Below are 115,343 nucleotides of genomic sequence, written 5' to 3'. Positions count from 1 at the left end.
GCTACCGTTTCTCCTCCTAGTCCTTCAATATCCATCGCTTTTCTAGAAATAAAATGCTGAATTCTTCCAATGATTTGTGGAGGGCAACCATAAAAATTAGGACAATAATGATTCGCTTCGCCTTCAGAACGCACCAGCTCAGTATTGCATTCAGGACAGTGTTTAATATATACAGTTGGTTCTGTGTTTTCTGGACGTTTCGTTAAATCAACAGCAATAATCTTAGGGATTATCTCCCCACCTTTTTCAACAAAAACAGTGTCTCCAACACGAATATCTAGTTTTTCAATTTGATCTGCATTATGCAAAGAAGCTCGTTTTACAATTGTTCCTGCTAGTTGTACAGGCTCTAAATTAGCGACAGGAGTAATAGCTCCCGTTCTCCCAACTTGATAAGAAATTGAATTTAATTTTGTCGAAACTTGCTCTGATTTGAATTTGTACGCCATAGCCCAGCGTGGTGACTTTGCAGTATAACCCAATTCATCCTGATATTGAAATGAATTTACTTTTACGACTACTCCATCCGTTTCATAAGGTAAATCATGTCGATGAACATCCCAGTAGTCAATAAACTGAAAAACTTCATCTAGATTGTGTGCTAATTTAGCTTCTTTTGGTACTTTAAATCCCCAATTTCTAGCTGTTTCCAAGCCATCGTATTGTGTAGTAAATGGCAATTGATTACCAATTAAAAAATAAAGCAAGCAGTCTAAGGGTCTCTTAGCCACTTCGGCGCTTTCTTTTAGTTTTAAACTACCAGAAGCTGTATTTCTAGGATTAGAATACGGCGTTTCTCCTATTTCAATGAGTTCTTGATTCATTTTTTCGAAACCAGCAAATGGTAAAATAATCTCTCCTCTAACATCAAATTTTTCGGGGTAATTGCCTTTTAATTGTAATGGAATGGATCGTATTGTTTTAATATTATTAGTAACATCATCCCCTTGAAATCCGTCTCCACGAGTAACAGCGCGTTTCAGTTTTCCATTTTCATAAGTTATACTTATAGAAGCACCATCATATTTCAATTCACAAGTGTATTGTAAAGGTACTTCGCCTAAAACTTTTTGAATTCGCTTTTCCCATTCCATTAAATCTTCTTTAGAATAAGAATTATCTAGAGAATACATGCGATATTCATGAGGAACAGTTTGAAAATTCTTTGTAATAGAACCACCTACTCTTTGTGAGGGTGAATTTTCATCAAAATACTCTGGATGTTTATTTTCTAAATCTAGTAGCTCTTTCAGTTTTATATCAAACTCATAATCAGAAACTACCGGTTTATCCAGCACATAGTAATTGTAATTGTGTTGATTTAACTCCTCCCTTAAAGTTTTAATCGAATTTTGAATATCCATAGAAAATAAAATTGGCTATTTTAGTCTTTAAAATAAAGGACTAAAATAACCAATTAAAAAGAAACCTACATCAAAAAAATATTTTTCTTCTAAGAAATAAAAGTGAGTTTCCGACCTTTCAAAATTAATTAATTTGAAGAATAAATAACTACTGAATTATGATTCAATAATCGTATTTATTTGCTTGTACAACTGACCGTCACTTAAGAAAGCACCTTGCTGAATCAATGCAAAAAGAGACGAATTACGCTCCTCAGTAAACTCTTTTTTACCAGTCTTCATTTCGATAGTGTCTGTAAACATATTATCACTAAGCCATTGCAATCCCTCTTTAGTTAAAAAATCAACTTCAGGAACTAATGATTTAAGCACAATGGATTGAACATAAGTATTAAAACTATGGAATAGGAAAATATGATTTTTTGAAAAATGCTCTAAATATTCTGCTCTTGTAAGAACTCCTTCCCAAACTAGATCTGAAAAAACGTCTAATTCTTGCTCAGCAACTTCTGGCTTGTCTTTTTTAATTGTATCCCATTCTGCTTTATCAATTGTCTGAGTTGCTAAGAAAGTACTAAATTCTTGTGTTAACTCTTCAAATTGTTCTTTAGTTAATCTTGTATATTTCATGTTTATTTTAATTTTTAGAATTCCAATTCAAAACGCTCATTAATTGATTTATTCTCGCAAATTCTTCTATCGTTACTATATTCTTAATCCCAACTACATTGAAAGTTGTGCTGCAAATTTAATACTAAATTCTTTTTAAAAATTAATCAAAAATCACAACATAAAAAAAAGCCTCACATCCCTGTGAGGCTTTTCTATTATAAGAAAGATTGAGAATTATTTTTTCTCAGACTTTTCCATTTTAGCTTTCAATGCAGCTAATACATCATTGCTATCTCCTAAAGTAGAAGCAGGTGCATTAGTTGAGTTTGAAGCTGAAGAAGTATTTTCTGTAGCTGCTTTCACATTTTTCTCTTCTTCTTCACGGAAGATAGCAGTGTGAGATGCAACAACTCTTTTAAATTCTTTGTTGAATTCGATTACTTTGAAATCAGCAGATTCTCCTTTTTTCAATTTCTTACCATCTTCTTTTTCAAGGTGACGAGTAGGAATGAAAGCAACGATATCATCTCCAAATTCTACAGTAGCTCCTTTGTCAACAATTTCAGAGATCTCTCCGTTGTGGATAGTTCCCACTGCGAATGAATCTTCGTATTGATCCCAAGGATTAGCAGTAGTTTGTTTGTGACCTAAAGATAATTTACGTCCTTCAACATCTAATTCTAATACTACAACATCAAGTTTCTCACCAACATTTACAAATTCAGATGGGTGTTTGATTTTCTTAGTCCAAGATAAGTCAGAGATGTAAATTAATCCATCAATTCCTTCTTCTAATTCTACGAAAATACCAAAGTTTGTAAAGTTTCTAACGATACCTGAATGTTTAGAACCTACAGGATATTTAGAAGTGATATCAGTCCAAGGGTCTTGAGACAATTGTTTGATACCTAATGACATTTTACGGTCATCTCTATCTAAAGTTAAGATAACTGCTTCAACAACATCACCTACTTTTACGAAATCTTGAGCAGAACGTAAATGAGTAGACCATGACATTTCAGAAACGTGGATTAAACCTTCAACACCTTCAGCAACTTCGATAAAAGCACCGTAATCAGCGATTACAACTACTTTACCTTTTACTTTATCTCCAATTGCTAATTTAGCATCTAGAGCATCCCAAGGGTGAGCGTTTAATTGTTTCAATCCTAATTGAATTCTTGTTTTCTCATCATCGAAATCAAGGATTACAACATTTAATTTTTGATCTAATTCAAGAACTTCAGATGGGTGGTTAATTCTTGACCAAGAAAGGTCAGTAATATGAATTAATCCATCAACTCCACCTAAGTCAATAAAGACACCATAAGAAGTAATGTTTTTAACAACACCTTCTAATACTTGTCCTTTTTGTAATTGACCGATGATTTCTTTTTTCTGTACTTCAATATCCGCTTCAATAAGCGCTTTGTGAGATACAACAACGTTTTTAAATTCGTGGTTGATTTTTACCACTTTGAATTCCATTGTTTTATTTACGTAAACATCGTAATCTCTAATTGGTTTAACATCAATTTGAGATCCTGGTAAAAACGCTTCAATTCCGAAAACGTCAACGATCATACCACCTTTAGTTCTGCATTTTACAAAACCATTAACGATTTCTCCTGTTTCGTTAGCCGAAATAACTCTATCCCATGATTTGATAGTACGTGCTTTTCTATGAGATAAAACTAGTTGTCCAGTTTTGTCTTCACGGATGTCAATTAATACTTCAACAGTATCACCTACTTTTAATGCTGGGTTGTAACGGAATTCGTTTAAAGAAATAACACCTTCCGATTTTGCGTTGATATCAACGATAACGTCTCTATCTGTGATTCTAACAACAGTACCATCTACTACTTCTTCTTGGTCAGTAGCGATAAAAGTTTTTGATACTAATTCTTCGAATTCTAATAAGTTTTTTTCATCTACTGGATCGATACCTTCTTCGAAGTTATGCCAGTTAAAATTTGCTAAAAACTCTTCTTGTGATTGGATTTGTTCAGACATGCTGATAAAAATTTGTATTCTGCATTCTCTCGAGTTTCATAAGTGAAAGAAAACAACAGAAGTTGTTTGTATAATTAATTGATACCTAAAGGAAACTCTTATTCACCAAAAGGTCTGCAAAAGTAACACATTTATCTTAAACCACAAAATAATATAAAAAAGATAATCGATTGAGAATCAGCAGCGAATTAATACGCCTTTTTGCAGGCATCGTTCCCGCTCTCGCCTTTATCTCTGCGCTACGCTGCGAGGATACCGGCTCCATCGGGGCTAAATGGATTTTATGCTTTTTTTTCCAGCAAAAAAAAACCCGATAACTACTTAAAAGTTATCGGGTTGTGAGTTATTTTTATGATTTTTAATGACTGAATTTCTCTACAATTTTTGGATCATGTTTATATTTGAAAACAAACGGAAATATCATAGCTAGAACCAAAGCGTAACTCGCAAACGTAATCCAAATATGAAACCAGTCTTTACTACCATCCACTAGAGTAAAGTATTCTTGTATGATATAACCACTGGCAAAACTACCAATCAAAGCTCCAAAACCATTTACCATCATCATGAACATCCCTTGAGCACTTCCTCTAATTTTCGAATCCGTTTGTGTTTCTACAAATAATGAACCTGAAATATTAAAGAAATCAAATGCCATTCCATAAACAATACAAGACATAATAATCATCCAAAGTCCATCTGAAGGATTTCCAAAAGCAAATAATCCAAAACGCAATACCCAAGCCAACATACTAAACAACATAACATACTTAATTCCAAATTTTCTCAAAAAGAAAGGAATTGCTAATATGAATAAGGTTTCAGAAACTTGAGAGATTGACATAATTATAGCTGGATACCGCACCGCGATAGTGTTTTTATAGGTATCGACAGTGGCAAAATCATGAATATAAGTATCTCCATACGCATTAGTCAACTGCAATGCAGCTCCTAACAACATCGAAAAGATAAAGAAAATAGCAAATTTTCTTTGTTTGAATAATTCAAAAGCATTTAAACCCAAAGCTCGTGAAAAAGAGCTGTTTTTCTCGCCTTTACACAACGGAGGACATTTAGGCAATGTAAACGCATATATTCCTAAAATTAATGACACTACTCCAGCAATATAAAATTGATTAGCTGATGTTTCATTATGCGTTAAACTAACAACCCATAAAGCAACAATAAAACCTATTGTCCCCCATATTCTGATAGGTGGATAATCCTTTACAACATCCATGTCTTTAGCAATTAATGCATTATAAGCTACAGTTATTGATAATGAAATAGTAGGCATGTAGAAAAACATGTTCACCAACATAACCCAGAAAAAAGTGGTAGGATTATCTACTTGCGGTAAGAAAAACAAAGCAGCAGCACCAAAAAAATGAAGCAAACCATATAATTTTTCAGCATTTAAAAAACGATCTGATATAATTCCTGTAAGAGCAGGCATAAAAACAGAAGAAATACCCATTGTTGAAAAGATGATACCAAACTCAGTACCTGACCAATGTTTATTATTAAACCAATAAGCTCCAATTGTAAGCAACCACGAACCCCAAATGAAAAACTGAAGGAAATTCATTAAAATCAGTCTGTATTTAATACCCATAAGATGAATTATATTATTTTAAAAAAATGTAAGGCGTAAATCTAATATTTAAAATGTGATAAACAAAAGAATTAATTCGTTTTAGTAATTTCACTTACTAGACTCAACACCACTTCAAATTGTTCTTCACGTGTTAGGTGTGAATTATCAATTTCTATAGCATCTTCTGCCATTACTAAGGGAGAATCTTCTCTATGGGTATCAATATAATCACGCTCTTCAACATTCTTCAACACTTCTTCATAGGTAACATTGTCGCCTTTTTGCTTCAATTCAGCAAATCGTCTTTCGGCTCTTGTAGTTGCACTGGCAGTCATAAATATCTTAAGTTCAGCATCTGGAAAAACAACGGTACCAATATCTCTTCCGTCCATCACAATTCCTTTATTCTCTCCCATTTGTTTTTGTTGCTCCACTAGTTTAGAACGAACTTCTGAAATTTCAGCTACTTTACTTACAAAATTAGAAACTTCAATAGTTCGTATTTGAGTTTCTACATTAGTATCATTCAAATACATTTCGCCAAAACCTAAATCTGGATTGAATTTAAATTCTAATCGAATAAATGGCAAACTATTAATTAAAGTTTCTTTGTCAAAAAACGAAGCACTTATATAGCCATTTTGCATAGCAAAAAAAGCAACTGCACGGTACATTGCGCCAGTATCCACGTATACATATCCCAAATGATTGGCTAATTGTTTTGCTAAAGTACTTTTTCCTGTGGATGAAAACCCGTCAATTGCAATGGTAATTTTTTTCAATTTTATATTTTAATTTGATGTTATTAAACCTACTCCTAGCTGCTCTAAATTTTATAAGAAAACATCTTATTTTTATATATCAATAATAGACACTTAAAATAATTTTTGTTTTAGAATGATCAATCAACTCCCCTATTCTATTAAAAAACAATTCATTAACCATTGGACAACCCAAACTCTTACAAATAAATTGCCCTTGCTCTTCATATGGAACACTTTCAAATTGATGCAAAACTATATTTCTACTAAATGCATTACTATTTGTAGCGTCCAATCCATATAATTTATACGCCTTCCCATATGTACCAATATACTTGTTACCTATAGAGTACTTTCCTAAAGAAGTACAAAAAGAATGATTCTCATTACTAAATTTCAGCTCTCCTTCTATGCCTGTTTCAGAACCTAAACCATGGCTAACTAAGCCTTCGTCTATAATTTCATTTGTTTTCAAATTACAAACAAAAAACCGATATTTTCCTGATTCTATTTTCATATCAATAAAAAAACCAATTTCTTTATTGTACTTTGAGTATCTATTAACTAGGTCTTTTACTTCCTTAATTTGTGAATTCAATTTTTCTTGTACAACTGTTTTTTCGTCTTTATTACTAAAGCTAGAGAAAACAAATACCAGAAAAAATAAAAAAATAAATAGCTTCTTCATCTCTTTACCTATTTTTAATTAACCCTTCTATTGAAAATTTATCGTTAAACCAAATAAACTTGTATTTCCCGCTAGAGTATAACGTGAATACGAGTAATTAAATTTTAATTTATTTAATTTTAATCCAAAACCTAACGAAATGCCTGAAAAATTGCGTTGTTCTACAATACGTAGTTCTTCTGCTCTTCGAAAATTATATCCAAGACGCAAATTAAATGCTTTTTTTGGGAATAATTCGACTCCAAAAATTACATGACGCAAGGCGTTGTTCACAAATGATATTTTTTCTTCAGTTGAACTACCGTCAATTGAAGATTGAGTCCTTTCTGGATTTGAAAAAGAAATATTCCATTGTTGTAAATTCTCTAATGTCAAATGCCATCGAATAGGTACATTTTCTAATTCTTGTGAAACTCCCGCAAGTAGCTCTAAAGGTAACCTTTCATGAGCTTCAGAATAGGTTGTGAATTGGGTACCAATATTGCGTATAACCAACCCCCAATTGACATCATTCCTTTCGTCAATAAAAATAGCACCAATATCAATTGCTCCTCCTAACGAATTATAACTCTCTAAGGTGGATGAAATTAATTTAGCATTTGCCCCTAAATATAATGTTGTGTTTGGTACATTATAAGCATATCCAAAAGACAATGCTGTTTCACTTCCAGTAAATGAGGAGGTTGTTTGACCATTTTCATCATATCCTTCAAAGCTACCATAGTTAACGTAATTAACCCCAACTTGAAAAGTTTGTAAATGCCGATCATAAGTGTATGCATAAGAAGCAGTCCCGTAAGTAATCTCCCCATAATAACTCCCGTAATTAATAGCTAAATGGTTGTCCATTTCTACATTAATTGTTGCTGGATTAAAATTTACTTGATTTACATCATCATCATAAATAGTGATTGTTTTCCCTCCAAGTGCTGCCTGTCTAGGCGAAGTAACTAAGTTTAAAAACTGATACGTATACTTCCCTCCTATTTGACCGTAAGAAACAGTACATATAAGAAGTAAAAAATATAAAAAAAGTTTTTTGAACATGCTTTAGGTTTCTATTTTTTTAAAATAAAACGCAATAACGAAGATAAAATTATAATACCAATAATTGGTGATTTTGCATCTCCAAATTCCAAACAAATAAAATTCCAAAATCATCTCTCAATTATTTTAAGATTTGATTTTGGAATTATTATTTAAATTAAAAAATAGTCTTTACAAGGTTTTTGCATTTTTTACTTTCTGATCTGTAATTGCAATTTTTAGAACTTCGCTCATTTCTTTTACAAAATGGAAGTGCATCCCTTCAATATATTCTGGTTTTATTTCGTCAATATCGCTTTTATTTTCATGGCACAAAATAATTTCCTTAATACCAGCACGTTTAGCAGCTAATATTTTTTCTTTTATACCTCCAACAGGTAACACCTTTCCTCTTAATGTAATTTCACCCGTCATAGCCAAATGTTTTTTGACTCTCTTTTGTGTAAACAAGGAAACCAAAGACGTTAACATCGCTATTCCAGCACTTGGACCATCTTTTGGTGTTGCTCCTTCTGGAACATGTAAGTGAATATTGTGATTTTTTAAAATATCTGGATTAAGACCTAAAAGTTCAGTATTTGCTTTAATATATTCTAACGCAATAGTTGCCGATTCCTTCATTACTGTACCTAAATTTCCAGTAATTGTCATCGTTCCTTTACCAGGAGAAATAAGTGACTCAATAAACAAAATATCACCACCAACACTTGTCCAAGCAAGTCCAGTTACAACCCCAGCAACATCATTACTTTCGTATTTATCTCTTTCTAATCTAGGAACGCCTAGAACTTGTACAATATCAGCATCAGTTACTTTTTTGTTATATTCTTCTTCCATTGCAACTGATTTTGCTGCATTACGAATAACCTGAGCAATTTTAGCTTCCAATCCACGAACTCCAGACTCTCGAGTATATCCTTCAACAATTTTTTCTAATTGCTTTTTTCCAATAGTTAAATCCTTGGATGTTAATCCATGTTCTTTTAACTGTCTTGGAAATAAGTGCTGACGTGCAATCTCCACTTTTTCTTCAATTGTATAACCCGACATTTTAATTACCTCCATACGGTCTCTTAACGCTGGTTGAATTGCTCCTAAATTATTAGAGGTAGCAATAAACATCACCTTTGATAAATCATACCCCATTTCAAGGAAATTGTCATAAAATGAATTGTTTTGTTCCGGATCTAAAACTTCTAATAAGGCTGAAGAAGGATCTCCTTGATTCCCGCTCGCTAATTTATCAATCTCATCTAGAACAAATACTGGATTTGATGTACCTGCCTTTTTTAAACTCTGAATAATTCTCCCTGGCATTGCACCAATATAGGTTTTTCTATGTCCTCTAATTTCCGCTTCGTCACGTAACCCTCCAAGTGAAATTCGAACATATTCTCTACCTAAGGCTTCTGCAACAGATCTACCAATGGAGGTTTTACCAACACCTGGAGGTCCTGTTAAACAGATGATAGGTGATTTCATGTCATTTCGCAATTTCAAAACGGCCAAATGCTCAATCATTCTTTTCTTCACGTCTTCTAAACCAAAATGATCTCGGTCTAGAATTTTTTGAGCTCTTTTCAAGTCAAAATTATCTTTAGAATACACATTCCAAGGCAATTCAAGAAACAGTTCTAAATAATTTCTTTGAATTCCAAAATCTGGCGCTTGTGGATTCATTCGACGCATTTTTGACAATTCTTTTTCGAAATGTTTTTGTGTTTTCTCGTCCCACTTCTTAGTCTTCGACTTTTGAAGCATTTCGTCCATTTCTTCTTCTTGTGAAACACCTCCCAGTTCTTCCTGGATGGTTTTCATTTGTTGATGAAGAAAATATTCTTTTTGCTGTTGATCTAAATCAAAACGAACTTTAGATTGAATATCGTTTTTGAGTTCTAATTTTTGCAACTCAATATTCATGTAACGCAAAGTTTTCAAAGCCCTGTCTTTCAAATCATTAACTTCTAGTAAATCTTGTTTTTCTTTGACAGATAAATTCATATTAGAAGTCACAAAATTGATCAAGAAAGATTGACTTTCAATATTTTTGATTGCAAATGTAGCTTCGCTTGGAATATTTGGACTCTCTTTAATTATTTGAATTGCCAGTTCTTTGACAGAATCTAAAATAGCCAAAAACTCGGTATCTTTTTTTTCTGGTCTTTTCTCTTCAAAATCTTTAATTGTAGCTGTGATATAAGGCTCTTCAGAAACTACAGTGTCAATTTCAAAACGTTTTTTCCCTTGAAGAATAACTGTTGTCGTTCCATCAGGCATTTTTAAAACTCGTAATATTCTGGCTACTGTTCCTATTTTATGTATATCGTTTTTTGTAGGATCTTCAACTTCTTCATTCTTTTGAGCAACTACACCAATAATTTTACCAACAGCATTTGCATCATCTATTAATTTAATTGATTTATCACGCCCTGCAGTAATAGGAATTACAACACCAGGAAATAAAACCATGTTTCTTAAGGGTAAAATAGATAGCGAATCTGGTAATTCTTCATTTATCATTTCCTCCTCATCTTCTGGAGTCAATAATGGAATTAATTCTGCTTCTGAGTCGAATTCTTGTAGTGACAGATTGTCAATTGTAAGTATTTTATGGTTTGACATAGTATATTTAAGTCTTTTTGTCATTAAAAATTTTAATCTTATGAATAAACAAAGAGTTTAAACACTTTAAATACCAATATAACTGGTATTATCCTTTGTTATTCATTAGTTGTATAAAAAATGCAATCATTATGCCATTGTAGAAATAAGCAGTAATCAAAATTGTAAATATTGGTGATAAATCAACTATTAAATAGTTGATTTATGATGTTTTTTTCCTAATACTTTAGTAAAAAGAAAAAGGTCATATTGATAGAATTTTAAATACGAAGTTTATTTTAAATTATTATAAATGACTTTTTGAAAAGAGATTAAAAATAATTATTTATACTGTTTCATCACTCTTTTTCATAAAACTCAAAACTATAAAACCTAATACGAAGAATATGGCTAATATAAAAAACGAATTTCGCATTGAGTTTGTAATCGAAGCTACAAAACCAAAAATAAAGGTTCCTACTACAATCGAGATTTTCTCTGTAACATCAAAAAAACTAAAGTAAGTGGCATGATCTTCCGTTTCAGGTAATAGTTTAGAATATGTTGATCTTGAAAGGGATTGAATTGCTCCTAAAACCATCCCAATCGTACCTCCAAGCGCATAAAATTGAAGATCAATATATTGACTTTTAGCATCTAATAAATACGCCGCAAAACAAATAAAACCCCAAATTACAATTGTAATTTTTAAGGTTTTTATGTTCCCTATTATCTCGGATATTCTAGAAAATAAAAAAGCGCCAAATATAGCTACAACATTGATTAATAAAATGATTATGATTAATTTACTTGTAGTAATCCCTAATTCTTTTTTACCAAAAATACCTGCTAATAATATTACAGTTTGAACACCAATACTGTAAAGAAAAAAAGCGGTTAAAAACTGTTTTAACCTAGTAAGTTCTTTCAAGCTTTTAAAAACAACTTTAAGTTCTCTCAATCCTTTAAATATAAAATCTTTCTCTGGTTTTTTATGAAATACATTATTAGGTAAATAATGAAAAGTAATTTGAGCAAAACCCATCCACCAAATACCTACTGATAGAAATGAAATTCGCGCTGGTATCGACGAATCAGTTATTCCATACCATTCAGGCATCATAACCATAGTTAAATTAAATGCTAACAAAATTAAAGATCCAAAATAACCAAACATAAAACCTTTCGCACTCACACGGTCATGCTGCTCTGGAAAAGCAATTTCTGGCAAATAAGAATTATAAAAAACAATACTTCCCCAAAATCCAATGCTAGCCAAAATAGTTCCTAAAACACCTATCCATAGTGTATCCTGTCCTTTAAAAAAGAACAATCCCATAACTGAAAACGAACCCAAATAACAAAAAAACTGCATAAAACGTTTCTTATTACCCGTATAATCAGCTATGCCGGATAGTATAGGTGACAGAAATGCAACTATTAAAAAAGAAATTGATAATGAATAAGATAGCAAAGAGGAGTTATTAATTTCCAGACCCAAAAAATGGACAATACCATTATTATCACTGGTTACAGATTCAAAATAAATGGGAAATACTGCAGTTGCAATAACCAGACTGTACACTGAGTTTGCCCAATCATAAAATGCCCAAGCGTTTATTAACTTCTTATCTCCTTTTTGTAAAGCTATCATATAAATATTTTTAAAACGAATTTATTTATTTTTTGAGTATTTAAACTATAAATCAGGATAAACTTTGTAATAATAATGATTTGTTAAAAACAGAAAGCCAATTCAGTTGAATTGGCTTTCCATTATCTATTAAAATATATTTTTTTATCTGAAAATAACTCCAAATTTTGCCGCCGTTGCTTTAGCTTCCGGAACCATTGCTTTCAAATTGGCAATTCTTGTTGCATCTGAAGGGTGTGAACTTAAAAACTCAGGTGGTGCTTGACCATTAGAACTTGCAGCCATTCTTGTCCAAAATGAAATTGCATCATCTGGATTATAACCTGCAATAGCCATAAGAGTAAGGCCTATTTTGTCAGCTTCGGTTTCATGACTTCTACTGTAAGGCAACATTACTCCTACTTGTGAACCTATACCGTAATATTGTTGCCACATTTGTTGTTTTTCAGCGCTTTGACTCCCAGTTGCAACAGCAACACCTACAGCGCCAAGACTCTGAAGTTGTGATGCACTCATACGTTGTGCTCCATGATTTGCTAGTGCATGAGAAACTTCATGCCCCATAACAGTTGCTAAACCAGCATCGTCTTTTGTAATGGGTAAAATCCCCGAATAAACAACGATTTTTCCACCGGGCATACACCAAGCGTTAACTTCTTTACTATCAACTAATTTATATTCCCAACGGTAATCATTTAAATATTGAGTTTGACCTAAGTACGCTAAATATTTTTCAGCAGCTACTTTAATTTTCATACCCACATTTTCCACTCTTTTTGCGTCTGCAGTTCCAGTAATGACTTTGTTTTCTTTCAAAAAAGTTCCATACTCCTGAAAAGAAGAAGGGAATAATTCACTATTAGAAACAAAATTTAATGTTTTTTTCCCTGTAAGAGGGTTGGTCGCACAAGAGATGAATAGACCTAGCGTACAAATTCCTGCTATTATTGACTGTTTTTTCATGATATTAGATTTTAATAAAAACAAAAATACAATTTTAACTAAGTTTATGAGTTACAAAATTAAAAGCAATTGTATCAATTTTATTGTTTTCTTTATTCTCCAGTAATGTGCAAAACATTAAATTCCTTATCTACAATTAGATAATCATTAATTTCAAAAGCCAAGCTATTAAATGAAACTTCTTCGTTATCGATTTCAATACTTTTTACTTTAAATGGTAATCCAATAAGGTTTATTTTATACTTAGAATAATTAGTGTCATATTTCCCTTCTTTATGTTGTTGAATATTAAGTTCTTTCTCCTTTCCAGTTACTCTGAAAGTTAAAAAACTATATCTGCCTTTTTTATAATCATACCCATCTTGAGCATCTTCATAAACAACTGATTTTTCTTTTCCTTTTTTATAATATAAATCTAAAGTTAATTCATCAAATTCTAATTCACCTACATATTGTTGAACAGGGTATTTAGGAATCATCGAACCCGCTTTGACAAAAACTGGAATCTCATCAAAATGAGTATCTACCCACATTTCTTTTCCTCCTTTTACTATTTTATTAGTCCAGTAATTATACCATTCCCCTTTAGGAATATACATTCTTCTTCCTATTGCATTAGGTTCTAATATAGGGCAAACCAATATCTGATTTCCAAAAACAAATTCATCATTTCGATAATGAGTTTGAATATCATCTTGATCAAAGTACACTAATGGTTTTAACATTGGTATTCCTTCTTCAATATATTGGTAAAACATGGTGTATAAATACGGTAATAACTGGTAACGGAGACTTACGAATTTTCTAGTAATATCAATGACTTCATCGTCAAAGGCCCACGGTTCTTGGTCTCCATGATCACCTGACGAGTGAGTTCTACAAAAAGGATGAAAAACACCTAACTGAATCCAACGAGCGTATAACTCTCCTGAAGGTTGCTCAGCAAATCCTCCAATATCTGAACCAGTAAAACCCATTCCAGATATAGACATTCTTTGCACTTGTATATTAGCAACCCATAAATGTTCCCAAGTGGCAACATTATCACCTGTCCACGAAGAAGTATAACGTTGTGAACCTGCATATGCAGACCTAGTTATTACAAAAGGTCTTTTGGGGTAAGCAAATCTTTTTACTCCATGGTAGGTAGCTCTTGCCATTTGAGTACCATAAATATTATGTGCTTTTCTATGACTGCAAGGATTTCCGTCATAATCGTGACGTACATCCATAGGAAATGTTTTATTTGGAACCTCCATTACGGCTGGTTCATTCATGTCATTCCATACTCCTTTTACACCTATTTCCGAAACTAATTCTTTAAATAATCCTGCCCACCATTCTCTAACTTCAGGATTAGTATAGTCTGGAAAATTACATTCTCCGGGCCAAACTTTTCCCTTCATATAAGGACCATCAGCTCTTTTACAGAAATAATCTTTATCTAAAGCTTCTTTATAAACAGCATATTCTTTGTCAATTTTTATTCCTGGATCTATAATAACAACAGTTTTAAAACCGTCCTCAGCTAATTCTGCTACCATTCTTTTAGGATCTGGGAAATATTCTTTATTCCAAGTAAAACATCTAAATCCTTCCATGTAATCTATATCTAAATAAATAGCATCACATGGTATTTGCAACTCTCTAAATTTAGCAGCAACATCTTTTACATTACTCTCAGGGTAATAGCTCCATTTACATTGATGATAACCCAGAGCCCATAAAGGTGGTAATTCTGGTTTCCCAGTTAAATCAGTATAGGTAGTTACCACATCTTGCATTTGTGGTCCATAAATGAAATAATAATTCATCTCTCCACCTTCGGCCCAGAAACTGGTTACATTTCTTCTTTCATGACAAAAATCAAAAAAAGTTCTAAATGTATTATCAAAGAAAATACCGTATGCTTGTTTATTTTGCAATCCTATATAAAAAGGAACAACTTTATATAAAGGTTCCTGATCTTTTTGAAAAGCATATTGATCTGTAGCAAAATTCTCTAATCGCTTCCCTTTTAAATTCATTTGGGTAGCTTTATCTCCAAGTCCATAAAAGCATTCGCCATCTTTGGATGCTTTACTCATCTTTACGATATTACCACCAAACTCATAACTTTCCTCCCAATGAAAACCTAACTCATCCTCTAATAAAATATTACCTTTTAAATCATAAATAGACTTTCTCATGTCTAATTTTTGAATAACACATTTTATTTTGCTAGTAACTATTTGGTAATAATAAGGTTCTTCAGATATTTCTAGTAAATTATATCCATGAAGTTGGCTTTTATCTATTGCATATGAAAAATCATTGCTGAAATACCCTTTTGTAGTAAATCGAAAACGCAATAAACTATCTCTTAAAATAGTGACTTTTAAAACAACACTATTATCAGTATTAAAATAAATCGAATCGCCTTCAAGTTTAAAAGAAACAATTCTTGAGGGATATAAATCCCCTTTATATTCTAATTCAGTATTTGTAATCATAATTATTTAATATTTATTGTAGAGGAATCTATTTCATATCAAAATTACAAAAAAACTTTGTTAGCCTTTTAAAATAAGGGGTAATAAACGAAAATGATATAATTTGATTCTTTTAAAAAAAAAGGGATCACCTTATTATTTTTTAAATAAATAAGAAACCCCTAATTTAGTTTAACTTCCGAAATATATTTTTAAGAAATCTTGAAAACATTAACACTTAATGGAGGAAGCAATAATTCGGCAGAATAATCCCTTCCATCATATGGAGAGGATTCAATTGTTAGTTTTTCAGGATTAATTACTCCACTTCCACCATAAATTTTTGCATCACTATTAAAAATTTCTTTTAGTTTCCCTTTTTTAGGAAGGCCAATTCTATAATTAGAGCGAACAATTTGAGTGAAATTACAAACTATTATCAAATCATCTTTTGGTTTATTCCCTTTTCGAATAAATGAAAAAACAGCATTTTGATGGTCTGAATAATTAATCCATTCAAAACCTTCTGGATTAAACTGCTTTTCATGCAAAGCAGGTTCCGTTTTGTATAAATTATTTAAATCAGTAATCAATTTCTTTATCCCTTCATGAAAAGGATATTGTAACAAATGCCAATCTAAACTTCCTTCAAAATTCCACTCTGCACTTTGTCCAAATTCACAACCCATAAACAATAATTTGGTTCCTGGATGTGTAAACATATAACCGTAAAGTAATCTTAAATTAGCAAATTTTTGCCATTCATCACCAGGCATCCTGCCAGCAATTGATTTTTTACCATACACCACTTCATCATGAGATAAAGGCAGCATGAAATTTTCAGAAAAAGTATACGTCATCGAAAATGTCAATTCATTTTGATGGTATTTGCGATAAACCGTTTCTTTTTGAAAATATTCTAAAGTATCATGCATCCAACCCATCATCCATTTCATTCCAAATCCCAATCCACCAACAGATGTTGGTCTTGAAACCATTGGAAACGAAGTACTTTCTTCTGCTATCGTTTGTACTCCTTCATAATTAGAGTAAACAGCTTCATTAAATTCTTTCAAAAAACTAATGGTATCTAGATTTTCTCTACCTCCATAAATATTTGGTTCCCATTCACCATCATTTCTTGAATAATCTAAATACAACATCGAAGCAACGGCATCTACTCGTAAACCATCAGCATGATAGTACTGCAACCAGAATAAAGCATTACTAATTAAAAAGGAACGAACTTCATTTCGTCCATAATTAAACACTAAACTTTTCCAATCAGGATGATATCCTTTTCTTCGATCTGGGTGTTCAAAAAGATTAGAACCATCAAAGAACCCTAAACCATGTGCGTCGTCAGGAAAATGTGATGGAACCCAGTCTAAAATAACACCTATCCCAGCTTGATGCAGCTTATCAACTAAAACCATAAAATCTTGTGGTTTACCAAAACGAGATGTCGGTGCAAAATAACCAACTAATTGATAACCCCATGAAGGATCATAAGGATATTCCATTATAGGCATAAATTCCACATGAGTAAAACCAGTTTCTTTTACATAGTTTACTAAATCCTCAGCAAATTCTAGATAAGTCAAAAAACGATTTTCTTCAGCATGACGTTTCCAAGATCCCAAATGAACTTCATAAACAGAATAAGGTTTGTCTAATCCATTATGGTCTTGGCGTGATTTCATCCATTTAGTATCATCCCATTTGTAGTCTAAATCCCAAATTACTGAGGCCGTATGTGGTGGTTGCTCACAATAAAAAGCAAACGGATCTGCTTTTTCAGTAATAATCCCATCATTATTAGATTGAATTTTATATTTATAGGTAGTTCCTTTTTCAATATTTGGAATAAAACCTTCCCATATTCCTGAAGAATCCCATCTTACTTGCAACAAATGTTCTCCTTGTTTCCAAAAATTAAAATCTCCAACTACAGAAACGGAATGAGCTGTAGGTGCCCAAACGGCAAAATACACTCCTTTTACACCATCTAACTCAATCAAATGCGCCCCAAGCTTTTCATAGAGTCTATAATGTTTCCCAGCTTTGAATAAGTTAATATCAAAGTCAGTAAAAAGAGAATGCGTGATAACTTTACTCATATGGCAATTTTATAGTTCTAATGTTTAATTCATTAGAATATTAGTTTAAAAACAGTTTAATAACTTAATTAATTTTGTAATTATCCGGTATTACTGAACCTTTTTTAATTACAACAATTCCTTCTCTGATAGAATACAAATCATTTGAAAAATCTTCTAAATGCTTTCCTCCATTGATATAAACATCATTCCCAATTCTACAATTTTTATCAACTAGAGCATTGTTAATAAAACATCTTTCCCCTATTCCCATTAAAATTTTATTATTCGCTTTTTCTTCATCCATTATATCAATGCTTTGATAAAAATCATTACCCATAACATAGGAGTTTTGAATAATTGTTTCATCGCCAATTCTAGAACGAATTCCTATAACTGATTTTTTAATTTCTTTGGCACTTATGATACAACCTTCTGAAATAAGTGATTGCTCAATAAGTGTATTACGGAATTTTGATGGAGGCAATAATCTAGGTCTAGTGTAAATTTTATTTTCATTATCAAATAAATTAAATTTTGGAACATCATCAGTAAGACCTATGTTAGCTTCAAAAAAAGAATCAATATTACCAATATCAGTCCAATACCCTTCATATTGATAGCTTAATATTTTTTTATTTCCAACAGCTTGCGGTATAATTTCTTTACCAAAATCTTTGGTATCAGGATTTGCCATTAAATCAATTAATAATTTTCTATTGAAAATATAAATCCCCATTGAAGCAAGATAATGCTTTCCTTCACTTTTCATTTGCTCACTTACATTTGATTCCCAATCAGGCAACAATGAAGCAGCTGGTTTTTCAATAAATGATTCAATACAGCTTTCGCTATTAGTTTTTAGAATACCAAACTCGGGAGCATCTTTAGCGTTTACAGGTAAAGTTGCTATAGTTATATCAGCCCCATGTTTTATATGTTCATCAAGCATTTCGTTAAAATCCATTTGATACAGTTGATCTCCAGAAAGTATCAAAGCATAATCAAAATCATGATTTAAAAAATGAGGCATACATTGTCTAACAGCATCAGCAGTTCCTTGAAACCAAGTAGGGTTATCAGGAGTTTGCTCGGCAGCTAGAATATCTACAAAAGCTTGACTAAAAGCATTAAAAGTATAGGTGTTTTTTATATGTGCGTTTAAAGAAGCCGAATTAAATTGTGTTAATACAAACATTCTTTTAATATCCGAATTCATACAATTTGAAATAGGAATATCAACCAATCTATATTTTCCTGCAATAGGCACCGCAGGTTTTGATCTAGTTGCGGTTAAGGGATATAATCTAGAACCTTGGCCTCCCCCAAGAATGATTGAAACAACATTATTCTTTTTAGCTTTCATATTTTGTTGATTATTAAATTATACATATCTATATATTCTTGACAAACTCTTTCCCAGGAATGGTCGGTTTTCATTCCACGTTTTATAATTTTATTTAAATGCTCTTTATTCTTATATAAATTTACAGCTCTATTAATGGAGTAACAAATATCTCCAACAGATGATTGATCATGACAAATTCCATTACCATCATCTCCAAAATCAATTACAGTATCTTTTAAACCACCAGTTCTTCTTACTATTGGAATTGTTCCATATCGCAAAGAATACATTTGATTCAAACCACATGGTTCTACTCTAGATGGCATCATTAAGAAATCGGCTCCCGCATAAATTAAATGAGCTAATTCTTCATTGTATCCAATAAACGTATTATAATTTCCTTTATAATCAATCAATAAGCTATTTAATCTATTTTCAATATCTGCATTTCCAGATCCTAATATCAAAATATTAATTTCTTTAAAATTTTCTGATAACGCTAAAGCTGAAGCATGAGGCAATAAATCACCTCCTTTTTCTTCCAGTAATCGACCAATAAAACTAAATAAAGGTTTTGTAGGATCTAAATTAAAAAGAGTACATAATATTTCTTTATTTTGCTGTTTTCCTTTTTCGAAATTTTTGATAGAATATTTTTTCTCTAACATTACATCTTTAGCTGGATCCCATACTTCTGTGTCTATTCCATTTAAAATTCCTTTTGATTTATATCTAACAAGATTAAACAATGATTCTAATCCATTAGCTGAATAATTAATTTCATTAAGGTAGTTGGGAGAAACCGTAGTTACAGCCCAAGCACATTTTACAGCTACAGCAAGAGAATTAATACAATTATCCCATTCTAAAACTTTTACATGAGAAAGATCAAATTCTGGAAAGTAATTTAATTTATCAAAACCAAATTGACCTTGATACAAACCATTATGAATCGTAATCATTGATGGTGTATTTTGTAATTTTAAATACTTATCACAATATAACATCATAAATGGAATCAACCCTGTATGATGATCATGGCAATTAATAACGTCAGGAATTTCACTTCTACCTATGATCCAATCTAAAGTTGCTATTTGAAAAGATAAAAATCGTTCAATATCATCTTCATATCCATAAACCTCTTTTCTGTCAAAAAGTTCTGGAATTTCAATAAGGTATAATTCAAAACCAAGTTTATCAGTAGTTTCTTTGAGAACACTAAAAGGAAAATTAAACTTTCCTAATTTTATTGATCCCCAGTGTACACATTCAAAATCATTCTCTTTTCTAAACTTTGTATCATAACATGGTATTACAACTCTAACTTGATGTCCAGCATTATTTTGGTATTTGGGTAAAGCTCCAACAACATCAGCTAGTCCACCCACTTTTGCTACAGGATAACATTCTGCACTAATATGAAATATTTCCATTTTATAAAATTTGTTTTTTCAATTATTTACAAAAGAATGGCTTTAATATTTGAATTAGAGCTAATTCTTAGTTTAGGGTAATTACCTATAAAAGACAAAAACCTTTTATAAATTATATTACTTTTATGTTTTTCTAAATTTAGTAAAAAATAAATAAAATGAAAGCCCTAATAAAAATTTATTGAAATGTCAAAAAATACTTCTATTAACCAACAAAAATTAAAAATTCCTAAGCTTATTATAGTAACGAGTAAATTTATCTCGCTAATCTCTCCAAAATTAGCTGTATTATATGCAGCAAAACTGTTTACAACACCAATAAAACATACTCTTCCTAAAAGAGAATGGGACATGAATCGAAAAAGTGAGCAAAAAGCATTGTTAATTCCGCAAATAAATAAGCATGTTGTTATTTATCAATATGGTAAAAGTGATAAAAAAATACTATTAGTTCACGGATGGTCAGGACGTGGTACACAACTAGTAAAAATAGCTGATGAATTACTAAAAGAAGAGTACTCGACAATAAGTTTTGATGCTCCTGCACATGGAAAATCACCTGGTAATAGCTCAATTATGATTGATTTTATTGCTTCAATAATAGAAATAGACAAACAATACGGGCCATTTGAAGCTGCTATTGGTCATTCTTTAGGAGGAATGTCAATATTAAATGCTATAAAAAATGGATTAAAAGTGAAATCTGCTACAATTATTGGAAGTGGGGATATTGTTCAGGATATTATTGATGACTTTGTCTCAAACCTAAAATTAAAGCCCAATATTGCAAAAAGAATGCAATTGCATTTTGAAAAAAAATATAACGAACCAATGAACAATTACTCCGCTTATATTGCTGCTAAAAATACAACTATACCAGTTCTAGTTATACATGACCAAGATGATTTTGAAGTACCAGTAAAAGCGGGAATTCATATTCATAAACATTTACAAAATGGAGAATTAGTTATTACAAACGGTTTAGGGCATCGAAAAATTTTGGGAGACCATAATGTCGTGCAAAAAGTAATTACCTTTATAACTAAAAATCAATAATAATAATAATAATAATAATATGAAATATCCTTTAGAAAAAACGGAGGCACAATGGAAAGAAGAATTAGGCGAAGAGAGATACCATATTCTACGTCAAAAAGGAACAGAACGTGCTCACACAGGTACTTACAATTTACATTACGAAAAAGGAACATACTGTTGCGGGGCTTGTTCAGAACCACTATTTGAGAGTAATTCTAAGTTTGATGCACACTGTGGCTGGCCTTCTTTTGATGATTCTATTCCAGGAAAAGTAAAATACATTCTTGACAAAACTCACGGAATGATTCGTACAGAAATTGTATGCGCTAATTGTGGTGGTCATCTTGGACATGTATTTAATGATGGCCCAACAAAAACTGGACAACGATTCTGTGTAAATTCTTTATCTGTAGATTTTAAAGGATAAAAGAATTTTATAGAAATGATTTCTTAAAACTAGGCTTTGTCCTATTTTTTGATGCTTGTTCATATGCGTACCCTATTCCTATTAATTTTGGTTCTGAATAGGCCAATCCAAAAAAAGATAATCCAACAGGCAAATCATAAACCATCCCTCCAGGAACAGTAATGTGTGGATAACCACTAGCAGCTGCGGGAGTTGTCAAGAAGACATCTCCCCATCGATCACCATAAATCATGTCGATACTACAAGCAGGCCCCATAGTAAGACCACAAATAGCATCCAATTTATTTATTGAAATGACTTTGTCAATTATCTCTTTGGAACCAAAGTGACTTTTATTACGTGCTTCAATATATTTTTTATCAGTTAAATTTCCTTTTTCATTCGAACTAATTAAGGTTTCTTGTTTGAAGTATGGCATGGCTTTGTTTTCATTGGCAATATTGAAATCAATGACATCCTTCAAACTTTTAACTTTACTATTTGAAGTACTTAGATAATTGTTCAGCCCAGTTTTAAACTCAAATTGCATCACTTCAAACTCAGATTCTCCCAACTTACCTATTTCATCTAAATAATCAATTTCTATAATTGTTGCTCCTTTACTTTTAAGCAAGTCAATTGCTTTTTGCTGCAATTCATGCATAAATTGATTCTTGCCTTGAGGTTTTCGTTCTACACCAATTCTTTTACCATTTAGTGCTTCCTTGTCCAAGAATTTAGTGTAATCATGATATGCTTTTCCGTTGCTTTCATTTGTTACTGAATCTTTTTCATCTACACCAGTCATAGCACCTAATAAAATTGCAGCATCAGTTACTGTTCTTGCCATTGGTCCAGCAGTATCCTGCGTACTTGAAATGGGAATAATACCCGTTCTACTAACTAAACCTACAGTAGGTTTTATCCCTACTATGCCACTTACAGAAGCTGGACATACGACTGATCCATCTGTTTCAGTACCGATCGCAACTACACAAAGATTGGAAGCTACAGCAACCCCTGATCCTGCACTAGAACCACATGGATTATGATCTAAAATATAAGGATTTTTAGTTTGTCCACCTTTACTACTCCATCCAGAACAAGAAGAAGTCGATCTGAAATTAGCCCATTCACTTAAATTCGTTTTTCCTATTAATACTGCTCCTGCTTCTCTTATTTTTTTAATCACAAAAGCATCAGCACCTGCAATATTACCTACTAAAGCAAGTGAACCCGCAGTTGTTTGCATTTTATCTCCTGTGTCTATATTGTCTTTTATCAAAATTGGAATTCCATGCAAAGATCCCCTATTTTTACCAGCCTTCAATTCATCATCCAACTCCTTTGCTATAGCAATTGCATCAGGATTAATTTCAATAACTGAATTTAAAGTGAATCCTTTCTTATCGATAGATTCTATACGTTCTAAATACATTCTAACTAATTGTTCCGAAGTAAATTTTCCCGAAGATAATTTCTCCCTTAAACTGCTAATTGTTTCTTCATCTAATTCAAAATCAACATTTGAAATATTAACTGTCGCTAATGTTTCTTCCGGTTTTTTTTCACCTTGAGCACAACTTGTAACCAATAAAGTACTTAGCCCAGCAGATGCTAACGTTGCAGTTCTTAAAAAAGATCTTCTTTTCATATTTAGATATTTACAAGATTTTAGAAAACTAATTTAATCGTTTTTTGTTAAATTCAATAAAATATCACAATGAACAATAGTTAAAATTAAAATGATAGTTTATAAAGTAAATGTTTCCAGTGTAAATTATTAATTAAAAACTATTTTTCAGATCTATAAAGCCAAAATGATCTAGTTAAAATCTTTTATATCATGACTTGAAAAAAAAAACATTTAAAAAAAAAGCAACCTGTTTATAAGTACATTTGCACTTTTTTATCAAAATAAAGTTTTAAATATAAGTCTTCATCTATGTCTTCAACCAAATTTAGGATCGTTGCTATTAAAGCATTAAAATTCATAGGAATAACAATTATAAGCATTCTTATGTTGATGTTTATTTTGCCTTTTATTTTCGCAGAAAAGATTGAAACAGAAATAAAAAAAGAGGCAAATAACAAACTAAATGGAGAACTAAATTATTCTGAAGCAAAAGTTTCTTTTTTCCACCATTTCCCTTCATTAACAATCTCACTAAATAACTTTAAATTAAATGGTTCTGCACCTTATCAAAAAGAAGCCTTTATTACAGCTGATGAAGTTTCTTTTGGTATCAATGTGTCCAGCCTTATTTTTAGTAGCACTATAAATATTGATCAAATTTATTTGAATAATTCCAAAATCAATATAAAAGTCAATAGAGACGGCCAAGCAAACTACAATGTATACATCGCACCCAAAGAAGCTTTAGATGATGAAAAAAAAGAAACGGCTTTAAAATTAGAAAAAATTGAAGTTAAAAACAGCCAAATTAATTATGACGATCAATCTACTAAAATTCATTTTGACGCAATAGGTTTTAACTATCTAGGAAATGGAGATTTAAGTAAGGACGTATTTGATTTATATTCTAAAGCCAAAATTGACAAATTGAATATCATCTATGAAAACGAGCCTTACTTGATGAATAAAAAAGTCGACGCTGACTTGATTACAAAAGTGAATGTAAACTCATTATCGTTTATTTTTGAACAAAATGATTTAAAAATAAACAAATTATTAGTTGACTTCAAAGGGAAATTCGACTTCCTAAAAGATGGTTATAATATTGATTTTATTGTAAAATCAACCAATAGTAATCTAGAAGACCTGTTTACTGCATTTCCTCCAAAATACATTACTTGGCTTGAAAAAACAGAACTTAAAGGAAAAACAGATTTACTTCTTACGCTTAAAGGTCCTTATATTGCCTCAGAAAACAAAGCACCAAATTTAAATCTAGATTTAAAAATAAAAGACGGTTTTGTCAATTATAACAGTAGTGCATTTCCTGTTTCCAATCTAAATTTAGATATTTCAACCTCACTTCCTTCTTTAAATCCTGATCTTTTGATTGTTGATGCAAAAAACATATCATTAGACATCAATAAAGATTATTTAAAAACAAAATTATATGTAAAAGGAATCAATAATCCTGAAATTGATCTTACTATGGATGCTAAAATAGATTTAGAAAAACTGAATCTTGCACTCGGAATTCCAGATATACAATTAAAAGGAATGCTTATTGGTAAAGGAAGTTCAAAAGGTACATTCGATGCTAAAAATCATATTTTCCCTATTACGGATGTTACTTTGAATTTGCAAAATGGTTTTATCCAAACAAAATACTATCCAAACCCCATTACAAATATTAATATTGTTTCAAAAATCAGCAATCAAAAAGGAACATTCAGCGACCTTAAAATACTACTACAACCTACTCAATTTACATTTGAAGGGAAGCCAGTTTTTGTAACTGCTGATCTATCTAATTTTGAAGATTTAAGTTATGATATAAAAGCCAAAGGTACACTTGATATTAGTAGAATATACAAGGTCTTCTCACAAAAAGGGTTGGATATTGACGGATTTATTAAAGCAGATCTAGCATTAAAAGGAAAACAAAGTGATGCCGAAAAAGGGAATTATAGTAAACTATACAACAAAGGCAAACTTGAATTACGAAACATCCTTTTAGTATCGGAATACTTGCCAAAACCATTTCTTATAAAAGAAGGCGTTTTTAAAATTAATCAAGACAAAATGAATTTTAATCACTTTTTGGCAGCATATGGTCAATCCGATTTTAAAATGAATGGTTATTTACAAAATGTCTTCAATTTTCTTACAACCAAAAATGGTGTCTTGAGAGGATCATTTATACTAAATTCAAAATATATCAATGCCGACGAATTCATGTCGACTACTGCTAACACAACTACTACAACTGATACTACAAAAACGGAAATAGAGATCGAAAAACCAGAAACAGGAGTTATTCTTATACCTTCAAATTTTGATTTAAGATTTCAAGCTAATGCGAATAAAGTTAATTTCAATGGACTTACGCTTAACGATGCACAGGGAAACCTCCAAATGAAAAAAGGTAAATTAACGATGGAAAATACAGGCTTTAACTTAATAGGCTGTAGTGTTACTATGAATGCAAAATACCAAGGAATTTCAACAAAAAAAGCACTATTTGAATACAGCATTAAAGCCAGTGACTTTGACATTAAAAGAGCCTATAAAGAAATAAAAATCTTTAGAGAAATGGCCAGTGCTGCCGAAAAAGCACAAGGAATAATTTCATTAGATTATAAGCTTAAAGGAAAGTTAAATGGTAAAATGGAACCTGTATACCCATCCTTAACTGGTGAAGGTGTTGTTTCTATAAAAGACGTTAAATTATACGGTATGAAAATGTTTAATGCTGTAAGTAAAAAAACAAACCATGAAGGTATAAAAAATCCACAATTAACAAAAGTAGATGTTAAAAGTTCTATTAAAAATAACATCATAATACTAGAGCGATTTAAATTTAAATTTGCCGGTTTTAGACCAAGGATTGAAGGACAAACAAGTCTAGACGGAAAACTAAATCTAAAAATGCGCTTAGGTTTACCTCCTTTAGGAATATTTGGAGTTCCTCTAGTTATTACTGGAAACAAAGACCATCCTAAAATTAAAATTGGAAGAAAATCAGAAGAACTTGAAGAAATCAAAGATACAATCAATTAGTTCAAAATAAATTTAGAATAAAAAAGCTATACTATAAGTTATTAATAGTATAGCTTTTTTATTTTTAAATTGATCCCTACTAGTACGAACAAATCTTGTCAACTATTTTAGCAACAGCACTTATCTCGGTTGTGTTTTCAATAGTTGGACCAGCAACCCATACCGTTTTGTAAGTCACTTCGGTAGCTGCTTTAGTAACAGCATTGGATCCTTTCATATAACGAATCATCTTCACCCATTTTTTTAGGGTTTTATTTCTATTTAAAGTATTTTCAATCCAAGTTTGTTGTGTCCCTACCTTATTAACATATGGAGTATTAATAACGGTACAAGGTGTGCCCGATATTTTCTTAGTTAAAACAATATCTTTAGCTCCATAATCAACACAAGCTTGTTTGTATTCCTCTGAAACACCCGACTCAAATGAAGCAATAAATGGGCTACCAACAGAAACCCCAACAGCACCAAAGCCTAGCATTTTATCTAAATCGGCTTTTGTACTTACTCCTCCTGCAGAAATAACGGGTAAAGAAGTGTTTAAATTCAACTCTTTAATCAACTCTTCAGCAGATAAATCCCCACGATGTCCTCCAGCCTCATTATTTACTGCAATTAAAGCATCTCCACCTAAACTTTCCACTTTTTTAGCAAAAGCCAAGTCAGTAACATCGCAAAAAACTTTAATACCTACCTTATGAGCTTGATTAATAGTCTCCTCGGGAGAGCCTAAAGATGTTATTATGAAGTCCACCTTTTCCTCACATAATACAGCCAACTGATTCTTGTATTTTATATTAGATTTATTCACTATTAGATTGTAACCAAAACTACCTCCTTCAACTTTAGCTGCTTTAAGTTCAATTATAGAAGCTCGTAATTCATCTAGAGTACGGTAATTTAAAGCTGGAATACAACCCGCCACACCCGATTTCATTCCTTCAATAACCATTTTAGTATTGGAAACAAGAAACATAGGAGCCATTATTAATGGATGTTTAATCTTTAAAAGGGAAGTTAACGTTGGTTTTATCATCTTTAGTTTTAAATTTACATCAAAGATATCAAAATATACTATGCGTGCATAGTATATAAAAGTAAATACTTAAAATCATATTAAAGCTGTTAGTAAAATTTGGGCGTGACCTTCCTAAAAAAAAGTCAGGGAGGGCTATTCATTACAAGTCCTCGTTCCATTGAGTAAGAGACTCAATGGAACTGTGAGCTTTTCACTGCTATCACTCACGCTAAAAACATACCTTATAAACATGCGACATTTGCAAGCATTTTCTACATTATTACACCAAAGTAATGACTTTAACATCTAAAATGAATAAATATATTTTAACTACTAATTAGTAGAACTAAAATATTTGCAAAAAACAATCCTATTGCATTTGACACTTCCATTTCCCATATACCTTTAAAAAATACATAAAAACAGAGTGAATATAAAACTTTAAAAAAAAACCTCACAAATAAATGAAAGAGATTTTAAAATAAAAAAATGTCTAGTCCTGAAATAGTGATACACAAAAAAGTATCCTATGGAATCATTACAACAAACGCGCTATTTAAAGCGTACGCAAAAAGACTACACTATGTCTTTAAAATTAGAAATCGTTCAAGAAATAGAACGAGGACAACTTACAGTTAGCCAAGCAACAAAGAATTACGGTATTCAATGTAGAAAGACAGTTGTACAATGGCTAATTAAATTTGGTAACTTTGATTGGGAGAACCAAATCTCTTCAAAGATGGAAAAAACACCCGAACAAAAGATTATGGAGCTTGAAGTTCAAGTCAAGCTTCTAGAAAAACAAAAGGCATTCCTGGAGCGACAGGCTTTTGTTGCAGACAAGAAGGCTATCCTGTTTGATATGATGATTGATTTAGCAGAAAAAGAATATCAAATCGATATCCGAAAAAACTCTGTACCCGAACAATCGATTATTTCAAGACAAAAGAACAACAAACAATAGCATTTACCTGTTATTTGTTCGGGATAGACAGACAGGTTTATTATCGAAGAATTCGAAGAAAAATAGTTAAACAAGATAAAGCAGAACAGGTTATTTTGATGGTTGATGCTATCAGAAAAATAATGCCTAGAATAGGCACTAGAAAACTATATTATCTTTTGTCAGACAAACTCCTATTGATAAAAATAGGCAGAGATAAATTCTTTGATATACTAAGAGCCAATCATTTATTAATACAGCCAAAACGTTCTTATCATATAACAACTAACTCCCATCATCGTTTTAGAAAACACGAGAATTTAATTTTAGATTTAGAGATAAACAGGCCTGAACAAGTCTGGGTGTCAGACATCACGTACATTGGAAAAAGAGATAATCCTTGCTACCTAAGTTTGGTTACCGATGCTTATTCAAAGAAGATAATGGGGTATTTTGTGGCTAACAACTTAAATACTCAAAGTAGTGTAATGGCTTTAAAAATGGCTCTTAAGCAAAGAAAGAATTTTAATTTACCATTGATACATCATTCTGATAGAGGAATTCAATATTGTGCCAATGAATACCAAGAAGAGCTCATCAAAAAAAGGGTTTTATGCAGCATGACACAAAATTCAGATCCTTATGAAAATGCTGTTGCAGAAAGAATAAATGGAATTTTAAAACAAGAATTTAGCATTGATAAATACAATCAAGGAGCAAAAATAACAAATCAAATTGTCAAGGAATCAGTTACTATTTACAATGGACTTAGGCCTCATTATTCGAATTTTATGCTGACTCCAAACCAAATGCATTCTCAAAACAAAACGAAGATGAGAACTTATAAAACAAAAAACAGTAGCAAAAACGTTTTTGCTACTGTTTAATATTTAATTTTAGCTAATAATCTGTATCGCTTTTTTAGGACGGGACAAAACTTCAGTAGCGCTAGCCAACTGAAGTTTCTTGTACTCAGAGCGGGACTTGAACCCGCACGAACATTGCTGTTCACTGGATTTTAAGTCCAGCGTGTCTACCAATTTCACCATCCGAGCATTTTGTGGTACCTCCAGGGATCGAACCAGGGACACATGGATTTTCAGTCCATTGCTCTACCATCTGAGCTAAGGTACCATTATAATTTACTATAAAATGCACATTTTAATAAAAAAACCCGTTTCTTGCAAAACGGGTTCTCAAAAGAAAGGCGACGACATACTCTCCCACATAACTGCAGTACCATCTGCGCAGGCGGGCTTAACTACTCTGTTCGGGATGGGAAGAGGTGAGCCCCGCCGCAATAACCACCTTAAGAAGTTATAATTGCTTTGGGCAATTTTTCAATGATTGTTTATCTTATGATAAAAATCTATTGAACAATATCTTAACATACTGAGATAAAGAAAAAAATATTAGTTCCTGAACGAATCTAGGAATTAGAAAGTTTCCCCAGCCTCTTGCGAGGCTGGAAAGGTGTACATAAGCTTACGGATTATTAGTACTACTCGACTATGACATTACTGCCTTTACATCTATAGCCTATCAACGTGGTCATCTCCCACGATCCTTAAAAGAAATCTCATCTTGTGGTGGGTTTCGCGCTTATATGCTTTCAGCGCTTATCCCTTCCAAACGTAGCTACTCTGCCATGCCACTGGCGTGACAACAGATACACTAGAGGTTTGTCCAATTCGGTCCTCTCGTACTAGAATCAGATCCACTCAAATTTCTTGCGCCCACAGTAGATAGAGACCGAACTGTCTCACGACGTTCTGAACCCAGCTCGCGTGCCACTTTAATGGGCGAACAGCCCAACCCTTGGGACCTTCTCCAGCCCCAGGATGTGACGAGCCGACATCGAGGTGCCAAACCCCCCCGTCGATATGAGCTCTTGGGGGAGATCAGCCTGTTATCCCCGGCGTACCTTTTATCCTTTGAGCGATGGCCCTTCCATGCGGAACCACCGGATCACTATGCTCTACTTTCGTACCTGATCGACCTGTATGTCTCTCAGTCAAGCTCCCTTATGCCATTGCACTCTACGCACGGTTACCAAGCGTACTGAGGGAACCTTTAGAAGCCTCCGTTACTCTTTTGGAGGCGACCACCCCAGTCAAACTACCCACCAAGCAATGTCCCCCGCAAAACGGGGTTAGGCCTCAGATAAACAAAGGGTTGTATTTCAACAATGACTCCACAACGCCTAGCGACGCCACTTCACAGTCTCCAACCTATCCTACACATCATTTATCCAAGGTCAATACTAAGCTATAGTAAAGGTGCACAGGGTCTTTTCGTCCCACTGCGGGTAAACGGCATCTTCACCGTTACTACAATTTCACCGAGCTCATGGCTGAGACAGTGTCCAGATCGTTACACCATTCGTGCAGGTCGGAACTTACCCGACAAGGAATTTCGCTACCTTAGGACCGTTATAGTTACGGCCGCCGTTTACTGGGGCTTCATTTCAATGCTTCTGGTTACCCATAACATCTCCACTTAACCTTCCAGCACCGGGCAGGTGTCAGGCCCTATACTTCATCTTACGATTTTGCAGAGCCCTGTGTTTTTGATAAACAGTCGCCTGGACCTCTTCACTGCGGCCAGCATTGCTGCTGGCGACCCTTCTCCCGAAGTTACGGGTCTATTTTGCCTAATTCCTTAGCCATGAATCTCTCGAGCACCTTAGAATTCTCATCTCGACTACCTGTGTCGGTTTGCGGTACGGGTACTATTAACCTGAAGTTTAGAGGTTTTTCTTGGAAGCCCTTAGGTGCACTATCTCTTTGTCCGAAGACGCCGAGTACTATCGTATTTCCCCAAAACCCGTGGATTTGCCTGCGGGTCTTATAGGTAGGTACTTCAACGAACTATTCCGTCAGTTCGCGGCACTTTCATCACTCCGTCACCCCATCACAGTTAACAGTAGTACGGGAATATTAACCCGTTGTCCATCGACTGTCCCTTTCGGGTTCGCCTTAGGTCCCGACTAACCCACAGCTGATTAGCATAGCTGTGGAAACCTTAGTCTTTCGGTGTGCGGGTTTCTCGCCCGCATTATCGTTACTTATGCCTACATTTTCTTTTCTCACCGGTCCAGCATACCTTACGATACACCTTCTACCCTGTGAGAATGCTCCCCTACCACTTACAATAAATTGTAAATCCATAGCTTCGGTAATATACTTATGCCCGATTATTATCCATGCTCGTCCGCTCGACTAGTGAGCTGTTACGCACTCTTTAAATGAATGGCTGCTTCCAAGCCAACATCCTAGCTGTCTATGCAGACAAACCTCGTTCTTTCAACTTAGTATATATTTGGGGACCTTAGCTGATGGTCTGGGTTCTTTCCCTCTCGGACTTGGACCTTAGCACCCAAGCCCTCACTGTTAGTGAACATTATATAGCATTCGGAGTTTGTCAGGAATTGGTAGGCGGTGAAGCCCCCGCATCCAATCAGTAGCTCTACCTCTATATAACTTTATAACTAACGCTGCACCTAAATGCATTTCGGGGAGTACGAGCTATTTCCGAGTTTGATTGGCCTTTCACCCCTACCCACAGATCATCCCAAGACTTTTCAACGTCAACGGGTTCGGTCCTCCACTATGTGTTACCACAGCTTCAACCTGTCCATGGGTAGATCACACGGTTTCGCGTCTAACACTACTGACTAAAGCGCCCTATTCAGACTCGCTTTCGCTACGGATCCGTGGCTTAACCACTTATCCTTGCCAGCAACGTTAACTCGTAGGCTCATTATGCAAAAGGCACGCCGTCACCCCACGAAGGGGCTCCGACCGCTTGTAAGCGTATGGTTTCAGGATCTATTTCACTCCGTTATTCACGGTTCTTTTCACCTTTCCCTCACGGTACTGGTTCACTATCGGTCTCTCAGGAGTATTTAGCCTTAGCGGATGGTCCCGCCAAATTCAGACAGGATTTCTCGTGTCCCGCCCTACTCAGGATACCACTATCAATTATATCACTTACCTATACAGGACTATCACCCTCTTTGGTTCTACTTTCCAGTAGATTCTAGTTCGTTTTACATTGAATATCGTGGTCCTACAACCCCAACATTGCCGTAACAACATTGGTTTGGGCTAATCCGCGTTCGCTCGCCACTACTTACGGAATCACTTTTGTTTTCTTCTCCTCCGCCTACTTAGATGTTTCAGTTCAGCGGGTTTGCCCACCTATCGGTGTACTAGATCTTCAATCTAGTGGGTTGCCCCATTCAGGTATCTACGGATCAATCGGTGTGTGCCCGTCCCCGTAGCTTTTCGCAGCTTATCACGCCTTTCATCGCCTCTGAGAGCCAAGGCATCCCCCATACGCCCTTATTTTGCTTATTGTACCAATCTTAAATTTAATTAAGACCGTTTTTGTTTGTTTTCTACTATAAATAGTAAAAAACGCTTTCTACTTTTTATATTTTTCTTATCTCAATATGTCAATGAACTTTTATCGCTAGTTTAATCGTTTTTTCGTTTAATCGTTTAACCGATTTAACAAATCAACGTATCAACTTTTGATTTGTGGAGAATAACGGAGTCGAACCGTTGACCTCCTGCGTGCAAGGCAGGCGCTCTAGCCAGCTGAGCTAATCCCCCGTTTCAAATTTTAAATTATGAATGGTGAATTTTGAATTAATGTATAATTCATACTCATACTTCTAAAATTTCCTTTTATTCTGAATTTATTTCAGAATCTATTTAAGTTTAATAGTTGTCTCGGACAGACTCGAACTGTCGACCCCTACATTATCAGTGTAGTACTCTAACCAGCTGAGCTACGAGACACTCTTATTCTTAAATGGTATTATTTGAACTAACAGCAAGAGTAATAAATTCTCAATCTTTGTTTCCACTTTCTCTTTTCGTCTCTTTCCCTACCGTGTTGATTAATCAACTAACACTAAGGCTCTAGAAAGGAGGTGTTCCAGCCGCACCTTCCGGTACGGCTACCTTGTTACGACTTAGCCCTAGTTACCAGTTTTACCCTAGGCAGCTCCTTGCGGTCACCGACTTCAGGCACCCCCAGCTTCCATGGCTTGACGGGCGGTGTGTACAAGGCCCGGGAACGTATTCACCGGATCATGGCTGATATCCGATTACTAGCGATTCCAGCTTCACGGAGTCGAGTTGCAGACTCCGATCCGAACTGTGACCGGTTTTGTAGATTCGCTCCTGGTCGCCCAGTGGCTGCTCTCTGTACCGGCCATTGTAGCACGTGTGTAGCCCAAGGCGTAAGGGCCGTGATGATTTGACGTCATCCCCACCTTCCTCACAGTTTGCACTGGCAGTCTCGTTAGAGTTCCCGACATGACTCGCTGGCAACTAACAACAGGGGTTGCGCTCGTTATAGGACTTAACCTGACACCTCACGGCACGAGCTGACGACAACCATGCAGCACCTTGTAAATTGTCTTGCGAAAAGTCTGTTTCCAAACCGGTCAATCTACATTTAAGCCTTGGTAAGGTTCCTCGCGTATCATCGAATTAAACCACATGCTCCACCGCTTGTGCGGGCCCCCGTCAATTCCTTTGAGTTTCAAACTTGCGTTCGTACTCCCCAGGTGGGATACTTATCACTTTCGCTTAGCCACTGAGATTGCTCCCAACAGCTAGTATCCATCGTTTACGGCGTGGACTACCAGGGTATCTAATCCTGTTCGCTACCCACGCTTTCGTCCATCAGCGTCAATATATTAGTAGTAACCTGCCTTCGCAATTGGTATTCCATGTAATCTCTAAGCATTTCACCGCTACACTACATATTCTAGTTACTTCCTAATAATTCAAGTCTAGCAGTATCAATGGCCGTTCCACCGTTGAGCGATGGGCTTTCACCACTGACTTACTAAACCGCCTACGGACCCTTTAAACCCAATGATTCCGGATAACGCTTGGATCCTCCGTATTACCGCGGCTGCTGGCACGGAGTTAGCCGATCCTTATTCTTACGATACCGTCAAGACTCTACACGTAGAGTTGTTTCTTCTCGTATAAAAGCAGTTTACAATCCATAGGACCGTCATCCTGCACGCGGCATGGCTGGATCAGGCTTGCGCCCATTGTCCAATATTCCTCACTGCTGCCTCCCGTAGGAGTCTGGTCCGTGTCTCAGTACCAGTGTGGGGGATCTCCCTCTCAGGACCCCTACCCATCGTAGCCTTGGTATGCCGTTACCATACCAACTAGCTAATGGGACGCATGCTCATCTTTCACCGATAAATCTTTAATAATTAAATGATGCCACTCAATTATACTATGAGGTATTAATCCAAATTTCTCTGGGCTATCCCTCTGTGAAAGGTAGATTGCATACGCGTTACGCACCCGTGCGCCGGTCTCTAATTCCGAAGAACTATACCCCTCGACTTGCATGTGTTAAGCCTGCCGCTAGCGTTCATCCTGAGCCAGGATCAAACTCTTCATCGTATATTATGCAAGAACCATAAATGATTCTCTATTTATTTTTGACTGAAGGTCTAGTGGTTTTTTCAAATCTCTCGATTCTATTACTCTTTATTCTTTTGTCTTAAGATCTCTCTTAAAACGGCTGTCAATTCAATATGTCTAGGAACGTGTCTTATCTTGTTTTTCACTCGTAGCAACACTTAACGTGTCGCTCGAAGCGGGTGCAAAAGTACAACTTCTCTTTTTATCTGGCAAGAAAAATTTGAAGTTTTTTAGGAAAATAAATCTTTCTTTTTCTTCTCTTCTCTTATCAGCTTATCAAGGAACGTTGGGCGTTTAGCGGGGTGCAAAAGTAACTATCACTTTTAAATCTCACAAGCTTTTTTGAAACTTTTTTTGAAAATAAATTTTCTGCCTTGTTTCGTTTGCTTGCCAGTATTTGAAAGAACGTCTGCGTTGTTGCGGGTGCAAAAGTAGACTCTTTAAACCGTTATTCAATACTTTTTAACCGCTTTTCTTTGCTTTATTAGCGATTTATTTTTAACACATTGGAAATGTTTAAGTTGAAAGAAATATATTTTTGCTCTATCAACTACCGTTTGATGTAAATGGTAAAATAAATGAAATAGTTTGAGATTTACTATTCAATACAACGGTATTTTTAAACATATAGGTCATAGAAGTTGGATCATATATTTCTCGCAGGTCTTGTTTTCAGTTTCTTTTAACCATATAAGACATAGAAGGACATAGAAGTTAGATTAGACATATTACTTTGCTACTTCTTGGAGATCTTATGTGATAATATTGAAAACAACTATACAATCTATGGGCTATCGCTACGCTTTTCTTTTAAACCTATAAGACATAAAAGAACATATTAGTTATATTGAAGATCTTATGACAAAATTTTTAAGCCTTTATGAAACTCGTTTGAAGAATTACTACATAAGCTACAGAAAGACATATAAGCTAAACAGAGAAAGCGACTCCTTATATATAGGAGTCAAAATTATTCTCTATTATACATTGTAATTAAAACCAATGCACCTCTAGCCCTGATAGCAGCGAAAATCCTACTGAGCCGGGTTTCGGCGAGGTAGATTGAAGCGGATAGCAGGAAATAGCTCCATATAACTGTAGTTACTAGAATGCAAAATCATGTTTTAAATTGGCTATACTATATTAGGTAGAAAAATTGGGTAAGTTATTTCTTCTTTACCTGCTCAGCTTTGGATTCCCAAAATTCATTTAGTTTATCTATATCAACAGGATTTGCGGGGGTTTGATTTACTAATCTTCCTGATTCAAAGGCTCTTTGTAATATTGTTTCTATCAAAAAATCTTCATTTACTGTATATGGAGCATATTCCGATTTTAAATTAATATCAAACATACTCGCAGCAGTATTGGACCAAAAAGCTTTCCATCCGCTTTTTAGCGTTTTAACCAATTCATAAGTGGTGGTTCCGGTTTGACGATGAATCAATTTTACTAAAATTCTACCTTGACTTCGGGAAAGCTTCTTTAGTTTGGCTTCAAACTCATTATTAAGGTAATCTTCGACAATTTTAAAATACTTTTTCTTTTCTTTATTTGTAGATAAGCGATCCATACCTCTATTGAGATTGGTCAATCTTTCGGATGCGAGTTTTGCATAAGGGTATGTTTTATAAACCCTGTTTTGAAGAATTAAAAATTGTTTTTTGGCATCGGGATCTAGTTTCTCTTTTGAAACCACAATTTCCTCCAACTGTATCGTGTCATTTACTACATCATCTGATTCTTTTAATTCGTACCCCATTGGCGTAGGAGCTGGAGGAATCTCCTGAGCTTTGGCAAAAAACGATAGTAATAAAAAGAATATAGTATAGGTAGTTAACTTCATGAGGCATAATTTAATTGTAAAATTATACATTATATGTACAACTGTAATGCCAAATTTATAAATTAGCAAAAAATATTTTTATGAGCACAAAATCGATATTAAAAAAATCCTCTATCACTTTTTTAGAGCAATACTTAAACAACGCCTCTCCTACTGGGTTTGAAGCCGAAGGGCAAAAAATTTGGATGGATTATTTAAAACCATACGTTGATACTTTTATAACCGATACTTACGGAACGGCCGTAGGAATCATCAACCCTGACGCTCCTTATAAAGTAGTGATTGAAGGTCATGCAGATGAAATTTCTTGGTATGTAAACTACATTACTGATGATGGATTGATATACGTGATTAGAAATGGAGGTTCGGATCACCAAATTGCCCCTTCTAAGCGTGTGAACATTCACACCAAAAAAGGAATTGTAAAAGGAGTTTTTGGTTGGCCTGCCATTCATACCAGAAATAGAGACAAAGAAGAAAACCCAAAAATCAGCAATATTTTCATCGACTTAGGTTGTGAAACCAAAGAAGAAGTAGAAAAAATGGGCGTTCATGTGGGTTGTGTAATTACTTATCCTGACGAATTCATTATTTTAAACGAAAACAAGTTTGTTTGTCGTGCGATTGATAATCGTATGGGTGGATTTATGATTGCCGAAGTAGCCCGTTTATTACATGAAAACAAAGTAAAACTTCCTTTTGGATTGTACATCACTAACTCCGTTCAAGAAGAAGTAGGTTTGCGTGGTGCTGAAATGATCACTAAAACTATCAAACCAAATGTAGCAATAGTTACTGATGTATGTCATGACTCTACAACTCCTATGATTGACAAGAAAATCGAAGGAGATACTAAAATAGGAAAAGGACCAGTTGTAACTTATGCTCCAGCAGTTCAAAATAATCTAAGAGAACTGATCCTAGACACTGCCGAGGAAAAGAAAATTCCTTTTCAACGTCTTGCTTCTTCTCGCGTTACTGGAACTGATACAGACGCATTTGCCTACAGTAATGGTGGTGTAGCATCGGCTTTGATTTCACTTCCGTTGCGTTACATGCATACTACAGTTGAAATGGTGCACCGTGATGATGTTGAAAACGTGATTAAATTAATCTATGAAACATTATTAAAATTAGAGAATAACGAAACTTTCTCTTACTTCAAATAGGATTAGGAGCTATTCCTGCTATCTGCTTTATTCCCGATAGGAAAAACTACGGCCAAAAAGCCTTATTTTTCTCTATCGGGAGATATCGCTTCTATCAGGGCTAAAAATCACCAAAATATGAAGTATATCTGCTTAATGTTAATTGTATTTTTTGGGACTTTTTTATGGTCTGTTATCAATCCAAAAGAAGTTTTCACTTGTTTTCTTGAAATTATCCCTGCTATCATTGGTATTTTGGTTTTAGCTTTTACTTTTAATAAATTTAGATTTACCAATTTTACCTACTTCCTCATTCTTATTCATTGCATTATATTATTCATAGGTGGTCATTATACGTATGCCGAAGTTCCCTTTTTCGATTATATTAAAGACGCATTTCATCAAAGTAGAAACAATTATGATAAAGTGGGTCACTTTGCACAAGGTTTAGTACCAGCAATGATTATAAGAGAATTATTTATTCGTAAAAACGTAATCAGCAATAAAAGCTTTTTTAATTTTATTATTGTTTCCATCTGTTTAGTCATTAGTGCTGCTTACGAATGGATTGAATGGTTTGTTTCTATCGCTTCGGGAGATGAAGGTGATATTTGGGACACCCAATCTGACATGTTATTTGCTACTATTGGTGCAATAACTGGTTTAATACTGTTTTCAAAGATTCAGGATAAACAGCTTCAAAAAATTTAGTCTACATATAAACCTTTCTAGGTTTAATAAACTTAAATTCCACAATGCTTTTTTAGCTTTACATACTATTATAACAACAAAATCCGGATATCTCTATCCGGATTTTATTATTTATAACCTTATTCTATTTTATTTCCAACCTCCACCAAGTGCTTTATACACTTGCACAAAAGCATTCAGTTGGTCTTTTTTGGTTTCTACCAATTCCAGTTTAGCATCAAGTGCATCCCGTTGGGTCATCAAAACTTCAAAATAATCAGCTCTAGCCGATTTAAATAAATCATTGGCTACACTAATAGAAGTATTCAAAGCAGTTACTTGCTGTTGTTTAAGCGCATAACTTTTTTCTAAATTACCAATATTTGCTAATTGATTCGAAACTTCTAAATAGGCATTCAAAATCGTACGATCATAATTATACAAAGCTTGCAATTGGCGTGCATTGGCATTAGCAAACTCGGCTTTAATAGCATTTCTATTAATTAAAGGTGCAGCTATGTCACCCACTAAATTGTACAATAAAGATTCTGGAAATTTAACCAAATAGGAAGTTTTAAAAGCTTGCAGCCCAAAAGCCGCTGAAATATCAAGTGAGGGATAAAACTCAGCCCGCGCTACTTTTACATCTAGTTTAGCAGCAGTCAAATCTAATTCGGCTTGTTTTACATCCGGTCTATTAATTAATAATTGAGATGGTATACCGGACTGAATTGTTGCTGGTATTAGATTTAAAAAACTAGCACTGTCTCTGGTGATTTTTTCAGGATAACGTCCCAGCAAAAAGTTGATCGTGTTTTCAGTTTCTACAATTTTTTGGTTTATTTGAAACTCCATACTTTTAGAAGCCAAAACTTCAGCTTGAAATTTTTGAACGGCTAATTCTGTTGCTCTTGCTGCTTCTTTTTGCACTTTTACAATTTCAAGCGCATTCTGTTGCAATTGGATGTTTTGTTTTACAATTTCCAATTGGCTATCCAAAGCCAATAACTCATAATAGGAGTCAGCAACTTCAGAAATAAGATTTGTAATTACAAAATTCTTTCCTTCAATAGTAGATAAATATCTAGTCACAGCAGCTTTCTTAGAATTATGCAATTTTTTCCAAATATCAACTTCCCAATTGGCATAGGCTCCAACATTAAAATCAGTCAATGGATCTGGAAACTCTTTACCTGGCGCAATTTCAGTACTAGCATCACCAGCGCCTTGGCTGGTATATCTTCCTACTTTTTCTACTCCAGTTCCTGCTCTTAGTCCAACAGATGGCAATAATGCCCCTTTTCGAACACGGATATCATTCTTTGCCATTTCAATTTCTTGCAAAGTAATCATCAACTCCTGATTGTTTTTTAGTGCAATATCAATTAAATTGACAAGATTAGGATCTTTAAAATAGTTATTCCAACTCAGATTTGAACTATTAACTGTGTCCTTGCTAATTCCAAAACTTTCTGGAATCATTTTGTTTTCAGACATTGTTACAGCAGACGGAGCTTTACAGCTTACAACAGCAAGACAAATGCTTAAAACTATACTAAATTGTTGTAATTTGATTTTATACATGGTTGTCAATTTCTTCAGTTAATGGATTATTATTTTGTATTTTAATCATTTTAATTTTGGCAGCAATGCTACCAAAAATAAAATACAATCCGGGAATAATTAAAACACCACAAACGGTTCCTAGAAGCATTCCTCCCGCAGCTGCAGTACCGATAGTACGGTTACCAATTTTCCCTGGACCTTCGGCAAACACAAGTGGAATTAATCCTGCTATAAATGCAAATGATGTCATTAAAATTGGTCGGAACCTCACTTTTGCACCTTCCATCGCCGCTTCAAATACTGTGGCGCCAGCTTCATGCTTCTGGACTGCAAACTCAACAATTAAAACTGCATTTTTACCTAGCAAACCTATAAGCATTACAAAGGCTACCTGAGCGTATATATTATTATCTAGCCCCATAATTGAAAGTAGTAAATAGGAACCAAAAATACCCGCTGGAAGTGATAGAATTACGGCAAATGGTAAAACAAAACTTTCATATTGTGCAGCCAAAACAAAGTAAACAAATAACAAAGAAATTAGAAAAATAATAATGGCTTCGTTACCACGACCTACTTCATCCTTAGAAATACCTGCCCAGTCAATACCATAACCTCTAGGTAAGTCTTTTGCAGCGACTTCTTGAATTGCTTTAATTGCTTCACCACTACTATACCCAGGCGCGGCTTGTCCACTAATCTCAGAAGAGTTAAACATATTATGACGTGTAATCTCCGATAGTCCATAAACCTTTTCCATGTGCATGAATGCCGAAAATGGCACCATTTCATCACGATCGTTTTTTACATACAACTTTAAAACATCTTCTGGTAGCGCTCTATATTCAGGTGACGATTGAACAATTACCTTATATTGTCTATCATACTTGATGAAACTAATTTCATAATTACTTCCAATCAATGTGGAAAGTGTGTTCATAGCATTATCTATAGTAACCCCTTTTTGTTGTGCCAGATCATTATCAATTCGCAACATATATTGAGGGAAACTTGCACTATAGAAACTAAAAGTCGAAGTTAATTCAGGACGCTTATTCAATTCTTTTACAAAATCGTTATTGACTGTTTCCATCTTTTTGTAATCCCCAGAACCAGCTATATCAAGTAATCTTAATTCAAATCCTCCAGCTGCGCCATAACCTGGAACTGCAGGTGGCTGAAAAAACTCAAGAGAAGCTCCAGTAATTGTTTTTGATTTCTCTTCTAGTTCTTTCATTATCTCAACTGCAGAATGTTTCCTATCTGACCAATTTTTTAAATTTACTAGACAGGTACCTGAATTTGCTCCAGTACCTTCGGTAAGTATTTCAAAACCAGCCAAAGCAGATACAGATTGCACCCCGTCAATTTTTTCAGCAATTTTTTGAAGTTGTAAAGCGATATCATTCGTTCTCTCTAATGTAGAACCAGGAGGCGTTTGAATAATTGCATAAATTGTTCCTTGATCTTCGGTTGGGATAAATCCAGATGGAAGACTATTGTTCATAAAAAAGATCCCAATACAAAAAGCAATCAAAATTCCAAAAGTCACTAATCTTCGACTAACAATTTTCCCTAGTAAGGCGCTGTATTTTCCATTAAGACGGTTGAATTTAGAATTAAAACCATCTAAAAAATTATTAATTGGGGTCTTCTTTCTAGCTACACCATGGTTGTTTTTTAACATCATTGCACATAGAGCCGGTGTTAATGTCAATGCTACTACACCGGAAAGAATAATTCCTGATGCCATTGTTATTGAAAATTGTCTGTAGAATACTCCTACTGGACCAGTCATAAAAGCAACGGGTATAAATACTGCAGCCATCAAAAATGTAATAGCTATAATAGCACCACTAATTTCATGCATCGCTTTTTTAGTAGCTTCAATCGGTGGTAAATGCTCCTCTTCCATCTTGGCATGTACCGCCTCGATTACAACAATTGCATCATCAACAACAACTCCAATGGCTAAAACCAAAGCGAATAAAGTTACTAAGTTTATAGAAATTCCGAAAAATTGCATAAAAACAAAAGTTCCAATAAGCGAAACAGGTACTGCAATTGCTGGAATTATAGTCGAACGCCAGTCACCGAGAAACAAAAACACTACCAATCCAACTAAAACGAAAGCTTCAAGTAAAGTATGAATTACTTTTTCAATAGAAGCATCTAGGAATTTAGAAGCATCATAACTAATTTCATAATCAACTCCTTTTGGAAATGAAGTTTTCTTTATTTCTTCCAGTTTTGCTTTAACATCTTTAATAACTTGAGAAGCATTACTACCATAAGATTGTTTAATTGTTATTGCAGAGGAAGGTCTTCCATTTAAATTTGAATAAATATCATACATCGAACTTCCAAATTCTATTTTTGCAATATCTTTCAAACGAAGTATGGCACCATCAGAATTAGATTTGATGATTATATTCCCATATTCTTCAGCAGTAGTAAATCGACCAGGATATTTTAAAACATATTCAAATGTCTGAGAGCGTTTTCCTGAACTTTCTCCTGTTTTACCAGGTGCCGCTTCTAAACTTTGTTGCGATAAAGCATTCATAACTTCATCTGTAGAAACCTTAAATGCTAGCATTCTATCAGGTTTCAACCAGATACGCATAGCATAATCACGGTTTCCAATAATATCAGCATCACCTACTCCATCTACTTTTTTAATTTCAGATAATAAATTAATATCCGTATAATTAAATAAGAATTTTTGATCCATTGTTGGATCTGTACTAAACACGTTTATGTACATTAAATTATTTGATTCTTCTCTCGTAATTTTCACTCCTTCCCTAATTACTAAGGGTGGTAACTTATTTACAATAGTAGAAACTCTATTTTGAATATTTATTGCCGCTTGATTAGGATCTGTTCCTAACTTAAATACTACTTGAATTGATGCTTCACCATCATTACCTGCATCTGAAGTAATATATTTTATACCAGGAGCACCATTTAAAGCTCTCTCAATTGGAATTATGACAGATTTAACCAATAATTCATTATTTGCTCCTGGATAATCTGCAGTAACATTTACTTTTGGTGGAGATATTGATGGCAATTGTGTAACTGGTAAAGTCGTCATAGCCAAAACACCTATCAAAACAATCATCAGCGATATAACTATCGACAATACTGGTCTTTCAATAAATTTATTAAACATTTTTTATTTTTTTTAGTTAAGACTAGTTAGCTTTATACCTCAGGTGATTCAATACATCCTCTGGCTTTTGATAATCAACTTTTATTTTGTCATTATCTTTTACTTTCTGAACACCTTCTAACAAAATTCTATCATTAGCATTAATACCACTTTTAACTATATAGATATCTGGCATTTCACCAATAATTGTAATTTCTCTTACTTTCACAACATTGTTTTTATCCACTACAAAAACATATTTTTTATCTTGAATTTCATAAGTTGTTTTTTGAGGAATTACCATGGCATTTTTTATAGGATTTGTCATAATAACACTCCCTGTTTCTCCATTTCTTAATAATTTATCTGGATTTGGAAAACGAGCTCTAAAAGCAATATTGCCTGTTTCACTATCAAATTCACCTTCTACAAGTTCTACAACTCCTTTATCTTTAAACATTTCATTATTAGCCAAAAGCAAGTCTACTTTTTTATCTCCACGATCCTTAACATCCATTTGATAATTCAGATATTCAGGTTCTGATAAATTAAAATAAGCGTAAACCGCACTATTGTCTGAAAGCGAGGTCAACAAATCTCCTTCTTCAATCAGACTCCCTAACTTTTTTGGAATTCTATCAATCGTTCCTGAAAACGGAGCTTTAATTATAGTGTACGATAAATGCAAATTTGCAGAAGCTACTTCAGCTTTGGCTCCTTGAAGCTTAGTTAAAGCCATAGCTAATTCATTCTTAGATACAATATTTTTATCTGCTAAAACTTTAGTGTTTTGTAAATCAATTTCGGCGGCCTTAACTTCAGCTTGCGACTTTAACAAATCAGCTTCTTGAAATTTAGACATAATACGAAACATAATTTGGCCTGCTTTCACATACTGCCCTTCATCAACATAAATATTTTGAAGATATCCTTTTTCTTGAGATCTAATTTCGATATTTTTAACCGACTTAATTTGAGAGACATATTGTTTTGTAAATGAAGTATCCAATACCATAGGATTTGTTACCGCATATTTTACAACCTCTTCTTTTTCTTCCTTTTTTGAGTTACAACTTACAAGGAACAACGTGGCCATTAAGCCCGTAATCATGACAATTTTTTTCATGGTGTGAAAATGGAAATTTAGCAATTGATGTTTTGGAATACATAGATTCCTTTTGAAAGTAAAAAACCATCAGTTGCCTGAAAGTGACAAAATTGCCTTTCAGGAAGAATGAGCTGTATTATTAAATTTACAAGTACCGCTTAGTCTAACAACTAATGTGTACTGATTATCAAATCCTTAATACGCTTTGAGTAATATAAATAGGTGTAGATTGGCCGCTAATGGGCTTAGTAAAATAAAATCTATTGTAAGGAAAAGAAGTGATAAAAGAATTATCATTTGAAAAATACCACTTAGCAAAAAGAGTTTGTTTAAATTTAACTATTTTAGTATCCCCTGCATTTTTATAATCGTCATTACTAGAGTATTCCTCATTTAAATCAAAATCTTTATTTACAATTGTTTGGGATGAATGTCCTCTTTTAGAATGTAAAAATTTATTGTGTAATTTATAAGTACTATTAAAATTTGAAATGGGAGCGCTAGCAGTTGTATGCGTAGTAGCATGCATTTTATTCCCTCCTATAAGAAGCGAGGTGAAGAGATATGTTATAAATAGTAATGCTCTCATTTAGGAGCAAATTTATAAAAAAAACCGAATGTTAAAATAACTAGTATGTTAAAAAAAAGCCAATCTATCAAATCGTTAAATATTGAGTAAATCACACTTTTTTAAGATAACTATTACGATATAGTTTTCGAAAAATGGAAAATACTAATTATTTTTCAACATAAACAGACAAGGTAATTTACAATTTACTCGACAAAAAAATGTATTTCAACACTATAAGAATGATTTATTTCATTAATTTTATAATAAAAAATGCTAAAATGCAATCAAAAGCTAAAACAGTAGATGAATATATAACTGAACTTTCTGACGAAAGGAAAGAAGTAATAAACATGCTTAGAGAGACGATCGTAAAAAATATCCCAAGTGGTTTTGTAGAAGAAATGAATTATGGTATGATTGGGTATGTAGTTCCACATTCCTTATATCCAGATGGATATCATTGTAATCCTAAACTTCCGTTGCCTTTTATCAATATTGCCTCACAAAAAAATTTCATCGCAATATATCATATGGGAATTTATACTAATCCATCTCTTTTAAAGTGGTTTGTTGATGAATTCCCAAACTACAGTTCTTTAAAACTTGATATGGGGAAAAGTTGTATTCGATTCAAAAAAATAAAAAATATACCTTATGATTTAATTGCTCAGCTCGTTCAGAAAATGACAGTTAAAGAATGGATAAAGTGTTTTGAATCTCAAATAAAAAAGTAGTAACCTTTAAAATTTTAATTATGAAAATCATCAAACGAATTCTATTTGCAATTTTAGGAATTATTGTTTTGGCATTAATAGCAGCTTTGATTATGCCTAAAGAGTATGCTGTTGAAAGAGAAATTATAATCAATCAACAAAAAGATAGTGTATTTAATTATATCAAACATTTGAAAAACCAAGATAATTTTAGTGTTTGGTCTAAAACAGACCCAAATATGAAAAAGACTTTTTCTGGAGTAGATGGAACAGTAGGCGCTATTGCTGCATGGGAAAGTGATGATAAGAACGTAGGTTTTGGTGAGCAAGAGATTAAAAAAATAACACCAGGAGAACGTATTGATTTTGAACTGCGCTTTAAGAAACCTTTTGAGTCAACAGATAACGCTTATTTTACTACAGAATCTATTTCGGCATCAGAAACTAAGGTAAAATGGGGATTTAATGGTAAAATGCCCTACCCAATGAATCTCATGCTACCTGTAATGAACATGGATGAAATGCTTGGAAAAGATTTAGAAAAAGGACTAAACGATCTTAAAATAATTTTAGAAAAATAATTGAATTGAAAACTCCCCTTAAATTAGGGGGAGTTTTCAATTCAATTACTCTTATTTATAGATATTCTTTATGTCTTTCTCAAAAAGAGTAAAGGGATCATTATAAAATTTAATAAAATCAGGAACACTTATTTGTCCTGGAAAAGGTGCGTAATAATGTGTTGGACTCTGAATGTCATTTCTCCAAACTAGAACATAACACAATTCCATCTTTTCTGATTTTAAAATAGGGAGTAAAGTCTCAGTCCACCAAGTTGGATTTGGTATTGATTCCAAACCCGTTTCTGTCAATGCAGCCAATTTATTGTTTTTTATACCATAATCAGAAACAATTTTAAGTTTCTTTACTGCAGTTTCAATATCATAATGACCGTCTCTTCCATAATCTCCATAATTATCCATTCCTACCATGTCTACGTACTCATTACCCGGAAAACGCTCTAAATACTCTGCTTTCGTATTGAATTTATTATCTGGTGAAAAAGCATAAATAAAATTATGCACTCCAAGAGAATCTCTCAAATAAGAAACAGTGAACTGCCAAACGGCAATAAAATCTTCACGGGATGTATACGGTTTTCCCCACCAAAACCAATCTCCGTCAAATTCATGATAAGGTCTAAAAATAATAGGAGCCAAACTCCCATCTTTCCCTTTTACCGAATGAGCAAAATCAGCTATTGTATTTAAAATTTGTTTGTATTCTTCGTGTTTTGATCCTCCTGGTTTAATTAAAGACATGGATGCAACAGAAACCCCATCTTTCCAATAGAAACCTCCTTCAGAAGCTGGGTTAGAAAAATGCCAAGCTGCAGTCGTCACTCCTCCTCGATTGTAAGTGTCTACAACATTTTTTATTAGAGCTTGTTTTGTGAGTTCAATATCTACTGCTGATTTTCCAGATAAACCATTAAAGTCAACTCCAACCATTGCAGGAAAAGAACCTGTAACTGATTTTACATCGGAACGATTGACATCACCAGACCAACCATGTCCATATTCCGTATCGTGCTGATGTGCAAAAAGGATACTTCGTTTAGAAATATCCTTTAGGTTTTTGTATAATGCTTTGGTCTCTATTGTTGCATTTTTGTCAATTTGTCCAAAAACAAAATTTCCTGTCAATGCCAATAATACCGTACATATGATTTTATAAAATGCTATTTTATTCATAATTAAAAAATTTATTTCAATTATGAAAATTAAGCTTATACCGCTAAATAAGCTGATACGTTTTTGTCAATTCGTTCATCAATATTGTCAATATCCGCTTTTACGAATTTTTCTCCAAGAATATTTTCATATAATTCAATATATCTTTCCGATACTGATTCAATATACGCTTCAGTCATTTCTGGAATTTGTTGCCCTTCTAGTCCCTGAAATCCATTTTCAATTAACCAACGACGTACAAACTCTTTAGATAATTGTTTTTGCTCTTCCCCTTTATCTTGTCTTTCTTGATATCCTTCTGAATAAAAATAACGAGAAGAATCTGGTGTATGAATTTCATCAATTAAAACAATCACTCCTTCTTTCGTTTTTCCAAATTCATATTTGGTATCTACTAATATTAATCCGCGACTTGCTGCAATCTCTGTCCCTCTTTGAAATAAAGCTCTAGTATATTTTTCTAAAACTAAATAGTCTTCTTCAGTAACAATACCTTTTGACAAAATTTCTTCACGAGAAATATCGGCATCATGTTCTCCATTATCCGCTTTTGTAGTTGGGGTAATAATTGGCTCTGGGAATTTATCATTCTCTTTTAAACCTTCTGGCATTTTTACACCACAAATTTCTCTTTTTCCTAAAGCATATTCACGAGCAGCATGACCGGATACATAACCACGAATCACCATTTCAACTTTAAAAGGTTCACATAAATGACCTACTGCTACATTGGGATCGGGAGTTGCAATCAACCAATTAGGAACTATATCTTGAGTCAATTCCATGAATTTAGTAGCAATTTGATTCAAAATTTGTCCTTTATAAGGAATCCCTTTTGGTAAAACTACATCAAAAGCCGAAAGCCTATCAGTAGCCACCATAACCAAAAGCTCGTCATTGATATTGTAAACTTCTCTTACTTTACCGCGATAAACTGATTTTTGGTTTGGGAAATTAAAATTAGTGGTTGTAATTGTATTGCTCATTATTGTTGTGTGTGTTGTGTTTTTTAATAAATGCAAATTTAGGATTATTTTAGACAGAAATGCAAAGAATCCGTTGCTGTAAATTACAAAAAAACAGATCTCACAAAAAAATTTAAAACAATGTATATTTACTGTAATTCTATTTACTTTGTACTGATTTTACCTAATATTTTATTTGCTAAATAGTTTGCTACCCCATCTTCATGGTTTGTATTAATTACTTCTAAATGAGATAATTTATTTTTCAAACTATCAGGCGCATTACCCATTAGTAGCCCTTTAGCAGTAGACTCTAACATTTTTTCATCATTGTATCCGTCACCAAAAGATATAGTTTCATGAAATTCTAACTTTTCAATTTCCAAAATTTTTGCAATAGCGACACTTTTATCAACAGATTTGTCCATAAATTCAAGACAAAGTGGCAAACTGAAAGCGTGACTAAAAAGATCCGAATGGTCAACCAAAATTTGATCTCGCAATTCCATCAATTTAGAATGCCTTTCATGCGTGAAAAATATTTTAATAGCACTAAAATCTTCAATAGTATTAAAATCTACCAATTCCGGTAAATAATTTAATTTAGTTTGAAAACTATTCAGCTTTTCATTATGTTTATTTGTTTGCCAAACATTTTCCTTAAATAAAACAGTCGTAATTTCTGAATCAATTTTTAAAGATAATATGGATTTTATAGACTCACTATCGATGTCGATAGAAAATAGAAGTTCCTTTTTAGGAGAATGGATTCTTGCTCCATTGGAAGTAACTAAGTAAACTGGAAATCCCAACGTTTCAACTATAGGCAGCGCATCTAGATGATGACGACCTGTTGCTACAATTATTAAATAATTTTGATTGTATAATTCCCTAAAAACTGTTTTAGTATATTCTGATATTTTATGATCTTGATTCAGTAATGTTCCATCTAAGTCACTGATTACTACTTTTATATTATTATCTATTTTCATTATCCTAATTGATCTATTTATGGCACAAATTTATTCTAATTCAAACAAAATACAAAACAAAACAATAGGGCACCTGATGAAAATAACATCAAATTAACCTATTTAACATAAAGTAAGAAGTTTAAATAATAATCATTATTTAAAAACTGACTGCCTAATAATTCTACCAAATAATCGATATCCAATATTTGATCGAAGTATACTCAGGAAATTAGCATCGAAACCAATGGTATGTCTTTTAAAGTTATTTGATGGGTTTTCGGCAATTTTTAATATTTCTTTTATAATCTGAGGTTTTAAATCTTTGTTTTTCTTGGTCTTATTTTCTAAAATTTTTCCAATTTTATTCATTAAATAATTATAAGAAGGTAAGGAAGAGCAATCTGATTTGGTCACATTTTTTTGAAAATTAGAAGGAGTATTTCCAAATTGTACTGTAGCAACACTTACATTAAAATCAATTAATTCATAAGCCATACATTCTGAAAAACTTTCTACCGCATGTTTGGTAGAATGATAAAAACTACCCAAAGGTAAATTTACTAAACCTGCTATTGAAGTAATATTTATAAAATGCCCTTTTTTCTGGACTCTAAATAAAGGAATAAAAGACCTGCACACCTTTACAACTCCCAAATAATTCACATCAACAATATGATTAATCATTGAATCTTCAGATAACTCCACAAAACTCCTATACCCTACTCCTGCATTATTAATTACTACATCAATAGTCTTATATTCATCAATAATTTTTTCATACGCATTCTCAATACTGGAGCTACAAGTAACATCCAATAAAAAACAATTTATATTTTTTATATCTTGAAGCTCTTTTCCTTGTTCTAAGCAAATCATTGTTGCAATAACATTCCAACCATTTTCAGCAAAATGCAACGCAATTTCTTTACCTATACCACCTGAAGCACCAGTTATGACAACATTTTTCAATTCTATTTTCTTTAATTATTATACATTCTTTATTAAATATAAGATCAAAAAATTGATACTCTATTTAATAAATACGACCCCTATTTGGGGTCGTAAAAGTCTGTTATATGCCTTTTTATGGCAAATTTTTAATCTATATTCTCAGTATACTTATAAGCATCAATTACCTTTTTCACTAACCTATGTCTCACAATATCTTTATCATCAAGATATATAATTCCAATTCCTTCAATATCTTTTAATACTAATAATGCTTCTTTGAGCCCCGAAATAGTTCTTCTAGGCAAATCAACTTGTCCTGGATCACCAGTCACCATGAATTTTGCACTTTTCCCCATACGGGTTAAGAACATTTTCATTTGTGAATGCGTTGTGTTTTGAGCTTCATCCAAAATTACAAAAGCATTATCCAGTGTTCTACCACGCATAAAAGCCAATGGTGCAATTTGAATAATTCCCTTCAAGATATAGTCTTCCAGTTTTTCATTGGGCAACATATCTCTTAAAGCATCATAAAGTGGTTGCATATACGGATCTAATTTTTCTTTCATGTCTCCTGGTAAAAAACCAAGATTTTCACCAGCTTCTACAGCGGGACGGGTTAGAATTATTCGCTTAACTTGTTTCTCTTTCAATGCTTTTACTGCCATCGCAACTCCCGTATAGGTTTTCCCAGTTCCAGCAGGACCTACAGCAAAAACCATATCGTTAGTATTAATGGTATCCACTAAAAGCTGTTGATTGGGAGTCATCGCTTTAATGATTTTACCTCCTACTCCATGAACTAGGATTTTATCATTAATAGCCATTTTTCGGTCATCTTGTGCATCACCCAAAATAACACGTTCTATAACATTGTTATCAATATTATTATAGCGGGTAAAATGCAACATTAAGCGTTGAAACCGTTTTTCGAACTCGTCTAAAATTTCTTTTTCTCCAAAAGCTTTCAAGGTGGTTCCTCGAGCTACGATTTTAAGTTTTGGATAATATTTTTTAATCATTTCAAGATGAGAGTCTTGAGCGCCCCAAAACTCTTTTGGTGCGATGTCTATGAGCTCGATTATTCTTTCGTTCAAAAGTTGTAGTTTTATATTAAAATTAATCAATCAATAAATCTAATCCGTTTTGGTTTTAAACCTTTGTAATATTTGCTTTAATAATTAGAATTTGTTTTTCTTTTTTGCTTTTTTGAATTTACTATTATTAGCTTTGCATTTCTCAAATTTAATGAAAATTAGTTTTAGATTACACCAATAGTTATAAACAAAATTATGTCAATAATTACCCTTACTACCGATTACGGCTTGAAAGACCACTTTGTAGGTGCGTTAAAAGGGAAGATTTTATCTGAATACTCTGATGCTACAATTATTGATATTTCACATCATATTGACGCATTCAACACTGTTGAAGCAAGTTACATAATTGGCGCAGCCTTTTCCAGTTTCCCAAAAGGGACTGTTCACCTGATAGGAGTGGATATGGAATTAAATAAAGAGAACCTCCATATTGTAATGCAATGGAATGATTCTTTTTTTATTGCTGCCGATAATGGAATTTTAAGCATGCTTTCGCAAAAAATTGTTCCTCAAAAAATAGTCGCCATCAACATTCATGATCGTTTACCAAGTGATGCTTCTGGTCTAGATGTTTTTGTAAAAGTGGCTTGTCATATTGCCAAAGGAGGGTTACTAAACGTAATTGGCAAAGAAATTAGTACCATAAAACAAATAACTGAATTAAAAGCAGTTGCTTCAGATGACAACAATTTATTGAAAGGACATGTGATTTATATTGACCATTTTGGAAATGTAATAACTAATATTTCCAAAAAGCAATTTCTAGAAGTGGCCAAAGGACGTCCTTATGAAATTATCATGAAAACGAAAAATATCAAAACCATTTTGCCTAATTATTCGGCAATTGCTAGTTCAGATAAATATCCAATTAAGAACTATGAAGGGGAAAAATTAGCCATATTCAACGAAGCTGGTTTCCTTGAAATTGCAATATTTAGAAGCAATCCTGATAAAGTGGGTTCGGCTAATAGTTTATTGGGACTCAATTATAGAGATGTAGTTTCTATTCAATTTAAAAATTAAGATTTTAATAAAATAGAAAAATCATCAATCGTTAATCCTAAATCAAAAATCTAAATGTTTGTACGAATAGTAAAATTGAGTTTTCACGAAGAAAAAATCCCTGCTTTTTTAGAAAATTTTGAATCCATAAAAGATAGAATTCGATCAGCACCAGGAAATAAACTATTGGAACTATATCAAGATAAAAATAATAAAAGCATCTTTTTTACGTACAGCTACTGGGAAACCGAAGCCGATTTAGAAAATTACAGAAACTCTGCCTTTTTTGATGAAGTTTGGACTTTTACCAAAAAACTTTTCAATGACAAACCCGAAGCTTGGAGCGTCGATAAATTAGCTTCTTTGGTTTAATGTTTAATGTTCGAAGTTGAACAACATTAAACCTTAAATCTTAAACTTTTAAACAAAAAAAATGAAAGCAATATTATTACGAGAAATTAAATCCTTTTTTGGTTCGCCAATTGGTTATTTAGTAATCGCATTATTTCTAATTCTCAACGGATTATTTCTTTGGGTTTTTCAAGGTGATTACAATATCCTCAATACTGGATTTGCTGATATGAGTCCATTTTTCACTCTATCTCCATGGATTTTAATATTCTTAATTCCTGCCGTTACCATGCGCAGTTTTTCGGATGAAAAGAAGCAAGGAACACTTGAATTATTACTTACTAAACCTTTGAGTATATGGGAAATTGTTAACGGAAAATTCTTTGGTGCCATGTTGCTTATTGTAATGGCAATTGTTCCAACAATTATCTATGTTTTTGTAATTTCTAGCTTAGGAATGCCTCAAGGGAATATCGATATGGGAAGTACTATTGGATCTTATTTTGGTTTATTATTTTTAATTGCAGCTTATTCCGCAATTGGAATATTTACTTCTACCCTATCCGATAATCAGATCGTTGCTTTTATTGTAGCCGTATTTTTATGCTTCTTTTTCTATTTTGGATTTGAAGGATTGGCATCAATTGTGCCTGCAGTTTCTACTTTAATTTCGGCAATAGGAATGCAAGATCATTTTAAAAGTATGGGCCGTGGTGTAATCGACACTAGAGACATTCTCTATTTTGTAAGCATCACTATTTTATTCCTTTCGTTTACTGTTTATAAACTAAAATCTTTTAAATTGTAATGGTACCAATACAAAAAAGCAACTTAAAAACATTACTGATAACTATTGCCTTTTTATTGATTGCAAACGGAATCAGCATGCGATTTTTTCATCGTTTTGATTTAACAAAAGATAAAAGATATACCCTTTCTGAAACCTCTTTGAATATCATCAAGCAAGTACAAGAACCGCTTTCGATAAAGATATACATGCAAGGGGAATTGCCTGCTGAGTTCAAGCGATTGCAGCAAGAAACACAACAACTATTAGAAGAATTTCAAGCTTATAATAAAAATATTGTTTTCGAATTTGTCAATCCATTAGAGAATGAAGATTCGAGCATGGACAACATCAAAGAATTGTATCGAAAAGGATTGACACCAGTAAACATAACTGTTGACGACAAAGGGAAACAATCCCAAGCTATGGTATTTCCTTGGGCTATTGCTGTGTATAACAATAAGGAAGTCAACATCCCATTATTGAAAAATAAAATGGGCGCTACTACAACTGAAAAAGTTATTGGATCTGTACAACACCTAGAGTATTCTATTGCTGATGCAATTAATAAAATCACTACCGTTAAACAGAAAAAAATTGCGGTAATTAAAGGAAATGGAGAGTTGCAAGATATTTTAATGGCTAAATTTCTTTTGCAAATAAGAGAAAGTTACCACATTGGCCCATTTACACTGGATTCGGTTGCCAAAAGTCCGATACAAAGTTTAGAAGCTTTAGAGAAATATGATTTGGCTGTTATTGCAAAACCTACAGAAGCCTTCTCAGACGCCGAAAAACAAGTTTTAGACCAGTATATTATTAACGGAGGTAAAACATTATGGCTTGTGGACCAAGTAGCGGTTGAAATGGACAGTTTGTACAATTCTGCTGGTGCTACTTTAGCTTATCCTAGAGAACTAAATCTAAATGATATGTTCTTTAAATACGGCTTTAGAATTAACCCAGATATTATAAAAGACGAACAAGGAAGTCCTATAAAATTGGCCACTGGTGAACAAGGAAGTGCTACACAGTATCAAGATTTCAACTGGAAATTTGCCCCATTAGTTTACCCAGAAAGTACCCATCCCATTGTAAAGAATTTAGGCGGAATAAAATTTGATTTTGCCAATCCTATCGATACTTTAAAAAATGGAATTAAGAAAACGGTGCTTCTAAAATCATCCCAATATTCTAAAAAGGTAGGAACTCCTGTCGAAGTCAATTTGGATATTGTTGCTGAAGAAACGAGTCCGAATCATTATATTAAATCAGGGAATATTCCAATGGGAGTTTTACTTGAAGGTCAATTTCATTCCGTTTTTGAAAACCGAGTATTACCTTTTGAGCAAAGCACTTTCAAAAAAGAAGGAACTGCTAGTAAAATGATTGTTATTTCTGATGGAGATTTGATAAAAAACCAATTGGATAAAAATTTTCAACCCGTTGAATTAGGCTTTGATCAACGATCAGGAAATTTATATGACAACAAAGATTTCTTGTTAAATTGTGTCAATTATTTACTGGATGACACTGGACTTATTAACATTCGATCAAAGGATCTTGACCTTCCTTTATTAGACAAAGAAAAAGTATATGAAAACTATACTCAGACACAAATCATAACTATCGGGCTTCCAATCCTAATATTAACCCTTTTTGGACTTTTATTTACCTTTATTAGAAAAAGAAAATACAGTAAATAGATGTTAATAAAAAAGTTTCAATACTAGAATAGTTTACGATATATTTGTAAAATGTATTCTATTTTAGAATTTAAACTAAAACAGAAACTCAAAAAATAAAATAAAACAGATGAAATTTATAGTATCGAGTTCGTACTTATTAAAACAGTTACAAGTTTTAGGTAGTGTTATCAATAGCAGTAATACTTTGCCAATTTTGGACAACTTCCTATTTGAATTAAACAATAATGAATTAACGGTTTCAGCCTCCGATTTAGAGACGACTATGTCTGCAAGTTTGGCGATTGATTCTACAAGTCAAGGAAGTGTTGCTGTACCTGCAAAGTTACTTTTGGAAATTCTTAAAACGTTTCCTGAGCAACCTTTAACTTTTACCGTTCAAGAGAATAGTACTATAGAAATAAGTTCAAATTCAGGAAAATATGCATTAGCATATGCTCCAGGTCAAGAATTTCCTAAAGCAGTAAATCTTGAAGAGCCTTCAGTGACTTTAGTTCCTGCTGATGTATTGGCAACCGCCATTAGCAAAACAATCTTTGCAGCAGGAAATGATGATTTACGCCCAGTAATGTCTGGAGTGTTTTTTCAATTTTCTCCGGAAGGTTTGACTTTTGTAGCAACAGATGCTCACAAACTGGTAAAATATGCTCGTACTGATGTAAAAGCATCACAAGTGGCTGATTTTATTATGCCAAAAAAACCTTTGACAATTTTAAAGAGCATTCTTTCCACATCTGATGCGGAAGTGAAAATTGAATACAATGATTCAAATGCTACTTTTTCATTTGATAACTATATTTTGATGTGTCGTTTAATAGATGGAAAATATCCAAACTATGAAGCGGTTATCCCAAAAGAGAATCCTAATAAATTAATGATTGACCGTTCTCAATTCTTGAGTTCTGTACGTCGTGTGGCTATTTTCTCTAACAAAACAACACACCAAATTCGTTTAAAAATTGCTGGTGCTGAGTTGAATGTTTCTGCTGAAGATATTGATTACTCAAATAAAGCAGAAGAAAGATTGACATGTGATTACCAAGGTGACGATATGCAAATAGGATACAATTCTCGTTTCTTGACTGAAATGTTGACTAACCTACAATCTGACATGATTATGCTTGAAATGTCATTACCTAATAGAGCTGGAATTCTTACTCCTGTTGATGGATTAGAAGAAGGGGAAACAGTAACTATGCTAGTAATGCCTGTAATGTTAAATAGTTAACATTAAACCTTGAAATTGTTGTATATTCATTTTTGAAATTGAAATATAATACTTATCATTGTCATTCGATATAAGCTATTAACCAAACCATTTTTATATTTAAAAAAACCGCTATTTCCTTTTGGGATATGCGGTTTTTTTTTTGTGGTCAATATTTTAAGAGAAATATTTATTTTATTAAATAACTCCCATTTTTTTCATTAGAAAAGTAGCGCTTTTATTTTTACAAATTCCATCACGCAGTTTGTAATCAAAATGTAATTCATTATTCTGAATTTCAACTTCAAAACATTTATTGGTAAGTAGGTCCGGATATTCATTTGTCGTTAAGCAAACTTCAATATCATGGGTTGCAATGGCACCAATAGCTTTCTTAGCTATTACTTTCTTTACTACTTCTATAGTTCCATTTCGTTTATCATCTGAGTTGGTTCCTCTCAAAATCTCATCCAATAATACGAACGCAGGTTGGTCTTCTAATGCGTCCATGATTTGTTTTAAACGCTTAATTTCTGCAAAGAAATATGATTCACTATCCGATAATGAGTCCGACAATCGCATGGAAACTAATATAGGCAAAGGATGCACTGTAGCTTCGCTGGCGCAAACCACTGATCCCATTCCTGATAACACCATATTAACACCTAGACTTCGTAGAAAGGTACTTTTACCAGACATGTTAGAGCCTGTCAATATCATAAAGGATTCAGGCTGAAAACGTACCCCATTCCCTACTCTCGTTTTTTCATTTAGCAAAGGATGACTTAAATTTGAAAACACTATTTTGAACTCAGAATTCAAATTTGGAAATACAAAATCGGGATTATTATAGGAGAAATTACCCAAGCTACACAACATTTCAAATTCTCCGATCACTTCCAACCATTCCTCTAGAATAGCTGCATGCTCTTCTTTCCAACTCAATAATTTTTTTAATACATGAAGATTAAATAGAAAAGTTCCGTTGAACAATGATGCTGCCAACAAATTCCCAACAGTATCCATATTAGAAAACAATTCAGACAAAACTTTAAGATGATGACTTGCATTTTCAGCCTTAAACTTTAGTCTTTTTTGTAATTGCGTTAATTTTTTTGACTGAAATGATTCTTCTTCTATTTTTTTAAGCAATAAACTATATTGGCTAATGACTTTATCAATATCCTCAGCATTGGCAATTTCTATTTGGATTCGTTTGAAAAAATTACCTAAAATCGCTAAATTAACAAGAAAGATATAGGTCAAGAAGCTTAGTAAAATAACTTTAGAAGTTACTACATAAGCAATCAAAGTTCCTAAAAATAATACTGGAGTGACATATGATACTATACTAGCCCATTTAGGTAAAGGGGTTATTGGGAATTTGCTCCATTGTAGTAGTGCTTCATAACTTGATTTAGTATCCAGACTCATTTTGGCCAAAGCCAAAAAATCCTGACGCCAATCTAACTTTTCAGATAACTCATTAGTTGCTTCTTGATTGTCTAGAATTGTTTCATTAGTTGACAAAGTAAGTAACTGCTGTGCCAATGTTTTCTTTCCGATAAAAGTAGCCGTTCTATTTAAATTTTGAAATAGAGAATGTTCTCCAAAAATATCTAAATCATACGCATAAGGATGATGAAAATCATTAAATTCTTGTCCGTTTTCAAAAGGAAGCGCTTTGCTTTCCAAATAAGAAATCTCTTCTTGATTGATTTTTAAAAGCGCCTCGCTCTTTTTTCGTTCAAAAAGTAATTTCGAATGGAAACGCATTAATATAATAAAAGCGATAAAAAATACTGCCGCCAATCCTATAAAGAGAATAGTACTATTTTGCATATAAAAATAAAGAGAACCCAAAAACAGCACAATACTGACTAATCTAAAAAAACTGATACTATTGTATTTTTTATTGATTGTCTTTAATTCTTCCGTAACACTTTTAACCTTTGATTTATATATTTTCATCTGACGTATTAATGAAAGACAAATATAAGATTCCCGATAGGAATACCTATCGCAACGGTTAGTTAAATTAAGAAAATAAGAGGCATTCCATCTAAAAAAAGAAAAGCAACCAAAACCAATACGGTTTCAGCTGCTGTTTCTTACTCAAAAAATATTTTGCTCCATTTCATTAGTAAATAGGTTCTAACGACAATGAATTATGTGCATTTTAAATTACTCCTCAATAGGAATGGCAAGGATTGGAACATCAAAATTATTAGCAAATTTCTTAGTCAAACTAGGATGAAATAATCCTTCAAAAAAGCTTCTTTTATAAGTTAACATTGTTAAAAGATCAATTTCTTTATATAAAATAAAGTCCAATATCGTTTCTTTCACTTCATCACTGGTAATAACAAAAAACTCGATAGGCTCATCTTCAAAGTCTTTTTCCCATTTTTTTACTGTGTCCCTAGTAACATCAGAATTTCCTGTTTTCACATAAAGGCATTTTACTTCAGCATCAGCCATTTTAGCAACCGAAAGTATTTTTTTTAATGCTTTTTTATCTTTAGGTCTAAATCGAGTAGTAAAACCAATCGTTTTTATTGGTTTGAATTTGGCATCAATCGGAATACTTAGTAAAGGAACATTAATATCAGTTAGCACATTTCCAGTATTTGTACCTGAAAAAAATGCTGACCAACCCGAAGCACCTTCCGTTCCCATTACTACATAATCAATTTTATCGTCCTTAATTGATTTTTTTATGTTATAGATTAAATCACCATCCATCAATCGATGTGTCATTTTTATTTTATCTAAATGATGTTCTTCGGCTATCGCTCTTAATTTGGGTATTTCGTCTTTAAACATATCGAACTGTGATAATTGCAATGATTCATAAATTATCATATAATTCTCTGGAAAAAACTGATTGTCAAATACAGGCAATTCAAATGTATGCAACAAAATGAGCTCACCTTGAACAATTTTCGCAAATTCTAAAGCATGAATAAAGGCATTTGTTGCTGTTTCAGAAAAATCGGTCGGGAAGAGGATACGTTTCATGTTATATAGCGTTAATTGTAATTCGTTATTCAAAGTTATACTTAAAGTTACGGTATTAATATGATAATTATCAGTAGTTTATTTTATTATTCCTTATTTTAAAAAAATACAAAATACAACTCTATAATTCTAATCACTGTGAATTGCTAAAATAGGAATGTCTAATTCCTGTTCTTCTTTTTTACCATAACTCGGAACAAACAACCCTTCAAAAAAACCTCTTTTATAAGTTAACATAGTCAGCACATCAATATTTTTTGTCGAAACAAAATCAATGACTGTTTCTTTTATGGCATCACTAAGCACAATATAAAAAGAGATCGGTTCTTTACGGTATTCTTTTTTCCATAAATCAATCGTTTCAAAAGAAACATCCGAAGTATTGGTTTTTACATATAGGCATTTTACTTTAGCATTTAGTTTCTTAGCAATTTCTAATACAGCTTGTAATGGCTTTTTATCTTTAGGCCTAAATCGTGTGGTAAAACCAATGTTTTTAATGGGACGGTATTTTGCTGACAAAGGCACACACAACATAGGAACTTCAACTCCAATAATTACAGAACCCGAATTTGAACCGACAAAAAAAGCATCCCAGCCAGTCATTCCAGAAGTTCCCATTACCACAAAGTCAATTTTATCTTCTTTGACTGCTTTTTTAATATTGCTAACCAAGTTGCCTTCCATTAATCGATGTGTCATTTTTATTTGATCCAAAGCAAGGGCTTGCGCCAATTTATGCATTTTAGGTACTTCCTCTTTAAATCGATCCAGTTCTGAAAATTCAATCGAATCATAAATCATTGAATAATTTTCATGAAAAAACTGTTCGTCAAAAGTCAATAATTCATAGGAATGCAATACAATAAGATCCGCTCCCACGGCATTGGCAAATTCCAATGCATGCACAAAAGCGTGAGTAGCGATTTCAGAAAAATCCGTTGGAAACAAGATGTGTTTCATCATTACGACTATTTAAGGTAGGCTATTATAGTAAACTACATACTAAAGTTACAAATTAAATAGTTAAATATCAGTAAATTAAGTTGATTTTAACTTCGAAAAAGCACTGTCCTTTAAAAAAACGAATACTTCTACAGATTTACTACCTTTGCACCTTATAATAAAAAATATGTTGTACAACGATTCCATAGTAGCACTGGCTACACCTTCAGGAGCGGGAGCCATAGCGGTAATCCGAATTTCCGGAAATGAAGCAATTACTATAGGTAACAGCGTTTTTAAGTCCATTAAAAACAAAGATTTACTCAAACAGAAAACACATACATTACATTTAGGTCATATAGTAGATGATAATAAAACCTTAGACGAGGTTTTGGTGTCTATCTTCAAAGGGCCCAATTCTTATACAGGAGAGAATACCATAGAAATCTCCTGTCACGGTTCGACTTACATACAACAACAAATCATACAGTTATTGCTCCGCAAAGGATGTCGTATGGCCAATGCTGGTGAATTCACCCTTAGAGCCTTTCTAAACGGTAAACTTGATTTATCACAAGCCGAAGCCGTTGCTGATTTAATTTCGTCAGATAACGAAGCTAGTCACCAAATTGCAATGCAGCAAATGCGTGGTGGTTTCTCTAATGAAATTGCCAAATTAAGAGAGGAATTATTGAATTTTGCTTCGCTTATCGAATTAGAATTAGACTTTGCCGAAGAAGACGTAGAATTTGCAGATCGTACGCAGTTTCATGAATTATTGAACCGAATCGAATTTGTCCTGAAACGTCTTATTGATTCCTTCGCAGTGGGTAACGTTATCAAAAACGGAATTCCTGTGGCTATTGTTGGTGAACCTAATGTAGGAAAATCGACTTTGTTAAACGCATTATTGAATGAAGAACGCGCTATTGTATCTGAAATTGCTGGAACAACACGTGACACTATCGAAGACGAATTAGTTATTGGTGGCATTGGCTTCCGTTTTATTGATACAGCTGGAATTCGTGAAACTCAGGATGTAGTAGAAAGCATTGGAATCAAGAAAACATTTGAAAAAATAGAACAAGCCCAAGTGGTTTTATACTTGTTTGATAGTTTAAAATTTAAGGTTCAAAGTTCAGAATACATCATCGAAATTGAAAAAATAAAAAATCAGTTTCCTTTAAAACCATTGGTCGTTGTTATCAATAAACTGGATTTACTAACTGATCAAGAAATTACGACCATTCGCCTAGAACTTGAAACCTTAAACATTAAACTCATTTTCTTGAGTGCTAAAAATAATATAGGTGTTGATGAACTTAAAAATCAGTTACTCTCTTTTATCAATACAGGAGCTTTAAGAAATAATGAAACAATCGTTACTAATACAAGACATTACGACTCTTTACTTAAAGCATTAAATGAAATACAAAATGTAAAATACGGACTAGAAACAAATTTATCAAGCGATTTAATGGCACTTGATATTCGGGAAGCTTTGTACCATTTTGGGACAATTACTGGCCAAGTGACCAATGATGAATTGTTAGGTAATATATTTGCGAATTTCTGCATCGGTAAATAAAATCGCATTATTTAGCAAAATATCACGAAACACACTAAACCCTTTGTAAATCAAGGGTTTTAGTGTATTTTGGTGTTTTCTGAATTGGAAAAAAATCCCTTCTTCTAATACTAAAAAGGGACCCCATTTAAATATAGTCATTTTGAATTTTTGGAATTTAAAAAAGATATAATCATTCAATTCAAATGAAACATGCTTGATATACTTTCTATTATAAGTATACAAAACATGTACTTTCCCATCAGCTGTTTGAATTATGGCAGGATAGCTATATTCCCCTTTCTCTTGGTTTTCAAGATCAAATAATTTTTTCCAATGTACACCGTCTTTAGAATGTTCAACATCCAAAATATTACGACCATTAAACCAGTCTTTTCCTTGATACAAAGGATTATTGACCAATAGAAAAGACTTTTTAGAAATTGTTAATGCATCAATTCCTGAGTTTGAATTGACCACATTGATACTATCAGTACGTGTCCAGTTTTCCCCTTTATCACCAGACCAGCTAGTTATTATTTTATTGCGTTTACTTCTAAACAACAGTTGAATTTTATTTTTTGAATGAATCAAAAATGTAGGCTGAATAATCTCAAAATCTTGCTTATTTTCAATTGAAATGGTACTCCATTTCCCTGTGGCTTCTACATATTTTTCAACATGTGCTCTCCATTCATTATTTATGGTACTTTCGGTACTGCTGCCACATAAAATAACACCTGGACTTGCTTCAATAGTTTATTTCTAATAGGACCTAAAATATTTTCTGGTAAATATTTAGGTTTGCTCCAAGTTAATCCCTGGTCATTAGAAGTTATCATTGCTCCAAACCATTCTCTTGGATTTTTTCCTACTCTATAGAACAAATACAGAGAGTTTCTTTTACTCTTGAACAAAACTGGATTCTAGCAAGGCAAAGTATCTTTTTCACGAATTAGCGCTTGGATCAAACATTTTGGACTAGACCACTTTTCATCTTTATAATTTGATACATAAATCCCTACATCTTTAGCTCCTTCATATTTTACTCCAAACCAAGCAGCTAGTAACACATTTGGTTTTAACTCCACAAGAGTAAAAGCATGACTATTTGTTGTTACCGGTTCTATAGCAATATATTGCTGCTTTATATGGGTCGCTGTTGGATTTTTTGGTACAGAGGTAACAACATATACCCAAGTATTAATAAAAGCAATGAGTATTTTAATTTTAAATGCATTACTTATTGTTTGGATTAAAAAATTATACAAATTATTTTATAAAATCGACATTCATCTTATCCGATTTCAATATTTTATCCCCAATGTATTTTCCAATTTGACTTCCTTGTAAAACCCCGTTTTCAATTGCATCTCTATAATGAATTCCTCCATATAATCTAGAAATAGCTGCTTCTTGTGAAGCCTGTAAAAATGATTTGAATTTTCTTTGGGACAAACCAAACTCTAATTCAGTAGTATCAGTAAATGAGAAATTAGTTCCCAAAACTTGTGTCAACACCGTTGCGGCAGCTGTCGAAATCACACTGTGGCCTGAGGTATATTCTGGAAATGGAGGTGTTTGTAAAACTGATTTCCAACGTTTATCAATCCATTTGTTGATAGCCGTTTCTGGCCTTATTCTATTGCTTCTGTATTTTTCGTCCCAACAACTTATAAAAGCATCAGACAAAGTAATTGCCACGCTGCAATGAATGAAGGCTGTTTGTGTCAAGCTAGTTCCTTTTTTCAAACAGGCAATTCCAGTAATTCCCATCCAATGTCCGCCTGGAGAAATTTTCTTTAGACCAAATTCAACATGCCCAATTTGATTTAAAATAAAAGGATTACAATCCCAAAAACTAGCAATAGCGCGTTGTTTTTTGGATAATTTATTTACAACTTTATAAACTTCATTCAATTGTATGTAAAAAGAAGAAGTCTTTGTTAAATCAAACGGCGCAGGTGGTGCTGGCTTAAATTGATCACATGACACTAGGTAAAAAGGTCTAATTTGAAACCAATTTGGCTCAATAGCCATCATATATCCAGGACCTGTAGGTTGCCAATATCCATCTCCTTCTGTAGGAGTATATTTCTTATAACTACTTAGTTTACTAAATCCATCCGCTTTTACATATTCCATCATTTGATTTACAACCAATTCTACCAGCTTAGCGGTGTATTCTACTTGTTCTTTAGAAATGCCTCTTTTTATAGCTAATTCCTTTAAAGAATTGGCTTCTGTTGCTAACAAATAGCCTGATGGTAAAAGTTTTTCAGCCATTTTGAATACCGTAAATACGGTCGCAAAAGAAGCATTACTTTTTGCGATAAGTTCATTTGGTACTTCAATTTTCTTAAATTGATTTATTGATGGTGCAAATGAATTTTTAGAATTATAAAATATTGAAGTAGCTTCATTTGAACCAAGAGTAACATACGAATAATATCTTGCTGCCGCGACAGGCGAGGTTACGTCATTTACCATTACATCTGTTACTTTTTTTAAAGCAGATACATAGTCATTTGAAGAGAACTCCTTATTTTGTGAAAAAGTTGTAGCTCCTACCAAAATGATGCTTAAAATGATATAGATTTTTTTCATAGTTTTTTATTAATAATTGTATACCTCTGGTATTTGATTGTTTACACCAAAAATGATTCTTTTTCTACCATTTGCGTCAAGAGAAATAATATCCTTAACACATCCATTTACTTTTAAACCAGAACTTAACTGGGGAACGTAAGTAAAATTACCTTTGCCATCTCCTGTTAATAAAACACCATAGTTGGCATCAATTTTTCCGATTTTTAGTCTTGTTTTTTCAATATTACCCCCCAATAAAATATCAATTTTTCCATCATTATTGTAGTCATTTAATCCAATAGCATAAACAGGTGCATAATTTGCCTGAACAGGTAAACTGTGCTTTATAAAAACGCCATTCTTGTTCTCAAACCAAAGGGTCTCAAAAGTACTGGCCTTTAATTCCTTTGCGGACTTCAATTGCTCGGGAGACAAAATTTCGGAAATAGTAGCATCAGAATAGGATTCATAATTTGGAAACCGCTGACGAAAACTAACAATTTGATCCGTAAATTCATCTCTGCTAGCCATAGGGTAAGATTTTCCTTGTACATAGCAGGAAATAAATGGATCAATCGAGCCATTTTTATCAAAATCACCATAACAAAGTGTTGCAGGTTCTTTTTCATTTACATGAATTTGGCTATTGTCACCCCAATTTCCAGCAACCAAATCAAGATCTCCATCTCCATCTAAATCAGCCAAAGCCAATCTATTCCACCAGCCATCTAAAGATTGAGGAAAGTATTTTTGTGTGGCGTCTACTAGTTTTCCATTTTTGTTTTCAAAACAACTAATTTTCATCCATTCCCCACAAACAATCAATTCTGGTTTGCCGTCTTTATTGATATCATCCCACAAAGCATCAGTAATCATTCCAACATGTTCTAATCCTGGAGCAAAAGCTGCAATTTGATTCGTAAAAACGCCCTTGCCGTCATTTATTAACAACATATTTGCTGGAGCTTCAGGATATCTACCTGGCACTACTCTGCTCCCAACAAATAAGTCTAAATCCCCATCTCCATCAACGTCCGCAGCCTTTACACAAGAACCGCTATTTGATTCAGGAGGTAATGCATTTTCTTTTCTTTCAAAAATGCCATTTGTATTAATGTACAATCGATCTTGTAATGCAGGGTCTTTTTCACTAAAAGCATATCCTCCACTTAACACATATAGATCTAAATCACCATCGTTATCAGCATCAAAAAATAAAGCATCTACATCTTCAGAAGCACGATCAGTATCAAAATCTTTTTGATTGTAAGCCATAAATTCCCCGTTGGGTTGTTGCAATACTAATTGACCTGCCTGCCCTTTTGCCCCTCCAATAAAAATATCTTCTAAATCATCCTTATTAATATCCCCTTTTGTTATACGAGGGCCACTATAGGACAGCATATTTGGCATTAAAGGTTGTACTTTAAAATCATTGGTTTCTTGCTCTAAATGACTAAAAGGAATAGTATTGCTTACTGAAGTAAAAACTGTTTTTTTAATTTCCTGAGCCGTATTTATAGCCGTATTGGTATCCTCATATTTTACGACAAAGGATTTATTTGCTGTAATATCCTTATTTATCGTCTGTATTTTTCCATCAGGCCAATAAATTGAAATAGAATCAATTGTAGCAGATGGAATCCCTAAATGCATCGGTTGTTGCATTGAACTTTGAAATCCATGCACGGGATAATTTTCTTGAGTTATAGTTCCTTTGGGGGTGAATACTTTGACCTTAGTACCCAAAGCATTTCTATTTTGTCCAAGCATTTGTAAACCAATATTCACATAATGCCCTGCATTTCCCATCTCAACTGCATTATTTCTATAAACCGCTGCAACATCATTCATTCGATTAACAACTAAATCAAGATCACCATCGTTATCAAGGTCAGTATAAACCGCACCATGAGAAAAGTTTTCATCTTCGAGTCCCCATTCCATTGACACATCTTTAAATTGAAGATTTCCTTTATTTTCAAAAACATAATTATGAAGCGGTGTTGAGGGAACTCCTTTCAACATTTGAAACATATTGTCTTCGGTTTCACCTTTAAGGTGTTTCAATCGTTCATTAGCATAAAACTTAACAAAATCTCTATTAATCATGTCTTTTGCGTAACCATTGGAGACAAATAAATCTTTGTTCCCATCATTGTTAAAATCAGCAAATAGAGCAGACCAGCTCCAATCTGTATTCGAGATCCCACTTAACTGTCCCGTCTCGCTAAAGGTGTTATTTCCATTATTTACTTGTAACATATTACGCATTAACTGATGGTAAAATCCATTTTGTAATGTGTTTTTATAGAGTTCATAATTGTCTGGAGCATATAATAATTTTTGTCTTTTATTATCGGCAGGAAGCATGTCTAAAGTGTAAATATCTGGCCAACCATCATTATTAATATCGGCTATATCAGCTCCCATTGAAAAGTTAGATATGTGTCCTATTTCATCTTTTAAATGATCCGTAAAAGTGCCATCTCCATTATTGATGTATAAATAATCTTCTTCTACATAATCATTAGAAACATACAAATCAGCCCAGCCGTCATTATTGATATCGCTCACAATTACTGACAAACCATATCCAATGGGATTTGAAAGAATATTGGCCTGAGCAGTAACATCTGTAAAATGATTGTTATCATTGCGATACAAACGGTCACCCGCATCAGGATCAATCATTTTTTTTACAAAAGAAGCGTCAAAATTACGAAGTTGTTTAATATTATGATTCAAAACATAAAGATCTAAATCACCATCATTATCATAATCAAAAAAAGCAGCCTGTGTAGAATGTCCCTCATCAGCAACACCCATCTCTACTGCTTTGTCTTTGAATGTAATTTCACCATTAGCTGAAGGTCCGTTATTGATAAACAATTGATTTCTTCTCTTTTCGGGTTCCACATCACCTGAGTAACTAACATAAATATCCAACCAGCCATCTCCATTTACATCGGCTACACTAACTCCAGTTTTCCAACCTCTTCGTCCTGTAACGCCTGCTTTTTTTGTAACATCGTTAAACTTTAAATTCCCTTGGTTAATGTATAATTTATTAGGTTGAAGATTAGAAGTAAAATACAAATCAATCAATCCATCGTTATTGAAATCACCCGATGCAACTCCGCCTCCATTATAAAAATATTCATAGGTAATAATATTAAGTTGCGGAGATTCTGGAAGTAGATTATTAAAAGTAATCCCTGTATCATTTGAAGCTAACAAAGAAAATAACTTTGTCTGCTGTGAAAAAACAGGTGATAAAACCAATAAACTTGTGCCTATAAAAAACCAAACTTTTTTCATATTTTTTATATTAAAATAAATGATGTATTGACCAAAATCATAAAATTACAAAAACTAAACTTAAAATAAATTCAATCAATTTACAGCGCGCTATGTAATTTCAATTGGTTACTTATTCTTTAAACCTACCTTATGACCTGCTATGGCATAATATAAAATTATAATATAACAAGGCAATAAAATCCAATATCCCTTAGTAGATGCCGTAGCCGTAGCTAAAGCCTCATTCATTCCTTGTGCAATAAATTGGGCTTTATTAGAATCTACCAACTTACCATATAAAGGTGGAATTATAGCTCCTCCAGAAATTGCCATAATTAACAATGCCGAAGCTGTTTTTGTAAATTTTCCTAATCCACTTAATGTTAAAGGCCATATTGCTGGCCATATTAAAGCATTTGCAATTCCTAATGCGGCAACAAATAAAATGGAAACAAATCCAGAAGAAAACACAATGCAAAAGGAAAGAACAATGCCTAAAATGGCACTTATTCTTAATGCTAAAGCTTGAGTAATGTATTTTGGAATTAAAAAAACACCCAATGTATAAGTTGCTACCATAGCCATTAAGGTAAAAGTGGTGAAAAATTTAGCATCAGCGACAGGAAATCCTAAAGAAATACCATACGCAATAATTGTATCACCAGCAATAACTTCAACACCAACATACATGAAAAGTGTTAATACCCCTAACCATAAGTGAGGAAACTGAAAAATACTTGTTTGTGTGGTTTCTCCATCATTTACTTTTTTTATTGGTTCCGCTTCCACATCAGGTAAGGGAGCCTTTCTTATCAAAACACCTAACACAAATAAAACAATTGCCATTACTAAATAAGGAATAACCACACTATCGGCCATTGTATCTAGTAATTGTGCCTTTTCGCTAGCATCTACTACATTTAATTTCTCTTTAACCTCATCAATACCAGATAATAAAATGGCTCCAAAAACAAGAGAACCTAAAGCTCCTGCTACTTTATTAGCAATTCCCATTATTGAAATGCGTTTAGCGGCACTTTCAATAGGTCCTAAAATAGTTATGTATGGATTTGATGCCGTTTGTAATAAAGTCATTCCGGCTCCTTGAATAAAAATACCTGATAAAAACATCCAATATGTTCTTGCTTCGGCTGCTGGTATAAAAACTAAAGCGCCAAATCCCATTATAAACAAACCTAATGACATTCCTTTTTTATAACCAACCTTTGATAAAATATAAGAAGCAGGTAAAGCCATAATGACAAAAGAAATATAAGATGCTGAGGCGACCAATAGAGATTGCGCCGAAGTTAATTCGTTTATGGTTTTCATAAATGGAATTAATGCGCCATTAATCCATGTAACAAATCCAAAAATAAAAAATAATCCCCCAATTATCATAATTGGAATTAATGTGGTGTTTTTTTCCTGAGTTGATGATAAAGTACTAGCTGACATATATCTTATTTTAAAAATTTAATTTTATATTATAATGTTCAAACCATTTATAATACGATTTGACTCTAAATCTTATCTCTGAAATTCTTATTCTTTCGTTTTAACTTTAATTATCTAATTTATACTTTCTAAAATAGATTTAATTTTATTGTAATCAGACTGAATAATTATGTGTTCATCAAAAAAAATACTATTATTCATTGGGATTTTTACAACCTCAATTCTATTAATAATTGATGTAGCTGAACAATGAATTTCTTTAAAACCTGCTGTTTTAAATAAGCGCGCATTTTCGATATTAATTCCACCTGCAGGCAGTATTATAAGTTTATCATTTGCTATTTCGTTTAAACTTTTAAGATATTCTATACCTTTTTCAGCTGTATTATTACCTCCTGACGTTAAAACCCTTGTAACTCCTATATCAATTAGTGCTTGTAATGCTTTGTGAGAATTTTCAACCTGATCAAAAGCCCTATGAAAGGTAAATTCTAAAGGCTTTGACAATTCAATTAATTCTTGAGTTCTTTTATTATCAATTGTATTATTAGCGTGTAAAACACCTGAAACAATACCTTTACAACCTAATTCTTTACATATTTTAATATCCGCTTTCATGCAATTAAATTCATCTTCAGAATAGTTGAAATTACCACTTCTTGGTCGGATTAATACATGAACTGGAATAGTAACTTTCTCTAAAACATTTTTAAGTAAACCATATGAAGGTGTTATGCCTCCAACAGCTAATTCAGAACATAATTCAATGCGATGTGCTCCGCCATTTTGTGCATTTATAGCTGATTGATGTGACGATGTACAGATTTCTAACAACATATTTTTTAAAATAAAAATTAATTGACAAAAAATTATTACCCCTAAATTTCTAAAAAATTAAATAGAAAAGCAGTTTTTTTATACGCAAGTAAACTAGTTAAAAAGTTAAAAGGAGAGTTTCCTCTCCTTTTAACAGAATTACTTTTCTGAAACAAAATATTATTTATCCCACCACATTTTTGTAATCCAAGTGTCTCCACCCATGTTAGAAACAGCTTGAGTATAACTGGCAGTATTATTACTTCCTTCTGTTGAAGGATAAATTTGCCTTCTAGGAATTTGTCCTGAACTAAAGTTTCCAGGGTAATTTACTGGAGTAAGAACAGGAAAATCAGATCTTTTCCAGTTATTCCAAGCTTCAACCCAGTTACCAGTTAAACCAGCTGTAGCCCAGATTTGCTCATTAATCATTTTTAAAGAAGCAGCAGTTGAAGTTATGTTCAAAGGGTGTGCCGCAGCATAAAATACAGCATCTGCATTTGTAATTTGAGTTCCACCAAATTTATTCAAAGTTACCATTGCTCCAACTAATCCATTATTGAAGTATTGAGAAGCTGTTCCAGAAACAGAATAACCTCTTACAGCAGCCTCAGCCATTAATAGTTGTACTTGTGCGTAAGTAAGAATAAAAACTGGAGTAGTTCTATTCCTATACATAGGAGTAGGTCTAGAATAATTACCAATTGCAGCAGCATCAGAACCTGAACCTGAAGCACCAGGATAATTCGGCTCTAAACTTACATCTCTAGATCCTCCTTTAGTATCATATCCATTAGGAAAACCTATTTGAGCAGTTGTACTTGTGTTTCCTCCTGTATATAAATAATTTGCAGTAAGTCCCGCAGCTGGAACTTCGGCTACAACAGGAAGACGCAAGTCATTGTTTGATTTCAAATAATCAATCAATGTTTTTGACCAGCGAACTTCATAAACATCCGCAGATACAGTGAATGAAGCACCATTACCATTATCAAAACCATCAGCATCATCAGTAGGAGAAATAGCTTCATCAGCGACAGAAGCAAAAACACCCCCTGCAGCCGCTTTTTCAGCATATGTTTTAGCAGTTGCAGCATCGGCAGCAGTTAATCGCATTGCCATTTTCAACATCAATGAATACCCAAAAGAACGCCATTTCGCTACATCACCACTATAATAAATATCACTTGTTGGTTTGTCTTTAGAAACATCCAAAGTCATAATTGCAGCATCTAAATCAGCTAACATTTGAGGATATAAATCTTGTTGCTTGTCGTATTTTGGTTGAGAAACACCTTGATCTAACATTAAAGCTTCTGAATAAGGAACGTCACCGTATACATCTGAGATATAAGAAATAGCCATTATCTTTACGATTTTTCCAATAGCAGCTAAATTTGGCATGTTTTTTTGAGTTGCTAATATGGACATTTGATTTGCTGTTGAAGCCGCAGTGTAAACGCCATTCCAAATTCTTTGATCATAATCAGAAGTACCACTAGTGGTCACATATTTATCACCACCATCATAATAATTAGCTCCTCCTGTTGAAGGTGATGCCAAAAGTTGAGCCCACATACTTTGAAATAAGATTGGACCTTCGTAACCAACAGTTCTTTGTCCATAATCATAAAGAGCTCTTGGTAAAAGTAGATTTGGATCAAATATTTCTGAACCCGCTTTAGTTGGATCTGTATTAATTTGTTCGAAATCACTATCGCATGAAATTAGCAAACCACTAACGACCACGAATAATATTTTAATATATTTAGTCATAATTATTTTATTTTAAAGTTAACATTTAGACCAAAAGACCTTGTTGAAGGTAAACTAGTCCCTTCAATTCCATAATATTTAACGTTAGAACCAAAACTACTTTCTGGATCAATATTATCCGCTTTACGCATTAGGATGGCAAGGTTTCTAGCTACAAATGAAATATCAATTCCTTCTAAGAATGAGATTTTACCCATTACACTTTTTGGGAAAGCATATCCAAATGATAATTGTCTCAATTTGATGAAATCTCCACTCACAACACTTGTACTTGTAATGTTACGAGCTTCTGCTTGATAGAAATCTTCCGCTGAAGCAGTAATTCCACTATTTGTAACTCCTGTTTCTCTCCCAACTAATGTAGCTTGGTTCAATCCTCTTATACGAGAATAGTATTCAGTTGCAGAAATTACTTTATTACCATAGTTGAAATCAATTAAGAATGCCAGATTAAAGTTTTTGTATTTGAATTCATTATTCCATCCACCATAAAATGTTGGTAAAACGGAACCGAAATTTTTAAACTCACCTCTTACTGGTAATCCAGCAGCATCAACTTGAATACTTCCGTCTGCATTGTATGCATAATCATATGCTCTGATTTGTGGCCCAGCAGCGCCTACAACATAAGCTGTGACAGCATTTCCTAGGGTTCCACGGTTACTTCCTAAAACGATTGGAGTGGCATCCGCATTAGTAGCTAATACTTTATTTTTAAAATTTGTTGTATTTAAACTAGTTGTCCAAGTAAAATTATCTGTTTTTACTGGTACACCAGTTACAGCAATTTCTAGCCCTTTATTTTCTATAGAAGCACTTGCAACTACACCTGTAGCAAATCCAGTAGACCTACTATACTCTGCATTCAAAATCTCATCATGAGATGTTTTCTTGTAGTAAGAAGCATCAAATGTTAACCTACTTTTGAAAAATCTAAGTTCCAAACCTACTTCTACCTCGTCTACTGTAAATGGTTTTAAAAGAGTAGGAAGCGTAGATGGAATAGAACCCGTTGCATAACTTACTCCATTATTCACTAATGAATTCCCTGAATTGAAATACAAAGAATTAGCGTAAGGAGTTGCTTCACCACTTGTTACTGCATATGATAATCTTAATTTACCGAAATTTAATGCATCAATATGTAATAAATCGTTAAAAACAAATGCTCCTGAAACTGAAGGAGTAAATACTCCATTTTCTGTTGAAGCAGCGGAAGACAATGAAGAATAAACATCGTAACGTCCTGTTGTAGATAATGTTAAATATTTTTTATATCCTAAATCAAAAGAATAAAATGCAGAGTGACTTTCACTACCAGTATAGTTATATTCTCTATTAATATTAACTACATTGTTTGGCGTATATAAATAAGGTAAAACAAATGGACCTCCTCCTATTTTAATTCTTTCATATTTATTTTGTCTAATATTAGCACCTGCTAACGCATCTACTGAAAAATCTTCCGTTATTTTAAATTTAGCACCAAAAAGTCCATCCAAATTTAACTCTGAACGAGTAGATTGCCCTTTACTATCTAAACTTCCTTTTTTATTAGTAGTATAATCTAATCCCCATGGATTAACACTAAATTCAGTATCATTAGAAACATCATTTCCTAATCTTACCATTGCATAGATATTATCTGTAAAGCTATATTTAGTCGATAATACAGAAATGGTTCTTTTTCTTGTAGGATCTTCAACACCTTGATTCACTATAAAATAAGGATTTGTAGCGTAATTATCATCACTAAAAACTAGTTCATTACCCGTAACAGGGTCATAACCTGGAGCAAAAATATTATGATCTACGTTAGGAGCTAAGAATAAAAAGTTATTTGGATTTTTAGGACCATCACTTAAAAAAGGTCTGTTTTTTGAACTTTCATCTGTATAATTAACAGAAGCAGCTACATTTAACTTACTTGTAATATTTTGATCCGCACTTAAATTGATTGTAGTACGTTTAAGACCACTATTTGGCACAATAGATTTCGAATCTAAATTAGATACTGACAAACGAAAAGCACCATCACCCATTCCTTTAGAAACTGAAAGGCTATTTGTAAGGTTTGTTCCAGTTCTATAAAAATCAATATAACTTTCTTTAGCTTTACTATACGTATATTGTTTACCATCAAAACCAATTACTGAACTACCATCTAATCTACCTCCCCAAGAATTTCTGTTTGAAGCTAATGCCGCTCCAGCGGTCAAAGGTTTTGATCCCCCTGTACCTTGACCATATTGATCTTGAAAATCAGTATAATCAACTGGTGCATCGGCCATAAAATTTGAATTATATGTAATAGAGTAATCGCCACCCTTTTTACCTTTTTTAGTAGTTATGATAATAACTCCATTTACAGCTCTAGATCCATAAAGTGCAGAAGCTGATTGCCCTTTAAGAACAGTCATTTTATCAATATCATCAGGATTGATATTACCAATACCATCTCCTTGATCCGCTCCACCCCATTCTCCAGCAGAACCTCTTTGAGTATTATCAATTGGAATACCATCAATTACAAATAAAGGAGAACCTCCACTAGTAATTCCTGATATCCCTCTCAAAAGCACTTTTGAAGTTCCACCAGCACCACTATTGGTCCCTCTAACTACAAGACCTGAAACACGACCTGCTAAACCATTGGCTACGTTCGTTTCTCTAGCTTTGTCTAGGTTATCACCACCTACAGTCGTTACAGCATACCCTAATTTTCTTTGATCTTTAGAAATACCCAAAGCCGTTACAACGACTTCACCTAACTGATTTGCATTTTCTACTAAGGCTACATTTACAGTTGTTGAACCAGAAACGGCAACTTCTTTTACAACATAACCTAAATAAGTAAACACTAATATTGCTGACTTATTAGGTATTTTAATACTGTATTTCCCATTCAGATCTGAGGACACACCATTTGCTGTTCCTTTAACATTAACATTTGCCCCAGGTAGCGGAAAACTACTATTGACATCTGTTATTGTTCCCGATACTGTTGTTTGAGCTTGAACACCGTGAAAACTGAACAAGCAAAACACAAACAGTACTTTTAGCACGTTTTGAATCATAAATTTAATTTTTAAGTTAATAGAATGTTTTTTAAGTTAATCATAAGTTAATCATAAGTTAAAAGTAAGGATCCAATGCATTACTTTAATCATAATTTCGACCAATAACAATTTTTAAAAGGTGTTGGGTTATTTTTAACAAATTTTTCGACAAACAAACCAAATCACAGAACATATGCAGGTGTTTTTGGAGATCTTTTTATATGAAATTTTAACAGAAATAATTAATGAAATAAACCAAAAAAACTAAATAATTACAATTAATTACAATTAATTACAATTAAAAAAAGCAAAAAAAATAATTTTAATGTTAAAAAACAAAATACTAGCAAATGAAAAATACGTTCATATTTATAATCAAAAATTGACTAAACCCTATTAACGCAAAGCTAAATACTTATTAAAATGATAAAGTATCTAATGGTAAGAATTAGGTCAAAACCTCAAAAAATTTAGCGACAATTTACAAAGGTCAATACATCGAGTATCTAAGTCCATTAGTTTTATGTTGTTGTCCTACTAAAAAATAGATTAATCAATTACTGAAGTTCTTTTTCGACTAAAAATATATTCAGATTCATTATTTTTTTGCGTTATTTCTTAAAAAGCTTTACAATGAATTACCATTGCTAAATCAACAATCTTCTTTATGTAGAAATTTATCATGAATATTTACTCCTCCTATTAATGAATTTCAATTTCAACAAAAACAGGTAAATGATCTGATGGATATTTGCAATCTTTAGAGTCACTTAAAATTGCAAACTTTTGAACTTTTATATTTTGTTTGCTAGCAAAAATATAATCAATACGTTCTTTTACAGCTTCGTTATGCTTACATGCATTAAAAGTTCCTGAAGGTCCAAAAGGCTTAGTAATACTTACCATTTTAGAATCATTAAAAACGGATGAAAGATATTGAATGGGTTTACTTTCTGGCTCAAAATTAAAATCACCCATTTCAATCACAGGCAAATTCACTGTATTGAATTGCTTAATTTTATCCACAATCAATTTAGTGCTTTGAATTCTCGCTTCATTACCTATATGATCAAAATGAGTATTGAATACCCAAAATTTTTGTTTTGTTTTCTTATCTTCTAATAAAACATAAGTACAAATACGCTCCATTGCGGCGTCCCAACCAACAGAAACTTTATCAGGTGTTTCAGACAACCAAAAAGTCCTTTGTTTTACTAGATTTAATTTTTTTATATTATAAAAAACAGCACTAAACTCTCCTTTTTTCAAACCATCATCTCGGCCTACACCCGCATATTTATAATCTACAAACGTACTTTCAATGTATGCAACTTGATGATGCTATCCTACTTGAATACCAAAAACATCGGGATTATAAAATGTGATTTGACTACACAAAAAGTCTTTTCTTTTTGATCATTGATTTTCTCCATCTCCTGTGTTATCATATCGAATATTATAGGTAAAAAATTTATAATTTTGTCTAAATATAGCATTAGGTAAAACTATAAATGCTACGACTAACCATATTATTTTTTTCATGAACTACTATTGAATTGGTCTAAAACGAATGGCTTTACTACTACCAGCAGCCAGCTTAATATTTAAAATACTTTTTGAATCTACATCTTTTTGAATAATTGAAATATCTTGTGGATTCGTTTTCTAACAAAAAATAACTTTTACAATTAATTCGAAAAACTACTTACTTATTTTCATCATTATTACTCCTTATTTTTGGATGAAATAAAAACATCATCAATATAATAAGTGGATAACTTTTGCTTTTCATCCGATCCTTTTAATGGAGGATAATCTACCTCGTTTGGCGTCTGTCTATTAGGCATATTAGTATAAGTACCCGTTCTAAATGAAATTCTTTCCACTGATTTTACAGCCACTACTGCATTAAGGTTTTCATCAATTTTTTTACCATCAATAAAAATCGAATACTTCCCAATTCCATTAGTATCATATTCAACTTTAAACGAATACCATTTATCTACATCAAACTTGATCAATGGTTTCATTGCTACTCCAGCTGCCGCTTTGATATAACCGTCAGTATCGAATGAGATTTGTATTGGTCTGTTACCAAACTTATCCGCAATATCAATATCAAATTGAGTCGTATCTGTAGCAACAACTTTTACCTTGAAACTTGCTGTAACTGTTTTCCCTTCCTGAAATACACGTATTGCACGGCAATAATCATAAGGATCCTCATCATTCATTTGCAAGATGTAATTGCCATTGTTTTCTTTTATCAAACTTGCTTTTGCCCACATTGGAGAATGAATATTCCAATCGATTATGGAGCCATTAACATCCATTTTTTCAAAATCATCGGTAACATCTACATTTACTTTGTATTTAATAGGTGTTGGAATTCGTGATATCCATATGTCTTCCTTATTCATGCTGTAGGTCATCCACATATCAGTACCTGGAGGGTTTCCATTTCCCGGACTAATTCCTCGCATATAACAAGGACCAAAATCCTTCCATATACCGTAGAATCGTCGTACTGGAACTTCGGCTTGTACAAGAAGTAGATTATCATAAATAATTCCATCATCACTAGTAACAATTGATAATGGAAAACGATATTGTGTTTGGTCAATTGGATTATACGAAATTGCATATCTCCCATCATCCGTTTGTTGTCCCCACATTTTACCGCCAGACATTACCAAAGTATTTGCTTTTACAGGATCTGAAAAGGTTTTACCACCATCATCAGAAAGTGCTGAAAAAGATTTTTTCCAAAGTCCAACAATCTTACCGTCTTTTCGCTTATACCAGTTAAAAGCCTGTTCGCCCTTGTTAAAAGAATAAAAACTATCCACTCCCTTATCTTCTTCAAACCATTGTAAGGTCATTAATTTATTATCCAAAAGAGCATCACAAGCGGCAAGAAATCCTTTGTCTTTTGATTTTTTATAGAATGGATAGGAAGTATTAGATCCATTCCAATTGGTTTGGCTGTCGTATCGAATAAAATAGATTGGGCTCATGCTTCCATCTTTATAGATTTCACGAACCACGCGCCCGATACCATTTTCTTTAAATGGATTTTCGGTATGTCCATAAAAAGCTAAAGTAAGCAAGCGACCATTGGGTGCCACATAAAACCCCATACGTTGGTGCATCATATATCCAGTTGAACCTTCAGGAATTTTTACGCCTTGTGGTGCTTTGTAAGGAGGGAAAATTTCTTTAGGAAAACTCCATTTTTTCCCATCCTTTGAAGTAATCAACATGGTATGAACCGGTGCTCGGTGTTCATCCTTTTCTCCACTGATGTATTGTTGATAAAATTGACCATTCCAATAAGCCAGATTAGATGCATGATTGTATGTCCAGCCATAGCCATCACTTAATTCAGGATGGGTACGATTTGCACGTAATGTTTGTATATTTTCTACTCCAATTGCATATTGTAAACCAGCTTCATGGGTAAATGGATCAATATGTGTACCTCCAATATAGCGTACAGGTTCGTTAACACTGCCTGTTTGTGCATTTACATTATGAAAATTTATAACTAAAAGAATCATAATGCATTTTACTAACGTGATTTTTCGTAGTGAAACTAATTTCATTTTTTTAGGGGTTTTTATCATTTTCATATTGTATATTAAAAATTTGTCTGTTCTATTTTAATTCATAAAACAATTTGGGAACCTTTTTTGATAACCAATAATCATCTTTAGGATCCCCAAACAGCTCTTTATTTCAAACTGAAATTAATCAATTATCAAAAACTATTTTATTGGTGTAAATCGGATGGCTTGACCACCACCAGCAGCCAGATTAATATCTAGTATGCTTTTTACATCTACATCTTTTTGAGTAATTGAAATCTCTTGTGGATTTGTTTTCCAATCTGCATTGGGTCCGTCTGCATAAATTTCAGCACGGTATTTTTTTCCTTTTTCTAAAAATGATAAGGAAACTTTTAAATCTCTGGTATTTTCATCGGAAATACTACCTAAAAACCAATTGTCACTAAACTTATCTTTTCTAACAATTGTAATATAATCCCCAATTTTTCCGTTTAAGATTTTTGATGTTTCCCAATCAGTACCAAAATCTTCAAAAAATTTAAATGCTGGTTGGTCCTCGTAATTTTCAATCAAATCTGAAGCCATTTGCAACGGACTGTACAACACAACAAATAAAGCCAATTGTTTTGCCAAAGTTGTATTTACTCTCGAAGTTCCATCATCAAGATCATTCCATTTTACTCTATTTTTGGCATTTTTATATAAAATATCAAATATCCCTGGAGTATAATCAAAAGGACCGCCCAAGCCTCTAGTAAATGGTATGATAGTATGATGCTCCGGAGGATTACCAGAACTCCAACCGTTCCACTCCATTCCTCTTGCCCCTTCTCTAGTCATAAAATTTGGATATGTTCTTCGGAGACCTGTCGCTTTTATAGGTTCATGAGCATCAATCATAATATGGTATTTGGCTGCAACTTTTACTACGGCATCATAATGATTAACCATAAATTGTCCGTGATGAAATTGACCGGGTGTTTGTATTCCACCTGCATAACCTGTTTTCACGGTTTTGACTCCTATGTTATGAAACATAGAAAATACCTTGTCAAAATTATCTTGAAATGCCTGTGCATCGCCTCCAGTTTCTACATGACCTATATAACTAACATTGTTTTCTTTTGCATAAGCTGCAATTCCATTCAAATCAAAATCGGCGTAGGGTGTTACAAAATCAAAAGCTCCTTTTTTACCCCAATTTTCCCATCCGGTATTCCAACCTTCCGTTAATACACCTTGAATGTTATGTTTTTTTGCAAAATCAATATATCTTTTGGTATCTATTGTGTTCGCACCATGACGTGGTCCCATAGACCAAGTTTGAGTCCCAATATGCATTCCCCACCAAATACCTATGTATTTCATAGGTTCAATCCAAGAGGTATCTTCTATTTTATTAGGTTCATTTAAATTCAAAATGGTATTTGATGCTACTAAATCGGCTGCTGTATCAGTAATTAAAATCGTTCTCCAAGGTGTTTCCATCGGTGCAGTCGTTTTCACCTTTACTCCATCTGGCCATGGCACTAAATTACATTCGAATGAAAGTGGATCCGTTTTAGATTTCAACAAAGTCATATCGGCATAATTGGTCAAATTTGCTTCGTGAATACTGGCAAAAAAACCATCCGTTGTTTCGAATGTTATAGGCGTATTAGCAGAAGGAACGTCAGACACCAAAGCTTTTTTATATAACATTTCATAAGAATCAAAATTGGCTGGATTGTACCAAGCAGTATGATTTTTTATAAAATTAAACTGAGTTAACTCTTTGGTTATATTGATGCTATCAACTCCTTTTTGTTCTGGAATTTCATACCTAAATCCTACTCCATCATTATAGACTTTGAAAATAATATTCATCTTTCTTTTCAAGCCTTCTTTCTCTTGCAAATGAACTATCAGTTTATTGTAATCATCAACAATTTTTTGGTTTTCTCCCCAAACCTGCATCCAAGTAGTATTAGAATGACTGTTTTCAAAACCAATAATTTCTAAATTTTTATCTAATGATTGCGCTTCTTTAAATTCAAAACCCAATTTTGAAGCTTTGATAAATGGTTTGTTTTTAAACTTTACAGAATATTGAACAGCGTCAACATTTACTTCAATACTAACTTCTATATGTTTGTTTGGAGATTTAACTTTTAAAGCATTGCTTTTAGTAAAACTGGCTAGAAATACTATAAAAAACAAGGGGTAATATTTTCTTAAATTTTTCATTTGAATATTATTTTACCACCGTAAATTTTGTTTTTAATAAATCTGTTGAATTCCCTCCAACCATCACTTCAAAATCACCTGGTTCTACTACTCTTTTCATCTCACGATTCCATAATGCTATTTCATCAGCAGTCAATGTAAATTCTAGATGTTGGGTTTCTCCTTTTTTAATAAAAACACGTTTGAAACCTTTTAATGTTTTTCTTGGTGTAGTTACAGTACTATAAATATCATTAATGTACAATTGCACTACTTCGTCTCCGTCATAATTACCCGTATTTTTAACATCGATACTTACTTTTATTTCTCCATCGATTTTAATTTCATTGGTATTTAAAGCTAAATTCGAATATTCAAAAGTCGTATAACTCAATCCATAACCAAAAGTATATAACGGATTTTCACTCTCACTTACATATCGATGTATTGCTGATGGTTTTTGATTGTAATAAATTGGCAATTGCCCAACCGATTTTGGAAAAGTAATCGGTAATCTTCCTCCTGGATTGTAATCGCCAAATAAAACATCGGCAACAGCTTTTCCTCCAGCTTCACCTGGAAACCATCCTTCAACAATAGCAGGAATATTATCATTAATCCAATTTACAGAAAGCGGACGACCATTTAACAACACACAAACTACTGGAGTTCCTGTTTGCTGAATTGCCTCTATCAATTCTTGCTGCATTCCGTGCAAGTCTAAAGTAGCAACATCTCTATTCTCTTCTACTAATTCATTCGATTCTCCTAACACTACAATAGCAACATCGGCTTTCTTAGCAATATCAATAGCGGGTTGCAAGTTGATCTTATCTAAGTTCCAACGCAAATGGGCTCTGGCTCCCCAGCCTCCTTCCCACATTTCGATGCGGACTTTGTATTTTTTACCTGCTTCAATATTTTTGGGAGTCGTAACGATACTCGTTGCTCCTTTGGTCCAGTTGTCAATAACCAATTGATCGTCCACCCACATTCTGATTCCATCATCAGAACTTAAACCCAACCATCCATCAAATGATTTTTCGGATTGGATATAACCTGTCCAACGAATCGAGAAATCATCATCATTCACTCCTGCCCCTGGATTCCAAGGCCAGTCAAATTCCAACTGACTATCAATTCGAGTCAATGCTGGCGTTCCTTCTATATTTCTATTATTGAAATATTCTCCTTTTAATCCGTGTTGCGAACCATCAGGTGTAAATAAATATTTGGATGGAATTATTTGTCCTTTTACAATTAGTGGAACTCCTTCTTCATAAAGTACATTAGCCTTATCGCCAACCACTTGTTGAATTCCTTCTAAAACAGTAGTTCCCACTTTATTTTTTACAGCATAACCACCCAATCTTGACTCATTGGCATTTGGTCCAATAACTGCAATGGTTTTGATATCCTTACTAAGAGGCAATAGGTTGTTTTGATTTTTCAACAATACAATCGATTTATGTCCTGCTTCTAAAGCTACTGCTTGGTTTTCTTTCGAATGAAAACGTAACTTAATTAAACTTTTATCGGTATAAGGATTTTCAAAAAGTCCTAATAAAAACTTCAATCGCAACACACCTCCCGCAGCACGGTCAATATTTGCCATGGTTAATTTTTTCTCGTTTACCAATTCAATCAGTGTTTGTTGCCAGAACTCATTGGTAAAATCATAAAACTGCATATCTACACCAGCTGCAACCGCTTGATGAATACTTTCTTTTGGAGAATCGGTAACATAATGCGTCGTTTGAAGGTATTTTATCGCACCCAAATCAGAAACAACAATTCCTTTAAAACCCCATTCGTCTCGCAAAACATCCGTTAATAACCAATGATTTTCAGCACAAGGAATTCCGTCTAATTCGGAATAAGCACACATTGTTCCCAAAGCACCACCTTTTCTAAATGCTTTTTCAAAAGAGGGAAGATGATCTTCACGCGCCGAACGCTCTCCAACTAAAATAGGAGACGAATTTCCTCCAGCTTGCGGAATTCCGTGAACAGCAAAGTGTTTTGGCTCAGCAATTATAGAACGGTCAGAAGTTAAATCATCTCCTTGCATTCCTTTAATCATTCCCAATCCAATTTCGCTATTCAAATACGCATCCTCACCAAAAGTCTCCGCTACTCTTCCCCAACGCGGCTCACGGCCTAAATCTAAATTGGGGCCTAAACCAAAATGAACTCCGTGAGCTCTGGCTTCCGTACCAATAACTTGCCCCACTTTACCCATTAAATTGGTATCCCAAGTAGCTCCCAAACCAATATTCATTGGAAAAGCCGTACTTCCTTCATCTAAATAACCGTGAAGCATCTCACACATAATCAGCGCTGGAATTCCCCAACGGTTATTTTTAATTACTTCTTTTTGAAGATCATTAATCATTTTTGCCGAACGAGGATAAATATCGTGAATAGCACCTATTCCCAGTTTTCCAATTTTAGCATCCGATTTTGTTTTCGAAAAATCTTCATTTTCTTTAAAGTATTCGCCTTTGTACATATCCATTTGACGCACTTTCTCTTCCAAAGTCATTCGGCTCAACAAATCTTGCAGTCTATTTTCGACAGGAAGTTTAGCATCTTGATAAGGATATTTTTTTTGTGCAAAGCCTTGGTTTAAAAAACCGAGTAGCATTACTAAAATAAAGGGTATTCTTTTCATTATTTGGTGGTATTTTGGGTAGTGTATTAATTAATTCTGAATCACTTTTAGCGTATTTCCATTCACAAATTCATCATGTGAAATAAAGAAACTATCGTGTTTTTTTCCGTCTAATAGAATGGCTTTTATTTTACCATCAGTATTAATTTCTCTTTCAATGACTATACTTTTCTTTTTATAGTATTTTGGATCCAATTCTATCGTGATTTTATCAAAAAGTGGGGTAGTAATCGCATACAATGGCTCGCCTGGAGCAATGGGATAAATCCCCATCATAGAATACACTAACCAAGCTGACATCGTTCCTGTATCATCATTACCAGGTAATCCATTGGGTTTGTTTTGAAAGTATGTAGCAACTAGTTTTTTAACCAATTCTTGGCTTTTCCATTCTTCTCCTTTTAGATAATTAAACAAATAAGGATAAGCGATATCTGGTTCATTTGCCATATCAAATTGCTTGCTATCAAATACTTTTTGCAACTGATTACTGAACGATTTATTTCCTCCCATTAATTTTATCAAGCCTTTAATATCGTGGGGCATCATAAAAGCATATTGCCAAGCATTGCCTTCAATAAAACCTATATTTTCTTCAAAATTAGCTCCTGACAATGGATCGAAAGGTTCGTACCATTTCCCATCTGGAGTTCTAGGATGCAATAATTTTAAATTTTTATCGAATAATTTACGGTAGGATAAGGAACGTTTTCCAAAACGATCTGCATCTTCTTTTTTCCCTAAGGCTTTCGCCAAAAGTGAAATAGCAAAATCAGATGCATTGTACTCTTGTGTTGTAGAAATAGGTCCTCTATCTTTAGTCGTTAAATATCCTTTTTCAATATAATCTTTCAGTCCTGGACGTAATGGATTATTTTCAATTTGATCTGCGCCTTTCAACATCGCTTCGTAGGCTTTTTGCACATCAAAATCCTGAATGCCTTTTAAGTACGTGTCAGCAATTACGATACTAGCAGGGTCACCCACCATGGTAAAAGTTTCGGTAGAATTCAATTCCCATTTAGGCAACCATGCATTTTCATCATACATTTCTAACATGCTTTTAATCATATTGGATTGTTGCTGTGGATAAGCCAATGACATTAATTGATGTAAATTCCGATACGTATCCCAAAGTGAAAAAACGGTATAACGAGTCCCATCTGTCTTCCCTATTTTCTCTCTTTTTATTTCAGGATATTCTCCGTTGACATCATTTAAAATATTGGGATGAATTAAAGTATGGTACAATGCGGTATAGAAAATAGTCTTATTCTCTGTGGATCCACCTTCTACTAAAATTTTAGAAAGTGCCTCGTTCCATTCGTCATAGGTTTCTTTATAAACCGTTTCAAAGGATTTGTTTGCAGTTTCTTTTTCTAAATTTTCACGCGCATTTGCAATACTTACATACGAAACTCCAATTTTAACTTCGACTGTTTCGGCTTTTTCAAATTGATAAGTAAAATAAGTTCCTATACTGTCCCCTACAACCATTTTGGTGGTATTATCCATCATTCTAGTTTTGCCATTGTAGGTCATCCATTGTGCTTCTACACCTTCATATTTGGATGGTTTTTTCCAAACTCCGAAAGTAGCTGCTGGCTTAGAAAATTTTGCAACAAAATAAACAGGATAAGCAGCTTCTGGACTATTGTAACAAAACGAACCAACGGAACGCATTCCTTCAATTTCAGTATTTGACACCACTTTTACCATCGCACCTTCTTCATTGGTTAAACCTAAACCTAGATTTAATAAAATATTGGATTGTCCTTTGGGAAAAGTAAACTTGCTTACTCCTACTCTTTTGGAAGTTGTAAACTCCGCTTTGATATCGTATTTGTCAATATTAAGTCCATAATACCCCGTTTTTGCCACTTCCTGAGAATAAGTTGAACCGTATTTTAAATGATTGATTTCTACAGCTCCAGTTGTAGGCATAATCAGTATTACCCCTAAATCGGGACAGCCTACACCGCTTAAATTTACTTGACTAAATCCTGTTAAAAATGTATTTTCATGAACATAGGAATTTGATAACCATCGACTGTCTTTTTCTAAAGGCAAATTTTGTGACCCAGCTACGTTGAACGGACTGATACTTGCCATTCCTCTAGGTGCAATAGGACCCGGAAAAGTAGCTCCATAATTAGAAGTCCCAATAAGTGGGTTTACAAAATCTGCTGGTTGTTGCCCGTACACACTACTACCACCAAAAGTCAGCAGTAAAATAAGCAGTGTATTGGGTATAGTAATTCTATTTTTAAAAAACATACATTTTAATTTTTCTATCGGTTAATCTTTTCAATTTTTAAAGTCCAAGCTTCTTTACAAGGTAAATTATTTCTTAAACTTTCTGGAATGATAACTCTAAATCCTTCGCCTAGTTTTGTCCATTTTAATTTTAATGAAGAACCTAACATTGTAATTTTTGTTCCTTTTTTTGGACTAATTGATTTTACCACAAGTTCTGAAGGAATTTTATTTTCTCCTGTTTTTGCCATATAAAACAAGAAAACATTTCCTACTTTGTTTTGAGTCATACAAATATTATTTTCCTTGTAAGGAGCAATAGGTTTCGTATTATAAATAGCAGTACTATTTACTTTCATCCAAGCTCCATATTGTGCTAATAAATCATAAGCTCCTTGCTGCCATTCTCCATCAGGACCTGGAGCTACATTTAATAACAAGTTTCCTCCTTTAGCTACAACATCTATCAACATTTGAATTCCTTGCCTTCCTGTCATGTATTTTGCGTCCGGAGTATAGGACCAACCACCACCAGAAGTGATACATGATTCCCAAGGATAAGGCAACGTTTTTTCGGGAACACGATTTTCAGGTGTCAAATAATTTTGATTTTTACCGTGAACCGCTCTATCTACTACAATCAATCCTGGCTGTTTTTGACGTGCTTCCACGACTAATTCATCCATTTTGATGTCTTGGTCAACTACTCTATGTTTTATAAATCCGTTTCCTGATTCATTCTCTGCAAACTTTTCAACATACCCTTTTTTCACTTCATTTTCTGGTGTTTTAGCAACCCAACCACCATCAAGCCATAAAATATCTACTTTACCATAATCAGAAAGCAGTTCTAAAATTTGGTTATGAGTAAAATCAGTATATTTTTTCCATTTATCTGGGTAAGTAGCTGGATCATAATTTACATTTCTGTCAAAAGGCGGGAAATAAGGATTCCAATAGTTTTTGTTATGCCAGTCCGGTTTAGAAAAATAAGCTCCAATCCACATTTTTTCTTTTCGAAAAGCATTAAAAACTTCTTTTGTAATGTTTGCTCTAGGGTTTGTACTAAAAGCACATTCGGAATCGGTTACTTTATAATCAGAATATTTAGTATCAAACATATTAAATCCGTCATGGTGTTTTGTAGTAAATACCATGTATTTCATACCAGCAGCCTTAGCTACTTTGGCCCATTTTTCAGGATTAAATTTCACTGGATTAAAAGTCTTTTTTAATCCTTCGTAATCTTTTACGTAAGTATTATAATTTGCTGGATCGCTTCCCTTTGTACGTTCACACCATCCATAATCTTCCGGGCAAATTGACCAAGATTCTACAATTCCCCATTCACTATAAGTTCCCCAATGCATCAACAAACCAAACTTTTTTCCTTGCCATTCATCTAGATTTTTTAATACTAATGGATCTGTTTCTGGTACATATCGTTCATCTTCATATATGGCCTGCGAAAATAGTTGTGCCGAGAACAACATCGCGAGTATTACTATTCCTTTTTTCATCTTTCGTCTATTTATAATTTTTAATCAACTTTAATTTTAAAATCTTATTTAGTTTCGTTACTTAAAGAATAAGGCACATTTTCAGGTTTACCTGCCCAATCTTTATTAGGAATATCTCCTAAATTAAAATCTAATTTCCCTCCTTTTTGAATGTCTTCAAATTTTAAATAACTATTAGAATACGTCTTCCCGTTTAATGAAGCAGACTGAATATAAAAATTGCTTTGAGAGTTGTCTTTTGCATCAATCTCAAATGTTTTTCCATTTTCTAAATGAAGTATTGCTTTTTTAAACAATGGGCTTCCTATTACATATTGATTCACTGCTGGAGTCACTGGATAAAAACCAAGTGAACTAAACACATACCAAGCCGATGTTTGTCCGTTATCTTCATCACCACAATATCCATCAGGAGTAGCAGCATATAATTTAGTTAACACTTCTCTTACTTTTTGCTGTGCTTTGTAGGATTGATTAGCATAATTATACAAATAAATCATGTGTTGTATTGGCTGATTTCCATGAGCATAATTCCCCATATTAGCCACTTGCATTTCTCTAATTTCGTGAATAGTTTGTCCGTAGTATGAATCATCAAAACTTGGTGGCATTGAAAAGACTTCATCTAGTTTTGAAGCAAATTTATCTTTACCGCCCATCAAATTAATTAAACCTTGTACATCATGAAAAACAGACCACGTATAGTGTAAACTATTTCCTTCTGTAAATGCATCTCCCCATTTTAATGGATTAAAAGGACTTTGAAAATCACCTTCTTTATTTTTACCTCTCATTAAATTTACTGATGGATCAAATACATTTTTATAGTTTAACGATTTCTTTAAATACGTATTGGCAATATCAGTTTTGCCTAATTTTTGAGCCATTTTACCAATAGTAAAATCAGCAAAAGCATATTCTAAAGTACGTGCTACATTTTCGTTTATTCTTACATTATAAGGAACATATCCTAAACTATTATAATAATTAAGCCCTTCACGACCAACTGAACTTACGGGTCTTCCTTTCTCAACAGTTGCATTTTTTAACATGGCTTCCAACAGCAACTCTCCATTGATATTTTTACCACCTTTTAGAAATGCATCTGCAATAATCGTAGCCGAATTTGACCCAACCATACAATCTCTATGTCCTGGACTTGCCCACTCTGGTAACCATCCTGACTCTTTATAAGTGTTTGCTAGACCATCCATGATATGACTATTCAATTCAGGGTACATCATATTAAAGAATGGAAATACTGCCCTAAAAGTGTCCCAAAATCCATTATCAGTAAACATATAACCTGGATTTACTTTTCCGTTATAAGGGCTATAGTGTACTACATTGTTATTCTTATCAAACTCGTAGAACTTTCTTGGAAATAACAATACACGGTATAAACTAGAATAAAATGTTCTAATGTGATCTATATTATCATCTTCTACTTGAATTCTACTTAATTCTTTTTCCCAAGCTTGTTTTGCTTTTTCTTTGGTTTGTTCAAAAGTATCAGTACCAATTTCTTTATCTAAATTCAATTGCGCTTGTTCTGGACTAATAAATGATGAAGCTACTTTTACATGTACCACTTCGCCTTTTTTAGTTTTAAAACCAATAATTGCACCTACATGTTTCCCCTCACTTTCAGTAGAGTTTTCCATTAATTTCCAACCATCAGTCCATGTATCGTTGATTTCAAAATCTTTATCAAACTCGGCCACAAAATAATTATGGAAGTTATCCGGAACACCACCACTATTATTACGACAGTATCCAATTATTTTGCGTTCAGCTGGAATAATTTTCACCATCGATCCTTTAAAAAAGGCATCTAACATGATGTATGAAGTTTTAGCTTCTGGAAAAGTAAATTTAAAATGAGCTGCTCTTTCCGTTGGGCTCACCTCTGCAGTCACATCATAATCTGCTAAATAAACAGAATAGTAATATGGTTTTGCAATTTCGGCTTTGTGAGAAAACCAAGATTCACGCTCGTCTTCTTTATATTTTAAATCTCCTGTTACTGCCATCAATGAAAAGGCAGCGTAATCATTAATCCAAGGACTTGGCTGATGTGTTTGTTTAATCCCTCTAATTTTATTATCATCATACTTATAACACCAACCATCACCCATTTTTGATGTCGTAGGGGTCCAAAAGTTCATTGCCCAAGGGGTCGCAATTACAGGATAAGTATTTCCATTAGATAAACTATAATCAGAATCAGTTCCCATCAACGGATTAACATAATCTACAACATTGACTGCTTTTTCTGTTGTTTTTAAAAATTCAATTGTCTTATTCGAACAAGAAAAACACAATAAATAAACTAAAAATTTTAAATATTTCATATCTTAATTAATTACAATTTCATCAAAAAACATAAATACACTTTCTCCTTTTGGAGATTTCTTCAAATTGATTGCTATTACCTTTACAAATTTGGCATTTATAGCATTAAAATTAATTATAAAATCTTTTAATTCCGATTTTGAATTGGTAACAAATGGATGTAAAAGTTGCCCCATTTCTTTATAAGTAACTCCGTCATTTGAAACTAATACTTTTATTGCTATTGGAAAAAATATACCAGCACCTTGATTTTCAATCGAACCTAATCTTACCTCATTGATACTTTGAGCAGCTCCCAGCTCAATAACAGCTTCCATATCATTAGCTAACCAAGCTTGCCATTGACCATCATGAAAATCCTTAGTACCTCTAATAATATTTACTAAGCTTAATGGACTGTTTCCTTTATAATTGTCATTGTACGACGTTTTAAAACTTATTTTACTGCCAAACCCTTTATGAAATTGAATGGTATCTATAAGGACTTTTCCTCTTGATTTATCATTTTCGAATAGAGAAGCTTTTAAGATTGTTGTTTTATTAAGAACAATCGAATCTGTATATTTGATTGGATTATGAGTTAAACTTTTATCGCCAAAAACATAACGAATATCTTTTTTTTGCAATTCATTTTTCAACGCCACTTTCACTGTTTTATTTTTTAAATCAGCAGTTGAAGAAGAAATTATTAGATAAGCACTTTTAGCATAATTTATTCCTAAATAATCAAAACGATTCAATAAACTAGGTAATCTATTAATAAAACTTTTCCAACTTCTCACTTCTTTTGGGCTCCATACGGCTTCCGCCAAAGCAGCTAATCTTGGAAAAATCATATATTCTGATGCTGATGGAGTAGTAATATATTCCGACCATAAATTAGCTTGACCACCTAAAACATGTTTAGCTTCAGCAGGAGTCATTGATTCTACAATAGGATCAAATTCATACACTTTACTCAATGGAAGAAAGGCATCAAAAGCTAATGGTTCTTCGTTTTGCGGACCTTGATAAAAGTTAATATAACAATGAGAATCTGGTGTCATAACTATATCATGTCCTTGCTCTGTAGCTTCAATTCCACCTTTGGTTCCTCTCCAACTCATAACAGTTGCATCGGGAGCTAGACCTCCTTCTAAAATCTCATCCCAACCTATCACTCTTTTACCTTTAGAATTGATGTATTTTTCCATTCTTTTTACAAAATAACTTTGTAATTCATGGGTACTTTTCAATCCTTCATCTTTCATTCTTTTTTGGCAAAACGGACAAGTTTCCCAATTAGTTTTGGTTGCCTCATCTCCTCCAATATGAATATATTTAGATGGAAAAATAGCAAAAACTTCATCTAATACATTTTGCAAAAATTCAAAAGTAGAATCTTTACCTGCGCAATAAATATCAGTAATTGGCCAAACTCCTCCAGAAGGAACACCAATCTGTTGGTTAAAACAAGCTAACTCAGGATAAGAAGCAATAGCACTACTTACGTGTGCGGGCATCTCTATTTCTGGAATTATTTCAACATTTTTTGATTGTGCATATTTTACAATTTCTTTTAGTTCCTCTTGTGTCAAAAATCCACCATAAGTCCCTTTTTCATCTGCATTGACCTTACGTCTTGAATTCCAAAATAGATTTTCTTGATTTACTCTCCAGCCTCCTACTTCGGTTAATTTAGGGTATTTTTTGATTTCAATTCTCCATCCTTGATCATCTACTAAATGCAAATGCAATACATTCATTTTTAGCATCGCCAAGCGATCAATTGTTTCTAGAACATATGCTTTATCGAAAAAATGACGGGATAAATCCAGCATCAATCCTCTCCATTGAAAACGGGGCTCATCAGTGATAGTCACATTAGGTACTTCCCATTTTACATTAGGAACAATGGACTTACTTTCGATCGCAGTTGGCGATAATTGTCTAATAGTTTCAAGAGCATAAATAAAACCTGCATTTTCCTTAGCTGTAACAATTATAGCTTTAGCATTAACTTCCAATTTATATGCTTCTCTATTAAGGTTTTTATCTACTTTAAACAAGATATAATTGCTTTTTGGCACCTTTGTCGCAAATTGCGGTTTCCAGCCAGCTGCAGCTTCAAACTTGTTGATTAAAGCAGTTGCAATCTCTTTTTGAGAATTTCCATTTACGATAAACCTAGTGGAATTAGAAAATTGAAATTTTCCCTTATTCACAATCATCTTAGCAGGTACAGGGATAATATGAATATCTTTCTCTGTGAGTGCATTTTGACTCACACAAGATCCAGAAATACCTAGCAGTATTGCTAAAATTAGTGTTTTTAATCTACTCATTTTTATTGGTTTAAGGTTGGTGTAATTTTAAATTGGTATTGGTAGATTTTATCTAAAAGTCTATATTTCTCCATTGGCCAGGACTGCCAACTGTCAATTCCTCCAATTCCCATTTGTTTGAAATCAATCTTTAAACTCGTCAAATCTCTTTCCATAATATCAGCGGCATTTCTCTGATCTTTTTCTAATCCATCATCACAGTCATCCATTAGATAATGCAAAGCGGTAATCCCTAATAAATCTTCTGATTCTACTTTTAATTGTATTTTATCATTCGATAAATTCAGCCAGCGAACATCTGTTTTATTTCCCGTTTCTTGTGGACGTATATAGGGATAATATTGTTCCGATACGGTTTGCTTGTACAAACCTACATGCGAACTGTAATTTCTATCTATATAATTTTCATGTGGTCCTCTACCATAATATTCCATGGTGTTGAATGTTTTTGGTACTACCAATTCCATCCCAAAACGAGGCAACATAGGTTCTTCCTTGGTTTTATCAATATTCAAAACTTGCTGAACACTCAATTCTCCGTTACTATTGATTTCATAATTCAAAGCTAATTCAGCAGCAACCTCTGGCAAACTATAAGTTGCTTTTACAATTATTTTATTGTCTTTTGTAATTGTAAAATTCCAAGATAACAACTTTGGATTTTCCATTGCCTCTTTCCATGGCAATAGTCTTTGTTGCAATCCTGCTCCAAAATCATTGTCATTTGGCGCACGCCAAAAATCTGGTCGCAATTGATAGCCTTCTTTTAAAATAGTCTGATTATCATAAGTATAACCCGAAATAAATCCTGTTTTTTTATCGAAAATGATCTCCGTTTTATCACTTTTAAAAACTGTGGAATTTGGATTTTTTAAAACTATAATTTTTGCAGCTCCTACAACTTTTGCGTCATTTTTCCACCGCCCTACTAAAATAAGTTGTTCAGTAGCTATTTCGAAATCTTTCGGTAAAAATGGTTCCTCTTCTTGTAACGTATAACTTACATTTACGAAAGCTTCTTGAAACTTTTTCCCTTGTAGATTTATAAGCAAAACATACTCTTTAGATTGTTGTGGATTAATATCCAAAGAAGCAATTGTACCATTACTATCTTCTACTCCATCCAACATTAATTTCCAATGCAGATTCACATTTGATAAATCTTTGAAGAAAAATTCATTAAAAACTTTTATAGTTGTTGCCTCTTTATTACTCCAAGAAGTTCCAATATTTTGATATACATTTCGCATTTCAAAAGCATGAGGATTTGGTTGGCGCTCTGGGTTAAAAACACCATTGTTCAAAAAATTATTGGCACTAGGAACATCTTTTGGACCAAAATCTCCACCATAAGCAAAAACCTTCTTTCCGTCTTCCCTTGTTTTATATACAGATTGGTCTATCATATCCCAAACAAAACCACCTTGAAAATTTTTATGTGCGCGAAATACATCCCAATAATCCTTGAAATTCCCCATTGAATTCCCCATGGCATGTGCGTATTCACTTAAAATATAAGGGCGCTCCGGATTTGGATTCGCAGCAATATATTCTTCCATTGCTGTTGGTGCGCTGTACTGCGGATCAATAATATCTGAATCCCAATCGAATTTCATGTTTTTACCATCCCATCCTGCATAGGAAGCTCTTTCGTACTGAATAGGTCTTGAAGCATCTCTATTTTTCAACCATAAATAGGCACGATAAAAATTATAACCATTTCCACCTTCATTACCCATACTCCAAATAATTATCGAAGGGTGATTTTTATCTCTTTCGACCATTCGGCTTATTCTTTGAAAATGTGCTAACTCCCAAGCGGTTTTGTTTCCTAGGGTTTTATCAACATCATAGCCCATTCCATGTGATTCTAAATTGGCTTCATCAACCAAATAAATTCCATATTTATCACACAATTCATAAAAATATTCATCATTAGGATAATGAGACATTCTAAGCGCATTGATATTGTATTGCTTTAATATTTGAATATCTTGCTCCATGCGGGCTCTAGAAATCGTTTGTCCCGTTGTAGGGTCTGTTTCCATACGATTGACACCTTTTATGTAAACCGCTTTACCATTTACTAAAAGTTGTCCTCCTTTGATTTCTACTTTTCTAAAACCTACATTTTGCGTAATCACTTCGACTACATTCCCTTTTTTATCCTTTAAAATAAAATTGAGTTGGTATAAATTTGGAACTTCAGCACTCCATTTTTTTGGATTATCTACAGCAAGATTAAAAACTAATTTATTGGTTGTATTTAGTTTTTGCGTATTCGAAAGAATAGTTTTCGCACCTTCTTTCAATTCTACTTCTAAGAAATAAGAATCTTTTTTATTATAGCCAGAAAATTCAGTTGCAATTTTTAATGTCCCGTTTACATACGAAGCATCTAAATCCGGCGTAACTTCAAAATCTTTAAGATGCACTTTATTCCTTGCATACAAATAGCTTTCTCTAGTGATGCCACTCATTCGCCAAAAATCTTGACATTCTAAATACGAGCCATCACTCCATTTCATCACTTTTAGCGTAATGGTATTTTTTCCTGTTTTTAGAAAAGAGGTAATATCGAATTCTTGAGGTAATTTACCATCTTCGCCATAACCAACATACTGTCCATTTATCCACACAGTAAGATTGGATTTGGCTGTTCCTATGTGTAGAAAAATTTGTTTCCCATCCCAATTTTTATCGATGGTAATTGCTCTTCTATAAACGCCTGTAGGATTGTATTTTGTTGGGACAAAAGGGGGATTTATAGCAATATATTTAGCAAAATCGTAGGTTGTATTGGTATAAATCGGATAACCATAACCGTTTACATCCCAATTGGCTGGAATTTTAAAATCATCCCAAGTTGTATCATTAAAATCACTTTTTTCAAATCCACTAGGCAAATCATTCGGACTTGCTACATATTTAAATTTCCACAATCCATTGATGTCCAAATAATTTTCGGAAAGTTTCCAATTATTTTTGGCTAACAAAGCTTCATTTTCATACACAAAATAGGAAGCGTGCATAGGTTCTCTATTATCGGCATTGATTTTTTCATTTAACCAAAAAGGTGTTTCCCCCTGTGCAAAAGACGGAGCTACCGACGCAAGTATAAAAGTGAATATAAAGAGTGTATTTCTCATTAAAAGTTACAAATTATTTATCCCAAGTCATTTTGAATTTAGCATCTTCCATTCGGTTTCCTTTTTCATCATCGCAAACTGCATAGTTGAAACCAGAACGCAAACTATATCCAGAATACTCCCCATTTTTATTAAGTGCGATAAAACCAACTTGCAAGTACTCCATATCTTTATGTTTTTTATGCTTGTTGTAAATGCGCTCGGTGATTTCTTTACAAGCATCAAAGGGTGATTTTCCTTGACGCATTAATTCTACTACCATAGCACTTCCTGCAGTTCTTATTACCGCTTCACCTAATCCAGTAGCTGCTGCTGCACCAACTTCGTTATCTAGAAAAAGACCCGCACCAATGATTGGGGAATCACCAACGCGTCCGTGCATTTTCCAAGCTGCGCCACTTGTAGTACAACCTCCTGCCAAATTACCCTCTTCATCAATCATGAGCATACTAATAGTATCATGATTTTCTATATTGATAACTGGTTTATATTTCGATTCATTTAGCCATTTTTTCCAATCCTTTTCGGATTCTGGAGTTAACAAGTTCTCCTCTACAAATCCTTCCGATAAAGCAAATTGTAATGCTCCTTGACCTGATAACATAACATGTGGAGTGTTTTGTAAAACTCTTTTGGCTACCGAAATAGGATGCATTATCCCTTCCAAAAAAGAAACTGAACCACAATTACTATTGTGATCCATAATACAAGCATCTAGCGTTACTTTTCCTTCACGATCAGGATATCCCCCATAACCCACGCTTCTAATATTGGGATCAGCTTCAGGAATTTTTAAGCCCGATTCAATCGCATCTAATGCAGGTTTTCCTTGTTTTAATTGTACCCAAGTTTCAGCATTGGCAGGCAAACCATGATTCCAAGTAGAAATGATTACTGGTTTTTTAGTTTTTTTTAAATCCGTTACTTTTTCTTCCTCTACTTCATTAGCAACACTTTTAAAGCTAAAAAAGGAGCCTACAGCAAGTGTTCCTAAAGTTGTTCTTTTTATAAAATCTCTTCTGTTTGACATGATTTTGATTTTTTTAATTATAAATTTTAGAGGATAATGCCATGCTGTTATTGTTGCTTTTAGGCACATTACCCATTGTAAAAATTAAAGTCCCTCCTTGCATAATTTCATTATGCGTAATATAATTTCTATTCATTTTTTCACCATTCAATTCAATAGATTGGATATAAATATTATCTTTAGAATTATTCTTTGTCTTAATAACAAATGTTTTATTATTCTCTAAATTTAAAGTAGCGGTGTCAAACATTGGTGCACCAAAACTATAAATACTTTGTGCTGGATTTACTGGATAAAAACCTAATGAGCTCAATATATACCAGGAAGACATTTGTCCACAATCTTCATTACCACAATGTCCATTTGGCTCGTTTTTATATTGCGTTTCTAAGATCTCTCTCACTAACTTTTGGGTTTTCCAAGGTTTATTAATATAATTATATAAATAAGCCACATGATGACTTGGTTCGTTCCCGTGCGCATATTGCCCAATCATCCCTGTGCTAAAAATGGGTAATTTGTCTTCTGGGAATGGTTTTAAAGTGAACATAGAATCTAACTTTTTTTCAAATGCATCCTTTCCACCAACCACTTTAATTAAACCTTCAATATTTTGAGGAACAGACCAGAAATATTGCCATGCGTTACTTTCGCAGAAATAAGGAGTATAATCTTTTGGTATAAATTCTTTTAAAAACTGCCCGTTCTTAAATTTTGGACGCATAAAATTACTTTTTGAATCATAAACATTTCTCCAATTCTCTGAACGTTTTATGAAATATTTATAATCGGTTCCTTTATTTAATGCTTTTGCAAATTGAGCCAAACACCAATCATCATATGCGTATTCCATCGTTTTTGAAACCGACCAGTTATCGCCGCTTTCATCAGCTGGAACATATCCTAAAGTTTTATAACTATCATATTGTCTTGAATCAACCATGGAGCTTTCTTTACACGCTTTATAAGCCAACTCTACATCAAAATTTTTAATTCCTTTAAAATAAGCATCAACAATTACTGGAATAGCGTGATTTGCAATCATCATATTGGTTTCATTTCCTTGCAAAGACCACACGGGCAATAATCCTGTTTCTTTATAATGAGCTAATAAAGAATTGATCATACTTGACACCCTTTTTGGGTGCAAAATAGTGTACAATGGATGTGCAGCTCGGTACGTATCCCATAATGAAAAGGTATCGTACCGATCAAAAACCTGAGCATTATGAATTTTACCATCAGCACCTTTGTAATCCCCATAACAATCACTTAAAAGTGTGGGTGCTAACATGGATTGGTACATCATGCTATAAAAAACCTTCTTCTTATTTTCATCAGCGGTGGTTACCTCTATTTTTTGTAATTCTTTCTCCCACAAATTATTTGCCCGTTCTTTGTATTTTTCAAAATTAAAATCGGGTGCTTCCACTTGTAAAGACTTATAAGCTCCCTTAATAGTAGCCGTTGAAAGCCCTGTTTTTAAAATGATTTCCTCATTATCAGTTGTCTTATAATTTAAAACAATTTTTGTTTTTACGGCTTCAGCAGGACTCGTTGTCAATGAATCATTTTTGTAAATTTGATAGGATTCAAAAGGTTTAGAAAGTTTTATTACAAAATATGCCCTTTGGTCTTTTGCCCAACCAGTAGATTTTCTATACCCTTCAATAGTGGTATTATCGACTACTTTTATATATGTTTTTGTGGGAGCATCCCAATTTAAAGCATACCCCAAATCGATATGAATTTGTGAAGCATTATCTTTAGGAAATGTATATTTATGAATACCTGTTCTGGCAGTTGCAGTTAGCTCCGCTTTTATACCAAAATCCAATAAATCTACAGCGTAATAGCCTGGAAAAGCTTTTTCTTTTTCATGTGAAAAACTAGAAAAAGGCATGAAGTTATTATCTTTTATTCTATTTACAAATCTACTGTTGGTGGGCATTATTAGAATATCATACAAATCGCCGGCACCAGTACCCGTTAAATGCAGGTGTGAAAAACCGGAAATAATAGAATCTTTATAATAATAACCAGCAATTCTATCCCAACCTGGAATCCCAATATCTGGACTTAACTGTACCATTCCATAGGGCACAGTAGCTCCAGGATAGGTATTCCCCGGACCATCTGTGCCTATAAAAGGATTTACATAATTGGTTAATTGAACATGGCCTGATTCATACCGACCGCAATTATATATTAGGGCTAGAAAAACTATATATAGTAGACCATGTTTCATTATACTATTATTTTAAACTTTCTTTAGTTTCTTTAATCGTTCTTAATTGTTCAGGAGTTATAGCGGGTCCATCAAAGAAACAAACTCCTTTAGCTCCATTTTCTTTTGCTAATAAAATAGCTTCTTTCAATTCTTCTGGAGATTTAAAAGCGGGTAAATAAACACCTGTATTTATTTTAGTTTTTTTTCTTAGTAAGTCCGAAACACCTTGTTTAGTTGCATAACCAACCCAATCTACTTCTTCATTGTAAAAACCATGATAAATCATAGGATAAACCTCATCAATATCCCATTTATCCCAGCGTTGACGTACCATGTGATCAGCCATTTCTGGGTAAGGAAATACGGCAGCCGTTAAATTTTTATGGTATTTGTGAACAATTTTGTAAGCATCATCAACAACTGCTTTTATAGCATTTAGTCTGAAATTTTTCCATTCCATATCAATTGATGTGTTATGGCTTTCTTTTGGATTTTTATGATGTATTTTTTCAAAAGCTTTTATACATTCATCACAATAACAGAAATCATATTGGGGTAGCTCCTCGTCTTGCACCAAATTGTATTTGGGCAACAAACCAATTGGTAAGAAAATATCGGGGAACCGAATGTAGTCTAAATGTACACTTTCGATTCCGTCTACTTTAGCTAATTCTTCTACTAAACCTAATACGTGATTTCTAGATTCTTTTCTAGTTGGACACAACCATTGGTAATAATCTACGTATGGACGATTATCAAAACAAGACTTTCCTTCTTTACTAACAGCATACCAGTCGGGGTGCTGAAGTGCTATAGAATCACCTGGTCTGTTCATGGCCATAATCCAAGCATGCACTCTTAACCCATTTTCTTTTGCGATTGGAACTAATCGTTTCAACAATTTTGGATCGGTTCCTGTATTAATTAATACTTCATCAATTCCAGCATTTTTATACTTCGCAAATTCTTGAGCATAATCTGCATTTGTTCTCTCCTTATGTGCCGTTATCCATACCCCAAATTCAAATGGAGTTTTTTCATCTTCTTTTTTACTAGCACATGAAATGATACTCAATGCTAAGATAAAAAGTAATAATTTAGGTAGTCTCATCGTTTTTTTAGTTTGATATAATTTTCCCATCTTGTTTAATAATTAACGTTTTATTTGAAAAAGGACTTTTTATTGTAATATTAAATCCTGTTGAATGATTTTCTAAAACAGGTTTTACCATTTTACCATCAACAACAATACTAGATTTAGTTAGACTATCTAAAGATTTAGCCCATGCCTTATGAGTTTGGTAATATTTTTTTTGAGCTCGGTAAAGGCTGTATAATTCCCACTTTAATTTTTCCTCTTGTGGAATAATAAAACTATCGGTTCCCGCTTTTGAAGAAAAATAAACATAACCCCATTTTTCAGGTTCATGCATATTGATTACACCTTGTGGAGACCATACCCAATTATACTCTTGTAAAAATTTCCCGTCTGAACCTTTCTTTCTTTTGTATGTTCCATTTGTTAAAGAATGTTGCCAATTTACCCTAGAGAAATTTACTCTCCAAAATTGATCTACTGGAACATTATTTTCACCAAAGGACTTTCTATAAGCTGCCCAAGGAATTGCCATTTCCAGCACCCAACCTTCATCGGTATCATTGGGATTATTGATTGTTCCGTTTATTTTAACGGCCGATTTTAATCCCGATATATTCCAGTCATTCAATACTACATTATCATTCTCACGATAGGGTTTTGTCAAGAATAAATCCCAAGCTGTATTTAAAGCGTTTATTTCTAATTCGTAATAATTGAATGTATCACCATCCGGATCAATAAAAACCTCAAAATCATTGTTGTAAAAAATAATAGTGTCGCGCTGTTTTAGATTAGCCCAAACATGTGGTTCTTCCATCTTAGCGAGAATGTAAAAATTAGTCTCATCCCATAGCATTTTCACCTTAGTGTTGTACTTTGGTTTTTCCACTCCTTCTATGTCGGTAAAAGGATCTGACCAATCCACTTTTGACCATGAAGCATCCGATTCATCGCCATCGATAACGATTGTATCAAATACTTTATGAACAACATACGATTTAGGGATAATTCCTTTTTTTGATTGTGAAAAACCAATAACAGAAATTAGACTTAATACAACTGATAACCATTTCAATTTCACAGCCATGCTTTTTTTTATAAACTATTGTCTTTTGTAAACTGAAGTACTTCGCTTAATTTACCAAATGCCATCGCTACAACAGTATCAGCAGCACCATAATAAACGGCCAATTTATCTTCTTCCATATCATGTAAAGCAGCACAAGGGAAAACTACATTTCCTACGTCACCCACTTGCTCATACAACTCAGCAGGAGCTAATAAATAAGGTTGTGTTCTATACTTTACAATATCAGGCTGATTTGTATCTAAAATAGCAGCTCCCATACTATAACGGAATCCATTACACGTATTGATTACACCATGATACAACATTAACCAACCTTCATCAGTAAGAATAGGAATAGGTCCTGCTCCAATTTTTGTACATTGCCAAGCACTGTCTTCAAAAGGAGTTGGCTTCATTACGCATCTATGCTCTCCCCAATATTTCATATCTGGACTGTAACTAATCCAAATATCTCCAAAAGGAGTATGTCCATTATCACTTGGACGGCTTAACATGGCAAATTTACCGTTGATTTTTTGTGGAAACAATACCCCATTTCTGTTGAAAGGCAAATAGGCATTTTCACATTGAAAAAATTCCTTAAAATCAAATGTATATCCAATACCAATTGTTGGTCCATTGTATCCGTTACACCAAGTAATCCAATAACGATCTTCAATAAAAACGACACGGGGGTCATATTTATAATCTGATTCTATCATTTCAGTATTACCCGCTTGCATTACAATAGGCTCATGATTGATATCCCAGTCCATTCCATTCTTGCTAAATCCAGCAAAAATATTCATTTGGACTGCTTTGTTGTCACATCTAAATACACCTGCAAATCCATCTCCAAAAGGAACGACTGCACTATTAAAAATACTATTTGATGATGGTATTGCATACCTGTCAATAATTGGATTTTCTGAATATCTCCAAATTACTTCATTGCTGTTTTCTGGTCTATCTTGCCATGGAATTGTACTCACTATATTTAATTTATTTGTTAAACTTAACACTATCTTAGGTCTAATTCATTTTTAATAATCACACCCGATTTAAACTTATACTATTCTTCTTTTAATTTTTTATTTTTCTCACTTTATCCAACCACGTATATTTTAAAATAATCGAAGTAATCAAGAAAATGACTAGTGATACTATCGTTTTGGGATAATCTCTAATTATAAAAAATATTGGAAGGACAATCATGCTTGATTGCCATATAATTCCAATAAGACAGTTCAGCATATCTTTTGTAAAATCATTATTTTTTTCAAAAGTTAGATCTTTACTTTTTAGTTCATTATAAACTGGTTTCCACCATCCCCAAGGTCTTACATTAGTATAAAATGATTTTAACACTTCTATATCTGTAGGTTTACTAAAGAAAGTCCCTAGCAAGCAACCCAAAGTAGAGAAGGTCAATATAACTGGAAACAAATAGATAGCTTGCATTTCAGACAAATCGTATAGAAATGTTCCAGAAGTGAAGTTCCCTTTATTTTGGTCTAAAACAAATTCTAAAGACGCAACCACTAATCCAGAAAACATACCCCAAAAATACCCCCAACCATTGAAACGCCACCATATCCATTTTAAAAAGTTGGCTGCTACATAACCCCCAAACAATGCACTTGTTATCCATAAGGTCAAGGAATTAATAGAATCAGCAAAGAAGCCCATAAAAACACCCAAACCAACTACTAAGAAAGAAGCAACTTGACTTATTTTAATATAATGAGAACTAGACTCATTTGGCTTAAAATATTTTTTATATAAATCATTAACAATATAGGCTGGTCCCGCATTTACAAATGCAGAAAAAGTAGACATAAATGCCGCTAACAATCCAGCTAATAACAGTCCTTTTATTCCAACGGGAATATGAAGATTAATTACTTTTGGCATTAATACTTCTAAATCGGCACCACTTAAATTTGGATTAATAGCCATTTCAGGAGCTAAGGTTACCAATGCTATTACAACGATTCCAGCAATTAATAAATATCTAGGAATAAACAAAATAAGGTTTGTAAAACCACTCATGTATGCGGCCTCTTTTACAGATTTAGTGGAAAGAATTCGTTGCAAATCATAACTTGGTGTTGGTCCAGCTATACTAGCAAAAAAACCTTTAAACAAAGACATTCCCACTAATGAACCAAACATTTTATAGCCTTCAGTATTAATTAAATTATCAAAAGCTTTGAATTTTGCCCCCCAGTGTGATCCTAATTCCGCAGAAAAGAATACATTTTTCCATTCAGGAGTAATTACAGAATTAATTTGAACATCAGTGTAATTAATCAATGTATAGCCAGCAACAAGTACTCCTGCTATCACCATAATCCCGTATTGCAATACTTCGGTTGCCACCACCGAAAACATACCTCCTTTTATCGTGTAAATTGTTGTTAAGAAGATAACCAATAAAGCATACGATTGCTCCGAATTTAATACCATCATATCTCCTATTTGAAGGGCTAAATTCCAAGGTAAAATAATGGTCATAAACTTACCAATTCCTTCAAAAAAGTAGGCGATAAAACCTATCGTAGAAACAATGGCAAAAACAGCTACAATTATATGAGAAGCTTTACCTGCATTGTCGTTACCAAAACGGGTTAAAATCCATTCAGATCCTGTCATGGTATTTGATTTACGGATCCAAACTGCCAAAAACATCATGACAAAGATTTGGTTCCAAATAGGCCAAAGCCACATAAACATAAAACTTTTGACACCATATAAAAACAATACCCCAACCATCCAAGCCGTTCCAGATACGTCAAACATACCTGATCCGTTACTTAAACCTAGATAATACCACTTTATAGAATTTCCCCCTAAAAAATAATCATCTAATCCTTGCGAAGCTTTTCTAGAAATCCAAACTCCAATACCTATGGTTAATATTATATAAAATACAATTATTGATACATCAATGCTATCCATTACTTTACTGATTTAATAGTTAAACCCCATTTTTTATTAGGTTCAGATCCCATAACGAAATATAAAATACCACCTTGTAAAAGTTGTTGATGTGAAATTGTTGTTTGGTTGAATACAACTCCATTTAGAGTAGCCGATTGAATGTAGAAATTCTTGTTGGAAACATTTTCTGCCTGTATAACAAATGTTTTTCCATCTTGAAGATGAATTGTTGATTTTTCAAAAATTGGACTTCCTATTTCGTACTCACCAGAAGCTGGATTCATAGGATACAATCCCATTGAACTAAATACATACCAAGCTGACATTTGACCGCAATCTTCGTTACCACTCAATCCATTAGGTGTAGTATTGTATTGTGTATCTAAAATATAATGCACCCAATACTGTGTTCTCCATGGTTCATTAGCATGATTAAACATATAGGAAATGTGATGACTTGGCTCATTACCATGTGCATATTGTCCGATTAATCCCGAAATATCTGCAGAAACATTATCTCCAGTTATCTCTGAACTTTCAGTAAATAATTGTTCTAAACGTTTTACGAAAATGTCGTTGCTTCCATTTAATGCAATAAAGTCATCTACATTTTGTGGTACAAACCAACTGTGTTGCCAAGCATTACCTTCCGTATAATCAGTATGTTCTCTATGATTAGAGTGTTTTGGATCAAAAGGTGTATTCCACGTTTTTCCGTCTTTTGATTTTCCACGCATAAAGCCAGTTATTGGATCAAATAAATAGCGATACGCTTGAGAACGTTTCAAGAAATAATCATAATCCTCATTTTTTCCTAATTCTTTAGCCATTTGAGCTACACACCAATCATCATAAGCATACTCTAAAGTTATTGTTACTGATTCATCCAGTAAGTCATAAGGAATATAACCGTATTGTTTGTATAAATTCAATCCGCGTTCGTCTTGCATCATGGTTGCTTTCATAGCGGAATAGGCTTTTTCAGCATCAAACCCTTTTATTCCGTTTTTATACGCATTAAGAATCACAGGAATCGAATGGTAACCTGTCATCGTATTGGTTTCATTCCCGTATAAGGTCCAAACAGGCAATATTTTTTTAGTTTCGTAATAAGCTAACATAGAATTTACAATATCCGAAGACTTGTCAGGAGCTAATAAAGTCAACAAAGGATTTTCGGCTCTAAAAGTATCCCAAAGCGATAATGTAGAATAAGCCGTGTAATTAGTAGCAGTTATAATTTGGTCATCCTCTCTTCTAAACTGTCCGTTCTTATCACTATAAGTAACTGGCGCTAATTGGGCATGGTAAACAGCAGTGTAAAACATCGTTTTTAGCGAATCAATTGGAGTTTCCACTTCAATTTTGGATAATGTATTACCCCAAATTGTTTTGGTTTCTGATTTTGTAGTTTCAAAATTTCCAGTATCTAAATTCTCTTTGGCATTAGCCAAACTAACCGAAGACAAAGCTACTTTTACAAACAACTCATTGTTTTTATTATTAACAAAAAACAATTGCGAAGTTACTTTCTCTCCCGAAGTTGTAGTTCCTTTTATAACTTTTCGGTCAGCAATTAATTCCTGTCCTGTAATAGACTTAGAAAATTGAGCCACAAAAAATACTTTTTGATTTTTAGCCCAACCTGTGCTGTAACGATAACCACTTATGGTATTATCATTTTCAATCGTAATTCCTGTTTTTGTTGATTTGTCCCAATTGATTGCAAAACCAAGATCCACTACTACAGACTGCATGTCATTTTTAGCAAATGTATATTTATGATAAGCAGTACGTTTTGAAGCCGTTAACTCCACATTAATTTTAGGGGTTTCAAGAAAAACTTGGTAATATCCAGGTATTGATGTCTCATTAGAATGGCTATATGTCGACTTATAGGCAAGTAAATCTCTAGAAGTAGGTTGTGCTTTTAAATCTACCTTTTTATTTATTGGCATAAATAATATATCGGCCAAATCACCAATACCTGTTCCGCTTAAATGCAAATGGCTAAAACCTGCCACTATGGAATCAGAATAATGGTAGCCCGAACACCAATCCCAGCTAGAAACACCATTATCAGGACTTACTTGAAGCATTCCAAAAGGAACGGTTGCTCCTGGATAAGTATGCCCGTGCCCACCAGTACCAATAAACGGATTAACATGTTCGATAAAAAGTAACTTAGAGCTATCATTTTTATCTATCTTTATCTTACAACCTGTAAGTAAACCTGCAGCTAAAATAAATAAGGAAATTTTCTTCATAGGAATCTATCTGTATATAAAAATAAAATTATTTAAATTTAGCCTTTTTTAAAACTTATTTAGACAGACGACATATAAACTGAGCTAAACATCAAAAAAAACAGTTTCAAACACTCATTCTTTAGAAAATGAATTTCAATTCCAGCAAATTTTACAAAATACCATTACATTATCATATAATATTTTGGTTGATTTATTTTTTATTCAACACCTTTCGATGGGGAAGTTATTTCAATGATTATCTCTACTCTTTTAAAACAAATTTATTGGGTTTCCCAATTCACATTACCCTGTGTTATTTGAATATTTTAATTCTGATGCCTAATTTGGTGTATCGAAAAAAATATACACTATATATCCTTTCGGTTATTGCCGCATTATTTATTATGGTTTTGGTAAAGTTTAATCTTACTTATCTTTTAATTAGCCATAATGTTTGGCCAGAAGGCCCCGAACAAATAGAAAAATTATCGTTTAACTATTTTATAGACATGATGATTGGCGAACTTTATGTAATTACATTTGTTACAGCCATAAAAATTACATTTGACTTTTTAAATGAACAAAAAAGAGTAACCGATCTTGAAAAATCACAATTAGAAACGGAGTTGCTTTTTTTAAAATCTCAAATATCTCCGCACTTTTTCTTCAATACACTTAATAACATATACTCGCTATCAGTAGAAAAATCAAATAAAACGCCAAAAGTGGTAATTAAACTTTCCGAGTTAATGCGTTATATGTTGTATGAAACAAAAAATAAGAGACAAACCTTAGAAAATGAAATTCTATGCATTCAAAACTATTTGGATTTAGAAAGAATCAGAAATGACGACCGATTAGAGATTAATATGTCCATTTCTGGAGATATTCATGATAAAGAAATAGGCCCCATTTTATTACTGACATTTGTTGAGAATGCTTTTAAACATGGCGTAAATAAAAATATTGGAAAAGTAAAAATTGACATTAGCTTCGAAGTTAAAGAAGATTTTCTTTATTTTACCATTAAAAATCCAATGCCTGCAATTACTAAACACAAAGACAATTTAAACAGATCAAGTGGTATTGGTATTGAAAATGTCAAAAAAAGACTGGAATTAGGATACAATAAAAATGATTATAAGTTAACTTTTAAAAATAAAAAGAATAGTTTTGTCGTTAAGCTTATCATTAAAGTGTCTTAGCAAATGATATCTTTTTTTTTAGAATATACCCCTATAAATTATTTCGCTTAAAAAAATAATAGATTGAGATGAAAGTAAATTGTTTGATTATAGATGATGAGCCATTGGCTATCAATGTTATTAAGAATCACTTAGAACATATTGAAAATTTTGAATTAATAAACAGCTTCAGTAATCCTATTGAAGGTTTTAATTTTTTAAAAAACAACAGTGTTGATGTCATTTTTCTAGACATAAACATGCCTGTCCTTGATGGAATTAACTTTATAAAAAGTTTAGAAAACCCACCTTTACTAGTTATTACCAGTGCCTACGACCAGTTTGCTATTGAAACCTACGAATTAGATGTTTTAGATTACTTAGTAAAACCTATTGAATTCCCTAGGTTGATGAAAGCGATAAACAAGATCAACAAAAGATTGGAAGGTACTTCTAAAGCTCCTCAAGAAAACAGTAAAGAAAATCCCTTCATTTTCGTTAAAATTGATAAAAAGAAAATGAAGAAAATCTTTTTAAATGAAATTTTAGTCATTGAAAGTCTAAAAGATTATTTAAAAATAAACACATTAACAGGGAAATACATCATTCACAGTACGCTTGCTGATTTTACAAACTTATTACCTGAAAGAGATTTTATAAGAATACATCGATCTTACACTATTGCTATCGATAAAATTGATGCTGTTGAAGGAAATAGTATAGAAATAGAAGGACTTAGATATGTTATTGGAAGGTCATACATCGACGAAGTAAAGCAAAGAATTCTAAACTCATCGATCTAAAATTTGGTGAAAAAATTAAATTTTCAGTACTTATTTTTGGCATTTACAGATTGCTAAAGACATGAAAAAACCATCTAGTGCTCCTTAGCTTTCATGTTGCATTCTTTTTATTCATTTTTCACAAAATTTATTACAAAAAAAATGCAACCAAAAAGATGATTGCATTTTAAAACCAAGGTAACTAACCTAAACAAATTATAAACCAAATAATTTACTGTATTATAACACCAAAACTAGAAATGATAGCGTTTAAAAGCTTCTATGGCTGAATAATCCGCCAATCCCAAATCATGATATTTTTTTGCTGTTAATCTATTTCTATCTTCTGCGCGTACCCAAAACTCTCTGCTATCGTCCCCTTGGAACATCACTCCATCTTTTTGAGATTGGTGATAAAAAATAGCATGACGTTTTTTAAGTACTTGATCCGGACTCATTGGTACTGCCATCTCAATTTGATACGATTCCCATTCATGCCAAGCTCCACGGTACAACCATACCCAACAATCATCCATATAACTATTATGTTTCAGTCGCTCTAAAGCTTCAAACAAACTATCCAAACACACCTTATGTGTTCCATGCGGATCAGCTAAATCGCCTGCAGCATAAATTTGATGTGGTTTTATGTCTTCAATGAGATTACACATAATATCTATATCAGCATCTGTAAGATTCCCTTTCTTTACTGTTCCAGTTTCATAAAAAGGAAGATCAAGAAAATGAACATTTGAATCCGCAACTCCTAAATATCTTGTAGCACCTAAAGATTCACTTCTTCTAATTGAGCCCTTTAATTTTCGAACTTCAATCGTATCAATATCATTTTTAGACTTATTTTTTAAAAATTTGATGATACTATCAGATTCACTAGACACTGAATTTAAAACCGTAGAAACTTCGGCAAATTTTAGTGCTTCATCATTTGAAACAGCTATATTACCTGAAGTTTGATAGGCAACATGTACATCATGTCCTTGCTCAACTAATCGATCAAAAGTTCCTCCCATTGAAATAACATCATCATCGGGATGTGGGCTAAAAATGATGATTCGTTTTTGCTCTGGTCTCGCACGTTCCGGTCTATAAGTATCATCCTCATTGGGTTTTCCACCAGGCCATCCGGTAATGGTATGCTGCATTTTATTAAACATTTTTATATTTAAATCATATGCAGTCCCTTCTTCTGTTAAAAGACTAGACATTCCGTTATCGTTATAATCTTTATCCGTTAATTTAAGAAACGGCTTCTTCGTTAATTCACTCAACCAAGCAACAGCCTTCAATTTTAACTCTTCGGTCCATAAACATGATTTTACCAACCATGGTGTTTTTACACGTGTTAACTCCGACGAAGCCTCAGTATCTAAAACAAACGTTGTGTTATTATGTTCTTGCAAATAGGTCGCAGGAACTTGAGAAGACACATCTCCTTCAATTGTTTCCTTTATGATTCCTGCTTTACTAATTCCCCAACCAAGAAGTACAATTCTTTTGGCATTTTTTACAGTACCAATCCCCATTGTTATTGCTTTTCTAGGAACATTATCAATTCCTAAAAACGCAGGTGCAGCGTCCATACGTGTTAAATGATCTAGCGTAATACTTCTAGTACCAGAATTGATATGCGAGCCTGGTTCATTAAAACCTATATGCCCAGTCCTTCCAATACCTAAAAGTTGAAAATCTAACCCACCATAGGATTTAATCTTCATTTCATAATCTATACAGTATTGTTGTAGTTCTTCATTACTAACTTTTCCATCTGGGATATTTATATTTTCAGGGTTAATATCTACATGATCAAAAAGATACTCATGCATAAAGTGATAATAACTCTGAATATTATTTTTATCCATCGAATAATACTCATCTAAATTAAAGGTTACCACATTCGTAAAGCTCAACCCTTCTTCCTTATGCAATCTAACCAGTTCTTCATACACTTTAATAGGTGAAGATCCAGTTGCCAAACCTAAAATACAAGGCTCATTCAATTCTTCTTTTCTCTGAATTAAATTTGCTATTTCTTGCGCTACTAATACTGAAGCTTCTTTCGATGAATCAAAAATTACATTATGAATTTTTTCAAAACGTGTTTCTTCAAACTTTCCTGCTTCCTTGAAGCCTATACCCTTTTTAAAACTTATACCTTCTTTAATCATTTGTCAGTAATTCATTTAATTAATACTATAAAATTAAGTATTTGCTAGTTGTTCAAAATAAAAATTCGACTAATAACCAGTAGTCTTCGGCAAAGAACATAATTATCAACTTTAATCAATTGTTTTTATAATCTCCTTTATTAGTCTGCTGTTTTTCAATTACATTTATTTCTGCAATTGATACTGTTTGTATTTTACCAACTCCCGCTTTAGCTACAAATCGAAGGTATTTAGCTTTTACACTTTCAAATGTCTTTACTTGCTCTATCGGATTATTTTTAATATTTGAAAATTCTCCTTCTGATTGCTTATTCCATTGATTACCATCAAGACTGGTATAAAATTCATAATAGGAAATTAAGTTTAGATTATTTCCTACTTGTTGCGGCACATAAGTAAACCCGTTTATAGTAAGAATGCTTCCCATATCTAACACCACTTCTTGCGGTAATTTATTCGTTCCATCTCCAAAACTATAATCTGTAGTTGGGTTCCCATCAATTATTCTGTTTGCTCTATTTAAATCACCACTTGAAATAGAAACTATTCTCCATTTTTCTTTAGACTCTCCATACTTTACCTTTTTAATGGCACTACTTATATTCTCCTTAGTGTTTCTGGTAAATGCTTTTATTTCGACTGCCGCATCATATTTAAAAGCTCCTTTATACAGGGTACTATTCATCGTTGGAACAGAACCGTCGACTGTATAAAAAATACTATTCCCTACATCAGATTTCATGGTTACTAACCCCTTATTATCCCGTTGAATATTTGGCATACGAACAAATGTAGGTGCGTTAAATGCTTCAATATTAGCAATTACTATACTTGCTTTTGAATCTGTAACATTGACTCTAAGCGCCGAAACTACAACCCTATCAAATCTTAAAATTCTTTTGTATCCTATAGTAGTTTGTTTCGCAATTGTTTTCCATTGTCCACCTACTTTAGCTTCTACATTAAAAGCTTTCACTCGTTGTCCTAATTTTATGTATTCCTGAAGTAAAATTCGATTAACAGCTGTGGGCTTATTAAATTCAAATAGTAATGAAGCTTTTTTAACATTATCATCGGTAGCCCAATAGGTATTTTTATCTCCATCAATCACGTTTTTAGCAGCATATTCACTTTCGCTTCCTCTATAACTATCAGTACTAACTGTACTAGCTGCTAATAATTCTATTTTAAAATCGGCTTTAATAACTGCCGAAAACTCTTGTAATCTTGCGACATCATTTTCGTTGATTAATCCTCTTTTATCTGGAGGCAGGTTCAATAAAAAAGTCGAATTACGACCTACTGATTGATAATAAAAATCAACCATTTCATCTAAGGAATGTACTTTATCATCTTCTATAGTGTGGTAAAACCATCCTGGTCTTATCGACACATTTGTTTCTCCAGGTACCCATTTTTCTCCATCTTCATGCCCCGACATAAAATCTGTATATGGCACTTTTCCCGCTAACTCGTCCTTTTGACGCAATAAAGACCAGTTAGTTTCATTAGCATAACCCTCTTCATTTCCTATCCATCTTGCTTCTGATGGACCTACACCCCAAACCAATGTTTTTGGAGCAATTTTATAAATTAATTGATAGGTTTCGTCCCAGTTATAATATTCCAGTGTATTAATCTTTCTGGTTTCATTAGCACCTCCATAGTATCCATCACCACCATTTGCTCCATCAAACCACATTTCGAAAACATCACCATAATTAGTCAACAACTCTTTCAACTGATTTCTGAAATAAGTTATATATTCTGGTTTGCCATAATCAGGATTGTTTCTATCCCAAGGAGAAAGATACAGTCCTAATTTCAAATTGTATTCTCTGCATGCCTCTGCTAATTCTTTAACAACATCTCCTTTTCCATTTTTCCATGGTGAATTTTTCACAGAGCGCTCCGTATATTTTGAAGGCCACAAGCAAAAACCATCATGATGTTTGGCCACCAATATGATTCCTTTCATTCCGGCCTCTTTTACAACACGAGCCCATTGATGTGTATCCAATGCAGTAGGATCAAACAATTGAGGTGATTCGTCTCCATAACCCCATTCTTTATTGGTGAATGTATTTAACGAGAAATGTATAAAAGCATAAGATTCCATTTCTTGCCAATTGATTTGTTTTTGGGTCGGTAATGGACCATAAGGTTTTGGTGCCTTCACTGATTCTTTACAACTAGTACACAGTACGATGAACAAAAAACTTATAAATAGCGAAACATCTTTCATCTGAAGAATATTTAATTTTTTAATTAAACTATTGTCGCACAATAGTAACCTAAATTTCTGTTTCAATAAATACTATTTCGACCAACAACAATTATAGAACAGTATTGGTGATTTAAATGATTTAATTCATTTGCTTTATTGGATTAGTGTCTTCAAGGAATTATTATAGTATCCACTATAGCACACCAGCTTGCACTATTCCTATTTCTTGCAGGTGCTACTGTAATTAAACTATTTTTATCTAAAATATTAATCAATAAGAATTCTGCTTGAGTTAGTATCCATTCAGTCAATAGTTTTCTATATTAAACAATATACTATTTATCTAGATTTTGATTCTTAATTAAGCCTTAATCAGCAAATCTTATAAAGGTTTTAGAATCTAGTTCAGAAATTTTACCAATTCTTTTAATAGCCTAATTAACCTATTTACTATAGCAATCGAGACACAATAATCTGGCATTCTTCAATCACTATTAAAAGCTCCCCAAATAGATAATTAGTTAGCAATAATCAATTCAATTATTATCTATTAGGTTAGACCAATTCAAAATAAAAAACCACCAAAATAATAATTTTGATGGTTTTAGTATTCTATGAAAAGACTTGAAAATTAGAATAATATTATTCTAATTTTATGCATTGATACCCAATACTATTTACATATTCTACAATTTTATTACTATCTAATTTTTCCGCTTCAATTCTGAGTATTTTATCACAATCTTCCAAATCAAAATTGACTTTATAATCTGGGAAATGAGTTTTAAAAATTGAAATTATATAATTCGTAACCGCTTTCTTTTGCACATTTGTTTTAAAAACCTCTACCATAATTACTTTTTTAAACACTACTTATTAATTTAAATAAAAGAACATTCCTAGAATAATTTATACGAAACACCTAATCTAAAATAAAACTGAGGATTTACTTTTTGATCGTAGATATATTTATTTGTACGCTCTCCTTTTTTTGTAATACGAGTATTGATCACGTTATCTAATCCCGTTTTAAACAACCCATATAATTTTGGAGTAAATCGAAATTCATAAGTGATTCCTGATTTTAACTCTAATTGATTTAATTCATAAATTCCTTTCAATTCGGGGGTGTTAAGATCTAAATAAAAATTCTCTGAATTCAATTCGGTTCCAAAAGAAACTCGCCCATTTTCTAATAATTGTCTTCTAAACAAAAGACGTTGAGGAAGAACAAAATCAATATCCCATTTTGTATTTTCAAATTTATGATTATAGGTAAAAATAGGCGTTACTGGAATTATCGAAGATGGATCTAAAGAGACCAGAGCACCAATAGTCATGGTTGTAAATTCGGTTTTTTTGATTACTAAATTTGCAGTAATCAATCCTTTTACACGTTGCGCATTTTTTTCATTTCCATCAACAGTAAAAGTTGCATTATAAATTATAGGCTTTTTAAAAAGCGTCGATATATAAGTAGCACTTATTGATCCTGATAAATAATGAAACTCTTGCTTATCGTTTGAAAATGGACCAATGGGATTTGTGTTAGCTGAAGTCCCAAGATCGAAAGTTTCATATTTATAGCGCAACGAACTTGTTAAAACAAACCGTTTCGAGTTTGAAACATAAAAAGGTAAATTAAATGCCACTTTAAATCGGCTATGATTATCAATTCTACCATTTTCAAATGGCAGATCAAAGAGCTTTGAATTAAAATTAGTCGTTCCTAGTTGCTCATACTGAACATCAAATGTTCGTGTTGTTGGAAACTTATCGGTTATTGCTTTACCAAAAGTTTTTAAACTTGTTTTTTCTTGAGCAAATGTATGCAATGAATTACATAGAATTAAAATACAAATAATCTTTTTTATCATAATTGAGGAGCTAATTTATAATTGTCGTTTTCTATTGAAACTAATGCAAAAATACTCTAGAAGCATCAAATACAATCGACTAATTATACTAACGGCCTACAATTTATACTAATGGCGTTCGAATAATTTTACAACAAAAATAATTGTAAAACACAATATTCCTTTATTTTTGCAGTTATGAAAATCCTTAAAATATATCAAAACTTTTTCCTTAGAAACCTCTTTCTAAATATAATCGTTTTAAGCATTCTGTTTTTAAGTATATATGACGAAGTACAACCGCTGAACCACAATTTTATCTATATTTTAAAGAAAATAGCACTGGGTTATTTGCCTTGTATCCTCTGTATCACCTTTTTTAACTTTTTTTTAATTAAACAATTATTATTAAAAAAAAAATATAGAATTTTTCTTTTTCTTTTTATTGTTTATTGGGTCAGTTTTTACATTTTTATGAATTGGTATTTTCCTGCAGTTGGACTTGGTAGATTAAGAACATTTTCTATATTATCTTTTATTGTAAATGGAGTTGCTTTTTATTTCCTGCATATTGTAATCACAAAAAAAATTACAGAAACAGATAAAGAAATTATTAATTTCAAATCGGAACTTTCATTTTTAAAACAGCAACTCAATCCTCATTTTCTTCTTAATGCAATGAATAATTTATATGGAGAATCCTTAACCAAGCCAGAAAAATTGCCAGACCGAATATTAAATCTTTCAGACATGCTTCGTTATCAAATTGAGGCAACCAAAAAAGATTTAGTACCTTTAAAAGAAGAAATAAACTTTGTAAAAAAATACATCGAATATTATACTTTTAGAAATGAGCGACTTGTTATTACCCAAAACTTTGAAGGCGTTTTTGATAAAATTGAAATACCCCCTTTATTCTTTTTGCCATTGGTAGAAAATGCAATTAAATTTTCTGGAGAAATGTCTGATCCTACAATAGTTTTAAAATTAAAATTAAAAAACGGAAATCTATCTTTTAGTTTACAAAACAATTGTTTAGAAACCGATTCCAATCTTTCAAGTACAGGAATAGGAATCGAAA

The 115,343-nt window shown here is 33.1% G+C and carries 74 protein-coding genes, 4 tRNA genes, 3 rRNA genes and 1 pseudogene (2 of these 82 running past the window's edge); 18 read left to right on the top strand and 64 right to left on the bottom strand.

Features of this window, described 5'->3' with window-relative positions:
- The 14 genes from ligA to AB3G39_RS09495 all read right to left on the bottom strand — a co-directional run.
- A protein-coding gene (gene ligA, locus AB3G39_RS09560; protein ID WP_369765034.1) for an NAD-dependent DNA ligase LigA crosses the window boundary here: on the bottom strand, positions 1 to 1,364 show its 5' portion. 643 nt of this gene lie to the left of the window's left edge; 1,364 of the gene's 2,007 nt are visible here — the first part of the coding sequence; the start codon lies at positions 1,362 to 1,364; its stop codon lies beyond the left edge, outside the window.
- Between the two features lie 156 nt (positions 1,365 to 1,520).
- On the bottom strand, positions 1,521 to 1,994 hold the full coding sequence (locus AB3G39_RS09555; RefSeq protein WP_369765033.1) for a DUF6495 family protein: 474 nt from the start codon (positions 1,992 to 1,994) through the stop codon (positions 1,521 to 1,523).
- A 216-nt stretch (positions 1,995 to 2,210) separates the two neighbouring features.
- The gene (gene rpsA / locus AB3G39_RS09550; RefSeq protein ID WP_367770231.1) at positions 2,211 to 3,992 is read right to left on the bottom strand and encodes a 30S ribosomal protein S1; all 1,782 of its coding nucleotides are present in this window, start codon (positions 3,990 to 3,992) and stop codon (positions 2,211 to 2,213) included.
- Between the two features lie 358 nt (positions 3,993 to 4,350).
- A complete protein-coding gene (locus AB3G39_RS09545) occupies positions 4,351 to 5,607 on the bottom strand; it encodes a nucleoside permease (RefSeq protein ID WP_367770233.1) in 1,257 nt (418 codons plus the stop codon).
- A gap of 71 nt (positions 5,608 to 5,678) precedes the next feature.
- Positions 5,679 to 6,371, bottom strand: a complete 693-nt coding sequence (gene cmk / locus AB3G39_RS09540; protein WP_367770236.1) for a (d)CMP kinase — start codon at positions 6,369 to 6,371, stop codon at positions 5,679 to 5,681.
- A gap of 79 nt (positions 6,372 to 6,450) precedes the next feature.
- Entirely contained in the window at positions 6,451 to 7,038 is a 588-nt protein-coding gene (locus AB3G39_RS09535) for a murein L,D-transpeptidase catalytic domain-containing protein (protein WP_367770239.1), read from the bottom strand.
- A 27-nt stretch (positions 7,039 to 7,065) separates the two neighbouring features.
- Positions 7,066 to 8,085, bottom strand: coding sequence for a type IX secretion system protein PorQ (gene porQ, locus AB3G39_RS09530; RefSeq protein ID WP_367770242.1), 1,020 nt, complete (start codon positions 8,083 to 8,085; stop codon positions 7,066 to 7,068).
- A 171-nt stretch (positions 8,086 to 8,256) separates the two neighbouring features.
- Positions 8,257 to 10,707: an endopeptidase La gene (lon, locus tag AB3G39_RS09525; RefSeq protein ID WP_369769308.1), complete on the bottom strand. Its 2,451-nt coding sequence runs from the start codon at positions 10,705 to 10,707 to the stop codon at positions 8,257 to 8,259.
- 325 nt (positions 10,708 to 11,032) lie between these two features.
- The gene (locus AB3G39_RS09520) at positions 11,033 to 12,340 is read right to left on the bottom strand and encodes an MFS transporter (protein WP_369765032.1); all 1,308 of its coding nucleotides are present in this window, start codon (positions 12,338 to 12,340) and stop codon (positions 11,033 to 11,035) included.
- 144 nt (positions 12,341 to 12,484) lie between these two features.
- Positions 12,485 to 13,303, bottom strand: coding sequence for a M48 family metallopeptidase (locus AB3G39_RS09515; protein WP_369753895.1), 819 nt, complete (start codon positions 13,301 to 13,303; stop codon positions 12,485 to 12,487).
- A 92-nt stretch (positions 13,304 to 13,395) separates the two neighbouring features.
- Positions 13,396 to 15,795, bottom strand: coding sequence for a glycoside hydrolase family 31 protein (locus AB3G39_RS09510; RefSeq protein ID WP_369765031.1), 2,400 nt, complete (start codon positions 15,793 to 15,795; stop codon positions 13,396 to 13,398).
- A 191-nt stretch (positions 15,796 to 15,986) separates the two neighbouring features.
- Positions 15,987 to 17,894 (bottom strand): 1,4-alpha-glucan branching protein GlgB, encoded by a 1,908-nt coding sequence (gene glgB / locus AB3G39_RS09505; protein WP_369765030.1) that lies wholly within the window; start codon positions 17,892 to 17,894, stop codon positions 15,987 to 15,989.
- Between the two features lie 64 nt (positions 17,895 to 17,958).
- Positions 17,959 to 19,239 carry a glucose-1-phosphate adenylyltransferase gene (locus tag AB3G39_RS09500; RefSeq protein ID WP_367753399.1) on the bottom strand — a complete coding sequence of 427 codons (1,281 nt, stop codon included), beginning with the start codon at positions 19,237 to 19,239 and terminating at the stop codon, positions 17,959 to 17,961.
- Positions 19,236 to 20,657: a glycogen synthase gene (locus AB3G39_RS09495; protein WP_367770258.1), complete on the bottom strand. Its 1,422-nt coding sequence runs from the start codon at positions 20,655 to 20,657 to the stop codon at positions 19,236 to 19,238. The genes AB3G39_RS09500 and AB3G39_RS09495 overlap by 4 nt, the downstream gene beginning before the upstream one ends.
- Positions 20,658 to 20,843: 186 nt before the next feature.
- Between AB3G39_RS09495 and AB3G39_RS09490 the strand changes: the two genes are divergently transcribed.
- Both AB3G39_RS09490 and msrB read left to right on the top strand, forming a co-directional pair.
- Positions 20,844 to 21,713: an alpha/beta fold hydrolase gene (locus AB3G39_RS09490; protein ID WP_367770260.1), complete on the top strand. Its 870-nt coding sequence runs from the start codon at positions 20,844 to 20,846 to the stop codon at positions 21,711 to 21,713.
- 19 nt (positions 21,714 to 21,732) lie between these two features.
- Positions 21,733 to 22,122, top strand: coding sequence for a peptide-methionine (R)-S-oxide reductase MsrB (msrB, locus tag AB3G39_RS09485; protein ID WP_367770262.1), 390 nt, complete (start codon positions 21,733 to 21,735; stop codon positions 22,120 to 22,122).
- A 7-nt stretch (positions 22,123 to 22,129) separates the two neighbouring features.
- Here the strand turns inward: msrB and AB3G39_RS09480 are convergent, their stop codons facing one another.
- Complete coding sequence (locus AB3G39_RS09480; RefSeq protein WP_367770264.1) at positions 22,130 to 23,755, bottom strand: amidase; 1,626 nt, start codon at positions 23,753 to 23,755, stop codon at positions 22,130 to 22,132.
- A gap of 291 nt (positions 23,756 to 24,046) precedes the next feature.
- On the opposite strand from AB3G39_RS09480, the gene AB3G39_RS09475 reads away from it, so the two are divergent.
- A complete protein-coding gene (locus AB3G39_RS09475; protein ID WP_369753898.1) occupies positions 24,047 to 26,797 on the top strand; it encodes an AsmA-like C-terminal region-containing protein in 2,751 nt (916 codons plus the stop codon).
- 79 nt (positions 26,798 to 26,876) lie between these two features.
- Here AB3G39_RS09475 and AB3G39_RS09470 read toward each other — a convergent pair whose 3' ends face one another.
- Positions 26,877 to 27,830 carry an NAD(P)H-dependent flavin oxidoreductase gene (locus AB3G39_RS09470; protein WP_369765029.1) on the bottom strand — a complete coding sequence of 318 codons (954 nt, stop codon included), beginning with the start codon at positions 27,828 to 27,830 and terminating at the stop codon, positions 26,877 to 26,879.
- Positions 27,831 to 28,341: 511 nt separating this feature from the next.
- On the opposite strand from AB3G39_RS09470, the gene AB3G39_RS09465 reads away from it, so the two are divergent.
- Both AB3G39_RS09465 and AB3G39_RS09460 read left to right on the top strand, forming a co-directional pair.
- The gene (locus tag AB3G39_RS09465; protein WP_369764744.1) at positions 28,342 to 28,776 is read left to right on the top strand and encodes a transposase; all 435 of its coding nucleotides are present in this window, start codon (positions 28,342 to 28,344) and stop codon (positions 28,774 to 28,776) included.
- Positions 28,777 to 28,790: 14 nt separating this feature from the next.
- A complete protein-coding gene (locus AB3G39_RS09460; RefSeq protein ID WP_369764745.1) occupies positions 28,791 to 29,642 on the top strand; it encodes an IS3 family transposase in 852 nt (283 codons plus the stop codon).
- 82 nt (positions 29,643 to 29,724) lie between these two features.
- Here the strand turns inward: AB3G39_RS09460 and AB3G39_RS09455 are convergent.
- The 8 genes from AB3G39_RS09455 to AB3G39_RS09420 all read right to left on the bottom strand — a co-directional run bounded on the left by AB3G39_RS09455 (position 29,725) and on the right by AB3G39_RS09420 (position 37,071).
- A tRNA-Leu gene (locus AB3G39_RS09455) sits at positions 29,725 to 29,810 on the bottom strand.
- Positions 29,811 to 29,816: 6 nt separating this feature from the next.
- A tRNA-Phe gene (locus AB3G39_RS09450) sits at positions 29,817 to 29,889 on the bottom strand.
- Positions 29,890 to 29,957: 68 nt separating this feature from the next.
- A 5S ribosomal RNA gene (rrf, locus tag AB3G39_RS09445) occupies positions 29,958 to 30,067 on the bottom strand.
- 163 nt (positions 30,068 to 30,230) lie between these two features.
- Positions 30,231 to 33,116 (bottom strand): 23S ribosomal RNA (locus AB3G39_RS09440).
- A gap of 184 nt (positions 33,117 to 33,300) precedes the next feature.
- Positions 33,301 to 33,374 (bottom strand) — tRNA-Ala (locus AB3G39_RS09435).
- A gap of 115 nt (positions 33,375 to 33,489) precedes the next feature.
- Positions 33,490 to 33,563: transfer RNA gene (locus AB3G39_RS09430), tRNA-Ile, on the bottom strand.
- Positions 33,564 to 33,690: 127 nt separating this feature from the next.
- Positions 33,691 to 35,204: ribosomal RNA gene (locus AB3G39_RS09425) — 16S ribosomal RNA — on the bottom strand.
- The 16S, 23S and 5S rRNA genes sit together here with 4 tRNA genes alongside, the layout of an rRNA operon.
- A 1,186-nt stretch (positions 35,205 to 36,390) precedes the next feature.
- Positions 36,391 to 37,071 carry a DUF4294 domain-containing protein gene (locus tag AB3G39_RS09420; protein WP_367770271.1) on the bottom strand — a complete coding sequence of 227 codons (681 nt, stop codon included), beginning with the start codon at positions 37,069 to 37,071 and terminating at the stop codon, positions 36,391 to 36,393.
- Positions 37,072 to 37,151: 80 nt separating this feature from the next.
- Here AB3G39_RS09420 and AB3G39_RS09415 point away from each other — a divergent pair, with 80 nt between their 5' ends.
- Together AB3G39_RS09415 and AB3G39_RS09410 are read left to right on the top strand one after the other, a co-directional pair.
- On the top strand, positions 37,152 to 38,240 hold the full coding sequence (locus tag AB3G39_RS09415) for a M42 family metallopeptidase (protein ID WP_367770274.1): 1,089 nt from the start codon (positions 37,152 to 37,154) through the stop codon (positions 38,238 to 38,240).
- 117 nt (positions 38,241 to 38,357) lie between these two features.
- The gene (locus AB3G39_RS09410; protein WP_369765028.1) at positions 38,358 to 38,930 is read left to right on the top strand and encodes a DUF2238 domain-containing protein; all 573 of its coding nucleotides are present in this window, start codon (positions 38,358 to 38,360) and stop codon (positions 38,928 to 38,930) included.
- 129 nt (positions 38,931 to 39,059) lie between these two features.
- On the opposite strand, the gene AB3G39_RS09405 is transcribed toward AB3G39_RS09410, so the two are convergent.
- The 4 genes from AB3G39_RS09405 to AB3G39_RS09390 all read right to left on the bottom strand — a co-directional run bounded on the left by AB3G39_RS09405 (position 39,060) and on the right by AB3G39_RS09390 (position 45,329).
- Positions 39,060 to 40,493, bottom strand: coding sequence for a TolC family protein (locus tag AB3G39_RS09405; protein WP_367770281.1), 1,434 nt, complete (start codon positions 40,491 to 40,493; stop codon positions 39,060 to 39,062).
- A complete protein-coding gene (locus tag AB3G39_RS09400; RefSeq protein ID WP_367770284.1) occupies positions 40,486 to 43,653 on the bottom strand; it encodes an efflux RND transporter permease subunit in 3,168 nt (1,055 codons plus the stop codon). Before AB3G39_RS09400 ends, AB3G39_RS09405 begins: the two co-directional genes overlap by 8 nt.
- Before the next feature lie 22 nt (positions 43,654 to 43,675).
- Positions 43,676 to 44,758, bottom strand: a complete 1,083-nt coding sequence (locus tag AB3G39_RS09395) for an efflux RND transporter periplasmic adaptor subunit (protein ID WP_367770287.1) — start codon at positions 44,756 to 44,758, stop codon at positions 43,676 to 43,678.
- Positions 44,759 to 44,927: 169 nt separating this feature from the next.
- Positions 44,928 to 45,329 (bottom strand): hypothetical protein, encoded by a 402-nt coding sequence (locus AB3G39_RS09390; protein WP_367770290.1) that lies wholly within the window; start codon positions 45,327 to 45,329, stop codon positions 44,928 to 44,930.
- A gap of 260 nt (positions 45,330 to 45,589) precedes the next feature.
- Here AB3G39_RS09390 and AB3G39_RS09385 point away from each other — a divergent pair, with 260 nt between their 5' ends.
- Both AB3G39_RS09385 and AB3G39_RS09380 read left to right on the top strand, forming a co-directional pair.
- Positions 45,590 to 46,045, top strand: coding sequence for a DUF1801 domain-containing protein (locus AB3G39_RS09385; RefSeq protein WP_367753434.1), 456 nt, complete (start codon positions 45,590 to 45,592; stop codon positions 46,043 to 46,045).
- A 20-nt stretch (positions 46,046 to 46,065) separates the two neighbouring features.
- The gene (locus AB3G39_RS09380) at positions 46,066 to 46,605 is read left to right on the top strand and encodes an SRPBCC family protein (RefSeq protein ID WP_369753906.1); all 540 of its coding nucleotides are present in this window, start codon (positions 46,066 to 46,068) and stop codon (positions 46,603 to 46,605) included.
- Positions 46,606 to 46,656: 51 nt separating this feature from the next.
- Here the strand turns inward: AB3G39_RS09380 and AB3G39_RS09375 are convergent, their stop codons facing one another.
- The 5 genes from AB3G39_RS09375 to AB3G39_RS09355 all read right to left on the bottom strand — a co-directional run bounded on the left by AB3G39_RS09375 (position 46,657) and on the right by AB3G39_RS09355 (position 51,765).
- The gene (locus tag AB3G39_RS09375) at positions 46,657 to 47,778 is read right to left on the bottom strand and encodes a glycoside hydrolase family 26 protein (protein WP_369753907.1); all 1,122 of its coding nucleotides are present in this window, start codon (positions 47,776 to 47,778) and stop codon (positions 46,657 to 46,659) included.
- Between the two features lie 35 nt (positions 47,779 to 47,813).
- Positions 47,814 to 48,764 carry a phosphoribosylaminoimidazolesuccinocarboxamide synthase gene (locus tag AB3G39_RS09370; RefSeq protein ID WP_367770302.1) on the bottom strand — a complete coding sequence of 317 codons (951 nt, stop codon included), beginning with the start codon at positions 48,762 to 48,764 and terminating at the stop codon, positions 47,814 to 47,816.
- A gap of 143 nt (positions 48,765 to 48,907) precedes the next feature.
- On the bottom strand, positions 48,908 to 49,735 hold the full coding sequence (locus tag AB3G39_RS09365) for a Cof-type HAD-IIB family hydrolase (RefSeq protein ID WP_369753908.1): 828 nt from the start codon (positions 49,733 to 49,735) through the stop codon (positions 48,908 to 48,910).
- Positions 49,736 to 49,870: 135 nt separating this feature from the next.
- Positions 49,871 to 50,686 (bottom strand): SDR family NAD(P)-dependent oxidoreductase, encoded by an 816-nt coding sequence (locus tag AB3G39_RS09360; protein WP_367770306.1) that lies wholly within the window; start codon positions 50,684 to 50,686, stop codon positions 49,871 to 49,873.
- A 128-nt stretch (positions 50,687 to 50,814) separates the two neighbouring features.
- Positions 50,815 to 51,765: a PhoH family protein gene (locus AB3G39_RS09355; protein WP_367770309.1), complete on the bottom strand. Its 951-nt coding sequence runs from the start codon at positions 51,763 to 51,765 to the stop codon at positions 50,815 to 50,817.
- 195 nt (positions 51,766 to 51,960) lie between these two features.
- Here AB3G39_RS09355 and AB3G39_RS09350 point away from each other — a divergent pair, with 195 nt between their 5' ends.
- From AB3G39_RS09350 to dnaN, 5 genes are all read left to right on the top strand, one after another.
- The gene (locus tag AB3G39_RS09350) at positions 51,961 to 52,791 is read left to right on the top strand and encodes an S-adenosyl-l-methionine hydroxide adenosyltransferase family protein (RefSeq protein ID WP_367753448.1); all 831 of its coding nucleotides are present in this window, start codon (positions 51,961 to 51,963) and stop codon (positions 52,789 to 52,791) included.
- Positions 52,792 to 52,845: 54 nt separating this feature from the next.
- The gene (locus tag AB3G39_RS09345; protein WP_367753450.1) at positions 52,846 to 53,142 is read left to right on the top strand and encodes a putative quinol monooxygenase; all 297 of its coding nucleotides are present in this window, start codon (positions 52,846 to 52,848) and stop codon (positions 53,140 to 53,142) included.
- 61 nt (positions 53,143 to 53,203) lie between these two features.
- A complete protein-coding gene (gene gldF, locus AB3G39_RS09340) occupies positions 53,204 to 53,929 on the top strand; it encodes a gliding motility-associated ABC transporter permease subunit GldF (protein WP_369769306.1) in 726 nt (241 codons plus the stop codon).
- Positions 53,929 to 55,614 carry a gliding motility-associated ABC transporter substrate-binding protein GldG gene (gene gldG, locus AB3G39_RS09335; RefSeq protein ID WP_369769305.1) on the top strand — a complete coding sequence of 562 codons (1,686 nt, stop codon included), beginning with the start codon at positions 53,929 to 53,931 and terminating at the stop codon, positions 55,612 to 55,614. Before gldF ends, gldG begins: the two co-directional genes overlap by 1 nt.
- Positions 55,615 to 55,723: 109 nt before the next feature.
- A complete protein-coding gene (gene dnaN / locus AB3G39_RS09330; RefSeq protein WP_367770321.1) occupies positions 55,724 to 56,842 on the top strand; it encodes a DNA polymerase III subunit beta in 1,119 nt (372 codons plus the stop codon).
- A gap of 177 nt (positions 56,843 to 57,019) precedes the next feature.
- Here dnaN and AB3G39_RS09325 read toward each other — a convergent pair whose 3' ends face one another.
- The 3 genes from AB3G39_RS09325 to AB3G39_RS09315 form a co-directional block, all read right to left on the bottom strand.
- On the bottom strand, positions 57,020 to 58,792 hold the full coding sequence (locus AB3G39_RS09325; protein ID WP_369753910.1) for a DNA mismatch repair protein: 1,773 nt from the start codon (positions 58,790 to 58,792) through the stop codon (positions 57,020 to 57,022).
- 213 nt (positions 58,793 to 59,005) lie between these two features.
- Positions 59,006 to 59,842 (bottom strand): universal stress protein, encoded by an 837-nt coding sequence (locus AB3G39_RS09320; RefSeq protein WP_369753911.1) that lies wholly within the window; start codon positions 59,840 to 59,842, stop codon positions 59,006 to 59,008.
- 129 nt (positions 59,843 to 59,971) lie between these two features.
- Complete coding sequence (locus AB3G39_RS09315; protein WP_369753912.1) at positions 59,972 to 60,808, bottom strand: universal stress protein; 837 nt, start codon at positions 60,806 to 60,808, stop codon at positions 59,972 to 59,974.
- Between the two features lie 166 nt (positions 60,809 to 60,974).
- Between AB3G39_RS09315 and mnmE the strand changes: the two genes are divergently transcribed.
- Positions 60,975 to 62,375, top strand: coding sequence for a tRNA uridine-5-carboxymethylaminomethyl(34) synthesis GTPase MnmE (gene mnmE, locus AB3G39_RS09310; RefSeq protein WP_367770333.1), 1,401 nt, complete (start codon positions 60,975 to 60,977; stop codon positions 62,373 to 62,375).
- On the opposite strand, the gene AB3G39_RS09305 is transcribed toward mnmE, so the two are convergent.
- From AB3G39_RS09305 to AB3G39_RS09190, 24 genes and pseudogenes are all read right to left on the bottom strand, one after another.
- Positions 62,337 to 63,059, bottom strand: a complete 723-nt coding sequence (locus AB3G39_RS09305) for an exo-alpha-sialidase (protein WP_369766276.1) — start codon at positions 63,057 to 63,059, stop codon at positions 62,337 to 62,339. The two genes, mnmE and AB3G39_RS09305, sit on opposite strands and share 39 nt — an antisense overlap.
- Positions 63,056 to 63,625: pseudogene (locus tag AB3G39_RS09300) on the bottom strand (exo-alpha-sialidase). Before AB3G39_RS09300 ends, AB3G39_RS09305 begins: the two are co-directional and overlap by 4 nt.
- 1 nt (position 63,626) lies before the next feature.
- A complete protein-coding gene (locus AB3G39_RS09295) occupies positions 63,627 to 64,961 on the bottom strand; it encodes a vanadium-dependent haloperoxidase (RefSeq protein WP_369765024.1) in 1,335 nt (444 codons plus the stop codon).
- A gap of 9 nt (positions 64,962 to 64,970) precedes the next feature.
- On the bottom strand, positions 64,971 to 68,264 hold the full coding sequence (locus AB3G39_RS09290; protein ID WP_369765023.1) for a VCBS repeat-containing protein: 3,294 nt from the start codon (positions 68,262 to 68,264) through the stop codon (positions 64,971 to 64,973).
- Positions 68,265 to 68,372: 108 nt separating this feature from the next.
- A complete protein-coding gene (locus AB3G39_RS09285; protein WP_367770342.1) occupies positions 68,373 to 69,704 on the bottom strand; it encodes a sugar MFS transporter in 1,332 nt (443 codons plus the stop codon).
- A gap of 114 nt (positions 69,705 to 69,818) precedes the next feature.
- Positions 69,819 to 70,541, bottom strand: a complete 723-nt coding sequence (locus AB3G39_RS09280; protein WP_367770345.1) for a copper homeostasis protein CutC — start codon at positions 70,539 to 70,541, stop codon at positions 69,819 to 69,821.
- Between the two features lie 159 nt (positions 70,542 to 70,700).
- Positions 70,701 to 72,296, bottom strand: coding sequence for a SusD/RagB family nutrient-binding outer membrane lipoprotein (locus tag AB3G39_RS09275; RefSeq protein WP_369765022.1), 1,596 nt, complete (start codon positions 72,294 to 72,296; stop codon positions 70,701 to 70,703).
- Between the two features lie 2 nt (positions 72,297 to 72,298).
- Positions 72,299 to 75,373 (bottom strand): SusC/RagA family TonB-linked outer membrane protein, encoded by a 3,075-nt coding sequence (locus AB3G39_RS09270; RefSeq protein ID WP_369765021.1) that lies wholly within the window; start codon positions 75,371 to 75,373, stop codon positions 72,299 to 72,301.
- Between the two features lie 684 nt (positions 75,374 to 76,057).
- Entirely contained in the window at positions 76,058 to 76,549 is a 492-nt protein-coding gene (locus AB3G39_RS09265) for an endonuclease/exonuclease/phosphatase family protein (RefSeq protein ID WP_369765020.1), read from the bottom strand.
- 530 nt (positions 76,550 to 77,079) lie between these two features.
- The gene (locus tag AB3G39_RS09260) at positions 77,080 to 78,960 is read right to left on the bottom strand and encodes a six-hairpin glycosidase (RefSeq protein ID WP_367770357.1); all 1,881 of its coding nucleotides are present in this window, start codon (positions 78,958 to 78,960) and stop codon (positions 77,080 to 77,082) included.
- Positions 78,961 to 79,122: 162 nt separating this feature from the next.
- Positions 79,123 to 81,150, bottom strand: coding sequence for a glycoside hydrolase family 97 protein (locus AB3G39_RS09255; protein ID WP_369765018.1), 2,028 nt, complete (start codon positions 81,148 to 81,150; stop codon positions 79,123 to 79,125).
- Between the two features lie 7 nt (positions 81,151 to 81,157).
- Positions 81,158 to 83,803 carry a glycoside hydrolase family 3 N-terminal domain-containing protein gene (locus tag AB3G39_RS09250; RefSeq protein ID WP_369765017.1) on the bottom strand — a complete coding sequence of 882 codons (2,646 nt, stop codon included), beginning with the start codon at positions 83,801 to 83,803 and terminating at the stop codon, positions 81,158 to 81,160.
- Between the two features lie 30 nt (positions 83,804 to 83,833).
- Positions 83,834 to 86,080, bottom strand: a complete 2,247-nt coding sequence (locus AB3G39_RS09245) for a GH92 family glycosyl hydrolase (RefSeq protein WP_369753918.1) — start codon at positions 86,078 to 86,080, stop codon at positions 83,834 to 83,836.
- Between the two features lie 14 nt (positions 86,081 to 86,094).
- Positions 86,095 to 87,579, bottom strand: coding sequence for an alpha-L-fucosidase (locus AB3G39_RS09240; protein ID WP_367770369.1), 1,485 nt, complete (start codon positions 87,577 to 87,579; stop codon positions 86,095 to 86,097).
- A gap of 44 nt (positions 87,580 to 87,623) precedes the next feature.
- Positions 87,624 to 89,933, bottom strand: a complete 2,310-nt coding sequence (locus AB3G39_RS09235; RefSeq protein WP_367770370.1) for a GH92 family glycosyl hydrolase — start codon at positions 89,931 to 89,933, stop codon at positions 87,624 to 87,626.
- A gap of 3 nt (positions 89,934 to 89,936) precedes the next feature.
- The gene (locus AB3G39_RS09230; RefSeq protein ID WP_369769304.1) at positions 89,937 to 92,258 is read right to left on the bottom strand and encodes a beta-N-acetylhexosaminidase; all 2,322 of its coding nucleotides are present in this window, start codon (positions 92,256 to 92,258) and stop codon (positions 89,937 to 89,939) included.
- Positions 92,259 to 92,260: 2 nt separating this feature from the next.
- Entirely contained in the window at positions 92,261 to 95,407 is a 3,147-nt protein-coding gene (locus tag AB3G39_RS09225; RefSeq protein WP_369753920.1) for a glycoside hydrolase family 2 TIM barrel-domain containing protein, read from the bottom strand.
- Between the two features lie 13 nt (positions 95,408 to 95,420).
- Positions 95,421 to 96,437 (bottom strand): isoaspartyl peptidase/L-asparaginase family protein, encoded by a 1,017-nt coding sequence (locus tag AB3G39_RS09220; protein WP_367753500.1) that lies wholly within the window; start codon positions 96,435 to 96,437, stop codon positions 95,421 to 95,423.
- A gap of 13 nt (positions 96,438 to 96,450) precedes the next feature.
- Positions 96,451 to 98,685 carry a GH92 family glycosyl hydrolase gene (locus AB3G39_RS09215; RefSeq protein WP_367770375.1) on the bottom strand — a complete coding sequence of 745 codons (2,235 nt, stop codon included), beginning with the start codon at positions 98,683 to 98,685 and terminating at the stop codon, positions 96,451 to 96,453.
- Positions 98,686 to 98,692: 7 nt separating this feature from the next.
- Positions 98,693 to 99,778, bottom strand: a complete 1,086-nt coding sequence (locus AB3G39_RS09210; RefSeq protein ID WP_369765015.1) for a putative glycoside hydrolase — start codon at positions 99,776 to 99,778, stop codon at positions 98,693 to 98,695.
- A 7-nt stretch (positions 99,779 to 99,785) separates the two neighbouring features.
- Positions 99,786 to 100,853: a carbohydrate-binding family 9-like protein gene (locus tag AB3G39_RS09205; RefSeq protein ID WP_369765014.1), complete on the bottom strand. Its 1,068-nt coding sequence runs from the start codon at positions 100,851 to 100,853 to the stop codon at positions 99,786 to 99,788.
- Positions 100,854 to 100,861: 8 nt separating this feature from the next.
- Entirely contained in the window at positions 100,862 to 101,827 is a 966-nt protein-coding gene (locus AB3G39_RS09200; RefSeq protein WP_367770384.1) for a glycosidase, read from the bottom strand.
- A 91-nt stretch (positions 101,828 to 101,918) separates the two neighbouring features.
- A complete protein-coding gene (locus tag AB3G39_RS09195; protein WP_367770387.1) occupies positions 101,919 to 103,796 on the bottom strand; it encodes a sodium:solute symporter family protein in 1,878 nt (625 codons plus the stop codon).
- Positions 103,796 to 106,045, bottom strand: a complete 2,250-nt coding sequence (locus AB3G39_RS09190) for a GH92 family glycosyl hydrolase (RefSeq protein WP_367770390.1) — start codon at positions 106,043 to 106,045, stop codon at positions 103,796 to 103,798. The genes AB3G39_RS09195 and AB3G39_RS09190 overlap by 1 nt, the downstream gene beginning before the upstream one ends.
- A 128-nt stretch (positions 106,046 to 106,173) precedes the next feature.
- Here AB3G39_RS09190 and AB3G39_RS09185 point away from each other — a divergent pair, with 128 nt between their 5' ends.
- Positions 106,174 to 107,232 (top strand): sensor histidine kinase, encoded by a 1,059-nt coding sequence (locus tag AB3G39_RS09185; RefSeq protein ID WP_367770392.1) that lies wholly within the window; start codon positions 106,174 to 106,176, stop codon positions 107,230 to 107,232.
- A 68-nt stretch (positions 107,233 to 107,300) separates the two neighbouring features.
- Positions 107,301 to 108,014 (top strand): LytR/AlgR family response regulator transcription factor, encoded by a 714-nt coding sequence (locus AB3G39_RS09180; RefSeq protein WP_367753516.1) that lies wholly within the window; start codon positions 107,301 to 107,303, stop codon positions 108,012 to 108,014.
- Positions 108,015 to 108,247: 233 nt separating this feature from the next.
- Here the strand turns inward: AB3G39_RS09180 and nagB are convergent, their stop codons facing one another.
- The 4 genes from nagB to AB3G39_RS09160 form a co-directional block, all read right to left on the bottom strand.
- Positions 108,248 to 110,179: a glucosamine-6-phosphate deaminase gene (gene nagB / locus AB3G39_RS09175; protein ID WP_367753518.1), complete on the bottom strand. Its 1,932-nt coding sequence runs from the start codon at positions 110,177 to 110,179 to the stop codon at positions 108,248 to 108,250.
- 115 nt (positions 110,180 to 110,294) lie between these two features.
- The gene (locus AB3G39_RS09170; protein WP_369765013.1) at positions 110,295 to 112,424 is read right to left on the bottom strand and encodes an alpha-L-fucosidase; all 2,130 of its coding nucleotides are present in this window, start codon (positions 112,422 to 112,424) and stop codon (positions 110,295 to 110,297) included.
- Positions 112,425 to 113,048: 624 nt separating this feature from the next.
- Positions 113,049 to 113,258: a hypothetical protein gene (locus AB3G39_RS09165; RefSeq protein ID WP_367770394.1), complete on the bottom strand. Its 210-nt coding sequence runs from the start codon at positions 113,256 to 113,258 to the stop codon at positions 113,049 to 113,051.
- A gap of 47 nt (positions 113,259 to 113,305) precedes the next feature.
- A complete protein-coding gene (locus tag AB3G39_RS09160) occupies positions 113,306 to 114,283 on the bottom strand; it encodes a hypothetical protein (protein ID WP_369765012.1) in 978 nt (325 codons plus the stop codon).
- Between the two features lie 453 nt (positions 114,284 to 114,736).
- On the opposite strand from AB3G39_RS09160, the gene AB3G39_RS09155 reads away from it, so the two are divergent.
- Positions 114,737 to 115,343 carry the 5' portion of a sensor histidine kinase gene (locus AB3G39_RS09155; protein ID WP_367770398.1) on the top strand. 116 nt of this gene lie beyond the right edge of the window, so only the first 607 of its 723 coding nucleotides appear in the window; its start codon is at positions 114,737 to 114,739; its stop codon lies beyond the right edge, outside the window.

Source organism: Flavobacterium sp. WC2416, from assembly GCF_041200095.1.
In the GTDB taxonomy this organism is placed as follows: domain Bacteria; phylum Bacteroidota; class Bacteroidia; order Flavobacteriales; family Flavobacteriaceae; genus Flavobacterium.
This window is presented reverse-complemented; position numbering and strand designations above follow the sequence as displayed.

What these genes read in the sequence shown, in the direction of transcription:
- AB3G39_RS09555 (WP_369765033.1), bottom strand. Translation starts at nt 1,994, where the DNA reads ATGAAATATACAAGATTAACTAAAGAACAATTTGAAGAGTTAACACAA.
- rpsA (WP_367770231.1), bottom strand. Translation starts at nt 3,992, where the DNA reads ATGTCTGAACAAATCCAATCACAAGAAGAGTTTTTAGCAAATTTTAAC.
- AB3G39_RS09545 (WP_367770233.1), bottom strand. Translation starts at nt 5,607, where the DNA reads ATGGGTATTAAATACAGACTGATTTTAATGAATTTCCTTCAGTTTTTC.
- AB3G39_RS09535 (WP_367770239.1), bottom strand. Translation starts at nt 7,038, where the DNA reads ATGAAGAAGCTATTTATTTTTTTATTTTTTCTGGTATTTGTTTTCTCT.
- porQ (WP_367770242.1), bottom strand. Translation starts at nt 8,085, where the DNA reads ATGTTCAAAAAACTTTTTTTATATTTTTTACTTCTTATATGTACTGTT.
- lon (WP_369769308.1), bottom strand. Translation starts at nt 10,707, where the DNA reads ATGTCAAACCATAAAATACTTACAATTGACAATCTGTCACTACAAGAA.
- AB3G39_RS09520 (WP_369765032.1), bottom strand. Translation starts at nt 12,340, where the DNA reads ATGATAGCTTTACAAAAAGGAGATAAGAAGTTAATAAACGCTTGGGCA.
- AB3G39_RS09515 (WP_369753895.1), bottom strand. Translation starts at nt 13,303, where the DNA reads ATGAAAAAACAGTCAATAATAGCAGGAATTTGTACGCTAGGTCTATTC.
- AB3G39_RS09510 (WP_369765031.1), bottom strand. Translation starts at nt 15,795, where the DNA reads ATGATTACAAATACTGAATTAGAATATAAAGGGGATTTATATCCCTCA.
- glgB (WP_369765030.1), bottom strand. Translation starts at nt 17,894, where the DNA reads ATGAGTAAAGTTATCACGCATTCTCTTTTTACTGACTTTGATATTAAC.
- AB3G39_RS09500 (WP_367753399.1), bottom strand. Translation starts at nt 19,239, where the DNA reads ATGAAAGCTAAAAAGAATAATGTTGTTTCAATCATTCTTGGGGGAGGC.
- AB3G39_RS09495 (WP_367770258.1), bottom strand. Translation starts at nt 20,657, where the DNA reads ATGGAAATATTTCATATTAGTGCAGAATGTTATCCTGTAGCAAAAGTG.
- AB3G39_RS09490 (WP_367770260.1), top strand. Translation starts at nt 20,844, where the DNA reads ATGTCAAAAAATACTTCTATTAACCAACAAAAATTAAAAATTCCTAAG.
- msrB (WP_367770262.1), top strand. Translation starts at nt 21,733, where the DNA reads ATGAAATATCCTTTAGAAAAAACGGAGGCACAATGGAAAGAAGAATTA.
- AB3G39_RS09480 (WP_367770264.1), bottom strand. Translation starts at nt 23,755, where the DNA reads ATGAAAAGAAGATCTTTTTTAAGAACTGCAACGTTAGCATCTGCTGGG.
- AB3G39_RS09475 (WP_369753898.1), top strand. Translation starts at nt 24,047, where the DNA reads ATGTCTTCAACCAAATTTAGGATCGTTGCTATTAAAGCATTAAAATTC.
- AB3G39_RS09470 (WP_369765029.1), bottom strand. Translation starts at nt 27,830, where the DNA reads ATGATAAAACCAACGTTAACTTCCCTTTTAAAGATTAAACATCCATTA.
- AB3G39_RS09465 (WP_369764744.1), top strand. Translation starts at nt 28,342, where the DNA reads ATGGAATCATTACAACAAACGCGCTATTTAAAGCGTACGCAAAAAGAC.
- AB3G39_RS09420 (WP_367770271.1), bottom strand. Translation starts at nt 37,071, where the DNA reads ATGAAGTTAACTACCTATACTATATTCTTTTTATTACTATCGTTTTTT.
- AB3G39_RS09415 (WP_367770274.1), top strand. Translation starts at nt 37,152, where the DNA reads ATGAGCACAAAATCGATATTAAAAAAATCCTCTATCACTTTTTTAGAG.
- AB3G39_RS09410 (WP_369765028.1), top strand. Translation starts at nt 38,358, where the DNA reads ATGAAGTATATCTGCTTAATGTTAATTGTATTTTTTGGGACTTTTTTA.
- AB3G39_RS09405 (WP_367770281.1), bottom strand. Translation starts at nt 40,493, where the DNA reads ATGTATAAAATCAAATTACAACAATTTAGTATAGTTTTAAGCATTTGT.
- AB3G39_RS09400 (WP_367770284.1), bottom strand. Translation starts at nt 43,653, where the DNA reads ATGTTTAATAAATTTATTGAAAGACCAGTATTGTCGATAGTTATATCG.
- AB3G39_RS09395 (WP_367770287.1), bottom strand. Translation starts at nt 44,758, where the DNA reads ATGAAAAAAATTGTCATGATTACGGGCTTAATGGCCACGTTGTTCCTT.
- AB3G39_RS09390 (WP_367770290.1), bottom strand. Translation starts at nt 45,329, where the DNA reads ATGAGAGCATTACTATTTATAACATATCTCTTCACCTCGCTTCTTATA.
- AB3G39_RS09385 (WP_367753434.1), top strand. Translation starts at nt 45,590, where the DNA reads ATGCAATCAAAAGCTAAAACAGTAGATGAATATATAACTGAACTTTCT.
- AB3G39_RS09380 (WP_369753906.1), top strand. Translation starts at nt 46,066, where the DNA reads ATGAAAATCATCAAACGAATTCTATTTGCAATTTTAGGAATTATTGTT.
- AB3G39_RS09375 (WP_369753907.1), bottom strand. Translation starts at nt 47,778, where the DNA reads ATGAATAAAATAGCATTTTATAAAATCATATGTACGGTATTATTGGCA.
- AB3G39_RS09370 (WP_367770302.1), bottom strand. Translation starts at nt 48,764, where the DNA reads ATGAGCAATACAATTACAACCACTAATTTTAATTTCCCAAACCAAAAA.
- AB3G39_RS09365 (WP_369753908.1), bottom strand. Translation starts at nt 49,735, where the DNA reads ATGAAAATAGATAATAATATAAAAGTAGTAATCAGTGACTTAGATGGA.
- AB3G39_RS09350 (WP_367753448.1), top strand. Translation starts at nt 51,961, where the DNA reads ATGTCAATAATTACCCTTACTACCGATTACGGCTTGAAAGACCACTTT.
- AB3G39_RS09345 (WP_367753450.1), top strand. Translation starts at nt 52,846, where the DNA reads ATGTTTGTACGAATAGTAAAATTGAGTTTTCACGAAGAAAAAATCCCT.
- gldF (WP_369769306.1), top strand. Translation starts at nt 53,204, where the DNA reads ATGAAAGCAATATTATTACGAGAAATTAAATCCTTTTTTGGTTCGCCA.
- gldG (WP_369769305.1), top strand. Translation starts at nt 53,929, where the DNA reads ATGGTACCAATACAAAAAAGCAACTTAAAAACATTACTGATAACTATT.
- dnaN (WP_367770321.1), top strand. Translation starts at nt 55,724, where the DNA reads ATGAAATTTATAGTATCGAGTTCGTACTTATTAAAACAGTTACAAGTT.
- AB3G39_RS09325 (WP_369753910.1), bottom strand. Translation starts at nt 58,792, where the DNA reads ATGAAAATATATAAATCAAAGGTTAAAAGTGTTACGGAAGAATTAAAG.
- AB3G39_RS09320 (WP_369753911.1), bottom strand. Translation starts at nt 59,842, where the DNA reads ATGAAACGTATCCTCTTCCCGACCGATTTTTCTGAAACAGCAACAAAT.
- AB3G39_RS09315 (WP_369753912.1), bottom strand. Translation starts at nt 60,808, where the DNA reads ATGATGAAACACATCTTGTTTCCAACGGATTTTTCTGAAATCGCTACT.
- mnmE (WP_367770333.1), top strand. Translation starts at nt 60,975, where the DNA reads ATGTTGTACAACGATTCCATAGTAGCACTGGCTACACCTTCAGGAGCG.
- AB3G39_RS09295 (WP_369765024.1), bottom strand. Translation starts at nt 64,961, where the DNA reads ATGAAAAAAATCTATATCATTTTAAGCATCATTTTGGTAGGAGCTACA.
- AB3G39_RS09290 (WP_369765023.1), bottom strand. Translation starts at nt 68,264, where the DNA reads ATGAAAAAAGTTTGGTTTTTTATAGGCACAAGTTTATTGGTTTTATCA.
- AB3G39_RS09285 (WP_367770342.1), bottom strand. Translation starts at nt 69,704, where the DNA reads ATGTCAGCTAGTACTTTATCATCAACTCAGGAAAAAAACACCACATTA.
- AB3G39_RS09280 (WP_367770345.1), bottom strand. Translation starts at nt 70,541, where the DNA reads ATGTTGTTAGAAATCTGTACATCGTCACATCAATCAGCTATAAATGCA.
- AB3G39_RS09275 (WP_369765022.1), bottom strand. Translation starts at nt 72,296, where the DNA reads ATGACTAAATATATTAAAATATTATTCGTGGTCGTTAGTGGTTTGCTA.
- AB3G39_RS09270 (WP_369765021.1), bottom strand. Translation starts at nt 75,373, where the DNA reads ATGATTCAAAACGTGCTAAAAGTACTGTTTGTGTTTTGCTTGTTCAGT.
- AB3G39_RS09260 (WP_367770357.1), bottom strand. Translation starts at nt 78,960, where the DNA reads ATGAAATTAGTTTCACTACGAAAAATCACGTTAGTAAAATGCATTATG.
- AB3G39_RS09255 (WP_369765018.1), bottom strand. Translation starts at nt 81,150, where the DNA reads ATGAAAAATTTAAGAAAATATTACCCCTTGTTTTTTATAGTATTTCTA.
- AB3G39_RS09250 (WP_369765017.1), bottom strand. Translation starts at nt 83,803, where the DNA reads ATGAAAAGAATACCCTTTATTTTAGTAATGCTACTCGGTTTTTTAAAC.
- AB3G39_RS09245 (WP_369753918.1), bottom strand. Translation starts at nt 86,080, where the DNA reads ATGTTTTTTAAAAATAGAATTACTATACCCAATACACTGCTTATTTTA.
- AB3G39_RS09240 (WP_367770369.1), bottom strand. Translation starts at nt 87,579, where the DNA reads ATGAAAAAAGGAATAGTAATACTCGCGATGTTGTTCTCGGCACAACTA.
- AB3G39_RS09235 (WP_367770370.1), bottom strand. Translation starts at nt 89,933, where the DNA reads ATGAAATATTTAAAATTTTTAGTTTATTTATTGTGTTTTTCTTGTTCG.
- AB3G39_RS09230 (WP_369769304.1), bottom strand. Translation starts at nt 92,258, where the DNA reads ATGAGTAGATTAAAAACACTAATTTTAGCAATACTGCTAGGTATTTCT.
- AB3G39_RS09225 (WP_369753920.1), bottom strand. Translation starts at nt 95,407, where the DNA reads ATGAGAAATACACTCTTTATATTCACTTTTATACTTGCGTCGGTAGCT.
- AB3G39_RS09220 (WP_367753500.1), bottom strand. Translation starts at nt 96,437, where the DNA reads ATGTCAAACAGAAGAGATTTTATAAAAAGAACAACTTTAGGAACACTT.
- AB3G39_RS09215 (WP_367770375.1), bottom strand. Translation starts at nt 98,685, where the DNA reads ATGAAACATGGTCTACTATATATAGTTTTTCTAGCCCTAATATATAAT.
- AB3G39_RS09210 (WP_369765015.1), bottom strand. Translation starts at nt 99,778, where the DNA reads ATGAGACTACCTAAATTATTACTTTTTATCTTAGCATTGAGTATCATT.
- AB3G39_RS09205 (WP_369765014.1), bottom strand. Translation starts at nt 100,853, where the DNA reads ATGGCTGTGAAATTGAAATGGTTATCAGTTGTATTAAGTCTAATTTCT.
- AB3G39_RS09195 (WP_367770387.1), bottom strand. Translation starts at nt 103,796, where the DNA reads ATGGATAGCATTGATGTATCAATAATTGTATTTTATATAATATTAACC.
- AB3G39_RS09190 (WP_367770390.1), bottom strand. Translation starts at nt 106,045, where the DNA reads ATGAAGAAAATTTCCTTATTTATTTTAGCTGCAGGTTTACTTACAGGT.
- AB3G39_RS09185 (WP_367770392.1), top strand. Translation starts at nt 106,174, where the DNA reads ATGAATTTCAATTCCAGCAAATTTTACAAAATACCATTACATTATCAT.
- AB3G39_RS09180 (WP_367753516.1), top strand. Translation starts at nt 107,301, where the DNA reads ATGAAAGTAAATTGTTTGATTATAGATGATGAGCCATTGGCTATCAAT.
- nagB (WP_367753518.1), bottom strand. Translation starts at nt 110,179, where the DNA reads ATGATTAAAGAAGGTATAAGTTTTAAAAAGGGTATAGGCTTCAAGGAA.
- AB3G39_RS09170 (WP_369765013.1), bottom strand. Translation starts at nt 112,424, where the DNA reads ATGAAAGATGTTTCGCTATTTATAAGTTTTTTGTTCATCGTACTGTGT.
- AB3G39_RS09165 (WP_367770394.1), bottom strand. Translation starts at nt 113,258, where the DNA reads ATGGTAGAGGTTTTTAAAACAAATGTGCAAAAGAAAGCGGTTACGAAT.
- AB3G39_RS09160 (WP_369765012.1), bottom strand. Translation starts at nt 114,283, where the DNA reads ATGATAAAAAAGATTATTTGTATTTTAATTCTATGTAATTCATTGCAT.